The sequence below is a fragment of the Bifidobacterium sp. M3-N-101 genome, from assembly GCF_023656805.1.
Classification (GTDB): Bacteria; Actinomycetota; Actinomycetes; order Actinomycetales; family Bifidobacteriaceae; genus Bifidobacterium; species Bifidobacterium breve.
The window spans coordinates 1-93,407 of sequence record NZ_JAMOKQ010000012.1; the positions used below are offsets into that span (position 1 = coordinate 1).

Consider the following 93,407-nt stretch of genomic DNA (forward strand, 5'->3'; position numbering starts at 1 on the left):
TCATCGGGCGTCCCCGTTCCCGGCGACAACACCCCCCGGATCATCGACGACAGGGCAGGAAAGTCATACCGGAACCGGCGACCCGACCCCGACCATCGGGGCCTACCAAACATGGTAATGGGCGGACTCATGGTAGGGTGTGCAACAGAGATGAAATTAACATGATTTCCTTGCAGTTTCAGGAAATACCTTAAGGGGACGAAGTTCACGTACCATGTCAAGAATCAGCACCACGGCATCAGCAACGGCTCAACATATGAGCAACACCACAGCAGAGACTGAGACACTGCACCGAGTGCAAATCAGCCGTGCTCAGGCAGCACATACGGATTCTCACATTGCGGACGCAACTCCTGATACGGCTGCACCAACATTTTTTGACGGCACTTACTTCTCGTCTTCTCCGGATGGCACCGTTACTCATAACGATGCTGGCGATAGGCCTCATCTCACCGAATATTCAGTGCCCAAATGGCGTTACCTGTACAATACGACCATGGTGATTCTGGATCTGCTGATGACCATCATCGCCACCTGCATCGTATTCGCGTGCAATCCAGGAGCATATACCAATGTGCAGAACATGGGACCATCCGATTATGGTGTATTCAGTTTCCTGAGCTTGGCCTGCATCTCCTGGCTCATCAGCCTCTACGCAGCTCGAAGCTACGAACGCCACACTATGGGCAAGGGATACGGACTATATGCCAAGCTGCTGAATGCGGCCTTTATCGACTTCATTATGCTCTGTACATTGGGCTACTTGTTCCATCTGAATGTGCCGCGTTCCCTGAATGTATTTATTCCTATCCTTTCTCTCATCCTCGTTATCGTTGAACGGTGGCTGATGCGTCGTGCGCTTCACCGCAATCGAGCAAAAGGCGAGTTCAACTACCCCACTATTATCATTGGCTCTCCGCAAGGCATCAGTAAAACGCTGAAGCAGCTCAAGGCATGCCTCAGCCTGGGGTATGCACCCATCGCGGTCTGCCCTGTTGCCTCTGTGTGTGATTCGGATGACCCGAATGCTGCTCAACATCTTATATCGGTTCCGTTTATTCCTGCCAATGATGAAGAAGCGCGGCTCAAGGTGATGGCGTTGAACTCCCATTTGCCTCAGACCGCCAAGCGGATGAAGGTTCGCACTATTCTGATCGCTGATGTGCTGACGCATGATTCTGAAACCATGCGTACTCTTTCGCTCGCTGTTGAATCTATGGGCATCGAGCTGGCTCTTACTGCATCCGTTGCAGATCTGAGCGGCGCAAACCTGCAGCTACACAATGACCCCTCTATGCCGATTTTGACAGCCCGACTTGCACAGTATTCTCTGTCGACTCGCATCTTTAAGCGTGTGTGCGATATCGTTCTCTCCCTGGTGGCAATCATTCTGAGTTCGCCCATCATGCTATGGGCTGCATATAAGGTTAAGCGAGAAGACGGTGGCCCCGTGTTCTACTCACAGACTCGTATCGGCATCTACGGCAAGCCTTTCACTATGTACAAATTCCGTTCCATGCGGCTGAACGCCGATAAGATGGATGCCGAAGTGGCTGCCGCAGCTGGCGTGGAACTGGGAACAACATTCAAGGTCAAGGACGATCCTCGTGTTACTAAAATTGGTAAGTTCATCCGCAAGACTTCCATTGACGAGGTTCCTCAGTTCTTCAATGTGCTGAAGGGCGATATGTCTATGGTGGGTCCGCGTCCGCAACGTCAATATGAGGTTGACCAGTACTCGCCATTGTATTCCACTCGCCTACTGGTCAAGCCGGGTATCACCGGCCCTTGGCAGATTTCCGGGCGTAATGATTTGTCTCAGGAACAGTCTGAATATGCAGATGTGTCATATATTCAGAATTGGTCTATCACGGGGGATATTGCGATTCTGCTGAAGACAGTGGGCGCGGTATTTAATGGGACTGGTATGTAGTTTTCGCAATGTAGAGGGCGTCAGCTTTTTGCTGACGCCCTCTTGTTTTTGGTCTCTCTCCTCAGGCAGCCGTTTGTGGCTGACAGCTCCCTTGTCAGAGGGAGCTCTTTTTACTGCTTGTTGATGGAGCAGGCAGCAGTGTCGGTGGTAACACCGGAATCAATCCAGCCCATTGGAGTTTGGTCGATAGTGAGGTCGGAGACAGCCTTGGTGGACGTGGTCACGTCGAAGGAATAGGTGACGGACTCTCCAGGAGCTATCGTGGCATTGCTCGCATACACGGTTTTACCATTCAATGTTTCTTGACGGCTCTCCGTCACTGAACCACCACTGGTCTTAAGATTTGAGATGGAGCCGCCGGCAGGCGCATAAATCAGAGTTTTTTCCACACCTTGTCCGCCGGAGCCAAGGATATAGCTCGTTAGAGCTCTAATCTGGCTGTTCTCAAGTGTATTTGTCATCTTATATTCCACATGATAGGTCTGAGAACCATCATTATCACAGGTGGAACGAGTTACCTTCGAAGTACGATGAATATACCATCCCATCTTTGACGGATTCTGCTCAGTCACATACACTCCCACCTGCGGATGCTCTTCACTGCTCGGAGTCTGTGCAGTAAAGCCTGCATCACTAATGGTCTTTTCAGCAGTTTCGTCGAATGCGTACATGGAGAAGTGACGGCCTTCGGCCATGCTACCCATAAGCTGTGCGACCTTGGTGAGTTTAGCCAAATCAACATTGCTGAACATACTACCGACTGTTTGTTCTGCGACTTGAGCAAATAGGGCGTCCTGCATGGAGACTGGGTAATCGACATACACCTTGTTCAACAAAAACTCAGCAGTGTTATCTCCCGTAAGCACCGTTCCATCAGGAATAGTGACATTACCACTGATTTTCGTAAGTTCCTGCAAAAATACAGGATCAACCATGAGCACGCCGTCCAGCTGAGTATTGCTCCCCCACGGCGTGCGCTGCCAAATCGCGCGCATACCTTCGGCACTGCGTGAAGTATCAGGGTATACGGCCAAATCTCGCACATCGAACGACATATTCAATGGTCCCCACTGCCGGAAGATGCGCTGCTCGTCTTCCGTAGGATCACCAGCACCATATGGGATATATTCACCATTCGAACGGAAATCGCCAATACTGATCTTACCGTTGTCGGTAGTTACCACACCCACAGAACCGATCAAGCCACCGGACGAACGCTCCTCCGAAGTGGTCATAGCCATCAACGCATACGTGCGCGGCTGATCGGAGCCAAGGAAGTCCGGTAGAATCTGGAACGTGCCGGACAGCTGATTGACTTTGTCCGCCATCTTGGTCAGCTGCGTATTGCCGGCGGTATAGGCGTTCTTCACCATGCCGATATGGGCCTTCGGCAGCTGCTGATACTTCTGCACCTGCTGCTGCAGTGACTGGTTCGCGGTGGCAATATTCTTCTGGGCTTCCAGAATCGGCTGCAGATTCAGCTGACCGTCGCCTGAGCTGAGCTGTGCGCTCTTCAGCGTGGAAAGTACGTCCATGAACTGCGGCACCGAATCACTGACCAGCGAATCCACCACCGAAGTCATACCCTGCACTGTGGTGATGTCACCGCCGTACACCGGCGCCTTCGAAGCGATGTTCCACAGCGTGCCGTGCGCAATCTCGTTCGCAGCCGAGGTCTCGGTCTTTGCCTGGCTGATCTGCTGGCTCACCGTATCGAGGTTGTCGAGGTTACCGAGGTCGGTTACACCGCCCAGCAGCTGCATCGCCTGTTCCTCATGCGCCTTTACCTGCTTGGCTTCGGAATACAGCTTCAAACCGAAGAATCCGCTCACGCCTAGCAGCACCACAAGTAGCGCCAGAATCAACACCACCCACGGCCAGATGCGGTGCCTTCTGCGTGGAATACTTGTTGCGTGACTTGCCCTATGAACGCTCATACTAACTCCCAAACTGATCTTATTGACTTGTAACCTCTTGCAATAACCAACCGCCTATTATGCCCCGGTCTTGTGCACAAAGCGTGTTCGCCCCCGCTTCTGCACATATTCCGAACCGACTGGACCACCCCTGGGTATAGCGTATTGGGGTGCTTTGAGAGGCTGCTCGGCCAAGCACGCGAAGACGACGGTCGCCGAATACATCGAATACGCATTGATATGCGAGGCGCATATATCACTGAACAGATGCGCCACCGACACCGCCAAGGCAACAGGCCGGGCAACAGAAGTGGGGTAGTGCGTGACTGGAGCTCAGGGAATCAAGAATCGTCGCGGCGAATTGCAGCGGGTACTGAGCCGTGAGGAATCATACGTGGACGGTAAACTGAGCCGCGCGGCATTTATTTCCATCGCAATCCTGACCTTTATTACCTTTGTTGGCAATTTCACGCAGCTGCAGCTGAGCTCGGCACTGCCGATCATCGTTTCCGAGTTTCATATCTCCGTGACCACCGGACAGTGGCTCACCTCCGTGTTCCAGCTGGTCATGGGCGTGATGGTGCCGCTGACCGCGTTTCTGACCCGGCGCTTCTCCACCCGCCAGATCGTGATTTGCTCAATGGCGGTGTTCACGGTCGGCTCGCTGATGGCTTGGGTCGGCCCGAGCTTCATCTGGGTGCTGCTCGGGCGCGTGCTTGAGGCCGCGGGCACGGGCGTGATGTGGCCAGTGCTGCAGATCACCGTGTTTTCCATTTATCCTCTGTCTCGCCGCGGATTCGCGATGGGCACGGTGGGCATGGCCATGAGTGTGGCGCCGGCCATTGGACCCACGCTGGGCGGCTGGCAAACCGATGCGAACGGCTGGCGCTCCATATTCCTGACCATGACCGTGATTGGCGTGGTCTCGCTGGTGGCGGCCATGTTCGGACTGCATAACTTCGGTTCTCATGACCCGTCGGCCCGCGCGGATTTCTTCTCGGTAAGCCTGTCGGTGATTGGCTTTGGCGGGCTGATGTTCGGCTTCACCAATTCGGAGACCTATGGATTTGCGGCACCGGTAACGTGGGGGCCGATGGTTGTGGGATTGGTCGGCATCGTATGGTTCGTGATGCGCAACCTGCGTCACGGTCGGCGGTATCGCGAAGCCAAGGCGGCGCAGTCGGGAGCGGAGCCGGCCGCACTCCCCCAGCCTCCGCTGCTGGATCTTGAAGTGCTGAAGAATCGGTCCTTTACCGTCGGCACCATCACGGCATCTCTGGCGTTCTTTGCGTTCAGCTCGATTCTGGTCATCATGCCGCTGTATATCCAGACCGACCGTGGCTATTCGGCCACCATGAGCGGCCTGATTATGCTGCCGGGTGCCCTCGGCCAGTGCGTTTCCCAGTTCTTCGGCGGGCGGGCGATGGACCGTTTTGGCGCGCGACCAGTGGCGCTGTGCGGCTCGATTGTGCTGACCGTCGGTACGCTCGGCATGTCTTTGGTGTCTATGGATACATGGATTTGGTGGGTGTCGATTTGCCAGTTCACGCGTCAGATCGGCATGGGATTCCTGCTTATGCCGATTACCACATGGTCGCTGAACTGCTTGAACGGACCGGATGAGGTGTCTGCCGGATCGTCGGTCACGAACACCGCGCGGCAGATCGCAGGTGCCGTGGGTGCACCTGTGTTGGTGATTCTTATGGAGACGTTTGCCGCATGGAGGCATCAAGCGGGAGCCTCGGCCGTTGCGGCTTCCGTCTTCGGCATCCAGTGGGCGCTGCGATTCTCCGCGCTGCTGTGCTTTGCAATGGTGCTTATGGTGCTTTTCGGCGTCAAGGGCGACGGTGCCGGACGTACGCGTGACATTATTTCCTTGCGTGCGCTGCGCGAACGCCGCGCACGGCGTATGGCTCGGTAAGCTGCTCGCTTCCGCTGGCGGGAGCCGGCTCATCAGCTTCTTACGCCCGTCCCATCAATGTCAGGACGATGAGCAGCACGTTGAGGGTCACAATCAGCGCCACCACAATCAGGAAGATGATGTGCTTGATCGTGCCATCAGCCCATTTGCCCATGAGTTCCTTGCTGTGCGTATAGCGCATGAGCGGGATCACGGCAAACGGAATGCCGATGGAAAGCACCACCTGACCAATCACCAGTGCCTCCGTAGGGTCCTTGGCGAACCACAACACAATCAGAGCCGGCACCAGCGTGACCACACGGCAGGCCCACATCGGGGCGTTGACGTGCAACAGGCCGTGCATGATCTCCGATCCGGCATAGGTGCCGACCGACGTGGAGCTTAACGACGAAGCCAGCAGGCCGATGGAGAAGATCATGCCAATCACCGGGCCGAGCACCTGCGCGATCGCCCGCTGAGCGCCATCGATGGAATCCGTGCCTGACATGCCATGCAGGGAGTTGGCGGCAAGCACCAGCATGGCCAGATTCACCGTGCCGGCCAGCAACAACGCCCAAGCCACATCAATCTTCGAGCCTTTGAGCTGACGCTCGACCGATGGCTTCTCGCCGCCCGCGTAATGGTCGTTCACCAGCGTGGAGTGCAGGTAGATGGCATGCGGCATCACCGTAGCACCCAGAATCGAAGCGGCCATCAACACCGAATCCGTACCCTTAAAGCGCGGAATCAGCCCCTTGGCCACTTCGACGGGATTCGGCGGGGCCACGAACAGACCCGCGATGAAGCCGAACGTGATAACCAGCAGCATCACGATGATGATGCGCTCGAATGTGGTTTGCGATTTGCCGCCTTGGAACCACAACATCACAGTGGAGACCGCACCGATGACCAGGCCGCCGAGGAACATCGGCAGACCGAAAAGCAGATTCAGCGCGATGGCGCCGCCAATCACCTCCGCCAAATCGGTGGCGATGGCGATGACCTCGGCCTGCATGAAGAACATGAACCGGCCGGCGTCGCTCATACGTTCGCCCAGCAACTCGGGCAGGGATTTATTGGTCACAATACCGAGCTTGGCGGACTGGTATTGGATGAGCACGCTCATGGCGTTGGCGAGCACCAGCACCCATACCAGCAGGTAGCCGTAGCGTGCGCCGGACGTGATGTTGGCGGCCACGTTGCCTGGATCCACATAAGCCACAGCGGCCACGAACGCGGGCCCCAAAATGCTAGCGAGCGCATGGCCATGAGGATTTTCCTTGTTGTTCGCCTCATCGCTGGCGATTCGGCGTTCCTTCTCGATTTCCGACGTTTCCTGCTCAATGTCTGCCGCAGTGGCGCTTGCTGCCGTGTGTGGTGCTGTCATATCGTCTTCCCCTATTTCCTTCATACCGCGCCCAGTTATAGCGCAGGCATGTTTCGGGTGTCAATACACAAACGATTTGCGGACAATTGGAGAATGATGAGTCAGTCAACAGAGGATACGCCGTTTATCTCACTCATGAAATATGCTACGTCACCAGAAACTCGCTCATGAAAGTGCAGAATCGCAGTAATTGCAGTAAACACATGTTTACTACTGCCAAATCTATGCGAACGTTGATCTCTTCTGACTCGTATCCGGAGATTCAGTTTGGCGTGAAATTATCTGCAGGCAATATCGGCAGTAGTGAACATGTGTTTACTGCACCTTACTTCGCCACATTTCTCTTGCGACGACTGCTACGAGCATTTGACGAGGGGCACGCTCCTCTACTGGATAATCCCTCGAGATAGCCTCTTCCTCCTAATCCGCTGGCACGGCTTGGCCGGGGCAGGTGTGGAGGACGGCGAGCATGGCGTCCTTTTCTTGGGATGTGACGGTGAGTTGGTACTTGTCTTTGACACCAATTTGGCGTGCCACGTAGTCGCAGCGGTATTCGCTGTTGGTGGGCAGCCAGTAAGCGGCGGAGGCTGAGCCTTTCTCCTGGTTGGCGGGGCCATCCACGGCGAGCAGATTATAAGGGTCATTGCCAAACTCGTGGCGTTTGGTTGCGGGCCACTTGTTGGCACCGGACTGCCATGCATTTTCGAGCGCTACCACATGGTCAATCTGCACTTTGGCGCTGGTGGTGCGGCCGCGCACGAAGTTGATGGTTTGCCCGGTATAAGGGTCATCCAATGTGCCGGACACCACCACACAGGAACCAGCGTATTTGTATTTGACGTTGGTCAGGTCGCGGGCAAGTACATCATCGCGGGCGTCGCAACCGTTACCGTCGGTATCGACGGAACGGAATGCAAAGGAATCGCGGTCGTAGCCGTGTGCGCTCTGGTTGTCATCCACGGTAAGTTTGTTCAACGTGTCAGCGGCGGAACCGGTGGCGGTGTATCCGCCGGTGAGCTTGGCTGCATCAGGATTGACTCGCGGCAGCAGCAGGCCGACCGTAATGCCAATGACCGCCACAATGACAATGAGAATAAGCACACGCTCCAGTGGCCCGGAGGCGTTGAAGCGGCGGCTGAAGTGAGCGCTGGAACGGTAAGGACGACGGCGCGGAGACATCAGGCGTAGGTGAAGGTGAGGGGGTCATGACCGGCGCGGGTCGGACCGTCAAGAGCATCGATGGCTGCATGTTCTTCGGCGGTGAGCTCGAAGCCGAACAGGTCGAGGTTTTCCTTCTGGCGCGCTGCGTGCACGGACTTCGGAATGATGATGGTGCCGTTTTCGATGTGCCAGCGCAGAATCACCTGGGCCGGGCTGACCTCATGGGCGGCGGCAATCTTCTCGATGGTGCCGTCACCGGCGTTGAGGTCGGCGCCACGCGCCATCGGCGAGTAGGCCTCCACGGCGATGCCATGTTCCTTGCAAAAGGCCACCACTTCGCGCTGCTGCCACGTGGGGTGCAGCTCGATCTGGTTGACGGCCGGCCATGCGCCGGTCTCCTCGTGCAGACGCTTCAGGTCGGCGGGCATGAAGTTGCACACGCCGAGCGTGTGGGCCAGGCCCTCGTCGCGCAGCTTGACGAAGGCCTTCCAGGTGTCGGTGCTACGCCAGTCGAACGGCGTGGGCCAGTGAATCATGTACATGTCCACGTAGTCGAGCTGGAGGAGTTTCAGGGAGTTGTCGAATGCCTTGAGCGCGGAGTCGTAGCCCTGCTCGGAGTCGCGCAGCTTGGTGGTGACCCACAGTGTCTCGCGCTTAGCGCCCTTGTTGTAGCCGGAAGCGGCGAGCGCACGGCCCACGCCGGCCTCGTTGTCGTATCCGGCGGCGCCGTCGATGTGGCGGTATCCGGCTTCCAGCGCGGATTCGACGGCGGGCACCACGCCCTCATCATCGACGCGTAGGACGCCAAGGCCGACCTGCGGAATGGACTGGCCGTCTTTCAAGGCGACGTCCGGCACGTTGGCGGGGTTGATGCGTCCGTTGGTCATGATGTGCGATGCTCCTTCATGTGCCCTTCATGTACTGCAACTACACGCCACTGTACACGGTTATGCAGGCGATGTGCGGGGGCTGCAACCAAACGGCATGATTGCGCCCGGCCTTCCGTGTGGGAGAGCCAGGCGCAATCATGACAACATCACGCTCTACTCCTGCGACCGGCCCTCGCCCTATTGTTCTCGGGCGCGAATTTGCCCCGGTACAGGCGTCAATCGATTGACGTTTGCGCCAGGGCAGAAATCGTTGTCCCAGTACGCAATTTCGGGCCATTTTCGAGAACCAGGACAAGCCAATCCTCAAAGTCCACATACCCGACAAACAGAATCGGCGGAATACAGCCAATCCCGAAATCAACATACTGTCCCGGTTCTCACATAGAACGATTGACGTGCAAACCGGGGCAACGGGAATTGTCCCGGTACGCGAAAAACACCCGTTTTCGCAAACCGGGACAGTGATTTCTGTCCTGGTACCCACATCAAACGATTGATGCACGAACCGGGACAGAATCGCATCGCTGCACCGAGACAGACGCATCTGACAGCCGACAACCGATAAACGACAGCCGACAGATGGCATTCAAGCAGACGAAAACCGACAGATGGCATCTGACAGCCGGTTGCCGGCTGCCAGCAACCGCATCATAATGCCGCATCAGTCTCTATCAGGAGCGTTTACGACGCAAAGCAAGCGAGACCCCGCCGGCCACGCCGAGAACGACAACCGCAAGACCCACGGCAGTCACCGCGCTACCGGTATTGCTCAGCACACCAGTGATCTTGCCGCCATTCGCACCGTTGGTCTTATCGCCCTCGCCCGTATCGGGATTGATAGTAGCCCCGCCATTACCCGCACCGTCCGAGCCGTTGCCGGAACCACCTTCGGCCCGAGAGGTAACAGCAACCGTATAGGTTTCGGTGACATTCGGATTCGACTTGAGCGTTACGGTAACCTTCGCCGCATCAGCGGGAGCGGAGAAATCGTAATCGAGCGTGAACTGGTCGGCGGAAAGCGTCACGTTGCCCATGCCTGCGGAATAGTTGCCCACGACCTTGAGATCATGGTCGGCATCGATGACATCGCCCACCTGATAGGTGGTTTTGTTTGGCGTGATGGTCAGGCTGGAGACCTCCTTTGGGGCGAGGCCGGCAATGGCATCGGAAACAAGCTTAGTCACATCGTTCACGTCTTGCTCGGTGTAGGCGCTGCCGGCAAGCAGCACGTCAGCGGCGGCAAGCGCCTGATCGAGTTTGGCGAGCGACTCGTTGGTGCACTCATCGCGATTGATTTTCCCGGCTTCGGCCACGGCCTTGTCCAGGTTCTCCGTGGATGGCTTCACCGGAGTTTCGGTCTTTTTGACGAGTGAGACCTTGTCTACATTGCCCCATGCGTCGGCAGGCAGGTTGCCCGTGATGGTGATGGTCGCTGTGCCATCAGCACCCACAGCGACAGGCACGGTGGCGGTATCGAACTTAACCCAACCGTTGAGTTCCAGCGCATCGGACGTGGTCTTGCCACCCGCTGTGGCGGAGAGGGTCACACCATCGGTAATAGCGGCGTTGTCCGCTGCCGCACCTTGGCTCATGGCGGTCAGCACGTATTCGCCAGGCTCGAGTCCGGTAATGGTCTGCGTGGCGGAGAAACTGTAGGCATCGGATGCCCAAAACTTCAGCGCGCGCTTGCCGTCGGCGGCGTTGCCACTGTCTTCGGTGATGGACGCACCGGTGCCGGTAATGGTCCAGTTCTTATCGTTTTCAGCGTTCTCGAAGTTGCCGTCCGTTACGTAATCCTTGGCGGGAGTGGCGGTGACGGTGATGGTGGCGGTCACGTCGTGGCCAGCGTTGGTGGTGCCGGTGATGGTGTATGTGCCTGCGCCACGAATCCAGTCAAGCGCAGCGGATTGCCAGGTCACGGTTTCGGTCTCGTCCACCCCATCCTGATAGTGTGCAGCCACTTCACTCGGCAATTGCGCTTTGATCGCGTCGATGGGATCCGAGTCAGTCGCGGTAATCTCCACTGGATCTATCTTGGTGAACACATGATCGGTGACGGCACCGGTGTGAATGTACTTGAACGTCGGCAGAGAGGCGAGCGCCTTGCCATCGAAATCGAACAAAGCTTGGTTATCGACACCTGAGCCGCCCCAGTACAGGCCGGCGTCATTGGGATCGTATTCGCCGGCCGCTTCAGTGGCCCAGCCGCCACCGTACTTGTTCCACGTATCCACCAGCTCGGCGTTATCCTTGCCGCCGGTGCCCACGGGCACCCATGCGGGCTCCCAGTAGAACACACCCAGGCCGTCGTTTTCGCCATCGCCATCATTGTCGCCAATATTGTTCACGGCCTCGGCGACCGCGCGAATCTCATCGGCCTGGCCTTGCGGGCTGATGTCGTATTTCTTGAGGTTATTGGCGGTTACTTTACTGGGCACTGTGTTGGAATCATCGTCGCCATCATCCAAGGTGTATGCCCACGACGTTTCCGCCACCATCACATCTTTCTTATAAGTGGAGGCCACGTTCTTGAGCACGCTGGTGAGGTTTTCGGTGGTGCCATGCCAGAACGGGTAGTAGGAGCTGGCGAACACATCGTAATCCACATTGTGGTTGCTCAACTGTTTGGCGTAAGTGGCGTAGGTGCCGGCTTTCTCCGGGTTGGTGAAATGAATGACGACCTTGGCTTCGGGGAGCACTTCGCGTATGGCTTTGGAGCCTGCGGAGAATACTTTGGACATGCCGTCCCAGCCGGAGATGCCGGCGATTTTCGCAGTAGTTTCGTTGCCGACCTGTACCATGCCGACGTCCACGCCGGCTTGTTTGAACGTGGTCAGCGTCTGCTTGGTGTAGTCGTATATGGTGTCGGCGGTTTTGTCCGCGTCGCCTTCAAAGGATTTCCACGCCTTGGGCACCTGCTGCTTGCTGGGGTCGGCCCAGAAATCGGAGTAATGGAAGTCGACCAGCACTTTCAGCCCTGCTGCCGTGGCTCGCTTGGCCATGGTCAGTGCGCGATCGGCGTTGACGTTGCCGCCGCCATATCCTCGGCCGTCTGCGGTGAACGGATCGTTCCACACGCGCAGACGCACATAGTTCACGCCGGATTCCTTGAGCAGCGTGAACAAATCCTCGACCTCGTCATTGGCGTTCTTGAACGTGACGCCGCTTTCTTCCAGCGAGAGCATGGATGAGACGTCCATACCGCCGATGAAATCATCGCTTAAGCCTTGGATGGCCTTGACCGAGACGGCGGCTTTGACTGGTTCTTCTTCGGCGGCGTTTGCAGTGAACGTGCCTCCTGCGCAGAGCATTATGGCGGCCACGCTGGATGCCATAATGCGAGTAAGCGCGGTATTTCGGCGCATGCTTTTTCTCCTTTGAATGGTGAACGCTCAGAACGAACGCCCAGTGATGCTTGGCGCTTCCTTTCCTTATGCGCCACGTGGTACAGCTGTGTATCACGCAATTGTCACCTTAACACTTTATGCCGCGCTGGTCAACCGGTGTATCATCGCCTCGTACGGCCCAGTACAGCAACACCAGTATTACAGCAATGTCGTTCAACGTGTGGAGGCGCGGGCGATGACCTGGGATTCGGTGGTGAGCAGTTCGGGCTTGATGATGCTGCCGTCGATGCGTCCGAGGATGCGATTCACTGCCGTGGGAGCCGTCCAGTCAAGGCGGGAATCCATGGTGGTCAGCGGAATCTGCAGGTAGGGGGCTTCCTCGTTGTTATCGAAGCCGATGACCTGCACCTGCGCGGGTACCTCATAACCAGCGGTGCGCAGAGCGGTCAATGCGCCGATGGCCAACTGATCGTTCAGAGCGATCACACCGTCGAACGGCACGCCGGAATCAATGAGCCGCTGGGTCACACGGGCACCGGCTCCGATGGTCCAATCCTGATCGGTGTTGCCAATCAGCTGCGGATCCAAGGAGAGCCCACGCCTGCGGGTCTCTTCGATGATGCCGCGCAGACGCAGCTGCGCGTTGCCTTCTACGGCATTCAGCAATGCATCTTCGTCGTAAACGTCACGGGCACCGATCACTGCAAGTCTGGTGGAACCGCGGTCATACAGGTAGCCTGCGGCCATGGCGGCTGCGGATACATCGTCTGGGGTCACGTGATCCACAATGCCCCACGTGGTACGCGCGCCAACGATGACCAGCGGAAAATCAACCTTCAGATCATCGGGCGAAATGTTTTCAACCTCGCTCATGGAAAGGATCATGCCATCGGACACCGTGGAGTTGAACTTCTTCAGCAGATCGCGCGCGCCTTTCGCGGAGCCTTCCGCATACGTGGTGACGTATACGGAATAGTTGCGCTGGCGGGCGGCCTCGATGGTGCGGTTGGCCAACTCGGCCAGATATGGCGGAATCAGCGAAGGCACGGCAAGGGTGATGAAACCGGTGTGATTGCGGTTGAGGTTGCGGGCGGCCACGTTGACTCGGTAGTCGAGGTCCTTAATGACCGACTCGACCTTGGCACGGGTCTCATCGGTCATACGCCCGGAGCCATTGATCACGTTCGACGCAGTTTTGAGCGATACACCGGCGGCCTGAGCGACATCGCGTAGCGTCACTCGACGCTTGGCTGTTTTCTCGTCGCTCATGCCGCGCTCCTCCATCCGGACAACATTGCCATTCTAGCGCGGTCTAGCAGGACGTTTTAGCGATAAGAATAGCGTTACGGTTCAGCGTATATCCGACGGCATCCGTCTCGCAACGGTGGGCGATGATGGGCTTGCCCTCCACACCGTTGATGGCGACGGGCTGGTTTGAGCGGTTGAGGTAGAAATCAAAGCGGGTGGAGCCGTCTGCGGATCGGCGGATGGTGTGCAGGATGCGGGGATCTGTGGTGGGATAGGTTGGAGTTTGACCACCCTCAGTCGGCTGCGCCGACAGCTCCCGCCAGCGGGAGCCAAGTGCTTTGAGCAGCTGGGCAATGTCGTGACGGTTGAGGTCGCAGCCCACGTAGATGGCGGTACCGTTGCCATAGGGACGGCTGGTGATGGCGGGGGTGCGCTCCAGCTCCCAGTCGGCGGCGGACTCACCTGTGTAAGAGGCAAGCACTGTGGCGTCCGCGGCTACGGAAGTCACGTCGTTCTGCCACAGGCGGGTCGTCAGACCGTTGGACAGGCTGATTTCGCTGGGCTCGCCTTCGGCTTCTTCACCGAGGATGTTGAATTCTTCGCTGCGGATGCCGAGCATGTCGCGTAGGAGGCCATTGCCGGCACCTGGGTATCCGCCGAGCCCGATGTGGAAGCACTCGTCGATCAGGCCAGTGGCGTAGCCGACGATGACGGTTCCGCCGGCCTTCGCGAAGTCGGCGATACGGCGAACGTCTTCGTCGGACAGGCTGAGCACGGTGGGCAGCACGATGGTTTTGTAGTCGGTCCAGTCGCAGGCGAGCGGCACCACGTCCGCGCGCAGCCCAGCATCCAGGAAGCCGCAGTACCAGTCGCGAACGTCGTGCCAGTGGTTGAGTTTCATGCTGGGCAGGGTTTCGGAGCGTGTGGCCCATTCGGATTCCGCGCTGAACAGGATCGCCGTGCCGGCACGCTCGAGCTCAGTGCCCTGCAGCCCGGCGTCGGAGAGGGTCTTCAGCGCCTTGCCGAGCTCGCATACGCCGCGGAAGACCTTGGAATCGGCGCCCGCGTGGGGCAGCATGGCGGAGTGGAACGCCTCAGCGCCCGACTTGGATTGCCGCCATTGGAAAAAGCAGATGGCGTCGGCGCCCATGGCCACGTGGGCCAGGGAGTCGCGCATGAGCTCGCCGGCCCGTTTGCGCGCGTTGAGCGGCTTCCACTGCACGGCTGAGGTGGAGTGCTCCATCACGTACCACGGCTTGCCCAGCGCGAGGGAGTCCATGAGCGCGTCCGAGCAGGCGAGTTCGTCCAGGTGGGATTCGCCTTCATGGAAGTAGTGGTCGTTGGACACGAAGTCCACCTCGCCGGCCCATTTGGCGTAGTCCATGACGCACTGGTCGGTGGAGACCATGAAGTTCGTGGTGAACGGCTTGCCGGGGCAGATCTGCTCGATGGCGTCACGTTCGGCCTTGTAGAAGTCGAGCAGCATGTCGTTGCCGAACCGCTCATAGTCGAGCTGCTGCGGCGGGTTGACCATGGCGTCGCCGCCCATGTGACGCGGCAGCAACACATCGTCGAAACTGTTCACGTGCTGCGACCAGAAGGCCGTGCCCCACGCCTCGTTCAACGCGTCGATGGTACCGTACTTGGCCTCGCACCACGTGCGGAACGCGGCCAAGGCGTTGTCGGAGTAGTCGTAGCGGTTGTTCCAGCCGTATTCGTTGCCCATGTGCCAGGCGGTCACATACGGGTTGTCCTTGTAGTGTTCGGCAAGTTTGCGGCACAGGCGCAGCGCGTATTCCTTGAACACCGGGCTTGTGGGCTGCCACGACTGGCGTGAGCCCGCGTTGACGATATGACCATACCGGTCTACCGGCAACACCTCTGGATGGGATTCGTACAGCCACAGCGGCGCGGTGGCGGTGGCGGAGGCCAAGTCCACGGCGATGCCGGCTTTGCCGAGCCTGTCGATCACATGGTCGAGCCACTCGAACGTGAACGCGCCCTCGACCGGCTCGATCTTGTCCCAGCTGAAGATTGCCAGCGATACGACGTTCACGCCGGCCTCACCCATGAGACGGATATCCTCGTCCAACGTCTCCTCGGGCCACTGGTCCGGGTTGTAGTCGCCGCCGAACGCGATGCCGCGGCCAGATTCCGTCAGCAGGGAAGGCCACCTAAATGCTCTACGAGTAGTCATATTAATCAAATCCTTTATTGTATCGGCTCATGGCCGGTGCTGTGTTTGCCGGTTTTGGGCTTTGGCTCCCCTAGTCTCACTGCGTTCGACAGCTCTCCTCAGAGAGGGAAGCCAAGACCCCATTTCTCCAGCTCCCCTCTCTGAGGAGAGCCAGAGGGAGTAGCAACTACTCCTTGACGGCGCCTGCGGCGAGGCCGGACTGCCAGTACTTCTGCAGGCACAGGAACGCGATGACCAGCGGGATGATCGTGATCAGGGAGCCGGTGAACTCCCACGTGCTGATGTTGCCGATGGAGGCAAGCAGCACGCCCGGCCGCAGCACGTCGACGTTCGTGCCGAAGAAGTCGTTGAACGAGCCCACCAGGCCGTACTTCGCGCCGTACACGAAGCCCCACACCAACGTGGACACCACCGCGGGCACCGCATAGGGCAGGAACGTGCTGATGCGGAAGAACTTGGCGCCGTGCAGCTTCATCGAATCCAGGGCGAGGGCCATGGCAGCCGACAGGAACAGCATGATCGGCACCTGCACGCAGGTGAACAGCGCCACACGACCCACGGACGACCAGAACTGGCCGTCCTGCAGCAGGCGCGCGTAGTTCTCGACCCCGACGAACCTCGTGCCGCCGATCATCTGCTTCTTGAAGAAGCTGATGTAGATGGCGTACACAATCGGAATAATGAACACGAACACGAACACCACCGTGAACGGCCACATGAACTTCCATCCACGCCAATCGGCCTTATGCTTGTTGACGCGGGCCTCGGCCGTGTGCAGATCCGCCTCCTCAGGCAGGATTCCCACCGTTGGCTGCGAGGCTGCGGCCATTGTTTGATCGGACATAATCGATTGCTTTCTTGGGATACGGATTGCTGTGCTGCGCCCGCTATCAGGGGGGGTCGCTCGATTGGAGCGGTCACGTCAGGTGAGGGCATGGGAAAGCGGGGACACTGGGGAGCATCCCCGCTGTGGGAGATCGGGCGGCTAGGCGGAAGGAGAGTGGCCTAGCCGCAGGTTTTGATTGTTGGTCAGTGCCGGATGTACCGGCAATAGATCGGATTGTGTCACTTGACGGTGACGTTGTAGCCCTGCTGCTTGCCTTGCTCGGCCAGCTTCTTGGCGTAGTTCTGGAGTGCTTCCTCCAGGGTGATGTCGCCGGAGTAGGCCTTGGAGACTTCGTCGCCGTAAGCGGTCTGGGCGTACGGGTTGTACGGCAGGTACTGGAACTTCTCGGTCGGGCGCTGAGCCGCGGCGGAAAGGACTTCGTTGACGTTCTGACCGCCGAAGTAGTCGTTGGTCTTCTTGTTGGACTCGGTGGTCGGGTCGGTGAAGGAGTCGGACTTCAGGATCTTCTTCAGGGACGGGAAGGTACCGGTGTCGGCCATGGTCTGAGCGCCCTCGCCATGAGTCATGTACTCAACGAGCTTGTAGGCAGCGGCCTGGTTCTTGGACTGCGAGGTGACGGCAAGTGCGGAGCCACCGTCTTCGGCGGAGACTTCCTTGCCGTCCTCCCACTGCGGCAGCTGGGCGACGCGCCAGTTGCCGGCCTGATCGGGGGCGCCGGTCATGAGGTTGATCGGCATCCAAGCGCCGATGGTCAGGGAGGCGAGGGTGCCATCGTTGAGCTCGCGGTTCCAATCGTCGGACCAGTTCGGGGTCTTGGTGTCCACGAGGTCTTCGTCGATGAGCTTCTGGACGAATTGGATATAGCGCTGCATGCCCTCGTCCTTGGTCATGTTGATAGTGATGTTCTCGCCATCGACCTTCCACGGCTGGGCGCCGGCCTGCCAGATCTGGGCGGTGAAGGGCTGGTAGTCGTTGGACGTGCCGGCAAGGTTGGTGATGTAGGAGCCGATGGCGCGAATCTTCTTGGCGGCCTCGTAGTAGTCGTCCCAAGTCTTGATGGACTCGCCGTCCACGCCGGCCTTGTCGAACACTGCCTTGTTGTAGAAGAACATTTCAGGGCCGGAATCAATCGGCAGAGCGTACGGCTTGTTGTTGTACTGGAGCTTGTTCCACGGGCCGGCGGCGAAGTCGTCGGCGAGCTTGTCGGCACCGAACCGGCTCAGATCCACGAGGCCATCGGTGACGGCGAACTGGGTGACGGTCGGATCTTCGAGCATCACGACATCCGGGGCGCCATTGCCGGCGGCGATGGCGTTGGAGAGCGCGGTGGAGGTCTTCTCGGCGGTGCCGGTGTTGTTAAACTTGACGGTGATGCCGGGGTTGGCCTTCTCGAAGTCAGCGAGGATTCCCTTCATCGAGTTGCCGGAATCCCAGCCCCAGAACACGAGTTCGGCCTTGTCGGCGTCACCCTTGTTGACGCTGTTGTCGTTGCTGCTGCCGCAGGCGGCGAGACCGACGAGCGTGGCCACGGCTGCCGTTGCCGCGATGACCTTCTTGGTGTTGCGCATGTTATCTCCTCCTGGACCATTGGAGTTGGCTTGCGGGTGGTTGGCTTTCTTCCGACTGGCTTCCGGTTTTCGTCCGGTTACTTCTCGGTTATCTTCCGGCTGTCTTTGGCTGCCTTCCGATTGCCAAAAACGAATCGACTGCTGCGTTGGATTTCAATTCGTTTGGCCGCTTGCGAAGTCTCCTCTGGCCACCTTTCCTTGGGGTGTTTTCTTTGGTACACCCGTGTACCAATACCTAAGATGATACACCTGTGTACCAATTTGTCAAAATAACCCAACACGCCTGATTTTCTCGCCTTTTCCACGCTTTCCACGTGAGCAAATCTCCAGTCGAACAGCGACTTGTCTCAGAGGCTCTTCTCCCCTCCCCCAACGTGAGTAGGTCCCGACTCTCAGCACACCACCAAATAACGCGTAGCATGCTCGTGAGTCTCCAACACCACACACCACGGCGCGATTCCACCACTCAGCCGCCTCACTAATGCCCACATTTGTAGATATTCAACGCCATATGACAAGAATCTGACCAGTATGAACAGGCACCCCCCATAGCTGTATTGAGAGGAAGAGCACATGGCGGGCCTATTTCAAGCTGCTTCCAAGCAGCGCAATCCCTTGGGAACAACCATACGTACTCACGGATCAGGCAAATATACGTTCGGTCTGGCCTTAAGAGCCGGCCAATATCCGCGGTCTGCCTGCCTTTCCCTATCAGCTCCTCGCGGTATGCGGCATCTTCCTGACCAATGTCATCAACTACATCATCGCCTCCTACGGTTCCAGAAGCTGGGATGTCAACACCGGTTGGCGTTGGATGCTGGGGCTGGGTGCGATTCCGGCCGCCGCGTTCCTGCTCTCCATGGTGCGAGCACCGGAAAGCCCACGATCCTCATTCAAGCCGGCAGAACCGAAGAGGGATTCGCGGTGCTCGAGCACATCATCGGCACCGAACAGGCACGCCTTCGCACTGACGACATCCATGCATCGGTCAAACTCGAAACCGAAATGTCGCATGAATTTCACGACCTGTTCCGCCCGGGGCTGTGGAAGGCGCTCGTCATCGGCGCTTTGATCAAGGCGTGAATGCTGCGTTGCGTTACTGCATTGTCATATTGCCATGTTGCCATGTTGCCGCGTTATTGCATCGCTACGTTGCCACGTTGCCACATCACATTGCATTGCCGCATTGCTGCGTTGCCGCATCACATATCGCAACACAAACGCAGCAACGCAATGACGACCGGAGATGGCATCGCCGCCACCCGCGAGGAACCGCAGTGCAACGCGGTAACGTAACGCAATGCGATGTGATTCCCGCGTAGTTACAGGCAGTTACAGATTGAGTACCGCATCAGCAATGCGCATGGTGGATTCGCGGTGGGAGACCAGCACCACAGCCGCGCCGCGCTCCTTGTCTGCATGCTGCTCACCCACGGCCATAGCGTGAATGGAACGTAGAATAATAGCCTCGTTCAAAGCATCCAAACGGCTGGTCGGCTCGTCGAAAAGCACCAGATCAGCATTGCGCAGGAACACACGAGCCAAACCGATACGCTGGCGTTCACCTTCGGATAGACGGTCGCCCAGCTCGCCTACCTGAGTATCAAGGCCATCGGGCAAGGAATCAATGAGATCAAGCACGGAGGCCTTGGCGAGAGCCTGACGCAAACGAGCGTCGAGACCGTCAGATGCTGCCACCCGAACGGCATCGTCCTCTGCCGATTGCGCCGCCAACCGCTGCTGTCGGGAATCAACGGTCTTGGCACCCACTTCCCCATTGCCTGCAACATTTGCAGCTTCAACCTCGGACTCAGGCAAAGCAATCAGCAGATTGTCTCGGATAGAGCCATCAAACAGGTGGGTTTCCTGGCTCATCATGGCCTGAATACGTCGGCGAGCATGCACATCGACCTCGGGCAACGGCATGCCGGACAACGTCACCTGACCGCGCCGCGGATCCCAGTAGCGCAGCAGCAGCTTGAGCATGGTGGACTTGCCCCGGCCGGACGGCCCCTGGATACCCAGCACGCCATGCTGCGGCACGTCAAGCGAGAAGTCGGACAAGACTTCGCGCTCCCCCGCATATGCAAAGGTGACGTCATCAAGACGCATGCCCATATACTCCTGCGGCACAACAGTGCCATTCTCGGTCACAGCGGGCACCTCGTCCATCAGTCCGAACAGTCGGCTAGCGGACGCAAAGGTCTGAGTCAGGTTAGCGGCCAAGGCGGCGAGCGCCAAAGTCGGTCCGAACGAGCTGGCGAACAGCACGAAGGCGGCAATCAGAGCCGGAATGCTCTGCGGGTTCGCGCCGGCACAGGCAATAGCCACGGCGACCGAAGCCGCTGCGAGCACAGCCACCAAGAGTCCGCTGATTCCGGTGAAACGGCCGTTGACCTTGCTGAGTTTGGCGTGATCCTTCCACAACGCATGGGTACGGTCCTCGATGGCCTGCGCACGTTCCTCGCCGCGGCCAAATCGGATGATTTCGTCCAGGCCGCGCATGTCATCGAGCATCACATTGTCGAGTTCTCCGGCAGCGCCACGGATGGCAGGGCCAAGGTTACGTACGCCGGTGGCAAAGAATCGCGGCACAAGGATGCCGATAACCAGGTGGGCAGCAATCAACGCCAGCGCCATCCATGGGCTTAGGGTGGCGGCCACAATCGTGTAGATGATGGTGGAGGTTACCGCGATGGCCACCGGACTGATGGTGTGGGCAAAGAAGATCTCAAGCAGTTCCACATCGGTGGTCAGCATAGCGATAAGGTTGCCCTTACCTTTGCCCGCGAGCTTGGCCGGCGCCAGTCTGCGCAACGCGGCGAACGCCTTGGAACGGAAGAGTGCGAGCAGATGGAATGCCACATTGTGGTTCAGATATTGTTCAATGTATCGGGTGATACCACGCAGAAGAGCGCAGATAATCATCATGATGACGGCGGGCACAACACCCATGCCCCACACCGGATTACCGGCAAGTGCAAATGCCGCGATAATGCCGAACACGGGCAGGAAGGTGGCCGAAAGATGGCCGATGGTGCCGGCGGTGGAGGCCGCTGCCATCAGTCCTGCCATCGGTCGGGCTTCCTTAAGCAGTCGCCTGAGCACTTGGAATGTGCTCATTTTGGAAGACGAATCGCTATTTGCAGCACCAGCCGGAGTCTCAGCCGAGGCCTGCTCACTCCCGCCAGCGGAAGACGTCGGCAAAGCTGACTGCAGGTGGTCAACCGTCATACCCGCCTCTGCGCTTACACGCGCTGCGCCACCCTCAGTCCGACTGTCGTCGGACAGCTCCTGCTTGCGGGAACCAACCTGCAGCACATGCCGAGCATGGCCTTCTCCGAAGTTCTCAATATCTGCCTGCGTGGCAAACAGCTTGGCGTAGACGTCGTCCGCCGTCATCAGCTCGGTATGGGCGCCACTCTCAACCGACTTGCCGTGTTCGAGCACCACCACTTGGTCAGCGTGTTCGGCGTTGGCCATGCGATGGGTGATCATAATAACCGTCTTGCCGCGGGATTGTGCCAATTCGCGAATTGTATCCAAGATCAGCTCTTCGGATTCCACGTCAACGCTGCTGGTCGCCTCATCGAACACAAATACCGGCGAATCATGCAGGAGCGCGCGGGCGATGGCGATGCGCCGGCGCTGGCCGCCGGACAGGTTGGCGGCATCGGACTCAATCGGCATGCCCAGTCCGTTCGGCTGTGCGTGCACGAAGGCGGCAATGCGCGCCTGCTCGAGCGCGGACCACAGATGGGAGTCCACGGAATCCGGCGAATCAGGAATCTCGTCATCGGGCAAGGCCATCAGAAGATTCTCGCGCAATGTGCCCGCAAACAGATGGCTGCTGGCACCAATCACAGTGACGGCTCCAGCCAGTGTTTCGCCTGACAAATCGGATACCTCGACGCCGTTCAGCGTGAGCGAACCTCGGTAACCGGCCAGTGTACCGGCAAGCAGCGAGGCGGCCGTGGACTTGCCGGAACCGGAGATGCCAACAATGGCGGTGAACTGACCGGGCTGTGCGGCGAAGGTGATGTTGGTGAGCGCAGGAGCGACGGCGGAATTGGGGCTGGTTTCACCTTGCTTATCGGCCTTTGCGGATGCGGACTTGGAGTCGCCGTGCCCGGCATCATCATAGGAATAGCCGACGTGGTCGAAGCGGACCGTCAGACCGTCGTCAGCGGAATCGGAATCGTTGGCCGGCAGAGTTGCCGTGCCATGCTCGGGCTCCGGGGTGTCCAGCAGAGCGAAGATGCGCTTGGTGGAGGTCATGCCGTTCATCGCCACGTGGAAGAACGAGCCAAGCTGACGCATGGGAATAAAGAATTCGGCGGACAGCAGCACAATGAACAGCAGACCGGTAAGAGACAGCGGGTAGCCCACCCCGAACGGGATGAGATAGTGCAGGCCGTATGCCGCGTAGGCAAGCACACCAGGCAGATGTGAGGCCAGTGCGATTGGCGACCAGCCGGACGCACCATTGGCAAAAGCATCGCCAATATGCGCGTATTGCCATAACGCCACACCGACGCCGGCCGCAGCACCGCCGTAGGCCACTATATCCATGGCGGTCAGCGAACGCAACTGAATCTGCAACACCCGCATGGTCATCACGCGGAAGCCTTCGGCTTTCTTGTCCATCTCGATGGCGGCGCGCTCGTCGGCGTCGAAGTTTTTCAGGGTCTCAAGGCCTTGGAGATTGTCGAGGAACGCGGCGCCCATATCGGTGTAGCGCACCCAGTACTTCTTGAAGGCGCGGGCGGCGGTCATGGAGACGATGCCGGTCACGATGATGATGAGCGGCGCGCAGACCAGCATGACGGCAGCAGCGGGCACGTTAATCGGCGCAATGGCCACGAACAAGGTGATTGGCGCAAGAATCGCATAGAAGAGCTGCGGCAGGAACAGTTCAAAGAAGCTTTGAATCTGTTCAACACCTTCGCCGGCGGATTGCACCACATCCGAGGTCTTGATGCGGGTTTTGTAGGACGGGCCGAGTGCCACCATTTTGCGGTACAGCTTGGATCGCAAAGCCAGTTTGACTCGTTCGGCGGCTTCGGTGCCGAGGCGGGTGGCATGCGTGGTGGCCGTGTACCGAACCACTATGCAGACCAGAGCAAGCAGCGCGTAAATCATGACGTCGCCAGCCATGGGCAGCACATCCGCGCCGTGCTGATCAGACAACGGCACGGGGCAGGCCACGCCTTGCGAAGTGCCGCCGCATTGGAGCAGCGGCGGTGCCACAGCGGCCAGCAAGCTGTTCAGCAGCATTACCAGCGACAGCATAAAACCAATGTTGGCAAACAGACCTACCCACATCAGGGCCACTTTGCCGGCTATGAGTTTTTTCAAGCCAGGCGCCAATTGGAACAGTCGTTTGTCGAACATGGTTCGTTTCCCCTCGCCGTGCTGACTGCCGCGTTATTGCAGTAGGTCTCGTCATACGTCCAGTCGCGTGTACCACCGATCGCATACCCATACATACCGGTGGGGCACACTGCGCGCAATCCTATTACCCTAGGCAAAAGCGCATATACACGCCAGACCTTCGACTGAGACAACCGTCACACCAAATTTCCGTTCCCGAATACGAATCCGCACAATGCGGAGCACTCTTTTCCTGAAAATAGAATTTGCGTATTTGCCCGGCATCGCACAGTCGCGGCCACGTCCACACCCACAGCCACGCCCCGGCCACAGTCGAGGTCGCAACCACAGCCATAAATCCCGCTTTCACAGTTACAAGGCACCGATTCCACTGCTCAATGGCCTATCTCCGTTTCAAGGGGCGGATTTCGGTGTCTCCGGAGGTCTATCTCCGTTTCAAGGGGCTGCTTATCCATGAAACCGCAAGTAGTAACGGCTTTACACCAACGTCATTCCGCCATTTTGGGTCAGTTTCTACTTGGGCATCAGCCCCTTGAAACGGAGATAGACCTCCGGCAAAGGCCAAATCCGCCCCTTGAAACGGAAGTAGGCACCCCCACGAAGCGAAACCGGCCCGTGTGACTGCGCCAACGCCCTCTGGCGGCGGTTGCTCTTCACCTATTCCATGCAAAAGAGGCATGAAAAAAGCCGCCTGCGCGCAACTTTCCGAAGAAAATTACGCTACAAACGGCTATTCACACAGAGCAAGCAAGCAGCTGGGAATCAGTACTGCTTCTGCGCATTGGCCAGCGCTTCGGCTGCGGCCTTGGTGGCGATGGCACGCTCCTTGGCACGGGCGAGCGCGGGCCAGCTCGGCCTCGGCGGCCTTGATGTCGGCCTCGGCCTGCTTGAGGTCGGCGGTGGCACGCACCACTTCGAGCTGCGCGTTGGACCGCTTCTCGCCCTTCGGCTTCCACAGATCGGCGATCTCTTCCAGCGTCTTGTCCTTGGTCTCAGGCACGAAAGTGACCACACCAAGGAAGCAGATCAGGTTGGTGCAGGCAAACACGAGGAAGGTGCCCATACCGCCAATGGAGCTAATCAGCATCGGGGTGAACTGGCCGATGGCCCAGTTAGTGGCCTACAGAAACACTGTGCAGATACCGGTGGCGCGGCCACGCAGGTAGGTCGGGAAGAGCTCCGGAATCATAATCCACGGAATCGGGCCCATCGAGAAGGCGAAGCAAGAGGTGAAGCACATCACGAAGATGAGCATGCGCAGCTGGTAGTTGTTCGCATAGGAGAAGGAGATACCGAGGGCGAACAGCACCATGAGGCCGGAGCCGACCGCCATGAGCTTCTTACGGCCAGCGGTATCAATCAGGTACATGCCCACCACGGTGAACACGAGCTCGATGCCGCCCCCAGCCCGTACGGACCCCTAAATGAGACTTTGTGGCAAATCGTTGTCAAACCGTTATCTTTCATACAAATTGCGCCAAGCCACTTACACAATTGATGCACTGTGTTACTCGCACGGCGCCAGGCGACTGGCAATACATCCACGGTTCTGGACAACCGATGACGGACAGTGACAGCGCACTTCTGCAGTCGCCCTTGTAGACAACCGACAAAAGCATCCGCGCAACTTTTTCAGTGCGCACAACGCGCCGTATCTTACGCAAGCGTAACCTGTGTTGTCAGAATGGCTCGAATTGTCAACCCGCCATCATGTTTGTAAGGAATAACGGCCGTATGCTTACCGAATACACCACGCCCGGCGGATCCATCGAGATCCGCGATGACCAAACCATCTATTCACTGCTCACCGACCGACTGGCCCGCACCGGTGCCGACACGGTAATCGCAGCCAAGAAAATCGGCCCGGGGCGTTGGCAGAACGTCACCACCGGCGAATTCCACGAGCGTGTGGTCTCTGCCGCCAAGGGTCTCATCGCTTTGGGCATCACCAAAGGCGACGCGGTCACTATCTTCTCCTCCACCCGCCTTGAATGGGGCATCCTCGACTTCGCGCTGGCTGCAGTGGGCGCAGTGAGCGTGCCGATTTACGACACTGACTCCGCCCCGCAAGCCCAGCGCATCATGAACGATTCCGCGGTCAAGCTGGCCTTTGCCGACAACCGCGAACGCTATGACCGGCTCGATTCGGTCAAGGACCACTGCCCCACGTTGAAGCAGATTCTTATGATTGACGGCAACGCACTGGGTGCTTTGGAAGGCCTCGGCGTGGCTGTCTCCGACGAAGAGCTGGACGAGCACGTGGCCACCGTGCGCACCAATGACCTGGCCACCATCGTGTATACCTCTGGCTCCACCGGCAACCCGAAGGGTGCGGAGCTGACCCACAAGAACTTCGTGTCCATTACCATCGCCGCCTCGCAGGCGCTGCATGAGGTGGTTCTCGACGATCACCCGCGATTGCTGCTCTTCCTGCCGTTGGCCCACTGCTTCGCGCGATTCATCCAGTACGCCTCCATCGCCTCCGACGACGGCGTGGTCGGCTACCTGCCGGACACCAAGTCGCTGCTGCCGGATCTGCGTTCCTTTGAGCCGACCTACCTGCTGGGTGTGCCGCGTGTGTTCGAGAAGGTGTACAACGCCGCCTCGCACAAGGCCGGCGCCGGCTGGAAGGGTCACCTGTTCTTGAAGGCCGCCGAGGCAGCGCGCGTCTGGAGCCGCAAGGAGCAGGCGGGCGAGCAGCATACGTTTGCCGAGATCGCCGAGCGCGCCAAGTACGAGACGCTCGTCTACCGCACGGTTCGTGGCGCTCTGGGCCCGAAGATCAAGTACGTGGCTTGCGGCGGAGCGCCGCTGTCGCTTGATCTGGCGCATTTCTACAACGGCATCGGACTGCCGATGATCCAGGGCTACGGCATGACCGAAACCGCCGCCCCATTCGCCGCCACACGCGTGACCGACAATGTGATCGGCACGGTGGGCCAGCCCGCTCCCGGCTCCTCGATTCGTATTTCCGATGAGGGCGAGCTGCAGGTCAAGGGCCCGAACGTGTTCCGCGGCTACCATAATCTGCCCGAGAAAACGGCCGAGGCGTTCACCGCCGACGGCTGGCTCAGGACCGGCGATTTGGCCGAGATTGATGACGAGGGCCGCATCATCATCACCGGCCGCATCAAGGACATTATTATCACCGCCGGCGGCAAGAACGTCTCCCCCATCCCGCTGGAGGAGGAGATCGCCAAGTGCCCGATCGTGGAGCATTGCGTGGTGGTGGGCGACCAGCGCCCGTTCATCGGCGCGCTGGTGACGCTCGACCCGGAGTCGCTGGCCATCTGGCTGCCCGCACACGGACTGTCCACGGAGACGCCGGTTGACCGTCTGGCCACGAACGCCGCAGTGCGCGAAGAGATCCAGCAGTACGTGGATAAAGCGAACGCGACGGTTTCGCGCGCCGAGTCCGTGCGCAAGTTCGCCGTGTTGGATACGCAATTCACGCAGGAGAACAAGTGCCTGACGCCGTCCCTCAAAGTGGTGCGCCCGGCTGTCAACCGCGTGTTCGCCGATGCGATCGACAGCGAAATCTATAACGGCAAGCGGTGAGCCACCGTTCCCTAATCTGACCAATCTGATAATGGAAGAGGCCCCGCGCCGGTCCTCTTCCATTTTTGTAGGTAAGCACTTACCGATACCGCCACGTGGCACCACCGCCCATCTTGGAGGCGATTTCGCAGTCTCCATCGACGTCACCATCTGGACTTACCTGCTCAAGCTGCCATTGGTTTGACGGTTAACATCAATTCGATACAGTGGCGGCAATATTTATCGAGACGAAGGAATGCTGCGTTATGGCCACTGAACGTCCGCTTGTTGCGGCCATGGTTCTGCATGAGGACAGCCGGGGACTTCGGGTACTTCTTCAGGGTCTCGATGACGCCCTCACCGATGGCCTCAGAGCCGACGAGGCGGAACGGGCCAACCGGCACGCCCTCCAGCGAAGCAAAACCACCAGCAACCGGGAAATAAGCCCCGCTGAACGGCACTCAGCGAAGCAAAACCACGAGCAAACCGATAATCCACCCCGCTGAACGGCACTCAGCACAGCAAAATAGCGGTTTGACCGAGAGAATGCCCCAAAAAAGCTAATCCGTTGTTCTACCGCCGCGGGGCGGGACCGAGGGAACGACGGGCACACATCTCAGCGGGAATCAACCCCACGCCATGCTGCTGGGACAGGAACGTCGGTTCCGTCCCCTCCCCCAACAGTCGCAGCGTCTCACGCATGGCGGCCACGCCGAGCCCCTCGAAATCAGGGTGCACGGTAGTCAGCGGCGGATACAGGTTATCCATACCGGCCATGTCATCGAAGCCAACCACGCTGATATCCTGCGGAATCCGCAGGCTATGCTCATGCAGCGAGCGCACAACGCCAACGGCCTGATTGTCGTTCGCGGCAACAACTGCGGTGGGCAGCGGCACACCAGTGCGACCATACTCGTCCAACAAATGATTCATATGCGCATATGCCTCATCGGCATCCCAAGTGTGACAGCGCACGATCTGCGAGTCAATAGATCGGGCCGCGGCCAGCTTGCGCCAAGCGTCAAGGCGAGTATGGGCGTCACGCCACTCGTTCGGGCCAGCGAAGTACAGGGCGGACTTATGGCCGTACTCCCCCAGCAGACTCACCACCTTGGCCATCGCTCCCCACTGATCGATGCCGACCATCGCCGTACGGCGTTTGTTTGCAGTGGAAATCAGGCTCATCCCCTCGCGCACGGTCATCTGGCCGTGGGTGGAGGTCACAATCACACGCGGCTGGTTGACGCGCGCACGGCAGGCGGCAGCGAACATCACATCAGTCGGGGTCAGGAAAATGAAGGCGTCAACGTTCTGCTCATTGAAGGTGTCGCACAGATTGTCGAAGTCGGACTGCGTGCACAGAGCCTCATGCACCATCATCACGCTCATGAACAGTCCATGTTCGCGGGCGATAGATTCGATGGAGGTAATGGCGGAAATCAGACCAAAGAACTTCAGGCCGCCAGCGATCAAACCGATAGTACGCGAACGGCGGGAGGCCAAGGCACGAGCGGAATTGGAGGGACGATATCCAAGCTCGTCAATGGCGGCCTGCACACGGGCACGCGTGGCATCAGACACATCCGGTGAATCGTTGATCACACGGGATACGGTCTGGTGACTGACCCCGGCGAGTTTGGCCACCTCGAACATGGATGGGCGCTTGTTTGGTTTGCGGCTGGTCACCATACTGCCCGAACCTCCCCGCTGGCGGCCGAATTCCGTGCCCGGCCGTGCTGCACCTTATTAATTATTGACTTTAGCGCGCCTGAGGCGATTTCGCGTGAGCGCTCACATTGTCGTGTCGCGAATCGGTCTGGAGCCACTGCGCTGCATGGCAATCCGCAACATCAGGTCAAATGCCAGGAAGTGCGATGCAGTGGAGTCGGTCCATACTCGGCGATGGCCGCACGATGAGCCGCGGAACCGTAGCCCTTGTTGTGATCCCACTCATAGGCGGCATAGCGCGGATTGCCCTGCGCGATGGAGACCATCAGCCGGTCACGGGTGACTTTTGCGATAACCGCAGCAGTCGCCACGGTGGCACAATGCTGGTCACCCTTGACTTTGGTGGTCACGTCAGCCGGGATCGGCACATCCGGAGCGTCAAAGGTGTTGAGGGCCTTGGTGATGTAATCGCTGGGGCCATCGAGAATGGCGCCGATGGTGATGGGCCGTCGGCTCGGCAAAGGCCTCCCCTCAGTAGCCGTAAGGCAGCTCCCCTCCCGAGGGGAGCCAAATTCGCTTCCCACACCAAGGTCACGCTCGACCTGATTGAGGGCACGCAAAGCGGCCACGCCGAGCGCATAGGTAATGCCCCACTCATCGATTTCGGCATTGCTGGCCTGGCCGACGGCATAGGCAGCGCACCAACTGCACAACTCATCGAAAATGGCTTCACGCCGGTGCTCGGTCAACATTTTGGAATCGGCCACACCGGCAGGTACGGACAGATATGGAGCGGGATCCGGGGTGATCACGCCTGCATCGGTGCCATTGTCACCGGACACACGCGAAGAGGCGGCAGAACCATCGGCCTGAGCCAATTCGCCATCGGCATCCGGTTTCAAATCACGAGCCCAAATGGCAGCGCACCCGACCATGACCGGGCCGGCCAACGCGCCGCGGCCAACTTCGTCAAAGCCAACAATAAGGTCATAGCCTTGGGAGGCAAGGCTTCGTTCAAGATCAAGCGTTGGGGTAATCATCATTTCGCCTCACAGGCAAGGCGCCGCTCAGGACGCGGAGCCGGACGACGCGTCGGGAACGTCCTTGAACACATCATGGTGAGATGCCAGAAGCCCGATATGGTTAATCGGCCAGTAAATCGCCAGGCCTGTGCCCACCACGTCATCAATGGGAACCAAGCCATGGTCATTATCGTTCTGATGGTAACGGGAATCGGCTGAATTGGAGCGGTTGTCGCCCATAACAAACACATGCCCTTCCGTGACGGTCACGGAAAACGGGAAGGCGCTGGGCTCTACTCCCGGGCGAATGTACGATGATTCGTCAATCTCCACACCATTGATGGTGATTGGCTGGCCGGCCCCTTTGCACTCGACCACATCGCCGGGCATGCCAATCAGTCGTTTGATCAGGAATCCGCCACCGATGGCGTTGCTTTGCTCCTCATTCAGCCAGTTGTTGGGATCCTTGAACACCACCACATCACCGCGCTGCAGATTGAAGATTTTGCTGGTCATCACACGATCGCCGGGTACAAAAGTATCCATCATCGAGCGAGAAGGAATCTCATAGAAGCCGACGAGGAAGATGCGCACCAACAGCACGATGAGGATGGGCGTGCCACACCAAATCGCGAAATCACGCAGCGTGAATCGATCGTCACCCGTTCGCGCCGCCGCAGAATCGGCGTGCTTGGCCCGCGAACTGCGAGAAGAGCGGATGGGCGCGGGAGGAACCGGAGACAACGCGACACCGTGGTCCGCCACCTGGAAGGTCCGCGAGTCACGAGCATCATCGTCCAATGGAGGCTGGTAAGCACCGGAATCAGCCGGATCGTCACCGGAAAAATCGTATGCAGCGGAGCGGGTGGTAAGAGGCTCATCAGTCGCGGATTCCGCAGTGCTCGACCCATTCCAGATTTCCAGAGTGTCAAGGGCCGGGGATTCACCGTTGTCCTGATCGTCCTGCATGGCGTCTCCTTGCGATTCATAATGCCGGGCATGGTCGTGTTGCCGGCGAGCGTCCATCATACGCGAGCAAAACGAAAACAGCCCGGAACCCGAACGGTTCCGAGCTGAATTTCACGGTTTATTTGTGTGAACCGAATATCGGCTGCGCGATCAAACCTGTGTGACGACTCACTTGGCAGAGTTGTCGCGGCGCTCGACGATACGAGCGGCCTTACCGCGCAGAGCGCGCAGGTAGTACAGCTTGGCGCGACGAACGCGGCCACGACGCACGAGCTTGATGGAGTCGATGGACGGGGAGTGCAGCGGGAAGCGACGCTCCACACCAGTGCCAAAGCTGATCTTGCGGACGATGAAGGTCTCGCGAACACCAGCACCCTTACGAGCGATCACCACACCGGTGAAGGTCTGGATACGGGAGTTGTTGCCTTCCTGAATCTTCACGTTCACGTCGACGGTGTCGCCGGGACGGAAAGCCGGGATTTCCTCGGCCGGCTTCATGTGCTTGGCGTCAAAAGCCTCAACAGCGTTAACCATTGTTGTTCCTTCAGTGCTGCCGCATATCAGCCCCAGGTTGGGGCCATCCGTCGCGCTCATGCCGCTCGCCTTTGGCAGCTGCATGGCTGGTGGCCTGTTCTTGTTATCCTTCGGGTTTGCCCTCGGGAAGCCTGTCAATCCGCCGAAAGTCGGGCTTCTCAGCCGTTCGGACTGGACTCGTGGAGACGCGGGCTTATGCGGCGGCCCGTTTCTCGACACAGCAATCGTCAATTGTACGGATTATTGCGGACAGAACGGCTGCCGGATGGCATTCCAACGCCAAGGCACTGCGACGTAGTTGACAGGCTTGCGGTCGGGCATTATCTTGGGAGCGTCGGTAGGCGAGGCTACCGCAGGGATATGGGTTGCTGCCGCTAACAGTGGAGACACTGCACGCTGGTCAACAGTTCTTGTCGGATCAAGGCATGAACTAATGCAATTCCACCGCCCTGCGATGCTAAAGCTTGAACGATGGCTCGAATCGGCGGATTCGAATACTTTCCGCCCCTCCTGCTGGTCGCAAGGATACCGACGACGGTATGGTTTTGCGCCGCGAGCGCACGACGGCAAGGAGGTGAGAGTCCGATGGACGGTGATTATTCCAGTAGTTCCGCCGCCGGCAACAGTCATAGTTGTTGCGGCGATGATGTCTTGTCTCGTTATTCCGTTATCCGTCAAGTCGGGCTCCTGCCCGTATCGCTCCTTGGCTCCCCTCGCTGAGATGGACCAAGGACGCCCGCCCCGGATAACCCTTGCATAATTTGTCTTTCCTATGCATAGGGAGGTCTTCCATGACCATGTTTTCGTTCAACCATGCCGCCATGCGCCCAAGCTCGCCGGCACGAAACCCCTCCACTTCCTCGGCCGACCGTCAACCGTTCGCCGTGCGTCTTGCCGCCGACGCGCTGGTCATCGCCGGCATTTTGGCACTGTTCGGCTTGATCGCCTGGATTCTGCCGGCCATCGGCGAGCCCATCGGCCCGAAAGGCGTGCCGTCATCGGTGAGTACGAATCTTGCCGACCTGCCGTATTACGCGCTGCGTTCAGTATTCCGTATGTTCGTGGCGCTGTTCTTCTCGCTGGTATTCACGTTTGTGTACGGCACGGCGGCCGCGCGCTGCCGCAGGCTCAGCCGCGTGCTGATTCCGCTGCTGGACATCCTGCAGTCGGTGCCGATTTTGGGCTTCCTCTCCGCCACCATCACTATTTGGATGGTGCTGTTCCCCGGTTCGATGCTGGGTGTGGAAGCCGCGTCGATTTTCGCCATCTTCACCAGTCAGGCATGGAATATGGCGTTCTCGTTCACCCGGTCCCTGACCAGCGAGCCGCGCGAACTCGATGAGGCGGCCCGCTCCCTGAGGCTTACCCGCTGGCAGCGATTCTGGACGTTGGACGTGCCAAACGCAATGATTCCGCTGCTCTGGAACTGCATGATGAGCGTGGGCGGGGGCTGGTTCTTCCTGACCGCGTCCGAGATGATTTCAGTCAACAATCACACGTATGCATTGCCCGGTATCGGCAGTTTCGTGGCGCAGGCGGCGGCCGAGGAGAACCTCGCGGCAATCTGTTGGGCCATCGTGACGATGGTGGCAGTCGTGCTGCTGATTGACGTGCTGCTCTGGAAACCGCTGACCGCGTGGGCCGAGAAATTCCGCATTACACAAAGCGAGTCCGCAGTACGCAAGACCAGTGCAGTGCTGACCATAATCCGCCAGTCTCATATCGACGAGATGCTTGACCGCCTCTTTCAGCCGGTCGGCGAGCTGTTCGACACGCTGACCCGGCCGCTGGGCCGCACCGGAGGACGCTGGTCCGTTGAGATAAAGTCCACCCGAAGCCACGTACTTGACGTGCTCTTTATGGTGGTCGTCGTGGCGGCAAGCGCGTTCGGGGTAATCGAGCTCATGCTGGTGATTCACCGCGATGCGGGCTTTGACGAGTTGGGACATGCGCTCGCACTCGGCATGCTGACCTTCCTGCGAGTGGCGCTGCTCACCATTGTTTGTTCGGTGATATGGGTGCCTGTTGGGGCTTTAATCGGCATGAATCCACGGGTCTCGCGGTTCATGCAGCCGATTGTGCAGGTACTGGCCAGCTTCCCCTCGAACTTCACGTTCCCGTTCGTGACGCTCTGGTTCGTGGCGTGCAGCGTGAATATCAATTGGGGCAGCATCCTGCTGATGGCGTTGGGCACGCAATGGTACATCCTGTTCAATGTGATCGCCGGGGCCAGCCAGATTCCCGACGATCTGCGTGAGATGACGCGCAGCTTCCAGCTGGGGCGCTGGCAGCGATGGCGCGAGCTGATTCTTCCGGCAGTGTTCGGGTCGTGGGTCACGGGCGGTATCACGGCAGCCGGCGGCGCATGGAATGCGTCAATCGTTTCGGAAATCGTCAGCTACGGACAGCGCACGTTGACCGCTTCCGGGCTGGGCGCTTACATTGCCGAGGCCACGGAGAACGGCGACACCGTGCGCACCATCATCGGCGTGGCTGTGATGAGCGTGTTTGTCGTGGCAGTCAACCGCCTGTTCTGGAATCCGCTGCAGCGACTGGCTGAACATCGATTCGCGCTGAATTAATGACGTTATATGGAGCTCCCCTCAGTCGCCTTTGGCGACAGCTCCCCCTCAGGGAGGGTAGCTGAATGCGAAGCGGGCTGAGCCCCTCCCCCAAAAAAATTAAGGACTTAAGGAGAACACTATGACCATCGCAAAAGAAACCATTCGTTCGCTGCGGGCGGTGACCCCGCAAAGCACCATCATCGAAGCACGGCACATCAGCCAGCGCTTCACGGCGGACAACGGCACCGAGCTCACCGTGCTGCACGACATCTCATTCAACCTCTACGAGGGCGAGATCGTTGCGATTCTGGGCCGTTCAGGCGCCGGCAAGTCCACATTCTTGCGTGTACTGGCCGGACTGGTCAAGCCCACCAGCGGCACGGTCAAGTATCGCGGTGAGACTTTGACCGGGCCGAATCCCGGCATCGCGCTCGTATTCCAAACCTTCGCACTGATGCCGTGGCTCACGGTGCAAGACAATGTGGAGTTGGGTCTCAAGGCACGCGGCATGCCGAAGGCGAAGCGCACCAAACTGGCGCTGGATGCCATTGACATGATTGGCCTGGATGGCTTTGAATCGGCATATCCCAAGGAATTGTCCGGCGGCATGCGGCAGCGCGTGGGCATCGCGCGCGCATTGGTGTTGCAGCCGGATGCACTGTTTATGGATGAGCCGTTCTCCGCGCTGGATGTGCTGACTGCCGAGAATCTTCGTCAGGAAGTGCTCAAGCTGTGGTCGAGTGAACAGCGCAGCATCAAATCGGTGCTGATGGTTACGCACAACATTGAAGAGGCCGTGGAGATGGCCGACCGTGTGGTGGTGCTGGGCTCGCATCCGGGACATCTGATCGCCAATGTTCGGGTCGATTTGCCGCGCCCGCGCGACCGTCACAGCGCGGCATTCGAGGCGATGGTGGACAAGCTGTATGCGATTTTGACCGGGCAGACCACACAGCCCGCGCAGCCCGCGCACAAGGCCGAGGCTCCCGAACTATCGGCATCGAGTGCGAACGTGCCGGCCATGGATGAGACCAACCTGCAGACGGCTGAACCCCTAGAGAAGATCAAGGGCCGGCCGTTGCCGAACGCCACACCGGGCGGACTGGCGGGCTTGCTGGATGTGGTTGCCGAGCATCCGGACGGCATCGACTTGGCTGACCTGGCATCGGATCTCTCGTTCGAGGTCGATGACCTGTTCCCGCTGGTGGATGCCGGCACGCTGCTGCATGTAATCGTCGTGCGCGACGGCCATGTACAAATCACCGAGGCTGGCGACGCTTGGCATCAGGCGGATATTCTGCGCGCCAAGCAGGTGTTCGCCTCGCTGGCAATGGAGCATGTGCCGCTGGTACGCAATATCGAACATGCGTTGCGGCACGCCTCGGGCGGTCATCTGCGTGGCGAACTCATGCTGGATCTGCTGCACGCGCGGTATTCCGACGAGGACGCACACCAGCAGTTCGCCATCGCCGTGGAGTGGGGCCGTTACGGCGAATTGTTCGATTACGATGCCGACGACGACCTGCTGACGCTGGATGAGGCGAATAAGGGTGCCTGAGCGTTGCTTCCCGCACCAAGGCATTCGCCCATCATTTCCGATACCGGACGCGATAAAGGCGACCGAGCACACTGGCGATGCGGGCGATGCGATAACCGACCTACATAGTGCCTTTATACCTGCAACCTATTTCGAGAGCCCCATTTATGAATTTGTCTGCAGGTAAAAGGTGCCGTTTTATAAGCTTATTTCGAGCTTATAACCTTCTCACTTATATTTTTACAGGTATTTGCAGGTATAACGGGTCTATTTACGACCCATATTTGCAGGTATAAAGACACCATTAAGACGATTGCAGGTATTTGGTGTCAATGTGGAGGACGTTTGAGGCTCTAACTCGATGCAAAATACCTGCGACCTTTGTAAAAGACACCTTTATACCTGCGAATAGGCGTCAGAGCGGAATGACCACGTTCAATTCCTCTGACAGACTTCAGCCCGCATATGCTAAGGGCCCGGCATCCGGAGATGTCGGGCCCTTAGCAGGATTCCTCAGTCAACTTTCTTGAGGAAGGCGAATCAGAACTCGCGACGTGGGCAGTCGCCAAACTGCCCACCAAACAGCACAGCTACGGTCGTGCGAATCGCAAATTCTGACCGAGCGCTAGCGAATCAGAACTCGCGCCATGGACGGTCGCCAGACCGACCATCAAACAACACAGCGCGGCGCGCCAACCGCGAGTTCTGATTGAAGCGACGCAGGAGCGGAGATCAGAACTCGCGCCATGGACGGTCGCCAGACCGACCATCAAACAACACAGCGCGGCGCGCCAACCGCGAGTTCTGATTGAAGCGACGCAGGAGCGGAGATCAGAACTCGCGGTTGGCGCGGTAGAACTTGATCAGGCTCTGGGTGGAGGCGTCCTGGGCGGCGAGGGCTTCGTCGTCCTGGGAGATGGCCGGGGTGATCTGCTTGGCAAGCTGCTTGCCAAGCTCGACGCCCCACTGATCGTAGGAGTCGAGGCCCCAGACGGTGCCTTCCACGAAGGTGATGTGCTCGTACAGGGCGATGAGCTCGCCGAGTGCGAACGGGGTCAGGGCCACACCGAAGATGGAGGTGGTCGGACGGTTGCCGGAGAACACGCGGGCCGGAACGATCTCTTCCGGAGTGCCCTCGGCGCGAACCTCGTCAGCGGTCTTGCCGAATGCCAGAGCCTTGGTCTGAGCGAAGTAGTTGCCCAGGAACAGCTCGTGCACGTCCTGGTCGCCATCCTTGGTCGGGTTCGGGGTGTTGACGAACGCGATGAAGTCGGCCGGGATGAGCTGGGTGCCCTGGTGGATCAGCTGGTAGAAGGCGTGCTGGCCGTTGGTGCCGGGCTCGCCCCAGAAGATCTCGCCGGTCTCGGAGGTAACGGGGGTGCCATCCCAGCGCACGGACTTGCCGTTGGACTCCATGGTCAGCTGCTGCAGGTAGGCCGGGAAGCGGTGCAGGTACTGGTCGTACGGCAGCACGGCGTGGGAGGCAACCTTGAAGAAGTTGCGGTACCAGACGTTGAGCATGCCGAGCAGCACCACGACGTTCTTCTCGAACGGGGTGTTGGCGAAGTACTCGTCGATCTCGTGGAAGCCGTGCAGGAACTCCTCGAAACGAGCCGGGCCGAAGACCACGGCGAGGGAGGTGCCGACGGCGGAGTCGACGGAGTAACGGCCGCCAACCCAGTTCCAGAAACCGAACGCGTTGTTCGGATCGATGCCGAACTCCTCGACCTTCTCCAGGTTGGTGGAGACGGCCACGAAGTGCTTCTTGATGGCTTCAGCCTTCTGAGCCTCATCACCCTCGGCGATAGCGCCGTTGGCGGCGAGCTCCTCGAGCAGCCAGGTGCGGGCTTCGCGAGCGTTGGTCAGGGTCTCCAGGGTGGTGAAGGTCTTGGAAACGATGATGAACAGGGTGGTCTCCGGGTCGAGGCCCTTGGTCTTCTCGGCCAGGTCGTTCGGGTCGATGTTGGAGATGTAGCGAGCGGAGATGCCAGCGTCGGCGTACGGCTTCAGCGCTTCGTACACCATGACGGGACCCAGGTCGGAGCCGCCGATGCCGATGTTGACTACGGTCTCGATCTTGCGGCCGGTCACACCGGTCCACTTGCCGGAACGAACGTCGTCAGCAAAGGCGTAGATCTTGTCGAGGGTCTCGCGCACGTCCTTGACGGTGTCCTGACCGTCAACGATGTACCTGCCCTCATCCTCAACCGGGCGGCGCAGAGCGGTGTGCAGCACAGCGCGGTCTTCGGTGTTGTTGATGTGCACGCCGGAGTACATAGCCTTGGTACGCTCGTCAAGCTTGACGGCCTTGGCGAGGTTGGCGAACAGCTGGAGGGTCTCCGGCTTGATCAGGTTCTTGGAGAGGTCGAAGTGCAGATCGCCAGCGTCGAAGGACAGCTTGTCGACGCGCTCGGCGTCATCGGCGAACCACTTCTTGAGGCTGACACCCTCGGACTGAAGCTCGTCATAGTGCTTCTGCAGGGCGGCCCACTCGGGGGTCTGGGTGGCGTCAACGGGCGGATTGATGGCCATAGGATTCCATTCCTTTCATCAGTGACTGGAGCGCCTGTGCATACAGCTCACACACGCTCCGTATCACCAAACAGAATACTCACAAATTCAGACATAAAAAGAACAAAATTATTCAATTGAGATAAATGACATCGATTGCACCGTTGCGTTAACCATAATACCGCAATCTCAGGCCGCAGTCACGACTAAACAAAGCCATTCCCAACGGAATTCGACTCACTTGTCGCGAAAGATTCGACGCCTGCATACCAGCGAAATCATGTGCGACACCACCAATCATTCTTGATTGGACTTTTCGCGGGGTTACTTTATACTTGACTTCTTGTGCGCGGCTGGCGAAATGCCTCCCGCGAACCAAGCCACTTTAGCTCAGTCGGTAGAGCGGCTCACTCGTAATGAGCAGGTCGTCAGTTCGATTCTGACAAGTGGCTCGAACACCCTAGGCTGGTTCGTCCACCTAGGGTTTTGCATATCGCCCAATACGCGCAGGTTCCGAACGAGCCGGTGCCGTTGAGCGGCGTGCACGCGCGAGTGGCGGAATTGGTAGACGCGCAGGATTTAGGTTCCTGTGTCTTTGACGTGTGGGTTCAAGTCCCATCTCGCGCACTGGTTAAGACCTCCCAGAACCACTGAAATACCAATGATTCTGAGAGGTTTTCTTCTATCATTCCCGCTGTAAATATGATGGAAAATATGAGATTTTCGATGGTTCAAAACCGAAAACGGTTGAGCCAGAGATTCTGTTTTTCATATGGTTTGCGGCCTGTTTCCGCCCTTCCGGCACCCACTCGTCCACGGTGTGGCGATGATATCGCGCGATATCCGAAATACGCGGACAATAGAATCTATCAGAGGCTAGATAAGGGAGAGAGTTGTGTCCGCCATACTGACGCCGGTCGGCCTGCTGCTAATCATGCTCGCCGGATACCTGTTCAAACGCTTCGGATTGTTCGGACAGAAGGATTACCGCGTATTGCAAACCGCCGAGTTCAATATCGTGCTGCCGGGGGCCATCGTCTATTCGTTTGCTACCAATCCGCACGACGTCTCACTGCTATGGGTCTCCCTGTTCGCTTTTCTGTTCGCGGCGCTCCCCGTCGTGTTCATTTTTCTGGCCACACGCAAACGCAATGTGACCGACCGCGCATTCCTGATGCTCAATGGAGCCGGCTTCAACCTCGGCTGTTTCTCGTTCCCCGTGGTGCAGTCGTTCTGGGGCGCAGGCGCAGTGGTTCCGGCCGCTATGTTCGATATCGGCAATTGCATTATGGTGGCTGCTGGCACCAACGTGCTCACCCAGCAATTGCTGCACATCCGCCCCGGCAAGACACTTGCCGAGCAGCATGCCGGCGCCGCACCCACCCTGCCATACACGAAACCCAAAGACAAGGACGCCAAACGACTCGCCCGGCGAGCGCTGCTAGGCACCATAGCTAAAAGCTTCTTTGGGTCGGTACCGTTCGATACCTATCTGGTGATGATTGTCGTCACGCTGGCCAACGTGCCCATTCCCGACTGGATTGCCTCAATCTGCCAGCCATTAAGCGGCGCGAACGCCTTGGTGTCCATGCTGATGGTGGGCATGCTGATGGATCTGCCGCAGTCCAAGCATGACGTCAAGGAAGTACTGTCCGTGATTGCCTGGCGAGTGCCGTTCAGCGTCGCCTTTGCACTGGTTTCCTGGTTCCTGCTGCCGTTCTCGGCTTCAGTCCGCGCCGTGATGGTGATTTGCTCGCTCGCACCGATTGCCATATTCTCCACGTTGTTCACCGACAAGGTACTGGGCAACGCCAAGCTTGCGGGCTTCTCGCTGGCGATTACGGCAATGATCGCATTGGTGATGATGGCCGTGGCGCACGCACTGATGGGCGTGTGACCGCATATGTAGCCGTGTGGGTTGACGGGAACAATTGAGCCGGTGGTTCCAGAATGCATCTGGAGCCACCGGCTCAATTGATATGTATTAAGGTCTCTATGGTCTCCGCCGCAGGAGGCAGCAGTTCAGTCGGCTAGTAGCGCTTCGACTGCGGGAATCAAGGCCTTGAGCGCCTTGCCACGATGGGAAATCGCATTCTTTTCCGCTGGAGTCATTTCGGCGCTGGTCAACGGCTCGCCCTCATAGTCAGGCTCGGTGCTGGTACGGCCAGCCGGCTGATCGTCAGGCACGAACAGCGGGTCGTAGCCGAAACCATGCTCGCCGCGAGGCTTACGGATAATGACGCCCGGCATTTCGCCGAGTTCCACTGTTTCGCTAGCGATGGCGTATCGCGCCGAGATCGGAGCGGGGCCGCCATCCGCGGCCGTGGTGTGGGCAGAAGACAAGGCAGCCTCGCCACCATCTGCCACCCCACCGGTCACGTCGGCACCAGCTTCGGTGTCCGGCACCACCAGAGCTGCGGCGCAACGGAAGCGGGCGGTGCGCTTGGCATCTGGAATGTCTTCGATCTGCGCGAGCAACAGTGCATTGTTGGCCTTGTCATGACCGTGGGCACCAGCCCAACGGGCGGACAGGATGCCGGGGGCGTTGCCCATCACGTCAACGATGAGGCCGGAATCATCCGCGATGGCGGGCAAACCGGTACGGCTGGCCACGTCGCGGGCCTTGAGCAGGGCGTTTTCTTGGAAGGTCACGCCGGTTTCCACCGGGTCGGGAAGATGAAGGCTGCCGGCAGACACCAGTTCGATGTCGGCGGCGGCCGGGCCGAGATCCTCCTCAAGGATGCGGCGGATTTCAACGAGCTTACCTTCGTTATGAGTGGCGACAACGATTTGCATGATGGATTCCTTGCTATGTGTGTCGAGTCCCCTCAGTCGCCTTCAGCGACAGCTCCTCTTAAAGAGGGGAGCCATGGTATGCGCGCTGACTGAGGGAAGTCTACGACGAATGGCTAACGACTCAGTCCAGTGCCAATGCGGCACGCTGGGCTGCTTGCAGTTCCTTGTTGCCTTTTTCGGCCAAATCAAGCAGAGTGCCAAGTTCGGCACGGTTGAACGGGCGATGTTCGGCAGTGCCCTGAATCTCAATGAACGTGCCGGAACCGGTCATGGACACGTTCATATCGGTCATGGCCTGGCTATCTTCGATATACGGCAAATCCAGCATCGGCGTGCCGTTAATCACGCCTACAGACACGGCGGAGACATAGTCCTTCAACACCTTGTCTGCAGATTTGATATGGCGGTTCTTCTCCGCCCAGTTGACCGCATCAACCAGCGCCACATATGCACCGGTCACAGAGGCGGTACGGGTGCCGCCATCGGCCTGCAGCACATCGCAATCAAGCTGAATCTGGTTCTCGCCCAGTGCCTTCATATCGATGACACCACGCAGGCAGCGACCAATCAGACGGCTGATCTCATGAGTGCGACCGCCAATCTTGCCACGCACAGATTCACGATCAGTGCGCTCGGAAGTGGCACGCGGCAGCATCGCGTATTCAGCAGTGACCCAGCCAAGGCCGGAATCCTTGCGCCAGCGGGGCACCCCCGGCGTAAAAGTGGCGGTGCACATCACGCGGGTGTTGCCGCATTCAATAAGCACCGACCCCTCAGGGGCATCGGTAAAGTGACGGGTAATGCGCACAGGACGCAGTTCATCAACCTTGCGGCCGTCGGCACGAATAATCTGGCAATCGCCTAGCATATCTTTGATTTCAACCATGCGCCCCAGCATACGCCACCCGCCCTATGCTGCGAGTGCAACGATGTTGTCTTAACAACGGGTAATTCACTACCATCACACCATCGCAGGCCGCAGGCCAGCCGAGGCCAGTCGACGTGGCGCCACCATCCGCGTTACACCATCACGGCCCGTGAAATGGTGGAGTCGTTGCGTCCCATCGACTGCTGAGATTCATGATGGCGTGGGACGACATGCAAAATTAGGGATTTTTGACTTATCGTCCCACGCCCACTCAGCATCGTGTTATTCATACTGAAACGAGAATGGCATTATTCCAACGTTTTTAATGATGTGATGTTGGGACAACTCGCATATCAAACGTTTGACGTACGTATTGTCCCACGCTGATGTGGGACAATACGCCAAAAATGGCGAATTTCAGATTTCGTCCCACGAACTCAACGGCGGGTTCTCGTCAGAGAACCGTAGTCTCCGCGGCCGAACCGTTAAGCAGGCGGCCCAGTGGGCTGCCTGTAGGTGAGGGGAGCAGCTGTGCTGCGACGGATTCCGAGGAGATGAAGGTTCTCGTCAGAGAACCGTAGTCTCCGTGGGAATCACCGGTTCGCCCTTCATAAGGCTTTGCGCGGAGATGGGCAATTCGGCCAAAGCCGTGGCGTGGTACTCATGAGCCGCCACGATGGCATCGTGACCTTGCCATTGGCCGTCAATCTGACCGTGATTCACAAAGTCGACCAACAGGTTCTTCCATGCCGGGTCTGCCACATAGCCAGCCAGCTTCTCCTCGGAACCGGAGATCACATGTTCGGTTTCGGCCAGCGAGTACTCGTAAGAGCGGAACGCAAGTTTGCGTCCGGGCACAGTGGCCTTGTCCTTCGACTTCTTCATCACCGGCACCATCGTGCCATCCGCGCCTTCACGCTCGGTGAGCTTGTACACCATCGCGCAGGTGGGAGCGCCGGAGCCGGTGACCAGCATGGTGCCCACGCCATAGGAATCAACCGGCGCGGTTTGCAAAGCTGCCAGCGCATACTCATCCAAATCATTGGTAACGGTAATAGTGGTGTTCGTGGCGCCCAAAGCATCCAGTTGATTGCGCACGCGCTGGGCCATTGCAGCCAGGTCACCGGAATCGATGCGCACACCGCCCAGTTCAGGGCCGGCAACCTCGACAGCGGTCTTCACGGCCTCCTCGATGTTGTAGGTATCGACCAGCAGCGTGGTGTTCTTGCCCAATGCTTCAATCTGCGATTCAAAGGCATCGCGCTCGGAATCATGCACCAAAGTAAAGCAGTGCGCCGCGGTGCCAATCGCCTTCAATCCATACAACTGAGCAGCAAGCAGGTTGGCGGTGCCCTTGAATCCGCCCACCACAGCAGCGCGGGCGGCGGCTACGGCAGCCCACTCGTTGGTGCGGCGGCCACCCATATCCATGCACGGACGATCCTTGGCGGCAGACACCATGCGGGAGGCTGCCGAAGCCACGGCGGAATCGTAGTTCAGAACAGATAGAATCAGCGTCTCCAGCAGCGTGCATTCGCCGAACGTGCCTTCAACCTGCAGAATCGGGGAGTTCGGGAAGAACATCTCGCCTTCGCGGTAGCCCTTAATCGAACCGGTGAAGTGGAAGTTTTCCAGCCACTTGATGGTCTCCGGGCTAACCACATGGCGGTCAGACAGGAATTTCAGGTCTTCGTCATCGAGATGGAAGTGCTCAAGCGCGTCAAGAATACGACCGGTGCCGGCCACCACGCCATAACGGCGGCCTTCGGGCAGATGGCGAGTGAATACCTCGAACACACACTTACGGTTGGCGGTGCCGTCTTTCAGCGCGGCGTCAAGCATCGTGTATTCGTACATGTCGGTCATCAAAGCCGGCGAATAATCCACCATTGACAGGGCCTTTCCTACGTTCGATTGTGCTGACCATCAGTGTAGTCCGAATTGCCTCTCACGGGGAGTGCTGTCACCACCCGAAAGACTGGCTACACTCAGAAAGCATGAGATTCATTGTGGCATTATGGCGTCTAGCGATTGCCGGACTGTGCTTTGTGGGCACGTACGAAGCATGGTCGAAACCGCAGTATTGGGTGTATTTCACGTTTCAGACCGGCTTTGTGTTGGGCATCGTGATGCTGTGGGCGGGCGCTGCCACCCTGCTCAAGGGCATCCAACCGCCAGCCTGGCTCAAGGGCTGCCTGACCTTGTACGCCATTGTCACCGCATTGGTGGCGTTCTTCCTGATGCCGCCGGATAACCCGGATTATGTACCGCAGGTAGTTGGCATCATGACCAATACGATGCTGCACAAAATCGCCCCGATCATGGCACTGATCGACTTCCTTCTGTTCGACCCGCATCGCCGGTTCCGTTGGCATTACATGTTCTCGTGGTTGGTGTATTTCCCCGCGTACCTGGCGTTTGTGCTGATTCGCGCGGCGATCTGGCCGGGTTCGGGCCCCGCGGCTGGCGGTAGTCCGTACCCTTACGACTTCATCAACTTGGACAAGCTCGGTTGGCAGGGATTCGGCATCAGTTGCGGCAGGCTGGCGCTGGCCTTCCTGGTGATATCGCTGATTGTCTGGGTGCTCGACCGCGCGCTGCCGAACAAGGCACTGGTGGCTTAGCGGATAACTAGCAGTCGATGGAATACGCGCGGGTCTTGTAGTTGGCCCAGTCAGGCATCTCACCACCGGAATCAATCGCATGCTTGATGTCGGTGTAATAGTGCAGTTTGCGCTGCACGTGCATGGCGGCTTCGTCAAGCGCGTGCCGCTGCTCGTCCAGCGACTCGCGACGGGATTCAAGCAAATCCAGAATTTCGTCGATATGCTCGGGCTCATTGGACTCATAGACGAAGAACTTCTTCAAATCATCAATGGTCATGCCAGCGTTCTTGAAGCAGCAGATCGCACGCAGACGGTTGAGATGGCAATCCTCATACACGCGCTGGCCGGTTTCGGTGCGGTCCACGTTGGTCAGCAATCCCTGCTCTTCGTAGTAGCGCAGCGTGGAAGGTTGCATGTGGAATTGGGTAGCCACCTGACGAATGGTGTAGGTCATTAGTTTTTCTCCTTGACGCCCGCGGAGCATACGATCTTTCACAGCTCTCCGACCGTCCCGTTGCACGATGCAACCGCCCCGCCCTCAGCCGCGACACGCTGAAGCAACACAGCCACTTGCATTAAAGTTCACTTTAACTGGAACCATGATACCTTACGGCGCAACCAACTGCCAACGTATCCGCGCTGCACACGGATCCGGCACACGGCTGCGCAGCACAATAGAGATTTCAGGCCTCAAGCACATCAAGGAGACTCAATGTTCGAGCCAACCACCGTCTACTCCCCCAACCCGCATCGTTATGACACGATGACCTATAACCGCGCCGGCACCTCCGGCCTCAAGCTGCCGGCGGTATCGCTCGGCTTCTGGCACAATTTCGGCGACATCACGCCGTTTGACCAGATGAAGTCCCTGGTCTTCACCGCCTTCGACAACGGCATCACCCACTTCGACCTGGCCAACAACTACGGCCCCGAACCCGGCCAGGCCGAGAAGAACTGCGGCCTGCTGCTCACCAAGTACTTCAAGCACCACCGCGACGAGCTCATCATCTCCACCAAGGCCGGCTACGAGATGTGGGCCGGCCCCTACGGCGATCTCGGCAGCCGCAAGTACCTGCTCGCTTCACTCGACCAGTCGCTGGAACGCCTTGGCCTTGATTACGTGGACATCTTCTACCACCACCACCCGGACCCGGAGACGCCACTCGAGGAGACCATGGGAGCACTGGCCCAGGCCGTGAATTCCGGCAAGGCGCTGTACGCTGGCCTGTCCAACTACGACGGCTCGACCATGGAAAAGGCCGCCGCAATTCTGGCAGAACTGCACGTGCCGTTCATCATCAACCAGAACAAGTACAACATCCTCGATCGCACCGTTGAAAAGAACGGCCTGAAAGAGACCGCCTTCAAGCTGGGCAAGGGCCTCATCACCTTCTGCCCGCTGGCACAGGGCCTGCTGACCAACCGCTATCTCAACGGCATTCCGGCCGACAGCCGCATGGCTCACGATCCGCGATTCCTCAACGATTCCGCGCTGACCGAGAAACTACACAAGCAGGTCATGGATCTGAACAACCTGGCCTCCGAGCGCGGCCAGACGCTGGCCGAGATGAGCCTGGCATGGCTGCTGCACGACGGCAAGGTGACTTCCGTGCTGGCCGGCGCCTCCAAGCCGCAACAGATTCTGGACAACATCGGCGCGCTGAAGAACACCCACTTCAGCGATGATGAGCTCAAGCTCATCGACGAGATTTCGGCACGCTAGAAACGTCCTGGCTCCCCTCGTTGAGGGGAGCTGTCATCGTAGACGACTGAGGGGAGTAACGGGTGCGAACTCGTTGCTCCCCTCAGTCTCGCTGCGCGAGCCAGCTCCCCTCAGAGAGGGGAACCAAGTAGTCTTGCCGAGACAACCACCCTCAGTCAGCTTTGCTGACAGCTCCCGCCAGCGGGAACGAAAAATCAGCCCATCATTTCTTCGTAGATGCGCTTGCAGTCCGGGCACACCGGATACTTGGACGGGTCATGCTTGGGCACCCAGACCTTGCCGCACAGCGCCACCACCGGACGGCCGGTCGCGCGGGATTCCGCGATACGGTCCTTGGACACATAGTGCGCAAAACGGTCGGCGTCGCCGCCATCGTCGCGCACCGGCGACTCCTTGGTCTCCGGACGTTCCAGCACGGAGGTTCCGGCACCCTGGTCGGGGTTGCGCAGCGGTTCGTCGTCATTGGAGAACAGATCAGCAAAAGTCATAGTGTACTTCTTTCCTCGTACTGTACGATTCAACTGCATCCCATCATAGATTCCCATCGCAAACCGCGAAACCCTCCGCATGTAACGTGTGGCCGCACGAAGCGCACCATTGCACACCATTCGCGGTAGGCTAGAAGGCATGACTATCGCAGTATGCCCCGGCTCGTATGACCCCGTCACCGCCGGACACTTGGATGTAATCGAGCGCTCGGCACGATTCTTTGACGAGGTACACGTGGTGGTGGCCGTCAATGCCGCGAAAACACCGATGTTTTCCGAAAGCACGCGAGTCGAGGTAATTCGCCGCGCGCTGGAGAAAGCCGGCTGCACCAACGTCGTCGTCTCCTCCACCGATGGCCTGATCACCGACTACTGCCAGAAGGTCGGCGCCACCGTCATCGTCAAAGGACTGCGTCAGAACGGCGATTACGAGGCCGAACTGGGCATGGCGTTGGTCAATCGCAAGCTCGCCGGCATTGAGACCCTGTTTCTGCCCGCCGATCCGATTCTTGAACATATTTCCAGCTCCATTGTCAAAGACGTGGCTCGCCACGGAGGCGACGTGACCGGCATGGTGCCCGATTGCGTCGTCCCCATGCTCAGCGATGCTTTGGCACAGGAACGAGAAGCAAAGGACTGATAACTATGAGTGATGAACATCCCACTGGTTACGTCGACTTGACCACCCCGGATCCGGTCCCGACCGCCCCCACTGAAGAGGCACCGGTCGATTTGCCGCCTACCGAGGCAACCGATGCGGTACCGACCCCAGAGGCGCCGGCTCCCGCACCGGCCCCGACCAAGGCAGCCGCATTCAATATGGGCACACTGCCCGATCTGCGTGAAACCCTGCAAGCCGACTCGGCGGAAAACAAGAGCCGCGCAGAATTCACCACGGTGTATGACGTCATCGATCGGCTTGAATCCATGCTCGATGAGGCCAAAACCAGCATGTTCTCGCCCGGCACGGTCAAAGTGGATCGCGACGAGTTCACCAGCCAGCTTGCTGAATTGAAAAAGCTGTTGCCGGTGCAGCTGGAACGCGCCTCCGCACTGATGCGCGAAGCCGAGCGCCGCCTGGAATCCGCACAGACACAGGCCAACGCCGTCGTCGCATCCGCCCAGAGCCGCGCCGCGGATATGGTCAGGGAAGCCAACGAACAGGCTCAATTCCTGGCAGGACAGGAAAACGTCACTGAGTTGGCCCGTCAGAAGGCCCGCACGATTCTTGAGCAAGCCCAGGCCAAGTCCGACCACCTGACCCAAGGCGCTGACCAGTATTGCACCACGGTTATGGAGGGTCTGTCCCAGCAGCTTGGCAAGCTCACCCAAGATGTACAAGCAGGTTTGAACGTGCTGGAAGAGCGTCAGCGCTCGGCCGGAGAGCAGTTGCCCAAGCTGACGCTGAATGACTACCCCGAAGCTCAGTAACCAGCAGCACACTCACTGCATCATTCACGAATGCGGCATAGCGGCGCACGGGACGAAGACAACACCCGATACGCCTCACACGGCTGTGCCGCAGCAAAAGACGAAAGGCAGAACTATGGCACGAGTCGAGGATTCTCTGTGGGCGATCCCGGTGGCTCAAATCGCTTCACGAGCCGGACAATCCAAGGAGATCGACGCCGACTTCCCCGCCCCGAGCGGTATCGGCGACGACATCGTCGGCATCAAGGAGGGTGACCCGGTTCACGTTACCGGCTCATTCGACTCCATCGTGGATGGACTGATTTTTACCGGCCGACTGGTCGCACCATTCGTCAGCGAATGCACCCGCTGTTTAAAGCCCATCGACGAGGACTGGCCGGTGAATGTCACCGTATTCTTCCCGTACGAATCCGCAGCGGACAAAGGCCACGGCAAGAGTGGCAGCAAAAACGGCAAAGATGAGGAAGTCGACATCATCGCCGGCGAAGACGAATCAGAGGATACGTATCCGCTGCTGGAAAACGGCGCTTTTGCGGATATCGAGGCGATGATTCGAGACACGTTGGTCGAATCCCTGCCGCTGCAGCCACTGTGCAAGCCGGATTGCAAAGGCCTGTGCTCGCAGTGCGGCATCGATCTGAACGAGAACCCCGATCATCACCACGAAATGGAAGATATTCGTTTCGCCGGTTTGGCGGGTCTCAAGGCCCAGCTTGAGGCCGAACAGAACGGCGAACAGGGCAAGTGAGGCATACGAACTTGAGTTTTGTACGAGCCATGCGTTAAGATAACGGACGCTTAAGCTCAATCGTTCGAACGAAATAGAGGATACTCAAATGGCACTGCCTAAGTACAAGACCTCGCGCGCCAACACGCACTCGCGTCGCGCGAACTGGAAGGCCACCGCTACCGCAACCGTGAGCTGCCCGAACTGTGGCGCTCCGGCTCTGCCGCACATGGCCTGCCCGAGCTGCGGTTCCTTCCGCGGCCGCACCTACCGCTCCGCAATCCAGCCGGCTCACACCAAGTGAGTCCTGTGATAACGGCTTGATATGAAGGCCCTGCCATCGACGGGTGGCGGGGCCTTCGCATATCACTCGATTGCCCACGCACCGCAAACACAAGACGCCACATACCGGTGCTTGCACCTATACATAGACCTCAATACACACAGCACATCGCGCGAAGGATGAAGAACATATGAGCGAGAAGACCACACAGCAAGAAACGGCTGACCGCCAAGCTCCGGCCAACGAACTGCTGGAGGCATTGGGCACCACTATCAGCCCAGACCTGCTGGTGCAAGCGTTGACCCATCGCTCCTTCTCGCATGAGCACCCCGGCGTGTCCAACTACGAACGTCTCGAGTTCCTGGGAGATGCCGTGCTGGAGCTGGTCACCACCGAAACGCTGTTCACCATTCACCCGGACATGAACGAGGGGCAGCTGGCCAAGATGCGCGCCAAAGCCGTCTCGGAGGACGCGCTGAGCGCCATCGCCAAAACCAAGCTCAAAGTGGGCCCCTACATTCTGCTGGGCCACGGTGAGGCCGAGCAGGGCGGTGCCGAAAAGAACTCGATTCTGTGCGACATCGTCGAATCGCTTATCGGCGCCACCTTCCTGGAACACGGTATTGATGAGGCCCGCAAGGTCATTCATCGGCTCATTGACGACACCTTGGCGGAGGTGGCCACCGAAGGCCCGGCGCTCGACTGGAAAACCTCGCTGACCGTCAAGGCACATCATCTGGGCAAGGCCGAACCGGTGTACCACATGGAAGTGTCCGGCCCCGAATACGCACAGATTTTCACTGCCAAAGTCACTTTGGGCGATAATCCCGAAATCATCGGCACCGGCAAGGGCTCCAGCAAGCGCAAAGCACAGCTTGCCGCAGCCGAAGCCGGATGGAAAGCACTGGACGCTCTCAAGACGCGGACTAAGTAAGCCAGCTGTCGGATTTACGAATAGACTGATACCAACACGAGCGACGAGCCGCGTCGGAGCCACAAGCACCGGCACACGCGGCTGGAACATACGTGAGCGTCTGGCTTCCACCCTACGGCCAACCGACGCTCGCAGTTGATTTACGAGGTGAGAGGAATCATGGCTTTACCCACGCCTTTGCAGGCATTCAGTGGTGTGCCGAAAACCCACGCGGCCACTGACCAGCAGACCATTATCGATGGAGAGAAGATGACCGGCGCCCAGGCGCTGGTGCGTTCGCTGGAGGATCTCGGCGTCGAGGACGTCTTCGGTATCCCCGGCGGCGCGATCCTGCCCGCCTACCATCAGATCAACGACAGCACGAAGTTCCGTTTCGTGCTCATGCGCCACGAGCAGGCCGCCGGCCATGCCGCCGAGGGCTATGCGCTGGCCACTGGCAAGGTGGGCGTGTGCCTGGTGACCTCCGGCCCGGGTGCCACGAACGTGGTCACCGCCATCGCCGACGCGAACATGGATTCCGTGCCGATGGTGGTTATCACCGGTCAGGTGGGCGTTCAGGCCATTGGTACCGACGCCTTCCAGGAGGCGGACATCGTGGGCATCACCTACCCGGTGTCCAAGCATTCCTTCCTAGTGACCCGCGCGCAGGATATTCCTCGCGTGCTCTCCGAGGCGTACCACATCGCCAGCACCGGCCGCCCCGGCCCGGTGGTAGTGGATCTGACCAAGACCGCACAAACCAGTGATATGTACTATTCATGGCCGCAGCGCATGATTCTGCCCGGCTACAATCCCACCACCAAGGCGCACGGCCGCGTACTATCCGATGCCGCCAAGCTGTTCTCCCAGTCCTACCGCCCGGTGCTGTACGTGGGCGGCGGCGCGGCCCGTGCCAACGCCGGCGCTCAGGTCAAGGCTCTGGCCGATCTGACCGGCGCCCCCGTGGTCACCACCCTGCCCGCGCGCGGCATCATCCCGGACACCGACCCGAAGAACCTCGGCATGCTGGGCATGCATGGCACCATCGCCGCCACCGGTGCGGTGCAGCGCGCCGATCTGCTCGTGGCTATTGGCGCCCGTTTCGATGATCGCGTGACCGGCAAGCTGGATGCTTTCGCCCCCACCGCCCGCGTAATCCACATCGATATCGATCCGGCGGAAATCGGCAAGAATCGTCAGCCCGACGTGCCGATTGTGGGCGATGTGGCCGCCGTGCTGGACGATCTGATTCCTGAAATCGAGCGCACGCAAGCCATTCAAGGCAAGCCAAACCTGGCTCCCTGGTGGAAGGCAATTGATGGCTGGCGCAAGGAATACCCGATGACGTGGGACAAGCCGACCGACGGCTCGCTGGCCCCGCAGTGGGTCATCAAGAAGCTCTCCGAGCTGGCCGACTCCTCCACCATCTGGGTGACCGGCGTGGGCCAGCACCAGATGTGGGCTTCACAGTTCATTGACTTCGAGAACCAGCACTCCTGGATTTCCTCCGGTGGCTTGGGCACGATGGGCTACGGCCTGCCGGCAGCCATCGGCGCATCCGTGGGTTCCGCCCGTAAATTTGAAGGCAAGAAGCCGGTATGGCTGATTGATGGCGACGGCTCCTTCCAGATGACGTCCGAAGAGCTGGCGGCCGCATTCTTGGACCACGCTCCGGTAAAGATCGCAATCCTCAACAACTCCGTGTACGGCATGGTTCGCCAGTGGCAGACCCTGTTCTACGAGCACCACTACTCGCAGACCAACCTGTTGGATGGCGAGGCTCACGGTACCGATGGTGCCGGGCAACTGGCCGATAATTCGGTTCCGATCGAGGTGCCTGACTTCATCAAGCTGGCCGAAGCCTATGGTTGTGTCGGCATCCGCGCGTTCACTGAAGATGAGGCGATTGCCGCCATCGAGAAGGCGAACCAGATCAACGACCGTCCGGTGCTCATTGATTTCCGCGTATGGAAGGACGCCATGGTGTGGCCGATGGTTGCCGCAGGCGCCTCAAACGATGAGGTGATCTACAAGCCCGGTATCAAACCGCTGACCGGCGGGACCCCGGCTCCAGGCACCGGCCCGGACGAACATGCGACTGGCGTGTTCGAGCACGAGACCACGACCGCCGCGAACGAGCACTGAGGAGAGGAGAATCATCATGGCTACTAACTATCCTGCATCTCGTCCCGGTTCCGAGCGTCATACACTCTCTGTTCTGGTGGAGAACCGCCCAGGTGTGCTGGCCCGCATCGCCGGCTTGTTCGCCCGCCGCGCGTTCAACATCAACTCTCTGTCCGTCTCTCCCACCGAGCGCCCGGACATCTCCCGTGTCACGGTGACCGCCGACGTGGAGGCTGTGCCGCTCGAGCAGATCATCAAGCAGCTCAACAAGCTGCTGCACGTGCTGAAGATTGTGGAACTTGACCCGAATTCCACCGTGGAGCGCGAGCTGGTGCTGATCAAGGTGGCCGCCGATCAGTCCAACCGTTCCGACGTGCTGGAGATTGTGCGCCTGTTCCGCGTGCGCGTAGTGGATGTGAACCCGGAATCGCTGACCATCGAGGCGACTGGCGCTGAAGGCAAGATCGACGCTCTGCTGGGGCTTCTGGAGCATTACGGCGTCATCGAGCTGGTTCGTTCCGGCGCAGTCGCCGTAACCCGTGGCCCGCACGCCTTAAGCGAAAAGGTCGTCGGCTCCGAAGTCACCGGTCGCTGATTTTCTCTGGCTTCCCTCCGTCCGAGGGGAGCTTGCAAGACCAAACCCAAAGGGCGGATATGCACAACGCATATCCGCCCTTTTTGTATGCGCACCTCGCAACCCCATCTGCATGCATAATGACAGCACTATTTGCTAGCATTATGACAGCAACAAGGAGGTGCATTATGGCAACACTGACCATCCGAAAAATACCCGATGAACAAATTCAACAGCTCAAGGAAGTGGCCGAAAAGAACAATCGCTCCATGGAATCTCAGGTGCGGTCCATTCTTGAAGAATGGTTGGCCGGCACGGTGGCACACGAAATGACACGAAAGACCAATTTTTATGACGAGATCCGTGAATTCATGGAAAAAATAGATTTTGATGGGCTCGAAGAAGGAGAGATTCCAGCGCCTGAACGAAATCCTGATGATTCCCGACCACCAGTGACCTTTGAATAGGTCGTAACCATGATTATTTTGGACACCAACGTCATCAGCGAAATCATTAAGAAACAGCCAGACGAGCACGTTGCCAATTGGCTGAGAAACCAAGATACAAGCAATTTGGCGACCACTGCCATCACCGTCGCCGAGTTGTTGGCCGGAATATGTCAAATGCCTGAGGGCAAACGACGAAAGTACACGGACACAACCATCAAGCTTGAGCTTATGACCTTAGCAGATAGAACATTCGCATTCGACACCCAAGCAGCTGCCAATTATGCAACCATCTTCATTGAACGCGAGCGCAGTGGCAAACCTACAATCCAAGATGCCATGATTGCGGCAATTGCCCGCTCTTGGAGAGCAAGTGTGGCCACACGTAACACCAAAGACTTCGAAGGCACCGGCGTGGAACTCATCAATCCTTGGGAATACAAAGGCTAACGGACAGCTCATAGAATCAACGGAGGGCGGTTCGGTATGCACTTTGGCTCCCCTCTCTGAGGGGAGCTGTCACCGGAGGTAACTGAGGGGGAGCCCCACAGCAAATCACGCTTCGCAGCAGACCACACTGCGTTCCCCGGCTACTCCAACTGTTCGGAGAGCTCAAGCCATTCGGCTTCGAGGTCATCGCTTTCGCTGTTGACTGCGGTGAGCTGTTCGTTGAGCTTGTTGAGGCCTTCGTAGTCGCTCGGGTCATGGCTGGCCATCTGCGCCTCGAGGCCGGATTTCTGCTCTTCCAGCTTGGCAAGTTTGCGCTCGATGGCGTTCACACGCTTGGACGCCTCATGGAATGCCTTGCCGCTCAGCTTTGGCTCAGCCGAATCTTGAGTTCCCTCCGAAGAAGTCGACTGAGGGACAGACTCAGCCGCAGAACCCTTACCCTGTGCCCCACGCTTGGCCGATGACCCACCAGTCCCAGCAAAACCGGTCTTATCCCCCGGAAGCCCCTTGCCGTTCTTGAGGTCCTCAACCATGTCAAGGTAATCCTGCACACCACCAGGCAGATGGCGCACCTTGCCGCCGATCAATGCGAACTGCTGGTCAGTGACGCGCTCAAGCAGGTAACGGTCGTGGGAAACCACAATCAGGGTACCCGGCCAGGTGTCGAGTAGGTCTTCCATTACAGCGAGCATGTCAGTATCCAAATCGTTGCCGGGCTCGTCCATGATGAGCACATTCGGCTCATCCAGCAGAATCAGCAGCAATTGCATGCGGCGCTTTTGGCCGCCGGACAGGTCACGAATCGGCGTCATCAGCTGTGCGGACTCAAAGCCAAGCCGCTCCATAAGCTGGCCCGGAGTGACTTCTTTACCCTCCACGATGTAGCTGGGCTTATAGCGGTTCAGCACTTCCTTGATCTTGTACCGACCCAGCTTCTCCAGCTCGTCCAAACGCTGGGAAAGAACGGCGAACTTCACGGTCTTGCCGATGTTCACGTGGCCCACGGTCGGGGTAAGCGTGCCGTCGATGAGCTTGAGCAGCGTGGACTTGCCGGCACCATTAGCGCCGACGATGCCGAAACGGTCGCCCGGACCGATCAGCCATGTCACGTCATCGAGAATCTCACGGCCGGACACGGTGACTTTGCGTGCGGCGGACGTCGCGGCTTCCTCGTCAAGGGCATCGCTGCCGATGGTCTCGCCACCGGTGTTCTGGCGGCGAACCTCACGCTCGATGTCGCTCGGCGCATTGGCCTCCGCTTCACGCGCCTTGGCCGCGGCCTCGATGGCTTCGGGCACACCCGCATCAACCAATCGGGGATCGTCCATATCGGTGACGGCCACCTCGACGGAACCGTGCAGCTGCGGTTCGGCATACATGGCGTTCACCACGTCCACGCGCGAGGCCGAGTCGGCGAGCGCCGCCACGTCCGGGTCGATTTCTGCCATACCCTGAGTATGTTCGAAAATCTGTGTGACGTTGATGAGGTCGACCACCTGCTTGCCAAGGCGGGAGGTGGCCATTTGCTTGAGCTCAACCGTGTTGCGCATCGGCGGCACATCGGCGATGAGCTCACGGGCGGCTTTGACGTGGAACTTTTGCTTGGTGGAGCGAGCGCGGGCGCCGCGGGACAGCCATGCAAGCTCCTTGCGTGCCAGATTGCGGCGCTTCGTCTCGCGCACGTCGGCCTGACGATCGCGCTCGACGCGCTGCAGCATGTATGCCGAATACCCGCCTTCGAACGGCTCAATCACGCCGTCGTGAACCTCCCACATGGATTCGCACACTTCGTCCAAGAACCAACGGTCGTGGGTGACGAGCAGCAATACGCCCTGACCTTTGGACCAACGGTTCTTCAGGTGCTCGGCCAACCAGTGGATGGTGACCACATCAAGATGGTTGGTGGGCTCGTCGAGCGCGAGAATATCCCAGTCCTTAAGCAGCAGTCGAGCCAGATCGGCGCGGCGACGTTGGCCGCCGGACAGGGATCCGACCTTGGCGTCCAGGCTCATGCCGCCGAGCAGGGCTTCCACGATCTCGCGCGAGGTGTTGTCGGACGCCCATTCGTAGTCCGCGCGGCCTTCCAATGCGGCTTCGCGGATGGTGGCGTTGTCGTCAAGTGGATCGCGCTGGTCGAGCATGCCGAAGGTGAGTCCACCGCGCTTCGTCACGCGGCCGGAGTCCGGCTCCTGGGTGCCGCGGAACAGGTGAAGCAACGTGGATTTGCCGTCGCCGTTCTTACCGACAATGCCGATACGGTCGCCCTCGAATACACCTTGGGTCACATCGGTGAAGATGGTTTTGGTGGCGAAGGCGAGCGAAACGTGTTCCAGTCCAATGTCATAAGTCGGCATGACTCACCAATGTAGCGCCATGCTTGCCCAGTGATGAGGTCTCCACCACGATGTCGACCACCCACCACACGGTGAAATCCCCACGACGATGTTAGCGAAGATTTGCTTTTCGCGGAATACCGCCATTTTGAGTCACCACGTGGTGGGGAATTCACTACGCGGTGGGAGAAGATAATTGTCGCGCAACGAGATACGGCAATCACATTGTCATCCGCCTACTTGCTCAGCGTCTGGGAGTAGGAGTTGCAGCGGGCGGCGAAGCCGGAGAACACCTGCTCGGCGAGCGGCTGCAGCATTTGATCGTACTGGGCGAATTGCTCGCGCAACTGGGATTTGGAACCACCGGCGGCCTTGAGATCCTTGACCATGCTCGGCTCATCAAGCCATTCATCCAGCAGGGATCCGCACACTTCGAGATGGAACTGCATGCCCAATGCGGAACCCAGACGGAACGCCTGCACCTTGGTGGCGGAGGAGCGCGCCAGCAGCTGGGCGCCCTCAGGTAGACCGACTACATCGTTATGCCAATGCAGCACGTTCAGCTGCTTATCCCACATGGAGAAGAAGTCGTGCCTATCCACGCGCTTGATGGGCCCAAAGCCAATCTCCGGCGCATCGCCCTTACGCAGCTGGCCACCGAGTGCAGTGGCGATAATCTGGTGGCCCAAGCACACGCCAAGTACCGGCTTGCCTACGGCCACGGCCGCTTTGGCCAGCTTGCCCTCAGCCTTTAATCCCGGATACTTGTCATAGTCGAGCGCGCCCATCGGCCCGCCCATAATCACCACACCGGCAAGGTCACCGAAGTCGGGAAGATCGGGCTTCTTCGTGTCGGCAATATTCATAATCACCGTATCGAGCCCGATATCTTCGAGGGTCGACAGAATACGCCCGGGGCGCTCCCACGGGACATGTTGCAAAATCAGCACTTGTGGTGTGGACATGGCTCCTATTGTGACACGAGCGTTCCCCGTTTGCGTTAACACCGCCATTTTCGAATGGTTCGCCGCCGTTTGATGCCCCGTTCCGCACTTGAATCGTTGCCAGCAACAAGCCATGTCGTCGATCGGCACCGAACCCATGAACAGCCGCCCCACAAAAATGCACCGATAGGCCACGTCTCATGTCTGGCTCCAACCCTACGCTTAGGGGCTATGGGAAACAGCCAAAAACCGCAGGATTTCAACACTTCCGTTATGCCGTCGAGCCTGACGCCGGTGCATGTAGCCAAGGCCGCCGACGGCCTGAATCTGTATGACACCGCATCGCATCAGGTCAGTCATTTCGTGCCGCTCAAGCCGGGCGAGGTCGGCATCTACGTGTGTGGCGCCACCGTGCAGTCTTCCCCGCATATCGGCCATATCCGTGCCGCCGTAGCGTTCGACATCGTGCGCCGCTGGTTCTTGAAGCTCGGATACAAGGTCACGTTCGTGCGCAATGTGACCGACATCGACGACAAGATTCTCGACAAGGCCGCAGCCGCCGGTCAGCGCTGGTGGGCCCGCGCCTACTACTATGAGCGCGAATTCACCGAGGCGTACAACACGCTTGGCGTGCTGCCGCCCACCGTGGAGCCCCGCGCCACCGGCCATATGCCGGACATGATCGATCTGATTCAGCGCATTCTCGACAACGGCCATGGCTATGTGGTCACGGATGCGGATGGCAAGCCCACCGGCAACGTGTACTTCGACGTGGCCTCCTGGCCGCATTACGGCGAGCTGACCCACCAGAAGCAGACCGCCGAGGTCGATGAAGCAGCTGCCGTGGCCGACCGCATGGGCCCGTCCGTGGATGCCACCGGCGACGACAAATACAACCCCGTCGATCCGGCCGATGCCTCCCCCGACAAGCATGATCCGCGCGACTTTGCACTGTGGAAAGCTCCGAAGGATACCGACCCCGAGGACGCTCGCTGGTCAACCCCGTTCGGCGTGGGACGTCCGGGCTGGCATATCGAATGCTCTGCCATGTCCCATCGTTATCTGGGCGACGGATTCGACATTCACGGCGGCGGCTTGGACCTGCGCTTCCCGCACCATGAGAACGAGATGGCCCAGACCCGTGCGGCTGGCTACCCGTCCGCCGCACGCTGGATGCACTCGGCTTGGGTGACCGCCAAGGGCGAGAAGATGTCGAAGTCTCTCGGCACTGGTCTGTCCGTGCCGTCTGTGCTGGCTGAGAACTCCGCTTGGGTGGTGCGTTACGCGCTGGGTTCCGTGCAATATCGTTCGATGCTCGAATGGTCCGATCAGGCACTGGTCGAGGCTCAGGCCGCATACGACCGCGTCTCGAACTTCATTGAGCGTGCCGGCGTGGCCTTGGGTGGTCAGCCGTCCCGCGAAGAGGTCACCGGCATATCCGCCGATGCCCTGCCCGCTGATTTCGTGGCCGCGATGAACGACGATGTCAACGTCTCCGGTGCGACCGCCGCGATTTTCACCGCCATTCGTTCCGGCAATACGCTGCTCTCGCAGCTTGCCGATCGCGCCGATTCCGAGGCCGTGCAGGCCGAAGTGCGTGAGACGCTGCTCGCCGTGCGCGCAATGCTCGACACGTTGGGACTGGATCCGCTGGCCGAACCGTGGGTCTCTGCCGGAGCTGCCGGTGGTGCCAGCGATGGCATGACCGAGACCCCCGAGCACGCCGCATTGGAAGCGCTTATTACCGAACAGCTCAATGCCCGTGCCGAAGCCCGCAAGGCTAGGGACTTTGCCAAGGCCGATCAGATTCGCGATACGCTGGCCGAGGCCGGCATCACCATCGAAGACGGCCTGCAAGGCTCGACCTGGAGCCTGAAGTAGCCACTTAGCGACATCGAACAACGATATTCCCGTTTCAAGGGGCTGATTTGTCCGATTCCGGAGGTCTACTTCCGTTTCAAGGGGCTGACGCTCAAGTAGAGGCACACTACAAATGGCTTAACGACGGTGTCGTTAAGCCATTTGTACTTTCAGTTTGAAGTTTAGGCAGCCCCTTGAAATGGAAGTAGACCTCCGGGAACGACGAAATCAGCCCCTCGAAATGGCGAAAGCCCCATCAAACCAGCCGATCAGTCGAAAACGAAGTCTACGTCCACGAGGTGCAGGCGCTTGGCGAGTTCCTTTTCCAACGAGCGCTTGCGTTCGATGAGATCAGACACATCGATGGTCTCGCCAGTGCCGGCCAAATACACATCCACCGTGTAGTTCATGCCGGTTTTGAAAATCAGCGTCTGCTCATACTCGGTATTGGCAGGCAGGTGCCGCTGCGCCTCGGCTTCCACATAAGCATTGGTCTCGTCGTCGTCATGCACGCCACCGACCAATTCCACGAACGCTTCCTTCAGCACGCTGAACGGTTCGCGAATGGTCAACACCACCAACGCCACGGTGATGAAGAAATCGCCGGTGTAATGCAGGAAGTCAAGCGGTCCACCAGCCGGCAGCAGCATCAGGAATACCGCAATCACGCCGATGCCAAAGGACATCGAACCGTCGACCAGCGTGCTTTTGCATTCGGCGGTGAGCATGGTGCTGGAGTTGCCGATGGCACGGTTCGAGCGCCGATAGTACATGTACAGGCTGAAGCAGACAATCACGGTCAGGATCTCGTAAATGACCACCGGGCCAGTTTCGATGCGTTCGCCGGACCCGAACACGAAGTAGTCATAAGCCACTCGGCACACGTCGATCAGCGAATACACCAACAACGACATGGTGAAGATGGCCTTGCAGATCGCGTAGATAGGCTCCAACGCGAACAGGCCATTGGGGAAGCGCTCAGTGGTACGCACCGTGCGCATCGAAAGGTACACCGCCACCAGTCCGGAAAGGACGGAGATTGCGGTGAAGGAGAAATCAAGGAACATGGCCTTAAGGCCAGTCATGAAGAACACAGCCATTCCGGCGAGCACCTGAAGAACGTTGACGACTATGCCAACGATCAGAGCTTTGCGTTCAAGGAGTTTTTGGGTGGGCATCGGTGGGCCTTCCTTATTGCACGGCATGTCTGCGTTGGCCCGCAACGGGTCTGGTCGTTGACCTAAGTTCGCGAGGGCGCACGGCAGTCTGCGTATAAGCGGTGTCCAGGGATTTTCAAAACAGCGTAAGCATTCCAAAAAACACAGGATTCTTTACATTCTCTATGGTAACGGAAGCACTCGATTGGCTTCGCCACGAGCGGATGGCAAGACATTCGCCTACTAGGTGTCTGGTGACGATTCCGCCAACGCCGGCAACCGAACGGCACCATCGCAACACAACGCCGATATGGGCGGCAGAATCGTTGCCCGGCAAATAGAATTTCCCGCGTGGCGGCTAGACTGTTGCCCATTATGGCAGCATTTAGTTCTTTGACAGATAGGCTCTCGAATGCGTTCAAGCATCTGAAGAGCAAGGGCAAGCTTTCCGAAGCGGATATCGACGGCACAATCCGCGAAATCCGCCGCGCGCTGCTCGACGCCGACGTGGCGCTCGACGTGGTGCGTTCCTTCACTGGCAAGGTGCGCGAGCGCGCACTGGGCACCGAGGTGTCCGAGGCACTCAACCCCGCCCAGCAGGTGGTGAAGATCGTCAATGAGGAGCTCACCGACGTGCTCGGTCAGGGCGTGGACCGCCCGCTGAACTTCGCCAAGAACCCGCCGACGATCATCATGCTCGCAGGTCTTCAGGGTGCCGGTAAAACCACACTGGCCGGCAAGCTCGGCTATTGGCTCAAGGATTCCGGCCATACGCCGCTGCTGGTGGCGGCCGATTTGCAGCGTCCGAACGCCGTGACCCAGCTACAGGTGGTCGGCGAGCGCGCCGGCGTGCCCGTCTACGCCCCCGAGAAGGGCGTGCAGTCCGACGGCGGCGAGGCTGTGGCCGCTCCGGGCCAGACTTCCGGTGACCCGGTGAAGGTGGCACGCGATTCCATCGAAATCGCCAAGCAGAAGCTTTATGACACGGTGATCATCGATACCGCCGGTCGCTTGGGCGTGGACGAGGAGCTGATGAAGCAGGCACGCGATATCCGTGACGCCGTGCAGCCCAATGAAATCCTGTTCGTCATCGACGCGATGATCGGTCAGGACGCGGTCAAGACCGCCAAGGCATTCGATGAAGGCGTGGACTTCACCGGCGTGGTGCTCTCCAAGCTCGATGGCGACGCCCGCGGCGGCGCCGCGCTGTCCGTGGCGTCCGTGACCGGCAAGCCGATCCTGTTTGCTTCCACTGGCGAGGGTCTGAAGGACTTCGAGGTCTTCCACCCGGATCGTATGGCATCGCGCATCCTCGACATGGGCGACATCATGACGCTCATCGAGCAGGCTCAGAAGCAGTTCGACGAGGAGAAGGCCCGCAAGGCCGCCGAGAAGATCTCCGAGGGTTCCTTTGGCTTGGATGATTTCCTCGATCAGCTGCAGCAGGTGCGCAAGCTTGGTTCGATGAAGTCGCTGCTCGGCATGATTCCGGGCATGGCCCAGCACCGCAAGGAGCTTGAGCAGTTCGATGAGAAGGAGATCGACCGCACCGAGGCGATTATTCGCTCGATGACCCCGGCAGAGCGCCGTGATCCGTCGATTATCAACGGTTCTCGCCGCGCCCGTATCGCCTATGGTTCCGGCGTGACCGTCTCGCAGGTCAACGCTCTGCTGCAGCGCTTTGAGCAGGCCGCAAAGATGATGAAGCGCATGTCCAACCGCGGCGGCATGGGTGGCGGCATGCCCGGCTTCGGCGGCCCTGCGATGGGCGGCGGTAAGAAGAAGGGCAAGAACAAGAAGAAGGGCGGCAAGTCCGGCAACCCGATGAAGCGCGAGGCTGAGGAGAAGGCATTGCGCGATAAGCTGGCCGGCAAGAAGTCCTCCGGTTCCACCGGCGGCTCCGCATTTGCCAAGAAGCCGCAGAATCCAGCTCTGCCTGCAGGCCTTGAAGAGATGATGGGCAACGTCGATGGCGGCACTGAGCTGCCTCCGAACCTCGGCGGCGGTTTGAGCGGCTTGTTCGGTCGCTGATTGTCGAGGGGCTCCCGCCAGCGGGAGCATATTTTTTGACATATTCGGAAAGGAACTTCCATGGTGACAATCCTTGGCACTGTGGCGATCATCGCACTGCTGTGGACAGCGTTGAGCGCACTACCGGCTGGCCTTGAAGCCCGCATGCCGTTGCCATACATGATTGCGCTCACGCCATTGTTGTGGGTTCCTTTGGTGGTTTTGGCCGCACTCGCCGCGTGGCAGCGCGAATGGAGCGTTATGTCGCTGCTTATCGTGGCCGCACTGTTCGCCAGCTCGCACCGGCTTAACTATTGGGGTACGTCAATCGACCCCGCCGGCAAGCGTAAGGAATCCCACCGTGAAACACCGCGTGAAACATCTGTGAATACGCAGAATATGAACAATTCCAGCAACGCTGACACCACTGTCATGGTATCGTCCAGCACTATCGGCGCAAATCGTGAAACATCCCGTGAAACATCTGTAAACACCCATAACATAAGCGACCCCAACGCCGGACCCTCTGCTGCTGCATCATCTTCCGGTACTGCCGGCACAAGCCGTGAAGCACTAGACGCAGCCAGTAATCTATCTTCCACGGCCTCGGAATCCACCCGCACCACGCTCCCCACTCAGTTCACCGTCATGACCCTGAACTGCCGTTACGGTCGCGCGGACGCCAATGACATCACCGCCAATATTCGCAAACGCGGCATCAGCGTGCTGGCATTGCAGGAGGTCACCGACGAGCTCATCGCACGCCTCACCGAGGCAGGTCTCAACGAGCTGCTCCCCTATCATCAATTCGGCGAAGCCAAGGACACTGACAACGGCGGCTTCAACGTGCTCTACTCCGCATACGAGCCGGGCGCATCCGTGCCCAACGTGGTCAGCATCCCCGCTGCCGACGTGCCGGCCATCACACTGCGCATCGCAGATCAAGCCAAGATGCCGCCCGCCAGCACCTCCACCAATGGCACCACTATCCGTATCGCTGCCAACCCAAGCACCACAACCCAAGCGCACCCCGACCGAACCATCACTTTCTGCTCGGCTCATCCGAAATCCCCTATGCGCGGCTGTGCCGACTGGTCGGCCGGAATCCTAGGATTACGAGAGATCACCAAAGCTCGGTCCATCGCCCATCACAACATCGCTGTTGTGATGGGCGACCTCAACTCAAGCACCGACCACCCCAGTTTCCGTGCCCTGCTCAAGTCTGGCTTCAAGGACGCGAGCCTGACCCAAGCGGCCGGCCCCAACCTTACGTTCCCCCGCTGGCTCAAGTGGCCACGCATCGAGCTGGATCACGTGCTGTTTACCCCCGGAGTGCGGCCATCACAGGTCAAGTCGTTCGAAATCAAGGACACCGATCATCTGGCACTTGTCGCCACGCTGGCGCTTCGTTAGCTGCCTGCCGTACATCGCATCCCCGCGATCCGCTGCCACGGCAAACCGCACACGACACTCACCACGTCAGTCCTGCCCTGCGCGCTATAATAGGCCAGTTATTCGCGCGCGCGTGGCGCCCTCTACACCCCGGGCCGCGAGGACACGTGGATTCCGGTGGGCCATGCCCCACATGGTAGCCGCGAAACCACAAACCTAGTTATTACAAGGAGAGCCATTTTGGCAACCAAGATTCGTCTGAAGCGACAGGGCAAGAAGTTCTACGCCTTCTACCGCGTGGTGGTCGTCGATTCTCGCAAGAAGCGTGACGGCAAGGTCATCGAGGAGATCGGTACCTACAACCCCAACACCCAGCCCTCGACCATCCAGATCAAGTCTGACCGCGCTCAGTACTGGCTTGGCGTCGGCGCTCAGCCGTCCGAGCCCGTATTCAAGCTGCTCAACATCACTGGTGACTGGCAGAAGTTCAAGGGCCTTGACGGTGCTGAAGGCACCCTGAAGACCGTTGAAGCCGGCCCAGATGCCGAGGCCCGCATTGCGGCCGTCGAGAACCAGGCTCAGAAGCTGAAGGCCGCCAAGTCCGAGGCTGACGCCAAGGCTAAGGCTGAGGCCGAAGCTGCTGCCGCCGCCGAGGAGACCCCGGCTGAGGAAGCTCCGGCTGAGGCTGCTGAAGAAGCTCCGGCCGAGGCCTGAGCTGAAACGAAAGGCTAGCAATCATGCTTGCACAGGCTGTGGAACACCTCATCAAGAACATCGTTGATTTTCCCGACGATGTGTCCGTCAAGTCCCATGAGAACGCGCGCGGCGAACTGCTTCGCGTGCGCGTGAACCCGGAGGACATCGGCCGCGTGATCGGCCGCAGCGGCCGCACCGCCAATGCGATTCGCACCGTGGTGCAGGCATTGTCCGACCACAAGGTTCGCGTCGACATCATGGACGTCCGTCGATAACCGATAAGGATTGATTCACAGCATGGCAGAGCAAGACATGCACGACGACCCTCAGCAGCTCGAGTTGCTGAGGGTCGCTCGTATTGGCCGCGCGCAGGGGCTCAAGGGCGAAGTCACCGTGCGCTTGTACACCGACGATCCCGAATGGCGCTTCGAGCCGGATTCCGTGCTCTACAGCCAGGATGGCGAAACCGAGTATATCGTTGAGAACTCGCGCACATTCAAAGATCGATGGATTCTCAAACTTGAGGGCACGGATGATCGTACTGCCGCCGAGGCACTGAATGGCGTCGAGCTGTATGGCGAGGCCGACGATGCGGAAGAGATGCTCGAGGCGGACGAATGGTATCCCAAGGATCTCATCGGCCTCGAGGCTCGTCTGTCCGAGGGCAATGGCCTAGGGCTGCCCGCTGGTCAAGTGGTAGGCAAGGTGGTCGACGTGGTCGACTCCCCCGCCCAGTCGCTGCTGAAGATTCGTCTGGTCGAGCCGGTGGTGACCGGTCAGAATTCCAAGGGTGAGGACGTCATCGAGAAAACCGCGCTGGTTCCGTTCGTGGAAGCGCTGGTGCCCGAAATCGATTTGGACGAGCAGTATCTGACGCTTGACCCGCCCGGCGGTTTAATTCCTGGACTGTAACTCTTATCTACCACCAAATTGTTGAGGGGGCCTTCTGATGAATCGATCAGAAGGCCCCTCAGTTATGTATCAGTCCGTCACCCGCGTGCCACGGCGGTGACACGTTGCATGAAGCGGTCAAGGAATGCCGGCACGTTGACCCCGAGCGCCACTTGCGTGTGCTTGTCCGGGTCTTGCACTCGAGAACGGTCACCAATGGTGCGGCCACGGAACGGGCCCTCCAAATCGACCTGTAGGTTGAAGCCGAACGTGGTGACCAATGATGGGTCAAGCGCGGCAGCCACAGCGAGCGGGTCATGCAGTCCGCAGCCGTGGATTTCCGGCTGGTTCTTTACGTAGAAATCGATGTAGTAATCGGTCATGGTGACAAGGAAGTCACCGGCCGGCGTTCCCAGAGCGGCCCATTCATGAGCTTTCTCGCGGGTGAGCGCGGTCTGATGAGTCACGTCGAGACCAATCATCGTGGTGCGGGCACCGCACTTGAACAGGTAATCAGCGGCCTCGGGATCCTGGGAGATGTTCGCTTCGGCAGCAGGACTTACATTGCCCGGTAGTGTCAGCGAACCACCCATCAACGTTACGTTGATGCCAGAATCCTTCAGATCCGGGGCATTACGGAACACGGTGGCCATGGTGGTCATTGCACCGGTAGGTACGATGGTCAAATCCGGCCCACATTCACGTGCGGCAGCGATGATGAAATCGACTGCGGAGCCCGGCGCCTCGGGCTGCCTGGGAGAATCCGGCAGCACTGCACCGCCGATTCCATTGGGATGATGTACAGCAACCGAACCGGGGCTGGGCGACCATGGAGTATCGGTCTGCCATCCGTCCTCACCGCCCTCCTGCCAACGACGGTATGCTTCGGCACGTTCATCCGGCGTGGTGCCGCGCATCAATGGCAACTTCGCGGGTGCGATGGGATGGTCGATGCCGGGATACACCGGTATGTCATCGCGTCCAAATGCGTGGAGCACCGCAAGCGCATTGCGCGCGGCCAGAGGCACGGCGACGTTGCCGTATGTGGCAGTGATGCCAATGAGATCGGCGTCTCCGGCACTGCCTAGCGCATAGGCGATGGCGAGCGCATCGTCGATGCCAGTATCAAGGTCGAGGATGAGTTTCTTGCGCATACTACTCCTTCGCAATGAATCGCTCTTCCGAAATTGCTGTTGTCGACACTCTTGCGTCAGAAATTCAGGAAATAAAAGGTGATCTCCTAAAATCCTGACGCTACGATCTTCTCAGTGTCAGATTTTTAGGAAAGTAAGGGTATTTTCCTAAAATCCTGACGCTCAGGCACCGTCAGCGTCAGGATTTTAGGAGAATGGGGATGATTTCCTGAATTTCTGACGCTACTAATGAGTCAGTGGCCCAAATTCTCAAAGAAACCGGAACACTCAGCCGAGCTTGGCGAGCTCTTCGGGGGTGAGCTCGAGCTGGTCAGCCTTGAGGGAGTCGAGGATGGTCTCGGGGTGGTGGGCTCCGGGAATCACGAACATGTGATCGCCCTTGGCAAGCTCCCACGCCAGCACGACCTGCTGGTAGCTCACGCCATGAGCCGCAGCGACCTCGCGGAACGGGTCGAACTTGGTCTCGTCATAGGGGTGACGGTAGCCGCCGAGCGGGCTCCAGCACACGAATGCCAGACCGACCTTGGCGCAGTAGTCGAGCGTGTCCTGAGTGTCCAGGTGAATCGGCGAGTACTGGTTCTGCACAGCCACGAGCTTGTCGCCGAGAATGCCACGTGCGATGTCGATCTGCTCGATGGAAGCATTGGAAATACCAGCTTCGCGGGCCACGCCCTCGTCCACCAGCTGCTTGATGGCCTCAACGGACTCGCTGTACGGCACCTTCGGATCCGGACGGTGGAAGTACAGCAGGTCGATGGTATCGACACCGAGCGCCAGTACGCTCTCCTTGCCACGGCGAATCAGATTCTCCGGACGACCATCCACATCCCACGTGGGGCGACCGTCGGTGAAGTTGCGGAAGTGACCCACCTTGGTGGCCACCAACACCTCATCCTTCGGACCCTTCCACGTTTCAAGGGCCTCGCGCACCAGCTTCTCGCCGGTCTGCTCCTCGCCACCGGAGCAGTAATAGGCCCATGCGGTGTCGATATGGCGGCATCCGGCATCCAACGAAGCGTGCAGGGTTTCGATGCCGACCTCGTGGCCGCGGTTGTTTTCGATGGTCAGCGGCATTTCGCCGTGACCGATGGCGGTGGTGGAGAACGGTCCGAGCTGACGGAACAATGTCATGGCAATTCCCTTCATTGGTGGGTGGCTGCAGCGAGTGCAGCCAGCTGTCTATCCATATCCCAGCGTAGGCATTCCGCTGGATTTCACTCCACAAGGCTTAAGTGAAGACGAGGGGCCGGAACCCGTCAAAGGTTCCGGCTGTTCCGCTGACGAATCAGCGGCCTCGCCTGAGACTCAGACCAAGCAGCACCGGTGTGGCCGATGATAATGGCCGTCGACCATCCCTGTCCGACTTGGTTGGCCAAGGCGATCAACAGGCCCGCCATCAGGCCTTCCCGGTATTGCCGGTCAGGTCTCGGACGGTTGTCACAGTCGTTTCCTCCCATGAGAACCTCCTTATTGAGTTATAGGTAGTCATTACACCGGCTGGCGCAATGACATCGCACCAAGGCACCACGTCAATAGCCCCTTGATGTGGTCCACTCAGTGTACGGGGAAGGTTCGATGGATACTGGTATGATGTTTGCTAGCGGAAAGGTCGCGTCAACTTCGGGGCAATCTTCTAGGCGGTGCCACAGACTTTCGCCCCGTTGGACCTGACTGCCGAGGTTTTCCTTAACCTCAGTTATAGGTGAAAAGCCCGATGTCCTACGACACCGGGCTTTTTAATTGCTTAAGTACTCCCCATTACCGTCCGCCGAACGAGCCTCCGCCGGAGCCAACGCCTGAGAAGCTGCCGCTGGATCCGTCGATGGATGCCGATGCTGGGGCTGCGCCTCGGATCGTGGCGCTGATTTCGTTGAATCCGGAGCCTAGTTGCGCGCCGAAATCGAGGATGCCGCCGAAGCTGGCACCCAAGTGGTCGGAGTCTGCCGGGCCAAGACCGAAACCAAGGCCAGTGCCATCGCCGGTGCTCGCACGCGACGAGCCATCATGGGTATCGCCGATCGAGGCGTACCGGAAGTTCCAATACACCAACGAATCTGTGGCATTATCGTCCAACCAGTCAGGGTTCTGAATCTGCGGATATGCTTTGGCAAGTTCCCGCAGCGTTCGTTTGGACATGCCCACCGCCGTGGCATAGACAAGATGCTGGTCCCAGAGCGCCAAATCAGCAGCCCCGCTCCCACTCAGCATCTGACTCACCGCCCGCAAAGCCAACGGCCGCGTCTTGGCCGCAAGCCCAGTCAGCTCGACGCCCCCATACAGGCTCGCCGGCCCGGGATATATGGCGATTGCGCCCTTGGCTGCCAGCGAGAGCAGGGTGGCGGCGGTCTGGCGATGATCGTAGCCATGTTTTGGTGCCAGTCACTTTGCCGATGGACGTTTCGTTGAGCTCGCTGACCGGCTCCCACTGGAACTTGGCCACATCGCTGTAGAGCGTGGTGGCCACCAGGGTCATCGTCACCTCAAATTTCAGGCTTTTGGCTTTGGTGGCGGCCGGAATGTTCCAACCGATTTCCAGAAGCTGCATCTTTCGACCGGAAATACCCTGATCGTAATCCTGGTACTCATCCCAGGTCTGGTTGATCGGGATGCCATCCTTGCCGGGCTGGTAGGCGTAGGCTTCAGTGTCGATCCGGTTCGTGGCCACCACATACCAGTGTTTGGCGTAGTGGCTGTTCCACGCTTCGTCGCCATTCACATCGGCCGGCTGCAGCGGATCTCCCTTAAGCTGCGTGTACGTTTCGCCAGTGGTCGTATTGGTGACGGAGATGTCGGTGATGTCCGAAAGATTGTATTCGTTGATTTCGTAGGTCTAATACAGCTGCTTCCACGGCTTGTTCTTGCCTCGACTGTCCAGCTTCATGTCGATGTGCTGGGTGACCTTGAGGTCGCCGTTGGGCTGCACGGCCACCTCATAGTCGAGGCTGCGGTACGACCGTTTCGGGTGATCGGCGGTAAACCAATTGAAGATGAGCAGTGTCACGATGAGTATCGCCGTGATGGTCGCGGCGGCGATCAACGTGGCGATGATGGAGTGTATCGTGCGATGACTCATCAGCGGCCTCCGAATGAACCACCACCGGAGCCGCCGAATGAACCTCCGAAGCCGCTACCGCCGCCGGAACCGAAGCTACCGAAATCGCCACCGGAATCGGATGAAGGCGCTGCCGCCTGAATGGTCGAGCTGATGTCCGCGAACCCTGCGGACAGCTGTGAACCAAGGTCGGAGAACCCACCGGCGAACGATATGCCACCGTATGCCGGAACCGGCCCTGCAGCACCGAGGTTACCTTGATCGGCCGTTGCGGAATCACCGTAGTAACGGCCGCCGTACCAGCCATATGGCCTGTAGTTCCAGTAGAACAACGTTCCTGCGGCATTGGCATCCAGCCATGCCGGATCGTTGACCTGCGGGTAGGCCTTGGCCAGTTCCTTCATCACGCGCTCGGAGATGCCGAATGCAGCGGCGTACACCATATACCAATCCCACATGGCTATGTCGGCAGCGCCACGGTCGGCGAAGTTCGAGAAGTCCTGCATGTAGCGCTTCAGGCCCAGACACCGTCCCGCCATCTCATGACCCGGTTCGGTCAGTGCGGTTGACGTGCCGCCCAACAGACAGAACAGCCCGACCAGCAGAAGCGGCGAACCGGTGATCATGCCGGCCACCATAAAACCAGTGGTCCCATTGACGATCAAGGATCCGAGGCCAAGCACCACAGCGAGCACACCGGCAACAGCCCATTGGGAAGACGCCGTACTGGTCAATGGAGAGTATTCAGCCGCGCATGAATCCGTGAATTTATTGAGCTCCAGATAGCCGCTTGCCCAGTCCTTGCAGACGTTCTTCATCTGGTTCAGGTCGAATACCGGGCAGCCGACGCGCTGAGAGATGGTAATCAGCAGAGCGAGCAGCGCTTCCTCGGATTGGCTCAGACCAAGTTGTTCGATATTGGACGCCGCATCAAGGCTGGCCGGCAGAATCACGATGGTGCTGGTGTTGCGCGCCGCGTTCATTTTGCCGGGATCCGCAGTAATCATCTGGCTCAGGCCTACTGGAGTGGCTTGGCTCATATCGATGCCTCGGTACATGTCCGCAGGACCAGGATAGATGGCGATGGCCTTTTTGACGGCCAGTGAAAGCATGGTGGCCGTCAGCTCACGGTCGGAGGAGGAGCCGGTAGCGCTTGCATCCACAAGCGTGATGAGTCTGGCCGCCGAAGCCGGGCTGATACCGGGCTGGTCACGCCAGTATTCGATGTCGCCGTGGTATTGCGCGCGACGGTTGCTTGCGATGGCGGCCCATACGCCCCATATGCACAGCGCCAAGCCGATCACGATGGTGGCAATCCAGCCGATGAGCCGGATTCGAGCGGCAAGCCGTTGACGGTCAAGCCAACGTTGCTGCTGGTTGTATTCACTGGTTTTGAGGTCGTTGAGATGGTCACCGGGCTGGGTGCGGGCCATATCCCCGGCTTTGCTGGAGTCAAAGGCCGCGACCACGTCCAGATAGTCGCCCGTACGGATGTTGTAGGCCGTGAACGTGTAGCTGCCGTCCGACTCCCGCTTGGTTTCGGAGGTGCGTTCGGTGTGCAACCATGCCCATGAGGTTTTGCCGGTGATGTCTTCAGGGAAGTGCACAGTGCCAGTGACCGTGCCAATGGGCACTTGGTTCTTTTTGCCGAACGGTTCCCATTGGAATGAGGCAACGTCCTGCCACTTGGTAGCCACATTGTGCATGGTGAAGCTCACTTCGAACTTCATGCTGTTGGCTTCGGTGGTTACCGGGATATTCCAGCCGATCTCCACGGTTTTGGCGCTCTTCAAGGACTCCCCGACCTGAATACCGTCCGTGCCTGGCGTGTAGGGCTGGGGATTGTCACTACTCGCACTGACGTCGGCGATATACCAATGGTTGGCATAATCGCTGTTCCATGCCTCGTTGGAAGACACGGCACTGGGCAGTTTGGGCTCGGTCTGCTGGGCATAATCGATGCCATCAGTGACGTTGCGCACACTGATATCGGTAATATCAGTCAAGTTGCCGGGAGCCAGTGAATATTGCTGAAAGAGCTGCTTCCAAGGGCGATCTCCGTCATCATCAGAACGATCGCGAAGCTTGACATCGATACGCTGCGTGACCTTAAGATTGCCATCCGCAGTGGCGGTCACGTCATAGTCAAGCGTGCGATAGCTGAGATCCGCAGAATCGCCAGCTGGCATTATGACCATCATCAATGCGGCAAAGCATGCCACCGCAAACGTAATCAGCGCACTGATAACACCAGCACGGATAAATCGCTTCTTCATACAGTCTTCCCCTAACGACCAGCAATAAGGCCCGCTTGGCTGTTGCCTAGCGGGCCTTCACATCATCAGAACTTGACTTGAGGAGCCTGGCGCGAGGCGTCATCCGCCTCGAAGTACTGGGCCTGCTCGAAGTGGAAGAGACCGGCGATAATGTTGGTCGGCACGGTTTCAATGGCGGTGTTGAGCTTCAGGACCACATCATTGTAGAACTGGCGCGCGTAGGCGATCTTGTTCTCAAGGTCCTTGAGCTGGGCTTGCAGATCCATGAAGTTCTGGTTGGCTTGCAGCTGCGGGTATGCCTCGACGGTGGCCTGCAGATTGACCAGTGCACGGGACAGCTGGTTTTCGGCGGCGGCACGCTGAGCGGTGGTGGCGTTCGGATCGTTGGCCGCAGCCACCACGCCGGCGCGGGCGGCGGTCACCTGAGTGAACACCTCGGATTCATGGGTGGCATAGCCTTTGACGGTGTTCACCAGATTCGGGATCAGGTCGGCGCGCTGCTTGAGCTGCACGTCGATCTGCGCCCAGCCGTTCTTTACGCGGTTCTTGAGAGTAACGAGGTTGTTGTAAGCACCGACCGCCCAAGCGATCAACGCAACGATAACGACGACAACGACGACAACGACAATGGTGATAATCAGACCTGCACTCATATATGCTCCTTTGCTGGGCCCTTCAGTGACCATTCTTCCACACATCGCGTGAAAACAGGAGATTTTTACGGCATTCGCCTGGACTACGTCCTTGGAGTGTGGCAGAAACGGCAGAAATCGCACGGAGCGACGAATACCCCGCGAAGTTTCTGCCGTTTCGAGTCGGTCAAACGGCAGAAACTTCGCGTGCCCCTCGTTGAGACGCGAACATTCTGCCACAAAGAGGGCACACTGCTCTGGTAGCAACACTTTCGAACGGCCGGCGCGCCCAGAAAGCTCTCAGAAAAGCTCCAGATAAGTGAAATCTAAGTTGCCGGCAGCTATCAGGCTCGCTTCAGTGCGCAATCATCGACGGATTCGATAGTGGTTCCCAGACGGTTCGCAAGCGCACCGGCAAGCGCGCCCCGCGAATCGCACTACGTATCAATCAGTCCATCTTGGACCGGCCCAAGGGAAGCATCATGTTCGTGCTCAACAACGCCTGGAAAACGGTGATTCGGAACAAAGGCCGCAACATTCTCATTGTGTTGATTGTGGCGATTATCGTCGCGGCGGCCACCATCGGATTGGCTATCCGCAATGCCGCCGATAATGCGCGCGAAACCGGTCTGGCAAACACTTCGGTAACCGCCACCATCAGCGTGGACCGCAGCAAACTGATGGAACAGGCGCGCGAATCGCAGTCGAGCGATTCGTCATCTGGCTCCTCGGATTCGTCTGATTCATCTGATTCATCTGATTCATCTGATTCGGACAGCGCGCCTGACTTCGATGCCATGCGTGGTGCTCTCGACAGCAGCAACCTGACCTTGGCCGACTACCAGAAATACGCCAAAGCCTCCAGCGTTTCCGTTTCGTCGTGCTACTCGGAAAGCACCGGCGTCTCCGGCACCGATTCCTTCCAACCGGTGGAGACCAGCACCGCGAACGCGGCGAACTCTTCGGATTCATCGTCTGACTCAGGCTCTTCCAATCAGCAAGGTCAGGGTGGACCCGGCGGTGATATGGGCGGCGGACCAGGCGGCTCCAGGGCTTCCGGCGGCAATACTTCCACCGGAAACGGCGATTCCAGCTCCAATTCCTCCGGTGACTCTGGCTCGTCTTCCGTCGACGGCTCGGACTCATACAATTCTGAATCCGGTTCGTCTGGCAATGATTCCTCATCAGGTAACGGCGACTCACAAGGCGGGCAGCCTGGTGGCATGCGTGGCGGCATGAGTCAGGCAGTCGATTATGTGAGCGAAATCAACGCCACCGTGAATCTTGCGGTGGTCGGTCAGCTGATACTCATCGGACTTGGTCTGACACTCATTTCCGCTCTTGTCGGCATCGTATTCGTCATGCGCTACGAGCCGCTCCAAATTCTCGCCGACCGTTCGTGATCGATTCACGCCCTCGCCGGCGGGGGCTATCGGCTTGCCGACTGGGGGTGGCCATACTCACCGTCTCCCTCAAACCACCCTCAGTCAGCTTCGCTGACAGCTCCCGCCAGCGGGAGCAAGACTTAAGGAACATCACCGTGAATACTGCAATCGGAACCAATACCGAAGCCATCGTCGTGCCCACTGCCGAACCGGCTTTACAACTGGAGCACGTCTCCTACTCATACACCAAAAGCGGCAAATGTGTGCTGATTGATAAAAACTACGATTTCCACGCGGGTTCCGTGGTGTCCATCACCGGCCCGTCCGGCGCGGGCAAGACCACGCTGCTCTCGCTGCTTTCGGGGTTGGCCACGCCCACCAAAGGCCGGGTGCTGCACAATGGGGTGGATCTGGCCAAAGCGGACCGTTACCGGTTCCGCAGTCACGACATCGGCGTGATTTTCCAGAGCTTCAACCTGCTGCCGGCGTTGACCGTGGCAGAGAACATCATCCTGTCCATGGATGCTTCGGGCAAGACTTTCGACCGCCCGAAGAAGCAGATCGCCGCCGAGCTTATCGAAAAGGTGCGTTTGTAGCCGGAGTATTTGAACGAGCGTATCCTGCACCTGTCCGGCGGTGAGCAGCAGCGTGTGTCCATCACCCGCGCGTTGAGCTACAATCCACAGATTATCTTGGCCGACGAACCCACCGGCAACCTCGACCTCGCCACGCAGGATGACATCATGGGGATTTTCAAGGATCTGGCGCATGCGGAGGGCAAGTGCGTGATCATCGTGACGCACAGTCCCGAGGTCGCCGCCCAGTCCGATGAGGTGTTCCAGTTGGCTCCGTTGCGAGAGCGCTAGCGATGGCACTGCATAGATGCCGACCGGTCGGGCTATGAATGTCATCAGCAAACGTCATCTCTTAGACGTCCACCATACGAACTTAGAATGACCGATAATTAAGCGTTTTGTGGGACAACAAGCCGATTCCAGCATTTCTCCCCTGTTGTCCCACTTATCCGCGGGACAACACGAACATCAAACGATATACACTCGCGTTGTCCCATCCCACAAATCAAAGAATCGTTGGAATAATGCCATTCTTATATTAAGGCCTTGATTCCGCAAACTACAATGTGTGGGACAACACCAGAAAAAGGGCGGAATTCCTGCATTGTCCCATTCGGAGACACGATGCGAGAGTGGGCGCTTGGGATGCGAAGGGCCTCTGTACCGAATGAATCGGTACAGAGGCCCTTTGTTTAGCTCCCCTCAGAGAGAGGAGCCAGATAAGAGATCAGTCCTCGAAGGGATCGAAGTCGCGGCGAACGCGGCGGCGCGGGCGCTCGGAGCGCTCTTCGCGGTCGGCGCGGTAGTCGTCGTAGTTGTCGTCGGTGGCGTAGCGCGGGTTGCGGTCAGAACCGCGGCCACGGCCGCCACGGGAGCCACCACGGCGGTCATCACGATCGCCACGGTCATCGGAACGACGGCGACGCGGACGATCCTCGTAGTCATCCTCGAAATCGTCGGAGCGACGGCGACGCGGACGATCCTCATCGCGGGAATCGCGGTCGTCACGGTCGAAGTCGCGGTCATCGGAACGACGGCGACGCGGACGATCCTCGTAGTCATCCTCGAAATCGTCGGAGCGACGGCGACGCGGACGGTCGTCGCGATCGTCGAAGTCGCGATCGTCACGGTCGGAGCGGCGGCCACGGCCACCGCCACGGCGATCATCACGGCCACGGCTACCACGGCTACCACGGCGATCATCACGATCGCCACGGCCACCACGGGAACCGGCGTTGTTCTCCTGATCCTCGAAACCGGGGATAGCCAGGGAAATCTTGCCGCGATCGTCAACGCCCTGCACGACGACCTCAACGGTGTCGCCTTCCTTCAGCACGTCCTCAACGGCGTCGATACGCTCGCCGTTGGCCAGGTTGCGAATCTGGGAGATGTGCAGCAGACCGTCGGTGCCAGGAGTGAGGTTCACGAAAGCACCGAAGCTCGTGGTCTTGACGACCTTGCCGTTGTAGGTCTCGCCGGCCTCAGGCACGTGTGGGTTGGCGATGGAGTCGATGATGGACTTGGCCTTCTCGGCGGCCTCACCACCTTCGGAGGAGATGAAGACGGTACCGTCATCCTCGATAGCGATCTCAGCACCGGTGTCTTCCTGAATCTGGTTGATCATCTTGCCCTTCGGGCCGATGACCTCGCCGATCTTCTCGACCGGAACGGTGGTGGTGATGATGCGCGGAGCGAACTCGCTCATCTCAGCCGGGCCGTCGATGCACTCGTTAATGACCTCGAGAATCGTGGCGCGAGCTTCCTTGGCCTGCTGCAGAGCGGCGGCCAGGATATCGGCGGGGATGCCGTCGAGCTTGGTGTCGAGCTGCAGGGCAGTGATGAACTCGGAAGTACCGGCCACCTTGAAGTCCATGTCGCCGAAAGCATCCTCGGCACCCAGGATATCGGTAAGGGTCTTGAAGATGTGCTTGCCATCAACATCGCCGGACACGAGACCCATGGCGATGCCGGCAACCGGAGCCTTCAGCGGCACGCCGGCAGCGAGCAGGGACAGCGTGGAGGCGCACACGGAACCCATGGAAGTGGAACCGTTGGAACCGATGGCCTCGGAGACCTGGCGGATGGCGTAGGGGAACTCTTCGCGGCTCGGCAGCACCGGCACGAGAGCCTTCTCGGCGAGGGCACCATGGCCGATTTCGCGGCGCTTCGGGGAGCCGACGCGACCGGTCTCACCAGTGGAGTACGGCGGCATCTCGTAGTTGTGCATGTAGCGCTTGGACTGCGGACCGGACAGAGCGTCGATCTGCTGCTCCATCTTGAGCATGTTCAGGGTGGTGACGCCCAGAATCTGGGTCTCGCCACGCTGGAACAGGGCGGAACCGTGCACGCGAGGCACAATGTCCACCTCGGCGGACAGGGTGCGGATGTCGCGCAGGCCACGGCCGTCGATGCGGTAGTCCTCGGTCAGGATGCGGCGACGCACGATCTGGCGCTGCAGCTCCTTGAAGGCGTTACCGAGTTCCTTGTCCTTCTCGGCATCGTCCATATCGGTGAACTCGTCCGCGAGCACCTCGCGCACGTGCTCCTTGATCTCGTGGATGCGGTCCTGGCGCGGCAGCTTCTCGGCGATGGAGAGGGCCTCGTCCAGATCCTTGTGAGCGATCTCGTCGATGCGGGCGTACAGCTCGTCGGTGTACTCCGGGAAGAGCTGGAATTCCTTGGTCTCCTTGGCGGCGATCTTCTTGAGCTCGTCCTGAGCCTCGCAAATCACCTTGATGAACGGCTTGGCGGCCTCAAGACCGGCGGCCACGACTTCCTCATCAGGCTTGGTCTGGCCCTCGTCGTAGATGAGGTGCCAGGCGTTCTTGCCGGCGCCGGCCTCGATCATGGCGATGGCGACGTCACCGTTCTCGACAACGCGGCCGGCGACCACAATCTCGAACACGGCGCGCTCACGCTCGCTCCAGCGCGGGAAGGCGACCCACTGGCCGTCGATCAGGGCCAGACGCACACCGGAGACCGGGCCTTCGAACGGCAGACCGGAAATCATGGTGGAGGCGGAGGCGGCGTTCAGGGCGATGACGTCGTAGGCGTCATCAGGGTTCACGGCGAGCACGGTCTCGACGACCTGCACCTCGTTGCGCAGCGTGTGCGGAAACAGCGGGCGCAGCGGACGGTCGATGATGCGGCAGGCGAGGATGGCCTCGGAGCTCGGACGGCCTTCACGGCGGAAGAACGAGCCCGGGATCTTGCCGGCGGCGTACATCTTCTCTTCAACGTCGACGGTCAGCGGGAAGAAGTCGTAGTTCTCCTTCGGGCTGGAGCCGGCGGTGGTGGTGGACAGAATCATGGAATCGTCATCGAGGTAGGCGGCCACAGCACCATCAGCCTGCTGTGCCAGGCGGCCGGTCTCGAAGCGCAGCGTGCGCTTGCCAAACGTTCCATTGTCGATTACGGCCTCAACGGCCTTGATTTCGGGACCCTCCATTAGGGTTCCTCCTTCTTTAATTTTCTTATTCCTACAAACTGTGCCGCGGTCTACCGCACCGCGACTGTCCTCTTCAGCGGACGTCACATACCTTGTTTCGGCTGGCCCCTTGGCCGCCGTTCCTCGTGTCAACCCCTTCATTCGGGTTCTCTTGTTGGCCGCACCTTACCGTGGTGCCTTCGGCCTATCCTCTAACCCTCTTGCCGTTGTTGCCGTTGGCTGGCGTATGTAAAACGCCCGAGCACCAATCCTAGGTACTCGGGCGGAAGTCTTCAATTATCGACGCAGACCCAGACGCTCGATGAGAGAGCGGTAACGGTTGATGTCAACGCGCTTGAGGTAATCAAGCAGACGACGACGATCACCGATCATCAGCTGCATACCACGACGGGAGTGGTGGTCGTGCTTGTGCTCCTTGAGGTGGTCGGTCAGGTCGGCGATGCGCTTGGACAGCAGAGCAACCTGAACCTCGGGGGAACCGGTGTCACCTTCGTGCGTCGCGTACTCGTTGATAATCTGGGTCTTCTCTTCAGCCGTCAGTGCCACGGCATCCTCCTTAATTGTGTCGTTGCGCGGTGTTCCGGGCGGTGCGCTCGAAACGCTCTCTATCCGCGGGCGAAATCACGCCAAATGAAAACTATACGGCAATGCACAGACAGCCGACCAGCCGATTGGTCATACCGCGGTAAGCAGTCCGCCAAACAGCACCACGAACAGTGCGACACCTTCGATAACAAAGTACAGAATAAAGCTGGCCCAGCTTTTGGTCAGCACGTTCAGCGGCGAGGTTTTCTTAATGACCACCAGCAAACCCACGAATATCACGGCGTACACGGCAACGCCGATTGCCGCTGCCAGTATGCCAAGATTCGCCGCATTCGCGATGTTGGATTGTTCGCCGTAAACCACATACGTCGAATACCAGAAATGGAGATTGAGCATGCTCAGGCCAGCAATGAACTGTTCGGCCGCAAGGCCCACCACGAACACAATCAGCCATGGCCACGAGGGGGAAACGACGATGGCCATCACCAGGCCCACGTAAGCAATCACTACTACAGTCCAACCGACCAGTGCGATACCCTGCGCAGATACGTCGCCCAGCGCGGCGACCACAGCTTCGGTGTTGTTCACGGCGAACGAACGGCCAAGCCAATAAGGGGCGATGATGGCGGCGAGCACGGCCAGAATGGTCACCGCCCAGCGCACGGGGTGCGAGCGACGACGTTCGATATCCGCCAAAGACAAGTCGGTTTCGGGAATGGATGCTTCAGGATGCTTGGAAACCTCGACAGTCTCCACCTTGCTGCCCACGATTTCCGTTGCCTCGTTAGGTTCTTGCTCGTTGGGTTCCTGCTCCATGCACCGCCTCGCCGATTACCTGCTTATTGCCGATTATTGCGATGCCTATCTTAGCGTGTGTGTTAGGCAAGTTTTCGATGCGATCGATTACTCGCCATGACCCTCACCGTGGTCCTCGTTACGATTCTCCCTATCCGAATCCGTGGGAGCAACGTCATTATTGCCCGCAGACGAGCCCCGCTCGCCCGATTCGCGTTTCGGAAGCGAGGAAGATGATGCTCTGCTCCCCCGCCGCCCGCTATGCAGCAAAGCCTCAAGCATATCGACCTGCCGCTCCAGCTCATCGATACGCCGTACTTGCTGAGCAATCAGCAGGTCACGCAAATCATTGTTCTGCTCTTTGCGGGAGATGGGGAAGATGACGGCGCGGCGTTCAGGAGATACGTGGAAATCGGATTCGCTGCCGGCTTTCGCCGCAATCGCGGCGCCCTCCGTCTCACGCCACTCGTTCGCAGTATCTGACGTTCCAGCGGTTCCCGATCGATAAAACTTCGAATGCGATACCCCCCCCCAGGCTGTTTTTCTCGGCGGGTTCCGGCGCTTCGGCACCCAGGATTTCATCCTGTGCCTCGCGCCAGCGGGCAAGGCAACGTTCGATGCGCTTGTACCCGATCAGGGCGGAATCGAGCCCGGCCTCACGGAACAAACGCACCGGCGAGGCACCTTCGTTATAACGGGTCACGCAATACCGTTTGAAGTCGTCTGTGTAGGTAATGCGTCTCGAAGTGGCTTCCGCCACCGCCGGCAACGACTTCAGGTACTTGACCTCTTCGGGGCTAAAGGCCCCTCCACCGACAGTCATTTTCACCCCTTACATCTCTGGAAGGTTCGTTCGCATCCCCTGAATATGGGGGCATGTCATAGTTTGGGATGATAGCAGTTGTTATACGGACTTTTCTAACCCCTAGTAGGGTAGGTTTCATCCCCGATATTGAGATGAGGGAAACGATAGGGAAGCATGATGGAGGGCCATCAGTGTCCAGAACTGATGGCCCTCCATATCTCGCAAAACGGCCTATGACGGCCTATGTATGCTTGAGTGTCGAATCCTCAGGCAATGATTATGGAAAATAGACGCTATTAAGCGTCACCATCCCCATCATCATTACCAGCATCAGCATCAGCATCAGCAGTACCGCCAGCAGCACTATTATCGCTAACAGCGCTAGCGGCTTGGACACTAATCGCCAACAGATTATGAATCAGTTGGCGGAGCTCCTCATCCGAAGCCTGTTCCTTTTCTTTCGAGGTTCGTTCATCCTCCGCAATGAGAATAGCCAAAGCTTCGCGAAGCCTGTCACGCCGATTGTCCCGCCTGGATAGATGAATTGCTTCACCCATAAGAATGGCAAACAGCACGATGAGTCCAATAAGCAGTATCAAGTTAGCAGGCATTATCTCCTGAGAGATATTCATATCCTTGTACGTAGAAATTACTGACGCCAATACGGCAAAACCGGACAATGCTAGCACCGCAATATCAACAATACCTATACTGGACGCGTGCCGATTATCTTGCGCGTCACACAGCAAGTGCGCCTTCTCCAACACCGATAACGTGTAAGGGTGCCGAAGCTTTTCATTGACGCTCGACCTGCAACTCTCCTGAACGTCATAGGCAGAGGTCAGCGCATCACGCAGCCAATGCAAGTCATAGCCACTCTTGTCAAAATCCTTACCGATACGATCGAATATGGTTGGACCACACAAATGTCTGTTCCATACATCTTGGCTTGAATATCTCTTCGCCGGCTGTCCCATAAACAACTCCTTTTTCTCAAAAAAGAGGCCCGTCCTGAAGCAACCTTCGGAACGAGCCTCACTTGAACATCTACAGATAATCAAACGGCAGATTATTTGCTCTCGATTCACGCGTCGAGGGCGCGCTTGGTGAAGCGGGACTTGGCGAACACGGTCGCGGCAACACCGGCGAGGAGCACGGCGACCACGGTGAACAGCATGGTTCCGGCGGCACCGGTGAGCGGCAACTGGGTGATCTTCTTGACGTTCTTCACCACGATGTTGGCGTAGCCGTTCTCGAAGGTCACGAGGCCAGCGCCGACACCCGTCGGGGTGACGTTGGTGACCTTGCCGTTCTCGACGGTAACTGTGAACGAAGGCAGGGCGGTGGTCAGGTAGCCATCGGCCGGGGTCTTCTCGGTGATGGTGTACGTGCCGTTCGGCAGACCGGAGAACGTGACCACACCTTTGTCGCCTGAGGTGGCCTCGGTTGCGGTACCGTCCGGCAGCGGGGTTGCGTTGTTCGTATCAGCCACGATCTGGAACACGACGCCCTTCAGAGCATTCGTGTCGGCATCCACACCCTTCTTGGTGAAGGTCACGGTGTTCAGCTGCGGGGTGATGGTGGTGGTAGTGGTCTGGTTGGAGTTGTCGAACCTGACATCGTTGTTGGTGCCGTTGACGTTGGCTTTCTTGTTGACCAGCGCGTTGTACTTGACGACGATGTGCTTGCCCTGGTACTTGGTAGCGTTGTTCAGCGCGATGGTGAAGGACGGCTTAGCAGCGGAGGTGTTAAAGTCGCCGGAGGCGGGGTCGACCGTGTACTCGGTGTTGGCGAGCGGGTCAGTTTCGCCCTGAACGTTCACCTTGAGGGTATCCAGCTTGACAGTCAGACCAGCGCTCGGGGTATCGACGAACTTGAAGGAATTGGCCTTGGCCGGCACGGTGCCCTCAAGCGTGTAAGTGATGGTGGCGCCCACGTACGGGTTCAGGTCACTCGCGGACTTGCTCGGCTTCTGTGGGGTGGACGGCTTGACCACGGCCTTGCCCAGCGTCTGATTGTTCGCACCCAACTTCGTGTACGCGGTGCCGTTGACGGTCACCTGGGTGCCGACGATAGCCAGCGGGGAGCCGGCGTCCGTGGCGGGTTCAGTATCCGTCTTGGAAACAATCAGGTACAGGCCCTCGTCAAGGCCGGAGAAGACGACTTTGTCGTTATCATTGGCAACCGTCTGGGACGGGTCCACGGCCGTCTTGTCATCCAGCTTGCCGGCCAGGCTCTGGACGAACGATTCCATGGTCGCGGAGGCGTTCGGCAGCGTTGCCGGGGTGTTGGTGTAGTAGCCGGTGGTGCCCGCCACATAGGCCAGCGGATCACCGTAGCCCTTGTACTCCGGAGTATTAGTCACTGTGGCGCCCAGCACGTTCTCGGCATCCGTCTTCCAAGCCTGGTCCGTCGTCACGCCGACGGACGCGAGCTTGTCGTTCTCGACCTTCGCACTGACAGTGTCATAGGAACCGATCTTGTACGCAGTGTACACGGTACCCTTCACGGTCTTGCCGCTCAGGGTGATGGACGCGGTATCCGCCGCGTTGGCGGTGGTGGCGCCGAACGCCATGCCGCCCAACAGGGTCGCCGCCGCAGCAACGCCCGCGAAAAGCTTCCTCAACTTCATGAGAAGCCCTCTCTTCCTTTACTTTGTACTTGTTTTCTGCAATCACGGAGACTCCGGTCCTTCTGCCAAGGGACTTCGCAATCTCCGTACACCTTTAATGTGTTTTCTCCGGGGAGAGGAGCCTTTGTCGACTCCCCTCAGTCCGCCTTCGGCGGCCAGCTCCCCTCCCTGAGGGGAGCCAGGGGCGGCCGCCTCAGGCTGTTCGGGTCAGACGAGCTGACGCTTGCGCCAGACGGTGTAGCCGGCACCGGCCAACAAGGCCAACAGGCCAAGGCCACCGCCGTAGATCAGCCAGTCACGGGCCGAGCGGCCACCGGTCACCGGCAAGCTAGACACGGCGACAAAGACGTTCGTGAAGTCAGCCGACTTTGGATTATCCGTCTTATCGGAATCGCCGTCGGCGTACACGTACTCGACATTGGTCTTGTAGCCGGAGCCGTCAGTCTTCTTGCTCACCGTGACCTTGACGGTCACCGTATCGGTGTCGTACTTCCAGCCCGCGGGATTGCCCGACTGATCCTCGGAAACTGTGAACTCGTAGACGGCCGAAGTCGTACCGGTCGGGGCCTTGAGCTGCAACGTCGAACCGTCCGGGAACTTGGCATCCGCCGGGGTGCCAATGGTCTGTAAGTCGGACTTGGACGCGGTCGCGGTCAACGAGCCGTTGCTATCCTTCGGCCAGGTCACGCCATCCTTGCACGCGGCGTTACTTTTGGCGCCGGTCAGGTTGAATGTGAAGTCCTTGGACGCGGCGGCACCCTGCACGGTCTTGCTCACCTTGACGTTTGCATTGACATCAAGATCAACACGGTTCAACGTGTTCGTGATAGTCACGTCATATGTCTTAACGTTGTCGAACTTCGTCATGTTCGGCTCAGCCTTCCACAGATCGTCGGCAGTGATGGTCACCGTCTGGCTCTGGCTGTAGGACGCCGTGTAACCGTCTACATTGGTTTCTTCCACAAAGTAGGTGCCTGGGGCCAAGTTCCCCAAGGAACCAGTCCAGCCACCATCCTTGGCCAGGGTGAGGGTATCGACCTTCTGGCCGTCGTCGGCATGGTCACCCTTGTAGATGTTGACCGTCACCTTCGAGCCATCCTTTGGCTCGGAATCGGTCGGATCCCATTTCTTGGTCACCTGAATCTTGCCGGTCTTCACCTGCAGGACAGGCTTCTGATATGTCACGTTATCCTTCGACACGCAATCCTTCGCGACATTGTTGACTGCGGTGCACTCGGAATACGCTAAATGGGCCTCCGCGTTGGAATAGAAACCGTCCTTGTTTTCCGAATCTGTACCGGTACCAGTTTCACCCTGATGCACGGTGTTATCCGTATCCGTGTAGCCGCCCTTTTCGGACTGCTTGTTCGACGCATACGTCTCATACGCCTTATCGGAAGGCTTGACCTTGAACTGCACCGAATAGGTCACGTCCTTGGCCAGCGTGAAGCCGTCCCTGAACGTCACTGTCACCGTACGGGTAGCGACATCATAGGTCTTGGACGCCACTTCGGCATCAACATTCGACCTGTCACTCGTAACCACCGTAACGCCAGACGTAATCTCACCAGACTGCTTGTCATACTCAAACAACGGGTCGGCGTAGTCGGACAGGGTATCGACGATACTCACCTTGCCATACGACTTCGTCGTGGTCGTGGTGATGATCTGGCCGAGGTCCTTGAACACCTGAGCCAACTCACCGGAAGTCGTGGTACCGGAGACCGTGTTGCCCTTGACATTCAGGCTCAGGGTGTAGGAATCCTTCTGACCAGTAGCCGCAGAATCCACCTCATCCTTCGAAATCGACTTCTGAATCTTCGGGGTGTCCAGCTTGACCTTCTTGGTCACGACCCACTTACCATGCGCGGACTTCTCTGACGCGACGCTGACGGTCACATACCGGTTGCCGGTCGCAGTATCAATCTGAGGAGTTGCATCGTATTCACCGCAATCGCCATCACAGGTGAACGAGACATTGTAATCATTCCAATTAGTGTTTTCGCTGGCGGACAGAGTGAACTTCACCTGTTCGGACGTGTCCGTATCCGACAGCATGTTCACCACTTTGCTGGTAGCGGAATTAGAACCGGTTACGCCACCGGTCTGCTCGGAACCATAGGTCTGCGACTCGACCTTGCCAGCAAACGTATCAGAAGCGTTGTTCGTGGTCACAGTGGTCTCCGCATTGGAGAACAGCACGCCGAAGATCGCCGCCTGAATCTCGCGCCCATAATGGACCCCCATCGTCACCGATACGGTATCCGGTGACTTGGTCTTGTACAGGTATATGCCTGGATTGGCACCAGTCCTCACACCACCACCGGTCACGGTCTTGTGGTCAGCGGAGAACGTCTGAACACCGAACGCATAATTCTTGTAGTCGGCATCACCCTGTTGCGGGAACTGGGCCACTTGCTCGATCTCGTTTGAAGAAGTGAACGAGATACTCTCATTGTTGTTCGTGCTCTCGGCATCCGCCATCATAAACGAATAATTGCCGGTGATTTCACTGCCATCAGCATTTACGATCTTGATGTCCGTCAGCTCTACCGTGGACTCGGTATTGTAAGATCCGGTTCTCTGATACAGAGCAGGCTTGGTTCCTTCAGGGAAACCGGCATAACCGTAATGGCCGAACGCCGCTTTATTCCAAGTAGGCACGGCGGCCGAACGCAACGTACGACCACCCGTATACTTGATGTTGAACTTCATCGTCAACGAGTCCGAAAGCTTCACGCTCATGGGCTGAAGCTGGTCCTTGTCCGCGGTGAAGTTCGTCATATCCAGCCAGCACACGTTATTCAGTCCAGAGGCAACGTTACCTGCATACACACAGCTGCCATTCGTGGCTTCGGCTGCCTGCGTGTTCAACGTCGAAGTCGGAGCAGGAGCCGTCTGCTCGGTGAGTTCCGAGGCGGCAGCATCGGTATCGGCACTTGCGGCGTCATCAGACTTGGTCGCATCGGCCTTGGTCGAATCATCCTTGTTACCGGTATCCGTACCGGCGTCCTTACTGTCGGTGTTTGCCGGAGTTTCGGTTTGGGCGGTGGACTGCTGGGTATCGGCCGCAGACTGGTCATCGGCCATGGCGGTCGCGCTCACGCCGGCGACGCCGCCAAGCATCGCTACGGCGGCCACGACGGCCACTAGCCGTTTGCCACTCTTGCTCGCTGCGGCCCCTACCGCAGCGAACCATTCTGCAATTCTCTTCATAGCCTTGCCTGTCTCTTACGATCGCGTACGCCAAAGCCTGGCGTCACACCTACAAGGCGTTACGTTATTAAGCAAAAAGCACGAATGCGTCCACCCGGATAGAGGGAAATTCTTACCCGATATTGAAAAGAACCTTGGAATTTCTGAAAAGTGGCACCCTCGTCATCCACCCTACGATAACGGACTTTTTCGTCCCTGTGGGGCGTGCTGCTCCCACAATTCGGGAATAGGGGCAGATTTGCTGCCGCTACGTGGGGCGCGGAGTTACCGTCGGCCGTCAGCATGCCACCGTTCTGTGTGTGCAATGCCACATGGTCACACGTCGTTACGCATATGCGAAGACATGCTACATGCAATTTTTGTGAACACAAACATACGACTCACCAAGGCCGTGTTCTGTTGCGGGCGGTGGCGTTACGGGCAATGTTGTGGGTAGCACCTTAGCCACAAACCTATATATAAGGTCCATAAGATACGAATCTGCGTTACGTCGTGGGTGAAGAGGACCTCATTCATCGGCATACCGCTGTTTGCAGATTCTGTTCTACCGCGCTATATCCTGATTTTCAGTGTTTTCAGGGTATAGAGAGTTCCATAGAGCATGCTGCGCCCTGATTCCGACGATTATCGAGGTATAGAACGCGCTTCGGCCCAACAACCATATACCCCCAAAGGCGGCAACAATTACAAGTTATCCCGCACCATCGCAACGACATCATGATTGATTTTGTTGATGACAGGGTCGGCAAGCATCTCATCAAGAGTCATCCAGCGGCAGTCCTTGGCACCAACATGGAACTCAGTGGAACGCCAGGCGTCAGGCATTACCGTTACGCTAGCGCGGTATAGCGTGTATTCGTAATAACGAACCTCTCCATCATGCTCCGTGGATGGCTTCTCAGAATCCTTCACACAAATGTGAGACAGAGTAAAGTCTTTAGCAGGAATTCCGAATTCATCGGCAAAATACGTCGTCAGCTGACGAACATCCTCATCAGTACTGCTTGCGGTTGCATGATTAGGGAAAAAGTCGCATCCCCAACCTAAATCACGATACAGAAGATATCGGTTAGCGTCTTTCACCGCAATGATCGAGCTTCTTCGTTCGGTTCTATCCATGTTGGCGATATCCTCATACAGTGTTATGGCATCATACTTATTTCTGCAAGCAGTGATCAAACTTCATATTCCATAGAACATGAAGATAATGCTCAATGCAAGGAGCAATCCTTGAAAAATTTGGTCGAGTCCAGATGTGAGAGCAGCAGGAATGTAAAACAATCCTTCGATGATGATGGCAACCCCATTGGCAATCGGGCCGAAACCAATCTGCTCTTTGTGCTCAAAGAGTTTGGCACGCAGTTCAGCTTCGTCGATTCTCAACACCATGAGTACTAATACTACTCGGGGTAGCTCACCCTTCCGGTATTCCCAATTAGATACACCAACATATAAATAGTGGAGCGGATGACGGGAATCGAACCCGCGTAATCAGTTTGGAAGACTGAGGCTCTACCATTGAGCTACATCCGCGCAAACGTCGCTTTTGGCGACTTGGGTTATTATACATATTTCTGTGGGGATGGCAACCGCGCCTGTCGCAGGGTTGTCACACGGCAAGACTACATGACCGCTTCGAGACAACGGGACGAACTACACTGCCGAAACGTATTCAAGAAAACGGAGAGAATTCGATCAGACCATGACCTATGATCTCGTCTCGCTATCCATCATCATGATGATTGCAGTGGCGTGTCCTATCATCACGCAGCTTATTCCCGGCAAAACCCATGCCGCAGACCGTGCTGCTGCTGGTGTTCGGGGCGATATTCGGACCATTCATCCTAGATAAAATCTGGGTGACCAAAGCCGTTGAACTGCTCAGCGAACTGGGTCTGGCGTTCCTGTTCCAGCTTGATGTGGTGCTGGGCGCGTTCGCGGCCGGCTTCATCCTGCGATTCGTCACGCCGAACGGCAACCATACATTGAACCTGAAGCTCGAAGGCGTGGGCTATGGCTTCCTTATTCCCGTGTTTTTCGTGGTTTCCGGCGCATCCATTGACGTGAAAACGGTCGTGGCCAATCCTGCACTGCTCATCACCTTCATCATCATGCTGCTGGTGCACGCGGTGCCAATTTTTGTGGCCACGACGCTCGACCATCGAGTCAACCCACTCGACCCGCAGGATAAGCTCACCGTTTCGCTGTATTTTACAACGGCTCTGCCGCTGATTGTGGCCGTGACTTCTCTTGCGGTGCAGGGCGGCACCATGCACCAAACCACCGCGTCAACGCTGGTGGCCGCCGGCGCCGTGACCGTATTCCTCATGCCGCTCCTCGGCGGATTGACATCCAAATTGATGAAAGGTGAGACCCGACTCATCGCGCCGACGGCCTGAACGACGCGCACGGGGGGAAGAAAAACGATAACTCACTGAGTCGATGCACAGGCTGATACCGGCGCGGCGCAGCTTCTTGGCGAGCGCGGCGAGGTCCTCGTTGGTGCCGAGCTTCGGGTCTACAGCGTCGAAGTCCTGGACCGCATAGCCACCGTCATTGTTCGGGTGGGGCATGTCGAGCAGCGGCATGAGGTGCAGGTAAGTGAGCCTCTGCTCCTTGAGGTACGGAATTTTGTCAGCGAGCTTTTTGAGATCGCCGGCGAATAGGTCGGTGTACATGGTCATGCCGAACATGTCGCCGCGCTTGTACCAATCCGGGTCTTGTTCGCGGGACTTGTCGAGACGCTTCAGGTCGGCGGGGCGATCGGCGTAGGCCTCAGCCATGCTGTCGATGAGCGATTCGAAGGCGGCATGGTTGTTGTACAGACTCATGAAGAGCCGCTCAAGTTCATCCTTATGAGCTGCGAAGCGGGTATTGAAAACAGTGCCGGTATGCCTTTTCTTTGCCTTATCCTGCGCGATTGACTTCTCTGCCTGTGCCGACTTGGTTGCTCTTAGCCACCGGAAACTCCTTCGTCTCCGCCCGCTGCTCGCGTCAATCGTTTGACGCGTTGCGCCAACTATATCAAACCGGTTCGATGCATGCAACCAAAGACGCGTCGGAGCAAAGCCGAATTTTGTGCGATTCAGCGGATTTCGCGCGAATTATTACCGGATTGAATCATCACCACGGCGGACGCAACCGGGCCATCATGGCTCAGGGAGATGCGGACGTCGGGGATCGAACCCAAGTAATCAGTCTGGAACGCCGGCGATGCGTCACCACTCAGCGACACATGCGGCACACCGCGCGAATCATCGAGAATCTCAATCTCGCGCCACGGGAAATTATCCAGCGTGAACGGGAACGGCGCACCCCCCAGAAAATCACACCACGCTTTAAGGAACGCCTCTTTGCCGGCCCACTTGGCGGCCAGATGGACAGCTTCGCCATCGTTTTTTTGGCGTGCACGGTCCGCCGCCTGCCGTACCTCGCGCACGGAAAACAGCGCACGCATATGCGAGCCCGGCTGCCCCAACTGCTCAGCGAACGCGGCCACATCCACCACGTCATGCCCCAAACCAAATGTGTTCATGGTTCCCATTGTCCACCGCTTCGCGCGCAAGTTCCACATTCCATCAAAATTGAGCTCTAATTCCATTTCAAGGGGCTGATTTGAGCTTTTCCGAATATCTATCTCCGTTTCGAGGGGCCGGTCATCCTTTACACCACAAGTATCCACAGCATAATGCCAACGCCATTCCGCCATTTTTGCGCCTCGTCTACTTGGACACCAGCCCCTTGAAACGGAAGTAGACCTCCGAAGAAACGTAAATCAGCCCCTCGAAATGCAGAAAGCCGCGCGAACACGCCATAATGGCTGTATGGCACAACGGCAATTGATACGCACCACCGCGGAAACACCCATCGGTCGGATGATGATGGCTTCAGACGGTGAGGCGCTCACCGAGCTATGCCTCGAGGACTGGTGGTGGGCCGCCAAGAACCGGCAGAAAGACAACTGTACGCCAGATTCCGAACTCGAGGTGTTCCGCATAACCCGCGACTGGCTGCAGGCCTACTTTGCAGACAAACGCCCAAGCCTCAGCCAGGCCCCACCGATGAATCCGGCGGCCACTCCGTTTCAGCACGAAGTATGGCAACTCGTTGCAGAGATTCCTTACGGCATGACGGCCAGTTACGGAGAGATAGCCGCCGAGCTGTCCGAACGCCGCGGCGGCGGGCGAATGGCTGCGCAAGCGGTTGGAGGTGCGGTCAAGCGCAATCCGATCACCATCATCGTGCCTTGCCATCGCGTGGTCGGATCAGGCCGTGCGTTTGGCGGCTATGGCGGCCGGCTCGACATCAAGGCCGAACTGCTCGAGCACGAGGGCGTGGATATGACGCGATTCGATCTGCTCGATATCCGGCCGGTATAAATCGGCACTCAACGCCCACGGCAAACGACAACCGGCACTCAGCACAGGGCTCCGCCCCGACCACCCAACAATTTCCCGAGTCATGCCGAGAAACCCATACGGAATTGTTCACCATCAGTGCACCATCGGCAACCATACAATCCCTACAATGGAAGGCACACGGCAGCAGGCAAACCGCAGCTGTGTATGAACTTGGGGCCGCAGGGCCATAAGCAAAATCGGGAGGCGTGTATGACCGGCATCATCGACTATGCACGCACCGAATTGCGCCCATTCTCCGAATTGCCGTTCAATGAAATCGACGCCCTGATCATCGCCACACTCATTTATGAAGACGTGGCCAACATCTGCCCCACACTGATGCTTGACGAACAGCAGCAATCCGGCTCATTCGCCACGCGCATCCGCACATTTGAACCCAAACATCCGTTGATATGGCTCAAAGGGCTCTGGCATCCGGCAATGGAATCAATCAGCCTCAAAGAGGCCAACCAAGAATTGCATCGTTCAATCGATACATCGGAGGATGACAAACCCCACGAAGCCCAAATGGTCTCGGTGATCGATCCACACCTCACCCATACCCTGTTCGAGGAGGCCGGCAATAATCCGCGCTTTACCGGCATACAGCTGGGAGCCGTCGTCGAGCATGTCAACCGCGGCGAGCAAACCCAATTTGCCGCGGCGACGTTCCAGCTGCCCGACGGCCGAAACCGTCGCAACCCTACGCATAAAGGCACCATGGTCCTCTCCTTCCGCGGAACCGATGATTCGCTAATCGGCTGGAAAGAGGATTTCAACATGGCTTTCCAGTACCCAGTACCGGCCCAACGCGCAGCCAGTGCATATCTGGATACGGTGGCCCGCCTATGGGACGGTCCGATCGTTCTGGTAGGCCACTCCAAAGGCGGCAATCTGGCGATTTATGCGGCGATGAACGCCGACGCCAAAGTCCAAAACCGCATTCGGCATATCTATTCGCTGGACGGCCCCGGCTTTCCCTCGGAAATCGTGACCAGCCCCGCCTACCGCAGGATCCAGCCAAAGGTGACGAAAATCGTGCCGAGCTCATCGATTGTGGGCATGATTTTCGAGACTCCTGAACCATGCCGTGTGGTGTCTTCCGATTCGGACGGCATTATGCAGCATTCCGCATTCACCTGGCTGGTGGACGGCGATCAGTTCGTCACCGAGCCCGATCTCAGCTCCAGCTCCCAACTGTTCAACGAAGAGTTGAATCATTGGGTTGGCGCGCTTACGCCGGAACAGCGCGAGCGTGCAGTGGACGCCCTGTTCACCGTGCTGCACTCCAATGGCGCCACGACGTTCAGCGAAGTGATGAGCAATTTCCCCGCTTCAATCCCTTCCATGCTTGGCGCGTTCGTGGGACTCACCCCCGAGGATCGGCGGCATTTAGCCGAAGCAGTGCCCATTCTGATCAAGGCCGCCACCGCCAAACACAAGACAGATTCCGCCAACGCCAAGGCAGCGGCAGACGCCGACGAACCAAACGGCACACCCGCTACCGAGCAGAAGAACGAACCCAACGATAAACCCACAAATGTCTAGAGATACTAGTTATAGTGTCCAATAACTTATTGGACAGCATGACTATTATCGCAATGCGTTAGGAGGAAGAGATGCCGCGTCCACGTCATGATTCCGAGGTGCTGCCAGCCAAAGAGCGCCTCGAAAACGCTTTCTGGGAACTACTCGCCGACCGCGACTACCGCAAAATCACCGTTACCGATGTGGTAAGCGAGGCCGGAGTCAACCGCAATTCGTTCTATTACCACTTCTCCGGACTGTCGGAACTGGCCGATTCCGCCATTCTGCATCAGGTCGAATCCATCCCGATCAACCGCACCCCCGACCCGAACGGCAACCCCGAGGAGCAGTGGCGCGAACGCATCACCGCCACGCTCGCCAACCCGGAACAGCGCCAGCGCCTCGACCGATTGGCTCTGCTGGCCGGCCCGCACAGCACGCTGGAACTGACTGAATCCCTACGCGATTTCTGCCGACTGCAGATGATCAGCATGCTGCAACGAGACCCCGAACATCTTGACCTCACAACCGATCTCATGATCGAATTCACCGTAGGCGGCATGCTTGCAGTGCTTCAGCGCTGGCCCAAGCTGAGCGGCACCATCGAGATCAAGGATCTGCTCAAGGAAGACGTGGCCGTGCTGGCCATGGGCATCTATCTGGCCATGAGCCGCGAAGACATGCTCGATTACTGGAACCGCATCTTTGCACACGGTCCACAGAACAGCAACAATACTGCTGCCGGCCATCACAACTAGGGTGTGTTTACACTAGTTGGGTTTTTGGCCGTGTTCTCCATGGAAACCAGGGACAAGGCGTTGGAGAAGGCGGAATCGCCGCCAAGGACATGGAATCGAGGAAACTCAAGGAGGCCGCCAGATGCCTCAGGGAGGGCATCGGCGAGACGACGACCCACCTGCTCGACGACTACCCGCGCGAGCATCGCCGTCGCATCCGCACCAACAACATGATCGAACGTCCCAACCGGGAAATCCGTCGGCGCACGCGCGTGGTCGGCGGCTTCCCCGACGGGCGCTGCGCCCTGATGCTCATATGCGCGAGAGTCCGCTACGTGACCTCCAGCGAGTGGTCGACGCGACGCTACCTCGACATGTCAGGGCTCGGTGAGAACGTACCAGCAGCGAACTGATCATCGCCACGGGGCGGGCGAAGACCAAAGTGCGCAAAAACTCGGGCACCAGGGGCTGCGGACATTTTCTTGGAGATAATCACGCAGCCATTCCTTGGCTTTGACGGTATTGTACCGGGCTCATCCAACCAAGCGACTGTTTGATGCGCTCGTGGTTGTACCAGCGTATGTACTCATCGACCAAGGCGAGCACCTCGTTGCGGGTGTGTTCCTCCCACTTCTCGGGGTAGACCGCCTCGGTCTTCATCCTGCCGAAGAATCCCTCCGCGGCCGCGTTGTCCGGCGAACAGCCCTTCGCGCTCATGGAGCGCGTCAGCCCGAAGCGTTCCATGAGCGCGAGCCATCCGGGCCACCGGCAGTGGCATCCACGGTCGGAATGCACCAGGGGACGCGCGTTCCCCGGCAGCGTCGAGGCCGCTTTCTCCAGCATCCGGTTGGCCAGCTCCGCGTTGGGGCTGAAGCCGGCGGTGTATGCGACGATCTTGCCATCGAAGCAGTCGACCGGCGGCGAAAGGCACGCCCTTCCCGTCCCTGGCCTTGATCTCGCTGATGTCCGTCAGCCACTTCTCGTTCGGCCGTTCGGCCGTGAAGTCCCGGTCGACGAGATTGTCGGGAGCCGGCGTCGTCTCGCCCTCGTAGGAACTATACCTGCGTCGCTTGGGCGCGTGCGCCACGAGCCCTTCCTCCGCCATGATCCTGCGGACCGCCTTCTCCGAGACGCCGGTCTTGAGCACCGCCTTGATCCTGCGGTACCCGTACCTGCCCTTGGAAGCGGCGAACGCCCCGGCCACCTCCGCCCTGAGTCCGGCGTACTTGTCAACGCCGAGCCGGGCGTGGTGGCAGTAGGTGGCTGCTGGGCGCGATGGCGAGCAAGCATGTCATCGACCTGAGCGAATACGCCGGCCTCAACCGGTCGATCAACAGGGTCTTCTCCCTGTTCGACAGGCGCCGCAGGTCGGCGCCGGGGTCTTT

Annotated in this window: 69 protein-coding genes, 3 tRNA genes, 9 pseudogenes and 1 riboswitch; of the genes and pseudogenes, 34 read left to right on the plus strand and 47 right to left on the minus strand. The window is 58.6% G+C overall.

Translation table 11 applies throughout. The features are described from left to right. The first annotated feature begins 256 nt into the window (after positions 1-256). Entirely contained in the window at positions 257-1,933 is a 1,677-nt protein-coding gene (locus NBH12_RS09705) for a sugar transferase (protein ID WP_250819428.1), read from the plus strand. Between the two features lie 110 nt (positions 1,934-2,043). Here NBH12_RS09705 and NBH12_RS11180 read toward each other — a convergent pair whose 3' ends face one another. Continuing rightward, positions 2,044-3,870 (minus strand): DUF4012 domain-containing protein, encoded by a 1,827-nt coding sequence (locus tag NBH12_RS11180; RefSeq protein WP_250819429.1) that lies wholly within the window; start codon positions 3,868-3,870, stop codon positions 2,044-2,046. A 301-nt stretch (positions 3,871-4,171) separates the two neighbouring features. Here NBH12_RS11180 and NBH12_RS09715 point away from each other — a divergent pair, with 301 nt between their 5' ends. After that, positions 4,172-5,770 (plus strand): MDR family MFS transporter, encoded by a 1,599-nt coding sequence (locus NBH12_RS09715; protein WP_250819430.1) that lies wholly within the window; start codon positions 4,172-4,174, stop codon positions 5,768-5,770. Between the two features lie 40 nt (positions 5,771-5,810). Here NBH12_RS09715 and NBH12_RS09720 read toward each other — a convergent pair whose 3' ends face one another. Further along, entirely contained in the window at positions 5,811-7,136 is a 1,326-nt protein-coding gene (locus tag NBH12_RS09720; RefSeq protein ID WP_015438447.1) for an Nramp family divalent metal transporter, read from the minus strand. Positions 7,137-7,348: 212 nt separating this feature from the next. On the opposite strand from NBH12_RS09720, the pseudogene NBH12_RS09725 reads away from it, so the two are divergent. Continuing rightward, positions 7,349-7,546 (plus strand): annotated as a pseudogene (locus tag NBH12_RS09725) (hypothetical protein); the annotation flags it as partial. Between the two features lie 10 nt (positions 7,547-7,556). Here the strand turns inward: NBH12_RS09725 and NBH12_RS09730 are convergent. The 7 genes from NBH12_RS09730 to NBH12_RS09760 all read right to left on the minus strand — a co-directional run bounded on the left by NBH12_RS09730 (position 7,557) and on the right by NBH12_RS09760 (position 18,394). After that, on the minus strand, positions 7,557-8,315 hold the full coding sequence (locus tag NBH12_RS09730; protein WP_025301034.1) for an HNH endonuclease family protein: 759 nt from the start codon (positions 8,313-8,315) through the stop codon (positions 7,557-7,559). Then, complete coding sequence (locus NBH12_RS09735) at positions 8,315-9,184, minus strand: aldo/keto reductase (RefSeq protein WP_250819431.1); 870 nt, start codon at positions 9,182-9,184, stop codon at positions 8,315-8,317. Before NBH12_RS09735 ends, NBH12_RS09730 begins: the two co-directional genes overlap by 1 nt. Before the next feature lie 674 nt (positions 9,185-9,858). Further along, a complete protein-coding gene (locus NBH12_RS09740; protein WP_065504763.1) occupies positions 9,859-12,552 on the minus strand; it encodes a glycosyl hydrolase 53 family protein in 2,694 nt (897 codons plus the stop codon). A 195-nt stretch (positions 12,553-12,747) separates the two neighbouring features. Next, positions 12,748-13,803 carry a LacI family DNA-binding transcriptional regulator gene (locus NBH12_RS09745; RefSeq protein WP_025299568.1) on the minus strand — a complete coding sequence of 352 codons (1,056 nt, stop codon included), beginning with the start codon at positions 13,801-13,803 and terminating at the stop codon, positions 12,748-12,750. 43 nt (positions 13,804-13,846) lie between these two features. Further along, positions 13,847-15,979: a beta-galactosidase gene (locus NBH12_RS09750; protein WP_250819432.1), complete on the minus strand. Its 2,133-nt coding sequence runs from the start codon at positions 15,977-15,979 to the stop codon at positions 13,847-13,849. A 166-nt stretch (positions 15,980-16,145) separates the two neighbouring features. Further along, complete coding sequence (locus NBH12_RS09755; RefSeq protein ID WP_502801751.1) at positions 16,146-16,808, minus strand: carbohydrate ABC transporter permease; 663 nt, start codon at positions 16,806-16,808, stop codon at positions 16,146-16,148. A gap of 236 nt (positions 16,809-17,044) precedes the next feature. Continuing rightward, positions 17,045-18,394: an ABC transporter substrate-binding protein gene (locus tag NBH12_RS09760; RefSeq protein ID WP_250819433.1), complete on the minus strand. Its 1,350-nt coding sequence runs from the start codon at positions 18,392-18,394 to the stop codon at positions 17,045-17,047. Between the two features lie 573 nt (positions 18,395-18,967). Between NBH12_RS09760 and NBH12_RS09765 the strand changes: the two genes are divergently transcribed. Next, complete coding sequence (locus NBH12_RS09765; RefSeq protein WP_250819434.1) at positions 18,968-19,477, plus strand: hypothetical protein; 510 nt, start codon at positions 18,968-18,970, stop codon at positions 19,475-19,477. Positions 19,478-19,726: 249 nt separating this feature from the next. Here NBH12_RS09765 and NBH12_RS09770 read toward each other — a convergent pair whose 3' ends face one another. After that, on the minus strand, positions 19,727-23,788 hold the full coding sequence (locus NBH12_RS09770; protein WP_250819435.1) for a thiol reductant ABC exporter subunit CydD/CydC: 4,062 nt from the start codon (positions 23,786-23,788) through the stop codon (positions 19,727-19,729). Positions 23,789-24,518: 730 nt separating this feature from the next. Then, positions 24,519-25,184, minus strand: a pseudogene (locus tag NBH12_RS09775) (MFS transporter). Positions 25,185-25,522: 338 nt separating this feature from the next. On the opposite strand from NBH12_RS09775, the gene NBH12_RS09780 reads away from it, so the two are divergent. Beyond that, positions 25,523-27,346 carry an AMP-dependent synthetase/ligase gene (locus NBH12_RS09780; RefSeq protein WP_134859369.1) on the plus strand — a complete coding sequence of 608 codons (1,824 nt, stop codon included), beginning with the start codon at positions 25,523-25,525 and terminating at the stop codon, positions 27,344-27,346. A 272-nt stretch (positions 27,347-27,618) separates the two neighbouring features. Here NBH12_RS09780 and NBH12_RS09785 read toward each other — a convergent pair. From NBH12_RS09785 to rplS, 5 genes and pseudogenes are all read right to left on the minus strand, one after another. Further along, positions 27,619-27,729, minus strand: a pseudogene (locus tag NBH12_RS09785) (L-ribulose-5-phosphate 4-epimerase); the annotation flags it as partial. 169 nt (positions 27,730-27,898) lie between these two features. Then, a complete protein-coding gene (locus tag NBH12_RS09790) occupies positions 27,899-29,014 on the minus strand; it encodes a LacI family DNA-binding transcriptional regulator (RefSeq protein ID WP_015438436.1) in 1,116 nt (371 codons plus the stop codon). A 161-nt stretch (positions 29,015-29,175) separates the two neighbouring features. Then, positions 29,176-30,036: a ribonuclease HII gene (locus NBH12_RS09795; protein WP_404979201.1), complete on the minus strand. Its 861-nt coding sequence runs from the start codon at positions 30,034-30,036 to the stop codon at positions 29,176-29,178. Positions 30,037-30,060: 24 nt separating this feature from the next. After that, positions 30,061-30,984: a signal peptidase I gene (lepB, locus tag NBH12_RS09800; protein ID WP_032739257.1), complete on the minus strand. Its 924-nt coding sequence runs from the start codon at positions 30,982-30,984 to the stop codon at positions 30,061-30,063. Positions 30,985-31,152: 168 nt separating this feature from the next. After that, the gene (gene rplS, locus NBH12_RS09805) at positions 31,153-31,518 is read right to left on the minus strand and encodes a 50S ribosomal protein L19 (RefSeq protein ID WP_016462247.1); all 366 of its coding nucleotides are present in this window, start codon (positions 31,516-31,518) and stop codon (positions 31,153-31,155) included. Between the two features lie 326 nt (positions 31,519-31,844). After that, a riboswitch (M-box (ykoK) riboswitch) is annotated at positions 31,845-32,001 on the plus strand. 308 nt (positions 32,002-32,309) lie between these two features. Here rplS and NBH12_RS09810 point away from each other — a divergent pair. Both NBH12_RS09810 and NBH12_RS09815 read left to right on the plus strand, forming a co-directional pair. After that, complete coding sequence (locus NBH12_RS09810) at positions 32,310-34,100, plus strand: ABC transporter permease (RefSeq protein ID WP_003831712.1); 1,791 nt, start codon at positions 32,310-32,312, stop codon at positions 34,098-34,100. 121 nt (positions 34,101-34,221) lie between these two features. Then, positions 34,222-35,640, plus strand: a complete 1,419-nt coding sequence (locus NBH12_RS09815) for an ABC transporter ATP-binding protein (RefSeq protein WP_003831713.1) — start codon at positions 34,222-34,224, stop codon at positions 35,638-35,640. A gap of 810 nt (positions 35,641-36,450) precedes the next feature. Here the strand turns inward: NBH12_RS09815 and pgi are convergent. Beyond that, complete coding sequence (gene pgi / locus NBH12_RS09820) at positions 36,451-38,151, minus strand: glucose-6-phosphate isomerase (RefSeq protein WP_065464317.1); 1,701 nt, start codon at positions 38,149-38,151, stop codon at positions 36,451-36,453. A gap of 358 nt (positions 38,152-38,509) precedes the next feature. Between pgi and NBH12_RS09825 the strand changes: the two genes are divergently transcribed. The 3 genes from NBH12_RS09825 (at position 38,510) to NBH12_RS09835 (ending at position 40,027) form a co-directional block, all read left to right on the plus strand. Further along, positions 38,510-38,582, plus strand: a tRNA-Thr gene (locus NBH12_RS09825). Between the two features lie 94 nt (positions 38,583-38,676). Next, positions 38,677-38,757 (plus strand) — tRNA-Leu (locus tag NBH12_RS09830). Between the two features lie 268 nt (positions 38,758-39,025). Then, a complete protein-coding gene (locus NBH12_RS09835; protein WP_003831715.1) occupies positions 39,026-40,027 on the plus strand; it encodes an AEC family transporter in 1,002 nt (333 codons plus the stop codon). A gap of 125 nt (positions 40,028-40,152) precedes the next feature. On the opposite strand, the gene NBH12_RS09840 is transcribed toward NBH12_RS09835, so the two are convergent. From NBH12_RS09840 to NBH12_RS09850, 3 genes are all read right to left on the minus strand, one after another. Beyond that, the gene (locus NBH12_RS09840) at positions 40,153-40,926 is read right to left on the minus strand and encodes a non-canonical purine NTP pyrophosphatase (protein WP_052828329.1); all 774 of its coding nucleotides are present in this window, start codon (positions 40,924-40,926) and stop codon (positions 40,153-40,155) included. 121 nt (positions 40,927-41,047) lie between these two features. Next, on the minus strand, positions 41,048-41,812 hold the full coding sequence (gene rph / locus NBH12_RS09845; RefSeq protein WP_052828342.1) for a ribonuclease PH: 765 nt from the start codon (positions 41,810-41,812) through the stop codon (positions 41,048-41,050). A 549-nt stretch (positions 41,813-42,361) separates the two neighbouring features. Then, the gene (locus NBH12_RS09850) at positions 42,362-43,684 is read right to left on the minus strand and encodes a nicotinate phosphoribosyltransferase (protein ID WP_106629263.1); all 1,323 of its coding nucleotides are present in this window, start codon (positions 43,682-43,684) and stop codon (positions 42,362-42,364) included. A gap of 107 nt (positions 43,685-43,791) precedes the next feature. On the opposite strand from NBH12_RS09850, the gene NBH12_RS09855 reads away from it, so the two are divergent. Continuing rightward, positions 43,792-44,418, plus strand: a complete 627-nt coding sequence (locus NBH12_RS09855) for a Pr6Pr family membrane protein (protein WP_052828330.1) — start codon at positions 43,792-43,794, stop codon at positions 44,416-44,418. 7 nt (positions 44,419-44,425) lie between these two features. On the opposite strand, the gene NBH12_RS09860 is transcribed toward NBH12_RS09855, so the two are convergent. After that, entirely contained in the window at positions 44,426-44,854 is a 429-nt protein-coding gene (locus tag NBH12_RS09860) for a MerR family transcriptional regulator (protein ID WP_052828331.1), read from the minus strand. 258 nt (positions 44,855-45,112) lie between these two features. Here NBH12_RS09860 and NBH12_RS09865 point away from each other — a divergent pair, with 258 nt between their 5' ends. Next, complete coding sequence (locus NBH12_RS09865) at positions 45,113-46,123, plus strand: aldo/keto reductase (protein ID WP_052828332.1); 1,011 nt, start codon at positions 45,113-45,115, stop codon at positions 46,121-46,123. A 194-nt stretch (positions 46,124-46,317) separates the two neighbouring features. Here NBH12_RS09865 and NBH12_RS09870 read toward each other — a convergent pair whose 3' ends face one another. After that, positions 46,318-46,611, minus strand: a complete 294-nt coding sequence (locus NBH12_RS09870) for a DUF3039 domain-containing protein (protein ID WP_052789742.1) — start codon at positions 46,609-46,611, stop codon at positions 46,318-46,320. A 139-nt stretch (positions 46,612-46,750) separates the two neighbouring features. Here NBH12_RS09870 and coaD point away from each other — a divergent pair, with 139 nt between their 5' ends. The 9 genes from coaD to NBH12_RS09915 all read left to right on the plus strand — a co-directional run bounded on the left by coaD (position 46,751) and on the right by NBH12_RS09915 (position 53,559). Then, on the plus strand, positions 46,751-47,251 hold the full coding sequence (gene coaD / locus NBH12_RS09875) for a pantetheine-phosphate adenylyltransferase (protein WP_003828261.1): 501 nt from the start codon (positions 46,751-46,753) through the stop codon (positions 47,249-47,251). A 5-nt stretch (positions 47,252-47,256) separates the two neighbouring features. Further along, the gene (locus NBH12_RS09880) at positions 47,257-48,042 is read left to right on the plus strand and encodes a cell division protein (protein ID WP_003831877.1); all 786 of its coding nucleotides are present in this window, start codon (positions 47,257-47,259) and stop codon (positions 48,040-48,042) included. A 115-nt stretch (positions 48,043-48,157) separates the two neighbouring features. Further along, positions 48,158-48,790, plus strand: a complete 633-nt coding sequence (locus NBH12_RS09885) for a YceD family protein (protein WP_025301022.1) — start codon at positions 48,158-48,160, stop codon at positions 48,788-48,790. 88 nt (positions 48,791-48,878) lie between these two features. Beyond that, complete coding sequence (rpmF, locus tag NBH12_RS09890) at positions 48,879-49,073, plus strand: 50S ribosomal protein L32 (RefSeq protein WP_003828258.1); 195 nt, start codon at positions 48,879-48,881, stop codon at positions 49,071-49,073. Between the two features lie 169 nt (positions 49,074-49,242). Next, positions 49,243-49,986, plus strand: coding sequence for a ribonuclease III (gene rnc / locus NBH12_RS09895; protein ID WP_003828257.1), 744 nt, complete (start codon positions 49,243-49,245; stop codon positions 49,984-49,986). 159 nt (positions 49,987-50,145) lie between these two features. After that, positions 50,146-52,110, plus strand: a complete 1,965-nt coding sequence (locus NBH12_RS09900) for an acetolactate synthase large subunit (RefSeq protein WP_250819436.1) — start codon at positions 50,146-50,148, stop codon at positions 52,108-52,110. A gap of 16 nt (positions 52,111-52,126) precedes the next feature. After that, positions 52,127-52,684 (plus strand): acetolactate synthase small subunit, encoded by a 558-nt coding sequence (gene ilvN / locus NBH12_RS09905; protein ID WP_003831880.1) that lies wholly within the window; start codon positions 52,127-52,129, stop codon positions 52,682-52,684. A gap of 167 nt (positions 52,685-52,851) precedes the next feature. Next, entirely contained in the window at positions 52,852-53,130 is a 279-nt protein-coding gene (locus NBH12_RS09910) for a FitA-like ribbon-helix-helix domain-containing protein (protein ID WP_003828253.1), read from the plus strand. Positions 53,131-53,139: 9 nt separating this feature from the next. Further along, on the plus strand, positions 53,140-53,559 hold the full coding sequence (locus tag NBH12_RS09915; RefSeq protein WP_250819437.1) for a type II toxin-antitoxin system VapC family toxin: 420 nt from the start codon (positions 53,140-53,142) through the stop codon (positions 53,557-53,559). Between the two features lie 140 nt (positions 53,560-53,699). On the opposite strand, the gene NBH12_RS09920 is transcribed toward NBH12_RS09915, so the two are convergent. Together NBH12_RS09920 and NBH12_RS09925 are read right to left on the minus strand one after the other, a co-directional pair. Then, positions 53,700-55,913, minus strand: coding sequence for an ABC-F family ATP-binding cassette domain-containing protein (locus tag NBH12_RS09920; protein WP_250819438.1), 2,214 nt, complete (start codon positions 55,911-55,913; stop codon positions 53,700-53,702). Between the two features lie 215 nt (positions 55,914-56,128). Beyond that, positions 56,129-56,857: a type 1 glutamine amidotransferase gene (locus NBH12_RS09925; RefSeq protein ID WP_015438426.1), complete on the minus strand. Its 729-nt coding sequence runs from the start codon at positions 56,855-56,857 to the stop codon at positions 56,129-56,131. A gap of 210 nt (positions 56,858-57,067) precedes the next feature. On the opposite strand from NBH12_RS09925, the gene cysS reads away from it, so the two are divergent. After that, complete coding sequence (gene cysS, locus NBH12_RS09930) at positions 57,068-58,717, plus strand: cysteine--tRNA ligase (RefSeq protein ID WP_250819439.1); 1,650 nt, start codon at positions 57,068-57,070, stop codon at positions 58,715-58,717. Positions 58,718-58,965: 248 nt separating this feature from the next. Here the strand turns inward: cysS and NBH12_RS09935 are convergent, their stop codons facing one another. Further along, positions 58,966-59,874 (minus strand): cation transporter, encoded by a 909-nt coding sequence (locus tag NBH12_RS09935; RefSeq protein ID WP_019727816.1) that lies wholly within the window; start codon positions 59,872-59,874, stop codon positions 58,966-58,968. A gap of 354 nt (positions 59,875-60,228) precedes the next feature. Here NBH12_RS09935 and ffh point away from each other — a divergent pair, with 354 nt between their 5' ends. The 5 genes from ffh (at position 60,229) to rimM (ending at position 64,863) form a co-directional block, all read left to right on the plus strand. After that, a complete protein-coding gene (ffh, locus tag NBH12_RS09940; protein WP_016462234.1) occupies positions 60,229-61,884 on the plus strand; it encodes a signal recognition particle protein in 1,656 nt (551 codons plus the stop codon). Between the two features lie 60 nt (positions 61,885-61,944). Beyond that, entirely contained in the window at positions 61,945-63,276 is a 1,332-nt protein-coding gene (locus NBH12_RS09945; protein ID WP_250819440.1) for an endonuclease/exonuclease/phosphatase family protein, read from the plus strand. A 219-nt stretch (positions 63,277-63,495) separates the two neighbouring features. Further along, entirely contained in the window at positions 63,496-63,969 is a 474-nt protein-coding gene (rpsP, locus tag NBH12_RS09950) for a 30S ribosomal protein S16 (protein ID WP_003828242.1), read from the plus strand. Positions 63,970-63,992: 23 nt separating this feature from the next. Beyond that, positions 63,993-64,226, plus strand: coding sequence for an RNA-binding protein (locus NBH12_RS09955; protein ID WP_003828241.1), 234 nt, complete (start codon positions 63,993-63,995; stop codon positions 64,224-64,226). A 22-nt stretch (positions 64,227-64,248) separates the two neighbouring features. Beyond that, positions 64,249-64,863: a ribosome maturation factor RimM gene (gene rimM / locus NBH12_RS09960; protein WP_003831893.1), complete on the plus strand. Its 615-nt coding sequence runs from the start codon at positions 64,249-64,251 to the stop codon at positions 64,861-64,863. Positions 64,864-64,940: 77 nt separating this feature from the next. Here rimM and NBH12_RS09965 read toward each other — a convergent pair whose 3' ends face one another. The 8 genes from NBH12_RS09965 to NBH12_RS10000 form a co-directional block, all read right to left on the minus strand. Next, entirely contained in the window at positions 64,941-65,996 is a 1,056-nt protein-coding gene (locus NBH12_RS09965) for a nucleoside hydrolase (protein ID WP_052787297.1), read from the minus strand. A gap of 267 nt (positions 65,997-66,263) precedes the next feature. Then, the gene (locus NBH12_RS09970) at positions 66,264-67,127 is read right to left on the minus strand and encodes an aldo/keto reductase (protein WP_016462232.1); all 864 of its coding nucleotides are present in this window, start codon (positions 67,125-67,127) and stop codon (positions 66,264-66,266) included. Positions 67,128-67,252: 125 nt separating this feature from the next. Next, complete coding sequence (locus NBH12_RS09975) at positions 67,253-67,453, minus strand: hypothetical protein (protein WP_003831895.1); 201 nt, start codon at positions 67,451-67,453, stop codon at positions 67,253-67,255. Between the two features lie 301 nt (positions 67,454-67,754). Further along, positions 67,755-68,204, minus strand: a complete 450-nt coding sequence (locus tag NBH12_RS09980; RefSeq protein ID WP_250819441.1) for a hypothetical protein — start codon at positions 68,202-68,204, stop codon at positions 67,755-67,757. Continuing rightward, positions 68,179-68,712, minus strand: coding sequence for a DUF2207 domain-containing protein (locus tag NBH12_RS09985; RefSeq protein ID WP_250819442.1), 534 nt, complete (start codon positions 68,710-68,712; stop codon positions 68,179-68,181). Before NBH12_RS09985 ends, NBH12_RS09980 begins: the two co-directional genes overlap by 26 nt. Before the next feature lie 114 nt (positions 68,713-68,826). After that, entirely contained in the window at positions 68,827-69,069 is a 243-nt protein-coding gene (locus tag NBH12_RS09990) for a hypothetical protein (protein WP_052792399.1), read from the minus strand. Then, a complete protein-coding gene (locus tag NBH12_RS09995; protein WP_250819443.1) occupies positions 69,069-71,324 on the minus strand; it encodes a DUF2207 domain-containing protein in 2,256 nt (751 codons plus the stop codon). The genes NBH12_RS09990 and NBH12_RS09995 overlap by 1 nt, the downstream gene beginning before the upstream one ends. Positions 71,325-71,389: 65 nt before the next feature. Continuing rightward, positions 71,390-71,977, minus strand: a complete 588-nt coding sequence (locus tag NBH12_RS10000; RefSeq protein ID WP_250819444.1) for a LemA family protein — start codon at positions 71,975-71,977, stop codon at positions 71,390-71,392. 461 nt (positions 71,978-72,438) lie between these two features. Between NBH12_RS10000 and NBH12_RS10005 the strand changes: the two genes are divergently transcribed. Together NBH12_RS10005 and NBH12_RS10010 are read left to right on the plus strand one after the other, a co-directional pair. Further along, positions 72,439-73,359, plus strand: coding sequence for a hypothetical protein (locus NBH12_RS10005; protein WP_250819445.1), 921 nt, complete (start codon positions 72,439-72,441; stop codon positions 73,357-73,359). A gap of 137 nt (positions 73,360-73,496) precedes the next feature. Beyond that, positions 73,497-74,207, plus strand: a pseudogene (locus tag NBH12_RS10010) (ABC transporter ATP-binding protein). A gap of 436 nt (positions 74,208-74,643) precedes the next feature. Here the strand turns inward: NBH12_RS10010 and NBH12_RS10015 are convergent. The 10 genes and pseudogenes from NBH12_RS10015 to NBH12_RS10065 form a co-directional block, all read right to left on the minus strand. Then, the gene (locus NBH12_RS10015; protein ID WP_250819446.1) at positions 74,644-77,364 is read right to left on the minus strand and encodes a polyribonucleotide nucleotidyltransferase; all 2,721 of its coding nucleotides are present in this window, start codon (positions 77,362-77,364) and stop codon (positions 74,644-74,646) included. 276 nt (positions 77,365-77,640) lie between these two features. Next, positions 77,641-77,910, minus strand: coding sequence for a 30S ribosomal protein S15 (gene rpsO / locus NBH12_RS10020; RefSeq protein WP_003828229.1), 270 nt, complete (start codon positions 77,908-77,910; stop codon positions 77,641-77,643). Between the two features lie 129 nt (positions 77,911-78,039). Further along, positions 78,040-78,726, minus strand: a complete 687-nt coding sequence (locus NBH12_RS10025; protein WP_003831475.1) for a teichoic acid transporter — start codon at positions 78,724-78,726, stop codon at positions 78,040-78,042. 308 nt (positions 78,727-79,034) lie between these two features. Further along, positions 79,035-79,528, minus strand: a pseudogene (locus NBH12_RS11185) (hypothetical protein). 278 nt (positions 79,529-79,806) lie between these two features. Next, positions 79,807-80,487 carry a protein Vpu gene (locus NBH12_RS10040; protein ID WP_250819447.1) on the minus strand — a complete coding sequence of 227 codons (681 nt, stop codon included), beginning with the start codon at positions 80,485-80,487 and terminating at the stop codon, positions 79,807-79,809. 107 nt (positions 80,488-80,594) lie between these two features. Beyond that, positions 80,595-82,142 carry an isopeptide-forming domain-containing fimbrial protein gene (locus tag NBH12_RS10045; protein WP_052828338.1) on the minus strand — a complete coding sequence of 516 codons (1,548 nt, stop codon included), beginning with the start codon at positions 82,140-82,142 and terminating at the stop codon, positions 80,595-80,597. Positions 82,143-82,349: 207 nt separating this feature from the next. Beyond that, positions 82,350-85,358 carry a DUF7604 domain-containing protein gene (locus NBH12_RS10050; protein ID WP_250819448.1) on the minus strand — a complete coding sequence of 1,003 codons (3,009 nt, stop codon included), beginning with the start codon at positions 85,356-85,358 and terminating at the stop codon, positions 82,350-82,352. Between the two features lie 684 nt (positions 85,359-86,042). Continuing rightward, positions 86,043-86,477, minus strand: a complete 435-nt coding sequence (locus NBH12_RS10055) for a hypothetical protein (protein ID WP_032742660.1) — start codon at positions 86,475-86,477, stop codon at positions 86,043-86,045. 63 nt (positions 86,478-86,540) lie between these two features. After that, the gene (locus tag NBH12_RS10060; RefSeq protein ID WP_029575564.1) at positions 86,541-86,747 is read right to left on the minus strand and encodes a hypothetical protein; all 207 of its coding nucleotides are present in this window, start codon (positions 86,745-86,747) and stop codon (positions 86,541-86,543) included. A 70-nt stretch (positions 86,748-86,817) separates the two neighbouring features. Then, positions 86,818-86,891 (minus strand) — tRNA-Gly (locus NBH12_RS10065). A 257-nt stretch (positions 86,892-87,148) separates the two neighbouring features. On the opposite strand from NBH12_RS10065, the gene NBH12_RS10070 reads away from it, so the two are divergent. After that, positions 87,149-87,757 carry a cation:proton antiporter domain-containing protein gene (locus tag NBH12_RS10070; RefSeq protein ID WP_250819449.1) on the plus strand — a complete coding sequence of 203 codons (609 nt, stop codon included), beginning with the start codon at positions 87,149-87,151 and terminating at the stop codon, positions 87,755-87,757. A gap of 33 nt (positions 87,758-87,790) precedes the next feature. Here the strand turns inward: NBH12_RS10070 and NBH12_RS10075 are convergent. Further along, positions 87,791-88,405, minus strand: a pseudogene (locus NBH12_RS10075) (alpha-amylase family glycosyl hydrolase); the annotation flags it as partial. A 38-nt stretch (positions 88,406-88,443) separates the two neighbouring features. Continuing rightward, entirely contained in the window at positions 88,444-88,893 is a 450-nt protein-coding gene (locus tag NBH12_RS10080; protein ID WP_161519420.1) for a holo-ACP synthase, read from the minus strand. A gap of 289 nt (positions 88,894-89,182) precedes the next feature. Here NBH12_RS10080 and NBH12_RS10085 point away from each other — a divergent pair, with 289 nt between their 5' ends. The 4 genes and pseudogenes from NBH12_RS10085 to NBH12_RS10100 all read left to right on the plus strand — a co-directional run. Then, positions 89,183-89,737 carry a methylated-DNA--[protein]-cysteine S-methyltransferase gene (locus tag NBH12_RS10085; protein ID WP_250819451.1) on the plus strand — a complete coding sequence of 185 codons (555 nt, stop codon included), beginning with the start codon at positions 89,183-89,185 and terminating at the stop codon, positions 89,735-89,737. 231 nt (positions 89,738-89,968) lie between these two features. Beyond that, the gene (locus NBH12_RS10090; RefSeq protein ID WP_025221147.1) at positions 89,969-91,306 is read left to right on the plus strand and encodes a DUF2974 domain-containing protein; all 1,338 of its coding nucleotides are present in this window, start codon (positions 89,969-89,971) and stop codon (positions 91,304-91,306) included. A gap of 71 nt (positions 91,307-91,377) precedes the next feature. Further along, positions 91,378-92,043 carry a TetR/AcrR family transcriptional regulator gene (locus NBH12_RS10095; protein WP_025221146.1) on the plus strand — a complete coding sequence of 222 codons (666 nt, stop codon included), beginning with the start codon at positions 91,378-91,380 and terminating at the stop codon, positions 92,041-92,043. Between the two features lie 27 nt (positions 92,044-92,070). Continuing rightward, positions 92,071-92,435 (plus strand): annotated as a pseudogene (locus NBH12_RS10100) (transposase); the annotation flags it as partial. Between the two features lie 79 nt (positions 92,436-92,514). Here NBH12_RS10100 and NBH12_RS10105 read toward each other — a convergent pair. Both NBH12_RS10105 and NBH12_RS11045 read right to left on the minus strand, forming a co-directional pair. After that, positions 92,515-92,823 (minus strand): annotated as a pseudogene (locus NBH12_RS10105) (transposase); the annotation flags it as partial. Positions 92,824-93,145: 322 nt separating this feature from the next. Further along, positions 93,146-93,226, minus strand: a pseudogene (locus tag NBH12_RS11045) (transposase); the annotation flags it as partial. Between the last annotated feature and the right edge of the window lie 181 nt (positions 93,227-93,407).

What these genes read in the sequence shown, in the direction of transcription:
- NBH12_RS09735 (WP_250819431.1), bottom strand. Translation starts at nt 9,184, where the DNA reads ATGACCAACGGACGCATCAACCCCGCCAACGTGCCGGACGTCGCCTTG.
- NBH12_RS11180 (WP_250819429.1), bottom strand. Translation starts at nt 3,870, where the DNA reads ATGAGCGTTCATAGGGCAAGTCACGCAACAAGTATTCCACGCAGAAGG.
- NBH12_RS09745 (WP_025299568.1), bottom strand. Translation starts at nt 13,803, where the DNA reads ATGAGCGACGAGAAAACAGCCAAGCGTCGAGTGACGCTACGCGATGTC.
- NBH12_RS09920 (WP_250819438.1), bottom strand. Translation starts at nt 55,913, where the DNA reads ATGCCGACTTATGACATTGGACTGGAACACGTTTCGCTCGCCTTCGCC.
- NBH12_RS10050 (WP_250819448.1), bottom strand. Translation starts at nt 85,358, where the DNA reads ATGAAGAGAATTGCAGAATGGTTCGCTGCGGTAGGGGCCGCAGCGAGC.
- NBH12_RS09720 (WP_015438447.1), bottom strand. Translation starts at nt 7,136, where the DNA reads ATGACAGCACCACACACGGCAGCAAGCGCCACTGCGGCAGACATTGAG.
- NBH12_RS10060 (WP_029575564.1), bottom strand. Translation starts at nt 86,747, where the DNA reads ATGGTGTTGAGAATCGACGAAGCTGAACTGCGTGCCAAACTCTTTGAG.
- ilvN (WP_003831880.1), top strand. Translation starts at nt 52,127, where the DNA reads ATGGCTACTAACTATCCTGCATCTCGTCCCGGTTCCGAGCGTCATACA.
- NBH12_RS09910 (WP_003828253.1), top strand. Translation starts at nt 52,852, where the DNA reads ATGGCAACACTGACCATCCGAAAAATACCCGATGAACAAATTCAACAG.
- NBH12_RS10040 (WP_250819447.1), bottom strand. Translation starts at nt 80,487, where the DNA reads ATGGGACAGCCGGCGAAGAGATATTCAAGCCAAGATGTATGGAACAGA.
- NBH12_RS09925 (WP_015438426.1), bottom strand. Translation starts at nt 56,857, where the DNA reads ATGTCCACACCACAAGTGCTGATTTTGCAACATGTCCCGTGGGAGCGC.
- NBH12_RS09815 (WP_003831713.1), top strand. Translation starts at nt 34,222, where the DNA reads ATGACCATCGCAAAAGAAACCATTCGTTCGCTGCGGGCGGTGACCCCG.
- NBH12_RS09730 (WP_025301034.1), bottom strand. Translation starts at nt 8,315, where the DNA reads ATGTCTCCGCGCCGTCGTCCTTACCGTTCCAGCGCTCACTTCAGCCGC.
- NBH12_RS09990 (WP_052792399.1), bottom strand. Translation starts at nt 69,069, where the DNA reads ATGAGTCATCGCACGATACACTCCATCATCGCCACGTTGATCGCCGCC.
- NBH12_RS09900 (WP_250819436.1), top strand. Translation starts at nt 50,146, where the DNA reads ATGGCTTTACCCACGCCTTTGCAGGCATTCAGTGGTGTGCCGAAAACC.
- NBH12_RS09975 (WP_003831895.1), bottom strand. Translation starts at nt 67,453, where the DNA reads ATGGGAGGAAACGACTGTGACAACCGTCCGAGACCTGACCGGCAATAC.
- NBH12_RS10055 (WP_032742660.1), bottom strand. Translation starts at nt 86,477, where the DNA reads ATGGATAGAACCGAACGAAGAAGCTCGATCATTGCGGTGAAAGACGCT.
- NBH12_RS09935 (WP_019727816.1), bottom strand. Translation starts at nt 59,874, where the DNA reads ATGCCCACCCAAAAACTCCTTGAACGCAAAGCTCTGATCGTTGGCATA.
- NBH12_RS09880 (WP_003831877.1), top strand. Translation starts at nt 47,257, where the DNA reads ATGAGTGATGAACATCCCACTGGTTACGTCGACTTGACCACCCCGGAT.
- NBH12_RS09705 (WP_250819428.1), top strand. Translation starts at nt 257, where the DNA reads ATGAGCAACACCACAGCAGAGACTGAGACACTGCACCGAGTGCAAATC.
- NBH12_RS09885 (WP_025301022.1), top strand. Translation starts at nt 48,158, where the DNA reads ATGGCACGAGTCGAGGATTCTCTGTGGGCGATCCCGGTGGCTCAAATC.
- rpmF (WP_003828258.1), top strand. Translation starts at nt 48,879, where the DNA reads ATGGCACTGCCTAAGTACAAGACCTCGCGCGCCAACACGCACTCGCGT.
- NBH12_RS09770 (WP_250819435.1), bottom strand. Translation starts at nt 23,788, where the DNA reads ATGTTCGACAAACGACTGTTCCAATTGGCGCCTGGCTTGAAAAAACTC.
- rplS (WP_016462247.1), bottom strand. Translation starts at nt 31,518, where the DNA reads ATGGTTAACGCTGTTGAGGCTTTTGACGCCAAGCACATGAAGCCGGCC.
- NBH12_RS10090 (WP_025221147.1), top strand. Translation starts at nt 89,969, where the DNA reads ATGACCGGCATCATCGACTATGCACGCACCGAATTGCGCCCATTCTCC.
- NBH12_RS09750 (WP_250819432.1), bottom strand. Translation starts at nt 15,979, where the DNA reads ATGACTACTCGTAGAGCATTTAGGTGGCCTTCCCTGCTGACGGAATCT.
- rimM (WP_003831893.1), top strand. Translation starts at nt 64,249, where the DNA reads ATGGCAGAGCAAGACATGCACGACGACCCTCAGCAGCTCGAGTTGCTG.
- NBH12_RS10095 (WP_025221146.1), top strand. Translation starts at nt 91,378, where the DNA reads ATGCCGCGTCCACGTCATGATTCCGAGGTGCTGCCAGCCAAAGAGCGC.
- NBH12_RS10080 (WP_161519420.1), bottom strand. Translation starts at nt 88,893, where the DNA reads ATGAACACATTTGGTTTGGGGCATGACGTGGTGGATGTGGCCGCGTTC.
- pgi (WP_065464317.1), bottom strand. Translation starts at nt 38,151, where the DNA reads ATGGCCATCAATCCGCCCGTTGACGCCACCCAGACCCCCGAGTGGGCC.
- NBH12_RS10005 (WP_250819445.1), top strand. Translation starts at nt 72,439, where the DNA reads ATGTTCGTGCTCAACAACGCCTGGAAAACGGTGATTCGGAACAAAGGC.
- NBH12_RS09955 (WP_003828241.1), top strand. Translation starts at nt 63,993, where the DNA reads ATGCTTGCACAGGCTGTGGAACACCTCATCAAGAACATCGTTGATTTT.
- coaD (WP_003828261.1), top strand. Translation starts at nt 46,751, where the DNA reads ATGACTATCGCAGTATGCCCCGGCTCGTATGACCCCGTCACCGCCGGA.
- NBH12_RS09790 (WP_015438436.1), bottom strand. Translation starts at nt 29,014, where the DNA reads ATGGTGACCAGCCGCAAACCAAACAAGCGCCCATCCATGTTCGAGGTG.
- NBH12_RS10015 (WP_250819446.1), bottom strand. Translation starts at nt 77,364, where the DNA reads ATGGAGGGTCCCGAAATCAAGGCCGTTGAGGCCGTAATCGACAATGGA.
- NBH12_RS09915 (WP_250819437.1), top strand. Translation starts at nt 53,140, where the DNA reads ATGATTATTTTGGACACCAACGTCATCAGCGAAATCATTAAGAAACAG.
- NBH12_RS09945 (WP_250819440.1), top strand. Translation starts at nt 61,945, where the DNA reads ATGGTGACAATCCTTGGCACTGTGGCGATCATCGCACTGCTGTGGACA.
- NBH12_RS09810 (WP_003831712.1), top strand. Translation starts at nt 32,310, where the DNA reads ATGACCATGTTTTCGTTCAACCATGCCGCCATGCGCCCAAGCTCGCCG.
- NBH12_RS09760 (WP_250819433.1), bottom strand. Translation starts at nt 18,394, where the DNA reads ATGCGCAACACCAAGAAGGTCATCGCGGCAACGGCAGCCGTGGCCACG.
- ffh (WP_016462234.1), top strand. Translation starts at nt 60,229, where the DNA reads ATGGCAGCATTTAGTTCTTTGACAGATAGGCTCTCGAATGCGTTCAAG.
- NBH12_RS10045 (WP_052828338.1), bottom strand. Translation starts at nt 82,142, where the DNA reads ATGAAGTTGAGGAAGCTTTTCGCGGGCGTTGCTGCGGCGGCGACCCTG.
- NBH12_RS09780 (WP_134859369.1), top strand. Translation starts at nt 25,523, where the DNA reads ATGCTTACCGAATACACCACGCCCGGCGGATCCATCGAGATCCGCGAT.
- rph (WP_052828342.1), bottom strand. Translation starts at nt 41,812, where the DNA reads ATGGTTGAAATCAAAGATATGCTAGGCGATTGCCAGATTATTCGTGCC.
- NBH12_RS09740 (WP_065504763.1), bottom strand. Translation starts at nt 12,552, where the DNA reads ATGCGCCGAAATACCGCGCTTACTCGCATTATGGCATCCAGCGTGGCC.
- lepB (WP_032739257.1), bottom strand. Translation starts at nt 30,984, where the DNA reads ATGCAGGACGATCAGGACAACGGTGAATCCCCGGCCCTTGACACTCTG.
- NBH12_RS09795 (WP_404979201.1), bottom strand. Translation starts at nt 30,036, where the DNA reads ATGATGATTACCCCAACGCTTGATCTTGAACGAAGCCTTGCCTCCCAA.
- NBH12_RS09865 (WP_052828332.1), top strand. Translation starts at nt 45,113, where the DNA reads ATGTTCGAGCCAACCACCGTCTACTCCCCCAACCCGCATCGTTATGAC.
- rnc (WP_003828257.1), top strand. Translation starts at nt 49,243, where the DNA reads ATGAGCGAGAAGACCACACAGCAAGAAACGGCTGACCGCCAAGCTCCG.
- NBH12_RS09980 (WP_250819441.1), bottom strand. Translation starts at nt 68,204, where the DNA reads ATGCTGAGTGGGAGCGGGGCTGCTGATTTGGCGCTCTGGGACCAGCAT.
- NBH12_RS09840 (WP_052828329.1), bottom strand. Translation starts at nt 40,926, where the DNA reads ATGCAAATCGTTGTCGCCACTCATAACGAAGGTAAGCTCGTTGAAATC.
- NBH12_RS10085 (WP_250819451.1), top strand. Translation starts at nt 89,183, where the DNA reads ATGGCACAACGGCAATTGATACGCACCACCGCGGAAACACCCATCGGT.
- NBH12_RS10000 (WP_250819444.1), bottom strand. Translation starts at nt 71,977, where the DNA reads ATGAGTGCAGGTCTGATTATCACCATTGTCGTTGTCGTCGTTGTCGTC.
- NBH12_RS09855 (WP_052828330.1), top strand. Translation starts at nt 43,792, where the DNA reads ATGAGATTCATTGTGGCATTATGGCGTCTAGCGATTGCCGGACTGTGC.
- NBH12_RS09850 (WP_106629263.1), bottom strand. Translation starts at nt 43,684, where the DNA reads ATGGTGGATTATTCGCCGGCTTTGATGACCGACATGTACGAATACACG.
- NBH12_RS10025 (WP_003831475.1), bottom strand. Translation starts at nt 78,726, where the DNA reads ATGGAGCAGGAACCCAACGAGCAAGAACCTAACGAGGCAACGGAAATC.
- NBH12_RS09965 (WP_052787297.1), bottom strand. Translation starts at nt 65,996, where the DNA reads ATGCGCAAGAAACTCATCCTCGACCTTGATACTGGCATCGACGATGCG.
- NBH12_RS10070 (WP_250819449.1), top strand. Translation starts at nt 87,149, where the DNA reads ATGCCGCAGACCGTGCTGCTGCTGGTGTTCGGGGCGATATTCGGACCA.
- NBH12_RS09765 (WP_250819434.1), top strand. Translation starts at nt 18,968, where the DNA reads ATGGCGGGCCTATTTCAAGCTGCTTCCAAGCAGCGCAATCCCTTGGGA.
- cysS (WP_250819439.1), top strand. Translation starts at nt 57,068, where the DNA reads ATGGGAAACAGCCAAAAACCGCAGGATTTCAACACTTCCGTTATGCCG.
- NBH12_RS09755 (WP_502801751.1), bottom strand. Translation starts at nt 16,808, where the DNA reads ATGGCCGCAGCCTCGCAGCCAACGGTGGGAATCCTGCCTGAGGAGGCG.
- NBH12_RS09995 (WP_250819443.1), bottom strand. Translation starts at nt 71,324, where the DNA reads ATGAAGAAGCGATTTATCCGTGCTGGTGTTATCAGTGCGCTGATTACG.
- NBH12_RS09870 (WP_052789742.1), bottom strand. Translation starts at nt 46,611, where the DNA reads ATGACTTTTGCTGATCTGTTCTCCAATGACGACGAACCGCTGCGCAAC.
- NBH12_RS09970 (WP_016462232.1), bottom strand. Translation starts at nt 67,127, where the DNA reads ATGACATTGTTCCGTCAGCTCGGACCGTTCTCCACCACCGCCATCGGT.
- NBH12_RS09860 (WP_052828331.1), bottom strand. Translation starts at nt 44,854, where the DNA reads ATGACCTACACCATTCGTCAGGTGGCTACCCAATTCCACATGCAACCT.